This is a genomic window from Citrobacter sp. Cc139, assembly GCF_030334645.1.
Classification (GTDB): domain Bacteria; phylum Pseudomonadota; class Gammaproteobacteria; order Enterobacterales; family Enterobacteriaceae; genus Citrobacter; species Citrobacter werkmanii.
On record NZ_JAOWDM010000093.1, the window covers coordinates 77,934 to 193,276 of the forward strand.

Annotated in this window: 98 protein-coding genes, 6 tRNA genes, 1 other RNA gene and 1 pseudogene (2 of these 106 cut by a window edge); 35 read left to right on the top strand and 71 right to left on the bottom strand. The window is 53.3% G+C overall.

Going from position 1 to position 115,343, the window contains the following annotated elements:
• The 3 genes from ypdB to OGV69_RS21785 all read left to right on the top strand — a co-directional run.
• On the top strand, window positions 1-131 hold the final stretch of the coding sequence (gene ypdB / locus OGV69_RS21775) for a two-component system response regulator YpdB (protein ID WP_038642424.1). Its footprint begins 604 nt before the window's first position; the window shows 131 of its 735 coding nt (coding positions 605-735); its start codon lies beyond the left edge, outside the window; the stop codon is at window positions 129-131.
• A 15-nt stretch (window positions 132-146) separates the two neighbouring features.
• The gene (locus OGV69_RS21780; RefSeq protein ID WP_038642425.1) at window positions 147-1,010 is read left to right on the top strand and encodes an AraC family transcriptional regulator; all 864 of its coding nucleotides are present in this window, start codon (window positions 147-149) and stop codon (window positions 1,008-1,010) included.
• Window positions 1,011-1,111: 101 nt separating this feature from the next.
• Window positions 1,112-1,300 (top strand): hypothetical protein, encoded by a 189-nt coding sequence (locus tag OGV69_RS21785; RefSeq protein ID WP_071888160.1) that lies wholly within the window; start codon window positions 1,112-1,114, stop codon window positions 1,298-1,300.
• A gap of 77 nt (window positions 1,301-1,377) precedes the next feature.
• Here the strand turns inward: OGV69_RS21785 and ptsP are convergent, their stop codons facing one another.
• The 6 genes from ptsP to glk all read right to left on the bottom strand — a co-directional run bounded on the left by ptsP (window position 1,378) and on the right by glk (window position 9,312).
• Window positions 1,378-3,873 carry a phosphoenolpyruvate--protein phosphotransferase gene (gene ptsP, locus OGV69_RS21790; RefSeq protein WP_069324514.1) on the bottom strand — a complete coding sequence of 832 codons (2,496 nt, stop codon included), beginning with the start codon at window positions 3,871-3,873 and terminating at the stop codon, window positions 1,378-1,380.
• Window positions 3,874-3,896: 23 nt separating this feature from the next.
• Window positions 3,897-4,937, bottom strand: a complete 1,041-nt coding sequence (gene ypdE, locus OGV69_RS21795; RefSeq protein WP_069324513.1) for an aminopeptidase — start codon at window positions 4,935-4,937, stop codon at window positions 3,897-3,899.
• Window positions 4,937-6,022, bottom strand: coding sequence for an aminopeptidase (gene ypdF, locus OGV69_RS21800; protein WP_069324512.1), 1,086 nt, complete (start codon window positions 6,020-6,022; stop codon window positions 4,937-4,939). The genes ypdE and ypdF overlap by 1 nt, the downstream gene beginning before the upstream one ends.
• A 17-nt stretch (window positions 6,023-6,039) precedes the next feature.
• Complete coding sequence (locus OGV69_RS21805) at window positions 6,040-7,287, bottom strand: PTS fructose transporter subunit IIC (protein ID WP_069324511.1); 1,248 nt, start codon at window positions 7,285-7,287, stop codon at window positions 6,040-6,042.
• A gap of 20 nt (window positions 7,288-7,307) precedes the next feature.
• Window positions 7,308-7,634 carry a PTS fructose transporter subunit IIB gene (locus tag OGV69_RS21810; RefSeq protein ID WP_003028254.1) on the bottom strand — a complete coding sequence of 109 codons (327 nt, stop codon included), beginning with the start codon at window positions 7,632-7,634 and terminating at the stop codon, window positions 7,308-7,310.
• A gap of 712 nt (window positions 7,635-8,346) precedes the next feature.
• The gene (glk, locus tag OGV69_RS21815; protein ID WP_038642435.1) at window positions 8,347-9,312 is read right to left on the bottom strand and encodes a glucokinase; all 966 of its coding nucleotides are present in this window, start codon (window positions 9,310-9,312) and stop codon (window positions 8,347-8,349) included.
• 204 nt (window positions 9,313-9,516) lie between these two features.
• Here glk and OGV69_RS21820 point away from each other — a divergent pair, with 204 nt between their 5' ends.
• Complete coding sequence (locus tag OGV69_RS21820; RefSeq protein ID WP_069324510.1) at window positions 9,517-10,752, top strand: ion channel protein; 1,236 nt, start codon at window positions 9,517-9,519, stop codon at window positions 10,750-10,752.
• Here the strand turns inward: OGV69_RS21820 and OGV69_RS21825 are convergent, their stop codons facing one another.
• Window positions 10,753-12,405: an alpha-keto acid decarboxylase family protein gene (locus OGV69_RS21825; RefSeq protein ID WP_069324509.1), complete on the bottom strand. Its 1,653-nt coding sequence runs from the start codon at window positions 12,403-12,405 to the stop codon at window positions 10,753-10,755.
• 184 nt (window positions 12,406-12,589) lie between these two features.
• Between OGV69_RS21825 and mgrA the strand changes: the two genes are divergently transcribed.
• Together mgrA and ypeC are read left to right on the top strand one after the other, a co-directional pair.
• Complete coding sequence (gene mgrA, locus OGV69_RS21830) at window positions 12,590-13,579, top strand: L-glyceraldehyde 3-phosphate reductase (protein WP_069324508.1); 990 nt, start codon at window positions 12,590-12,592, stop codon at window positions 13,577-13,579.
• Window positions 13,580-13,716: 137 nt separating this feature from the next.
• Window positions 13,717-14,043, top strand: a complete 327-nt coding sequence (ypeC, locus tag OGV69_RS21835; protein WP_003834889.1) for a DUF2502 domain-containing protein YpeC — start codon at window positions 13,717-13,719, stop codon at window positions 14,041-14,043.
• A gap of 32 nt (window positions 14,044-14,075) precedes the next feature.
• Here the strand turns inward: ypeC and OGV69_RS21840 are convergent, their stop codons facing one another.
• Together OGV69_RS21840 and OGV69_RS25400 are read right to left on the bottom strand one after the other, a co-directional pair.
• A complete protein-coding gene (locus OGV69_RS21840; protein WP_069324507.1) occupies window positions 14,076-15,314 on the bottom strand; it encodes an Nramp family divalent metal transporter in 1,239 nt (412 codons plus the stop codon).
• Window positions 15,311-15,385 (bottom strand): hypothetical protein, encoded by a 75-nt coding sequence (locus OGV69_RS25400; protein ID WP_419866972.1) that lies wholly within the window; start codon window positions 15,383-15,385, stop codon window positions 15,311-15,313. The genes OGV69_RS21840 and OGV69_RS25400 overlap by 4 nt, the downstream gene beginning before the upstream one ends.
• A gap of 273 nt (window positions 15,386-15,658) precedes the next feature.
• On the opposite strand from OGV69_RS25400, the gene nupC reads away from it, so the two are divergent.
• Window positions 15,659-16,861 carry a nucleoside permease NupC gene (gene nupC, locus OGV69_RS21845; protein ID WP_038642445.1) on the top strand — a complete coding sequence of 401 codons (1,203 nt, stop codon included), beginning with the start codon at window positions 15,659-15,661 and terminating at the stop codon, window positions 16,859-16,861.
• 150 nt (window positions 16,862-17,011) lie between these two features.
• Here the strand turns inward: nupC and OGV69_RS21850 are convergent.
• Window positions 17,012-17,087, bottom strand: a tRNA-Ala gene (locus OGV69_RS21850).
• Window positions 17,088-17,129: 42 nt separating this feature from the next.
• Window positions 17,130-17,205, bottom strand: a tRNA-Ala gene (locus OGV69_RS21855).
• Window positions 17,206-17,426: 221 nt separating this feature from the next.
• On the opposite strand from OGV69_RS21855, the gene OGV69_RS21860 reads away from it, so the two are divergent.
• Window positions 17,427-17,789 (top strand): YfeC-like transcriptional regulator, encoded by a 363-nt coding sequence (locus OGV69_RS21860; RefSeq protein ID WP_006683575.1) that lies wholly within the window; start codon window positions 17,427-17,429, stop codon window positions 17,787-17,789.
• 1 nt (window position 17,790) lies between these two features.
• Entirely contained in the window at window positions 17,791-18,183 is a 393-nt protein-coding gene (locus OGV69_RS21865; RefSeq protein WP_038642449.1) for a MerR family transcriptional regulator, read from the top strand.
• A 55-nt stretch (window positions 18,184-18,238) separates the two neighbouring features.
• Here the strand turns inward: OGV69_RS21865 and gltX are convergent, their stop codons facing one another.
• Entirely contained in the window at window positions 18,239-19,654 is a 1,416-nt protein-coding gene (gene gltX, locus OGV69_RS21870) for a glutamate--tRNA ligase (protein ID WP_038642458.1), read from the bottom strand.
• A 258-nt stretch (window positions 19,655-19,912) separates the two neighbouring features.
• On the opposite strand from gltX, the gene OGV69_RS21875 reads away from it, so the two are divergent.
• The 5 genes from OGV69_RS21875 to OGV69_RS21895 all read left to right on the top strand — a co-directional run bounded on the left by OGV69_RS21875 (window position 19,913) and on the right by OGV69_RS21895 (window position 20,469).
• Window positions 19,913-19,988 (top strand) — tRNA-Val (locus OGV69_RS21875).
• 47 nt (window positions 19,989-20,035) lie between these two features.
• Window positions 20,036-20,111: transfer RNA gene (locus tag OGV69_RS21880), tRNA-Val, on the top strand.
• Window positions 20,112-20,157: 46 nt separating this feature from the next.
• Window positions 20,158-20,233 (top strand) — tRNA-Val (locus tag OGV69_RS21885).
• Between the two features lie 4 nt (window positions 20,234-20,237).
• A tRNA-Lys gene (locus OGV69_RS21890) sits at window positions 20,238-20,313 on the top strand.
• A gap of 22 nt (window positions 20,314-20,335) precedes the next feature.
• Window positions 20,336-20,469: non-coding RNA, RtT sRNA (locus OGV69_RS21895), on the top strand.
• Window positions 20,470-20,619: 150 nt separating this feature from the next.
• Here OGV69_RS21895 and OGV69_RS21900 read toward each other — a convergent pair.
• From OGV69_RS21900 to OGV69_RS21915, 4 genes are all read right to left on the bottom strand, one after another.
• A complete protein-coding gene (locus OGV69_RS21900; protein WP_069324506.1) occupies window positions 20,620-21,504 on the bottom strand; it encodes a LysR family transcriptional regulator in 885 nt (294 codons plus the stop codon).
• Window positions 21,505-21,605: 101 nt separating this feature from the next.
• Entirely contained in the window at window positions 21,606-22,862 is a 1,257-nt protein-coding gene (locus OGV69_RS21905) for a nucleoside permease (protein WP_227409072.1), read from the bottom strand.
• 57 nt (window positions 22,863-22,919) lie between these two features.
• Window positions 22,920-23,753, bottom strand: a complete 834-nt coding sequence (xapA, locus tag OGV69_RS21910) for a xanthosine phosphorylase (protein WP_038642464.1) — start codon at window positions 23,751-23,753, stop codon at window positions 22,920-22,922.
• 181 nt (window positions 23,754-23,934) lie between these two features.
• A complete protein-coding gene (locus OGV69_RS21915; RefSeq protein ID WP_069324504.1) occupies window positions 23,935-24,861 on the bottom strand; it encodes a LysR family transcriptional regulator in 927 nt (308 codons plus the stop codon).
• A gap of 89 nt (window positions 24,862-24,950) precedes the next feature.
• Between OGV69_RS21915 and OGV69_RS21920 the strand changes: the two genes are divergently transcribed.
• Entirely contained in the window at window positions 24,951-25,949 is a 999-nt protein-coding gene (locus OGV69_RS21920) for a bile acid:sodium symporter family protein (RefSeq protein WP_038642468.1), read from the top strand.
• On the opposite strand, the gene OGV69_RS21925 is transcribed toward OGV69_RS21920, so the two are convergent.
• From OGV69_RS21925 to zipA, 3 genes are all read right to left on the bottom strand, one after another.
• Window positions 25,946-26,164, bottom strand: a complete 219-nt coding sequence (locus tag OGV69_RS21925; protein WP_032944144.1) for a DUF3820 family protein — start codon at window positions 26,162-26,164, stop codon at window positions 25,946-25,948. The genes OGV69_RS21920 and OGV69_RS21925 overlap by 4 nt on opposite strands.
• Before the next feature lies 1 nt (window position 26,165).
• A complete protein-coding gene (gene ligA, locus OGV69_RS21930; RefSeq protein WP_069324503.1) occupies window positions 26,166-28,181 on the bottom strand; it encodes an NAD-dependent DNA ligase LigA in 2,016 nt (671 codons plus the stop codon).
• A 71-nt stretch (window positions 28,182-28,252) separates the two neighbouring features.
• Window positions 28,253-29,266 (bottom strand): cell division protein ZipA, encoded by a 1,014-nt coding sequence (gene zipA, locus OGV69_RS21935; protein WP_069324502.1) that lies wholly within the window; start codon window positions 29,264-29,266, stop codon window positions 28,253-28,255.
• A 230-nt stretch (window positions 29,267-29,496) separates the two neighbouring features.
• Here zipA and cysZ point away from each other — a divergent pair, with 230 nt between their 5' ends.
• From cysZ to crr, 5 genes are all read left to right on the top strand, one after another.
• The gene (gene cysZ / locus OGV69_RS21940) at window positions 29,497-30,258 is read left to right on the top strand and encodes a sulfate transporter CysZ (RefSeq protein WP_069324501.1); all 762 of its coding nucleotides are present in this window, start codon (window positions 29,497-29,499) and stop codon (window positions 30,256-30,258) included.
• A 163-nt stretch (window positions 30,259-30,421) separates the two neighbouring features.
• Entirely contained in the window at window positions 30,422-31,393 is a 972-nt protein-coding gene (cysK, locus tag OGV69_RS21945) for a cysteine synthase A (RefSeq protein WP_038642476.1), read from the top strand.
• Window positions 31,394-31,776: 383 nt separating this feature from the next.
• On the top strand, window positions 31,777-32,034 hold the full coding sequence (ptsH, locus tag OGV69_RS21950; RefSeq protein ID WP_002913505.1) for a phosphocarrier protein Hpr: 258 nt from the start codon (window positions 31,777-31,779) through the stop codon (window positions 32,032-32,034).
• A gap of 45 nt (window positions 32,035-32,079) precedes the next feature.
• On the top strand, window positions 32,080-33,807 hold the full coding sequence (gene ptsI, locus OGV69_RS21955; protein ID WP_069324500.1) for a phosphoenolpyruvate-protein phosphotransferase PtsI: 1,728 nt from the start codon (window positions 32,080-32,082) through the stop codon (window positions 33,805-33,807).
• A gap of 40 nt (window positions 33,808-33,847) precedes the next feature.
• Window positions 33,848-34,357: a PTS glucose transporter subunit IIA gene (gene crr / locus OGV69_RS21960; RefSeq protein WP_000522253.1), complete on the top strand. Its 510-nt coding sequence runs from the start codon at window positions 33,848-33,850 to the stop codon at window positions 34,355-34,357.
• A gap of 62 nt (window positions 34,358-34,419) precedes the next feature.
• Here crr and OGV69_RS21965 read toward each other — a convergent pair whose 3' ends face one another.
• Together OGV69_RS21965 and pdxK are read right to left on the bottom strand one after the other, a co-directional pair.
• A complete protein-coding gene (locus tag OGV69_RS21965) occupies window positions 34,420-34,659 on the bottom strand; it encodes a hypothetical protein (RefSeq protein ID WP_038642483.1) in 240 nt (79 codons plus the stop codon).
• A complete protein-coding gene (gene pdxK, locus OGV69_RS21970; RefSeq protein WP_069324499.1) occupies window positions 34,656-35,522 on the bottom strand; it encodes a pyridoxine/pyridoxal/pyridoxamine kinase in 867 nt (288 codons plus the stop codon). Before pdxK ends, OGV69_RS21965 begins: the two co-directional genes overlap by 4 nt.
• An 82-nt stretch (window positions 35,523-35,604) precedes the next feature.
• On the opposite strand from pdxK, the gene ptsJ reads away from it, so the two are divergent.
• Window positions 35,605-36,897 carry a MocR-like B6 salvage transcription factor PtsJ gene (gene ptsJ / locus OGV69_RS21975; RefSeq protein ID WP_069324498.1) on the top strand — a complete coding sequence of 431 codons (1,293 nt, stop codon included), beginning with the start codon at window positions 35,605-35,607 and terminating at the stop codon, window positions 36,895-36,897.
• A gap of 13 nt (window positions 36,898-36,910) precedes the next feature.
• Window positions 36,911-37,627, top strand: coding sequence for a type 1 glutamine amidotransferase (locus tag OGV69_RS21980; RefSeq protein WP_069324497.1), 717 nt, complete (start codon window positions 36,911-36,913; stop codon window positions 37,625-37,627).
• Window positions 37,628-37,708: 81 nt separating this feature from the next.
• On the opposite strand, the gene cysM is transcribed toward OGV69_RS21980, so the two are convergent.
• The 16 genes from cysM to OGV69_RS22060 all read right to left on the bottom strand — a co-directional run bounded on the left by cysM (window position 37,709) and on the right by OGV69_RS22060 (window position 67,923).
• Window positions 37,709-38,620, bottom strand: coding sequence for a cysteine synthase CysM (gene cysM, locus OGV69_RS21985; RefSeq protein WP_069324496.1), 912 nt, complete (start codon window positions 38,618-38,620; stop codon window positions 37,709-37,711).
• A gap of 67 nt (window positions 38,621-38,687) precedes the next feature.
• Window positions 38,688-39,785: a sulfate/thiosulfate ABC transporter ATP-binding protein CysA gene (gene cysA, locus OGV69_RS21990; RefSeq protein ID WP_069324495.1), complete on the bottom strand. Its 1,098-nt coding sequence runs from the start codon at window positions 39,783-39,785 to the stop codon at window positions 38,688-38,690.
• Window positions 39,775-40,650 (bottom strand): sulfate/thiosulfate ABC transporter permease CysW, encoded by an 876-nt coding sequence (gene cysW / locus OGV69_RS21995; protein WP_069324494.1) that lies wholly within the window; start codon window positions 40,648-40,650, stop codon window positions 39,775-39,777. The genes cysA and cysW overlap by 11 nt, the downstream gene beginning before the upstream one ends.
• Window positions 40,650-41,483: a sulfate/thiosulfate ABC transporter permease CysT gene (cysT, locus tag OGV69_RS22000; protein ID WP_038642497.1), complete on the bottom strand. Its 834-nt coding sequence runs from the start codon at window positions 41,481-41,483 to the stop codon at window positions 40,650-40,652. The genes cysW and cysT overlap by 1 nt, the downstream gene beginning before the upstream one ends.
• On the bottom strand, window positions 41,484-42,500 hold the full coding sequence (locus tag OGV69_RS22005) for a sulfate ABC transporter substrate-binding protein (RefSeq protein ID WP_069324493.1): 1,017 nt from the start codon (window positions 42,498-42,500) through the stop codon (window positions 41,484-41,486).
• Between the two features lie 157 nt (window positions 42,501-42,657).
• The gene (ucpA, locus tag OGV69_RS22010) at window positions 42,658-43,449 is read right to left on the bottom strand and encodes an SDR family oxidoreductase UcpA (RefSeq protein WP_038642502.1); all 792 of its coding nucleotides are present in this window, start codon (window positions 43,447-43,449) and stop codon (window positions 42,658-42,660) included.
• Between the two features lie 117 nt (window positions 43,450-43,566).
• The gene (locus OGV69_RS22015) at window positions 43,567-45,720 is read right to left on the bottom strand and encodes a peptidase domain-containing ABC transporter (protein WP_069324492.1); all 2,154 of its coding nucleotides are present in this window, start codon (window positions 45,718-45,720) and stop codon (window positions 43,567-43,569) included.
• 34 nt (window positions 45,721-45,754) lie between these two features.
• A complete protein-coding gene (locus OGV69_RS22020) occupies window positions 45,755-60,034 on the bottom strand; it encodes an Ig-like domain-containing protein (RefSeq protein WP_286469520.1) in 14,280 nt (4,759 codons plus the stop codon).
• Window positions 60,035-60,048: 14 nt separating this feature from the next.
• A complete protein-coding gene (locus OGV69_RS22025) occupies window positions 60,049-61,290 on the bottom strand; it encodes an HlyD family type I secretion periplasmic adaptor subunit (RefSeq protein ID WP_176722613.1) in 1,242 nt (413 codons plus the stop codon).
• A 23-nt stretch (window positions 61,291-61,313) separates the two neighbouring features.
• Window positions 61,314-62,654, bottom strand: a complete 1,341-nt coding sequence (locus OGV69_RS22030; RefSeq protein WP_162620716.1) for a TolC family protein — start codon at window positions 62,652-62,654, stop codon at window positions 61,314-61,316.
• Complete coding sequence (locus OGV69_RS22035) at window positions 62,647-64,098, bottom strand: MotA/TolQ/ExbB proton channel family protein (RefSeq protein WP_069324489.1); 1,452 nt, start codon at window positions 64,096-64,098, stop codon at window positions 62,647-62,649. Before OGV69_RS22035 ends, OGV69_RS22030 begins: the two co-directional genes overlap by 8 nt.
• A gap of 6 nt (window positions 64,099-64,104) precedes the next feature.
• On the bottom strand, window positions 64,105-65,010 hold the full coding sequence (locus tag OGV69_RS25405) for a hypothetical protein (protein ID WP_069324488.1): 906 nt from the start codon (window positions 65,008-65,010) through the stop codon (window positions 64,105-64,107).
• 423 nt (window positions 65,011-65,433) lie between these two features.
• The gene (yfeX, locus tag OGV69_RS22045; RefSeq protein WP_038642506.1) at window positions 65,434-66,333 is read right to left on the bottom strand and encodes a porphyrinogen peroxidase; all 900 of its coding nucleotides are present in this window, start codon (window positions 66,331-66,333) and stop codon (window positions 65,434-65,436) included.
• Window positions 66,334-66,426: 93 nt separating this feature from the next.
• Window positions 66,427-67,002, bottom strand: coding sequence for an RpoE-regulated lipoprotein (locus OGV69_RS22050; protein WP_038642508.1), 576 nt, complete (start codon window positions 67,000-67,002; stop codon window positions 66,427-66,429).
• Between the two features lie 59 nt (window positions 67,003-67,061).
• A complete protein-coding gene (locus OGV69_RS22055; RefSeq protein WP_038642510.1) occupies window positions 67,062-67,511 on the bottom strand; it encodes a DUF2919 domain-containing protein in 450 nt (149 codons plus the stop codon).
• The gene (locus tag OGV69_RS22060; protein ID WP_006683546.1) at window positions 67,498-67,923 is read right to left on the bottom strand and encodes a GNAT family acetyltransferase; all 426 of its coding nucleotides are present in this window, start codon (window positions 67,921-67,923) and stop codon (window positions 67,498-67,500) included. Before OGV69_RS22060 ends, OGV69_RS22055 begins: the two co-directional genes overlap by 14 nt.
• Before the next feature lie 211 nt (window positions 67,924-68,134).
• On the opposite strand from OGV69_RS22060, the gene amiA reads away from it, so the two are divergent.
• Window positions 68,135-69,004, top strand: a complete 870-nt coding sequence (gene amiA / locus OGV69_RS22065) for an N-acetylmuramoyl-L-alanine amidase AmiA (RefSeq protein WP_038642512.1) — start codon at window positions 68,135-68,137, stop codon at window positions 69,002-69,004.
• A 2-nt stretch (window positions 69,005-69,006) separates the two neighbouring features.
• Complete coding sequence (gene hemF, locus OGV69_RS22070) at window positions 69,007-69,906, top strand: oxygen-dependent coproporphyrinogen oxidase (protein ID WP_069324487.1); 900 nt, start codon at window positions 69,007-69,009, stop codon at window positions 69,904-69,906.
• Window positions 69,907-69,990: 84 nt separating this feature from the next.
• On the opposite strand, the gene eutR is transcribed toward hemF, so the two are convergent.
• The 18 genes from eutR to maeB all read right to left on the bottom strand — a co-directional run bounded on the left by eutR (window position 69,991) and on the right by maeB (window position 87,295).
• Window positions 69,991-71,043: an HTH-type transcriptional regulator EutR gene (gene eutR / locus OGV69_RS22075; RefSeq protein ID WP_038642516.1), complete on the bottom strand. Its 1,053-nt coding sequence runs from the start codon at window positions 71,041-71,043 to the stop codon at window positions 69,991-69,993.
• A gap of 48 nt (window positions 71,044-71,091) precedes the next feature.
• Window positions 71,092-71,622, bottom strand: a complete 531-nt coding sequence (gene eutK, locus OGV69_RS22080) for an ethanolamine utilization microcompartment protein EutK (RefSeq protein ID WP_038642518.1) — start codon at window positions 71,620-71,622, stop codon at window positions 71,092-71,094.
• 11 nt (window positions 71,623-71,633) lie between these two features.
• Window positions 71,634-72,293, bottom strand: a complete 660-nt coding sequence (gene eutL, locus OGV69_RS22085) for an ethanolamine utilization microcompartment protein EutL (RefSeq protein ID WP_003838537.1) — start codon at window positions 72,291-72,293, stop codon at window positions 71,634-71,636.
• 9 nt (window positions 72,294-72,302) lie between these two features.
• Window positions 72,303-73,199 carry an ethanolamine ammonia-lyase subunit EutC gene (gene eutC / locus OGV69_RS22090; protein WP_069324486.1) on the bottom strand — a complete coding sequence of 299 codons (897 nt, stop codon included), beginning with the start codon at window positions 73,197-73,199 and terminating at the stop codon, window positions 72,303-72,305.
• A 20-nt stretch (window positions 73,200-73,219) separates the two neighbouring features.
• The gene (gene eutB / locus OGV69_RS22095; protein WP_069324485.1) at window positions 73,220-74,581 is read right to left on the bottom strand and encodes an ethanolamine ammonia-lyase subunit alpha; all 1,362 of its coding nucleotides are present in this window, start codon (window positions 74,579-74,581) and stop codon (window positions 73,220-73,222) included.
• 11 nt (window positions 74,582-74,592) lie between these two features.
• Entirely contained in the window at window positions 74,593-75,996 is a 1,404-nt protein-coding gene (eutA, locus tag OGV69_RS22100) for an ethanolamine ammonia-lyase reactivating factor EutA (RefSeq protein ID WP_038642524.1), read from the bottom strand.
• Window positions 75,993-77,225 (bottom strand): ethanolamine utilization protein EutH, encoded by a 1,233-nt coding sequence (gene eutH, locus OGV69_RS22105; RefSeq protein WP_038642526.1) that lies wholly within the window; start codon window positions 77,223-77,225, stop codon window positions 75,993-75,995. Before eutH ends, eutA begins: the two co-directional genes overlap by 4 nt.
• Window positions 77,226-77,344: 119 nt before the next feature.
• Window positions 77,345-78,532: an ethanolamine utilization ethanol dehydrogenase EutG gene (eutG, locus tag OGV69_RS22110; RefSeq protein WP_069324484.1), complete on the bottom strand. Its 1,188-nt coding sequence runs from the start codon at window positions 78,530-78,532 to the stop codon at window positions 77,345-77,347.
• Window positions 78,522-79,361: an ethanolamine utilization protein EutJ gene (eutJ, locus tag OGV69_RS22115; protein WP_038642530.1), complete on the bottom strand. Its 840-nt coding sequence runs from the start codon at window positions 79,359-79,361 to the stop codon at window positions 78,522-78,524. The genes eutG and eutJ overlap by 11 nt, the downstream gene beginning before the upstream one ends.
• 12 nt (window positions 79,362-79,373) lie before the next feature.
• Window positions 79,374-80,777, bottom strand: coding sequence for an aldehyde dehydrogenase family protein (locus OGV69_RS22120; RefSeq protein ID WP_069324483.1), 1,404 nt, complete (start codon window positions 80,775-80,777; stop codon window positions 79,374-79,376).
• A gap of 11 nt (window positions 80,778-80,788) precedes the next feature.
• Window positions 80,789-81,076, bottom strand: a complete 288-nt coding sequence (gene eutN, locus OGV69_RS22125; protein ID WP_003038011.1) for an ethanolamine utilization microcompartment protein EutN — start codon at window positions 81,074-81,076, stop codon at window positions 80,789-80,791.
• A gap of 114 nt (window positions 81,077-81,190) precedes the next feature.
• Complete coding sequence (gene eutM, locus OGV69_RS22130) at window positions 81,191-81,484, bottom strand: ethanolamine utilization microcompartment protein EutM (RefSeq protein ID WP_003835054.1); 294 nt, start codon at window positions 81,482-81,484, stop codon at window positions 81,191-81,193.
• A gap of 36 nt (window positions 81,485-81,520) precedes the next feature.
• A complete protein-coding gene (gene pta, locus OGV69_RS22135; RefSeq protein WP_038642535.1) occupies window positions 81,521-82,537 on the bottom strand; it encodes a phosphate acetyltransferase in 1,017 nt (338 codons plus the stop codon).
• The gene (eutT, locus tag OGV69_RS22140) at window positions 82,534-83,337 is read right to left on the bottom strand and encodes an ethanolamine utilization cob(I)yrinic acid a,c-diamide adenosyltransferase EutT (RefSeq protein WP_069324482.1); all 804 of its coding nucleotides are present in this window, start codon (window positions 83,335-83,337) and stop codon (window positions 82,534-82,536) included. The genes pta and eutT overlap by 4 nt, the downstream gene beginning before the upstream one ends.
• Before the next feature lie 9 nt (window positions 83,338-83,346).
• The gene (eutQ, locus tag OGV69_RS22145; RefSeq protein ID WP_069324481.1) at window positions 83,347-84,051 is read right to left on the bottom strand and encodes an ethanolamine utilization acetate kinase EutQ; all 705 of its coding nucleotides are present in this window, start codon (window positions 84,049-84,051) and stop codon (window positions 83,347-83,349) included.
• Window positions 84,029-84,508 (bottom strand): ethanolamine utilization acetate kinase EutP, encoded by a 480-nt coding sequence (eutP, locus tag OGV69_RS22150; RefSeq protein ID WP_003037998.1) that lies wholly within the window; start codon window positions 84,506-84,508, stop codon window positions 84,029-84,031. The genes eutQ and eutP overlap by 23 nt, the downstream gene beginning before the upstream one ends.
• Window positions 84,509-84,520: 12 nt before the next feature.
• Complete coding sequence (gene eutS, locus OGV69_RS22155) at window positions 84,521-84,856, bottom strand: ethanolamine utilization microcompartment protein EutS (protein ID WP_003037995.1); 336 nt, start codon at window positions 84,854-84,856, stop codon at window positions 84,521-84,523.
• A gap of 159 nt (window positions 84,857-85,015) precedes the next feature.
• Window positions 85,016-87,295, bottom strand: a complete 2,280-nt coding sequence (gene maeB / locus OGV69_RS22160) for an NADP-dependent oxaloacetate-decarboxylating malate dehydrogenase (protein WP_038642540.1) — start codon at window positions 87,293-87,295, stop codon at window positions 85,016-85,018.
• A gap of 279 nt (window positions 87,296-87,574) precedes the next feature.
• On the opposite strand from maeB, the gene tkt reads away from it, so the two are divergent.
• Window positions 87,575-89,569, top strand: a complete 1,995-nt coding sequence (gene tkt, locus OGV69_RS22165; RefSeq protein WP_069324480.1) for a transketolase — start codon at window positions 87,575-87,577, stop codon at window positions 89,567-89,569.
• Here the strand turns inward: tkt and OGV69_RS22170 are convergent.
• The 3 genes from OGV69_RS22170 to aegA form a co-directional block, all read right to left on the bottom strand.
• Window positions 89,559-90,602, bottom strand: a complete 1,044-nt coding sequence (locus OGV69_RS22170) for a DUF1176 domain-containing protein (protein ID WP_069324479.1) — start codon at window positions 90,600-90,602, stop codon at window positions 89,559-89,561. The two genes, tkt and OGV69_RS22170, sit on opposite strands and share 11 nt — an antisense overlap.
• A gap of 123 nt (window positions 90,603-90,725) precedes the next feature.
• Window positions 90,726-91,301 (bottom strand): GDP-mannose pyrophosphatase NudK, encoded by a 576-nt coding sequence (gene nudK, locus OGV69_RS22175; protein ID WP_006683526.1) that lies wholly within the window; start codon window positions 91,299-91,301, stop codon window positions 90,726-90,728.
• 67 nt (window positions 91,302-91,368) lie between these two features.
• Window positions 91,369-93,348, bottom strand: coding sequence for a formate-dependent uric acid utilization protein AegA (gene aegA, locus OGV69_RS22180; protein ID WP_069324478.1), 1,980 nt, complete (start codon window positions 93,346-93,348; stop codon window positions 91,369-91,371).
• Window positions 93,349-93,611: 263 nt separating this feature from the next.
• Here aegA and narQ point away from each other — a divergent pair, with 263 nt between their 5' ends.
• On the top strand, window positions 93,612-95,309 hold the full coding sequence (gene narQ / locus OGV69_RS22185; protein WP_069324477.1) for a nitrate/nitrite two-component system sensor histidine kinase NarQ: 1,698 nt from the start codon (window positions 93,612-93,614) through the stop codon (window positions 95,307-95,309).
• Between the two features lie 184 nt (window positions 95,310-95,493).
• Window positions 95,494-98,607: a multidrug efflux RND transporter permease AcrD gene (gene acrD, locus OGV69_RS22190; protein WP_069324476.1), complete on the top strand. Its 3,114-nt coding sequence runs from the start codon at window positions 95,494-95,496 to the stop codon at window positions 98,605-98,607.
• Between the two features lie 75 nt (window positions 98,608-98,682).
• Here the strand turns inward: acrD and ypfM are convergent, their stop codons facing one another.
• The gene (gene ypfM, locus OGV69_RS22195) at window positions 98,683-98,742 is read right to left on the bottom strand and encodes a protein YpfM (protein ID WP_001386977.1); all 60 of its coding nucleotides are present in this window, start codon (window positions 98,740-98,742) and stop codon (window positions 98,683-98,685) included.
• Between the two features lie 388 nt (window positions 98,743-99,130).
• Between ypfM and OGV69_RS22200 the strand changes: the two genes are divergently transcribed.
• The 3 genes from OGV69_RS22200 to OGV69_RS22210 are packed head-to-tail and all read left to right on the top strand — an operon-like array spanning window position 99,131 to window position 100,843.
• Window positions 99,131-99,487, top strand: a complete 357-nt coding sequence (locus OGV69_RS22200) for an ArsC family reductase (protein ID WP_069324475.1) — start codon at window positions 99,131-99,133, stop codon at window positions 99,485-99,487.
• Window positions 99,488-99,490: 3 nt separating this feature from the next.
• Window positions 99,491-100,618 (top strand): succinyl-diaminopimelate desuccinylase, encoded by a 1,128-nt coding sequence (gene dapE, locus OGV69_RS22205; RefSeq protein WP_038642554.1) that lies wholly within the window; start codon window positions 99,491-99,493, stop codon window positions 100,616-100,618.
• A gap of 27 nt (window positions 100,619-100,645) precedes the next feature.
• Window positions 100,646-100,843, top strand: a complete 198-nt coding sequence (locus OGV69_RS22210; RefSeq protein ID WP_069324474.1) for a hypothetical protein — start codon at window positions 100,646-100,648, stop codon at window positions 100,841-100,843.
• A 103-nt stretch (window positions 100,844-100,946) separates the two neighbouring features.
• On the opposite strand, the gene ypfH is transcribed toward OGV69_RS22210, so the two are convergent.
• The 6 genes from ypfH to dapA all read right to left on the bottom strand — a co-directional run bounded on the left by ypfH (window position 100,947) and on the right by dapA (window position 107,496).
• Window positions 100,947-101,645: an esterase gene (gene ypfH, locus OGV69_RS22215; RefSeq protein ID WP_069324473.1), complete on the bottom strand. Its 699-nt coding sequence runs from the start codon at window positions 101,643-101,645 to the stop codon at window positions 100,947-100,949.
• A gap of 73 nt (window positions 101,646-101,718) precedes the next feature.
• On the bottom strand, window positions 101,719-103,734 hold the full coding sequence (locus OGV69_RS22220; RefSeq protein WP_069324472.1) for a tRNA(Met) cytidine acetyltransferase TmcA: 2,016 nt from the start codon (window positions 103,732-103,734) through the stop codon (window positions 101,719-101,721).
• A gap of 15 nt (window positions 103,735-103,749) precedes the next feature.
• The gene (gene ypfJ / locus OGV69_RS22225; RefSeq protein ID WP_069324471.1) at window positions 103,750-104,613 is read right to left on the bottom strand and encodes a KPN_02809 family neutral zinc metallopeptidase; all 864 of its coding nucleotides are present in this window, start codon (window positions 104,611-104,613) and stop codon (window positions 103,750-103,752) included.
• Between the two features lie 128 nt (window positions 104,614-104,741).
• Window positions 104,742-105,455, bottom strand: a complete 714-nt coding sequence (purC, locus tag OGV69_RS22230; protein ID WP_003835086.1) for a phosphoribosylaminoimidazolesuccinocarboxamide synthase — start codon at window positions 105,453-105,455, stop codon at window positions 104,742-104,744.
• Between the two features lie 111 nt (window positions 105,456-105,566).
• Window positions 105,567-106,601, bottom strand: coding sequence for an outer membrane protein assembly factor BamC (gene bamC, locus OGV69_RS22235; protein ID WP_038642564.1), 1,035 nt, complete (start codon window positions 106,599-106,601; stop codon window positions 105,567-105,569).
• A 16-nt stretch (window positions 106,602-106,617) separates the two neighbouring features.
• Window positions 106,618-107,496 (bottom strand): 4-hydroxy-tetrahydrodipicolinate synthase, encoded by an 879-nt coding sequence (gene dapA, locus OGV69_RS22240; protein WP_006683510.1) that lies wholly within the window; start codon window positions 107,494-107,496, stop codon window positions 106,618-106,620.
• Window positions 107,497-107,641: 145 nt separating this feature from the next.
• Here dapA and OGV69_RS22245 point away from each other — a divergent pair, with 145 nt between their 5' ends.
• The 3 genes and pseudogenes from OGV69_RS22245 to OGV69_RS25410 all read left to right on the top strand — a co-directional run.
• Window positions 107,642-108,214 carry a glycine cleavage system transcriptional repressor gene (locus tag OGV69_RS22245; RefSeq protein WP_038642566.1) on the top strand — a complete coding sequence of 191 codons (573 nt, stop codon included), beginning with the start codon at window positions 107,642-107,644 and terminating at the stop codon, window positions 108,212-108,214.
• Complete coding sequence (bcp, locus tag OGV69_RS22250) at window positions 108,214-108,684, top strand: thioredoxin-dependent thiol peroxidase (protein WP_038642568.1); 471 nt, start codon at window positions 108,214-108,216, stop codon at window positions 108,682-108,684. Before OGV69_RS22245 ends, bcp begins: the two co-directional genes overlap by 1 nt.
• A gap of 21 nt (window positions 108,685-108,705) precedes the next feature.
• Window positions 108,706-108,864, top strand: a pseudogene (locus OGV69_RS25410) (hypothetical protein); the annotation flags it as partial.
• Here the strand turns inward: OGV69_RS25410 and iadA are convergent.
• From iadA to OGV69_RS22270, 4 genes are all read right to left on the bottom strand, one after another.
• Entirely contained in the window at window positions 108,795-109,958 is a 1,164-nt protein-coding gene (gene iadA, locus OGV69_RS22255; RefSeq protein WP_038642570.1) for a beta-aspartyl-peptidase, read from the bottom strand. The pseudogene OGV69_RS25410 and the gene iadA overlap by 70 nt on opposite strands.
• 11 nt (window positions 109,959-109,969) lie before the next feature.
• The gene (locus tag OGV69_RS22260; RefSeq protein WP_003037948.1) at window positions 109,970-110,431 is read right to left on the bottom strand and encodes a YjiG family protein; all 462 of its coding nucleotides are present in this window, start codon (window positions 110,429-110,431) and stop codon (window positions 109,970-109,972) included.
• 1 nt (window position 110,432) lies between these two features.
• Window positions 110,433-111,092, bottom strand: coding sequence for a nucleoside recognition domain-containing protein (locus OGV69_RS22265; RefSeq protein ID WP_038642572.1), 660 nt, complete (start codon window positions 111,090-111,092; stop codon window positions 110,433-110,435).
• 166 nt (window positions 111,093-111,258) lie between these two features.
• Window positions 111,259-112,323: an AI-2E family transporter gene (locus OGV69_RS22270; RefSeq protein ID WP_006683504.1), complete on the bottom strand. Its 1,065-nt coding sequence runs from the start codon at window positions 112,321-112,323 to the stop codon at window positions 111,259-111,261.
• A gap of 226 nt (window positions 112,324-112,549) precedes the next feature.
• Between OGV69_RS22270 and bepA the strand changes: the two genes are divergently transcribed.
• On the top strand, window positions 112,550-114,013 hold the full coding sequence (gene bepA, locus OGV69_RS22275; protein ID WP_069324469.1) for a beta-barrel assembly-enhancing protease: 1,464 nt from the start codon (window positions 112,550-112,552) through the stop codon (window positions 114,011-114,013).
• 71 nt (window positions 114,014-114,084) lie between these two features.
• Window positions 114,085-114,444, top strand: a complete 360-nt coding sequence (gene arsC / locus OGV69_RS22280; protein WP_038642576.1) for an arsenate reductase (glutaredoxin) — start codon at window positions 114,085-114,087, stop codon at window positions 114,442-114,444.
• 34 nt (window positions 114,445-114,478) lie between these two features.
• Here the strand turns inward: arsC and OGV69_RS22285 are convergent, their stop codons facing one another.
• Both OGV69_RS22285 and uraA read right to left on the bottom strand, forming a co-directional pair.
• Window positions 114,479-115,180 carry a DnaA inactivator Hda gene (locus OGV69_RS22285; protein WP_211924219.1) on the bottom strand — a complete coding sequence of 234 codons (702 nt, stop codon included), beginning with the start codon at window positions 115,178-115,180 and terminating at the stop codon, window positions 114,479-114,481.
• Window positions 115,181-115,275: 95 nt separating this feature from the next.
• Window positions 115,276-115,343, bottom strand: the 3' end of a protein-coding gene (gene uraA / locus OGV69_RS22290; RefSeq protein WP_038642578.1) for a uracil permease. 1,222 nt of this gene lie beyond the right edge of the window; only the last 68 of its 1,290 coding nucleotides appear in the window; its start codon lies off the right edge, out of view; its stop codon occupies window positions 115,276-115,278.

A 115,343-nucleotide genomic window follows, 5' to 3' on the forward strand; every position in this document is an offset into this window, starting at 1 on the left:
ATTTGAATAAAATTCGCGAGATCGAACCCTGGTTTAACAACACCTACATTCTGCGCTTAAAAGACCTGGAATTTGAAATCCCGGTGAGTCGGAGTAAAGTGAAAGAGTTCAGACAGTTAATGCACTTATAGCGCAGAGAAAGAGCAATGAAAGAGCCAGGCCTGCCCGCCGACCAACAGTTTTTTGCCGATCTGTTCAGCGGCCTGGTGTTAAATCCGCAGCGTCTGGGGCGCGTATGGTTCGCTACCCCGCGAACCACATTACCGACCGGCAGTTTATGTATTGACCTGCCCCGCCTGGATATCGTGCTGCGCGGAGAGTACAGCAACCAGCTGGAAAAACAGCAGCACAGCCTGGCGGAAGGCGACATGTTGTTCATCCCGGCGAAAGCGGCGAATTTACCAGGCAACGATAAACCGGTGATGCTCTTGAGCCTGGTATTTTCTCCAGCCTGGCTGGGCCTCTCTTTTTACGACAACCGAACCGCATCGCTGTTGCGTCCCGTACGTCGCATTGAGTTACCACATCCGCAGCGCGGTGAAGGCGAGGCGATGCTTACCGCATTGACCCATTTAAGCCGCTCACCTCAGGCCCAGGATATTATTCAACCGCTGGTGCTGAGTCTGCTGCACCTGTGCCGCAGCGTGGTAAACACCCGGCCTGATATAGCGCGCCCGCGCTCTGAATTTCTCTATCACAGCATATGTAATTGGGTCCAGGACAACTATGCCCAATCGCTGAGCCGGGAAAACGTAGCGCAGTTTTTTAATATCACGCCGAATCACTTATCAAAAATATTTACCCAGCATGGCACCATGGGATTTGTCGAGTACGTGCGGTGGGTGAGAATGGCGAAGGCGCGCATCATCTTACAGAAATATCATCTGTCGATTAGCGAAGTCGCACAGCGTTGCGGGTATCAGGACAGTGATTATTTTTGCCGCCTGTTCCGCCGTCAGTTTGGCCTGACGCCGGGCGAGTACGGCGCGCGTTTCCAGTCAGCACGTTGATTGAAACAACACCAACGCGTTAGTCATATCCACTTGTATCGTTGTAGAATAATGCCCCTTCGCACATAACGTGCAGGCTGACTCAACAAAGTGAATATTCGATGAAAAACAGACGTGCACTTTCCCTGATGTGTCTTCAGATGCTGGAATCAGGTGCGGATCGTCGGACCGTGAAAAGAGCGCTCACCGCCCGACGCGTAAAAGGTCGCCAGGCGGTAGTACTGCTCTGCAAACAAGAGATGACGTTATTAAGGGCCGGGAAACTGCCGATTCAACACACCATAAATTAATAATTTCTCTATCAGAAGCCTTTACACAGCCTGCAAGCGCCTCGCCGCAGGCTGGAAAGCGTTCCTCTCTGTAGAATTTAAAACGTCAGTTCCGCCTCCAGCAACGCCAGAATGCTTTCGGCATCGGTAGCGGCAAACAACGACTGGCGGAACTGCTTGTTCACCAGCTTACGCGCCAGCTGCGAGAAGACCTTCACGTGGTTAATGCCTTCATCGGCGCCCAGCGTCAGCATGATCACCAGTTCAACGTCGCCCATCTCGGACTGCCAGTCTATCGGCTGAGCAAGCCGGGCAATACTGATACTGGAATGGCTGATCCACTGGGATTTAGTATGTGGGATAGCAACCCCGAAACCTACGGCGGTAGTGACTATCTCTTCACGCTGCCAGACATCTTCCTCCAGCTCAAACGGATGTTCGGTGCGTCCATTTACCCCAAGATTGCCACATAAGAACTGGATCGCCTGCTCTTTGTTGGTAAGAGGCTCACCAACAAAAATATTCTCCAGCGCCAGTAGCGGGCGCACCTCTTTCTGTGGCGCAAACTGGTTCAGCAGATCTTCAATCTCCTGAGCGCTGCGACACTCGCAGGCCTGCATAGCGAGTTCGCGACACGCCTGGCTGTCCAGTTGACGAAGCTGGCTTTTCACTGCCGGAATCCGTGGGCTGCTCATACTTAGCTCGTCAAGCCCTAAGCCCAACAGCAGCGGCAAGTAACGTCCTTCGCCGCCCAGTTCTCCACAAATGCCCACCCATTTACCACGTTCGTGCGCCACGCGAACAATCTGCTGCAACATCCGCAAGAACGAGGGCGTAATCGGGTTGTACAGTGGCGACACGCGAGGATTATTGCGATCGACAGCGTACAGATACTGGGTCATATCATTTGAACCAATGCTGAAGAAATCCACCTCGTCGCAGAAGTGGTCGATGATGTAACACACCGAAGGTACTTCAACCATAATGCCCAATGAAATTGTCGGAGCATGACGTAAACCCTCCGCTTTCAGCTCCACCAGCGCTTTTTGCAATTCGCTTTTTACCCATAAAATCTGGTCGAGGCTGTGCACCATCGGGATCATCAACTGCGCATTACCGAAGGTTGCAGCGCGTAAAATGGCGCGCAACTGCGTGCGAAACAGCCCGGCAAACTCGGGATAAATCCGCACCGCGCGATAGCCCAGGAATGGGTTCTCTTCTTGCGGAATATTGAGATAGCGGATGTTCTTATCGCCACCAATATCCATCGTGCGAAAGATAACTGGCTTGTCGCCTGCGGCCAACAACACCTGCTGGTAGGCCTCAAACTGTTCCTGCTCGTCAGGAGCGCTGTCGCGATCCATAAACAGCATTTCTGTGCGAAACAACCCAATCCCTTCCGCGCCATTGGTAAACGCCCCCGGCGCTTCCAGCGCGGTGCCAATATTCGCTGCGACGTCAATTCGTTGATTATCTTTGGTTAACGCGGGCTGGGCGGCGTCAAGCGCTTGCCGACGCTGGCATTCGTCGGCAAGCTTCTGCGCAATCGCGTAGTAGCCGCGAACCGCCTCGTCTGGATTAATGGCCAGGACTCCACATCGGGCATCCAGGACTGCGGGTTGCCCGGCATAGCGGCTAATCGCTGCCAGCGGCAAGCCGCTAAGCACCGGAATCGCCGACGCCCGAGCGAGGATCAGCGTATGCGAGGTGCGCCCTGTTTTCTCAAGGATCATGCCTGACAGATGCTGCAAATCGAGACTCAAAAACTGACTGGGCGTCAGATCTTCAGCCACCAGAATCGTTGGCTTTTCCAGCACCAGCGCATGGCGCGGCCGCTTTTCAGGCCACGTAATATGTAGCAATTGTTCGCTGATATCACGGATGTCGCTGACGCGTTCACGCAGGTAATCGCTGCCGGAAGCCGACAGCTTGTCGCATACTTGCTCCATATTGGTAATAATCGCCGCCCCCAGCCCCAGATGCTGCTCCAGCATTAAGCGGCGAATATTCCCGGCAAACTCGTCGTCCTGAATCAGAGACAGATGCGCGCTGAGAATGGTTTTACTCTCACCATCGCGCTCACGCAGTTGCTGATTGAGCAGTTCCGCCAGCGTTGCCAGACTGTGCTCTAGCCTGGCGTTGTCTTCCGCACTCGCCGCAATCGCGCGATAGCTCTCCAGATTATCACTCTGCCACAGCGTGAGCTGACCTGCCCCCACGCCGCCTGCCAGCACAGTGCCATACAGCAAATCCGGGTTGAGCCGAATCAGCGAACGCGGCAACGGATGCGCCGCCAGTTCCGCCGCCCCTGGCTGAACGCTGTCGCTGTCGATAAACCGCTGCTGAATGTACTCCTCCAGCACCCGCCTGGCCTGCTCTTCATCCTGACCGGTGATGGTTAAGCTACAGCTGTCATTAAACAGCGTCCCGGTGCCAATCAGCGCCAGCGAGCTTTTCGCATCCGCTTTGGCGTTTTGACGATGGTTGAAAAACATCACCTCACTTTGCCACTGGCTGCACTGCTCTTTCAGCTCCCATGCTGGACGCGCATGCAGTCCATTGGGTAACGGGCAAAGAAATTGAATCGTTAGCATAACAACTCCTGATTAGCGCGAAATCAGCACCTGAAGTCCGTCAGATGAGCCACGGTTTCGCACGTAAGATGTGAAATAAGCGCCGACAACAACTGCTGCGTCTGGATGATGTCACGACAGTCGGCAATTGATGCCGCACAGTGCCCATACCGCGTAGCTGGCCCCATAACAACCGTCGGGATCCCCGTTCCGCTGACGTGTACGGCCCCGCCGTCTGTGCCGCCATTACTGAACATATCGAGCTGTAACGGGATGCCCGCATCAGTGGCTACACTTTCAATCCATGCCGTCAGCTTTGGCGGCGCAATCAGCGATTTATCGCTCAACACCAGCATCGGGCCTTTGCCGAGCTGTCGGTGGTTGGCCGCGCCATAATCAAAATTTTTCGCCCAGCAGGCTGTATCCAGCACGATCGCCACATCGGGCGCAACCGCACGCGCTGCCGTTTGCCCTCCGCGCAGTCCCACTTCTTCACTGGAACTGGCCACCAGCCACACCTCGCAAGGAAGGATGGCGTTATGCCATTCGCGCAACAGCGCTATCAGCAAATAGCATCCAAGTCGGTCATCAAAGGCTTTGCCCATGACGCGTTGGTGCGGCAAAACCTGAAAATTCGTATCAAAGGTGACGCGATCGCCTGGACATACGCCGGCCTGAAGTACTTCGTCATAAGACCGCGCGCCAATATCCACCCGCAGCGCATTCACCTCATTGCCACTGCGCTCTCCGTCGAGCAGCCCCGGGATTTTGCTCTCTTCTCGGGTGGTAATCCGCACTGGCTGCAACTGTCTGGCCGCCATACGCACATTTCCCACCGGCAAGACATCGATCGCCCCTTCCCTGGAAATACTGCGCACAATAAATCCCACTTCATCCATATGCGCGCAGATCATTACCTTCGGACCGGTTGATTCATTCAGGCGGATCAACACCGATCCCAACCCATCGAAGCGCACTTCTTTGTGCAGACGATCTGCTTCTTCGAGCAAGATCTGTCGCACCTCCTGTTCTGAGGAGGCGATCGCATCAGCCTCGCTCAGCGCTTTCAGTAGCGATAAGTCCATCACGCCCCTCCCGTGTGTAACAATGTTTTCGCCATGGTGTAGAGCACCTCGCCGCCGTCTGGCGTAACCAGCACCACGTCCTCGATACGCACTCCGCCCTGCCCCAGCAGATAAATACCTGGTTCAACGGTGAGCAGCATTCCCGCCGCCAGAGGCGTCTCATCGGTAGGGGAAAAACGTGGGTTCTCATGGACTTCAATGCCGATAGCGTGTCCGGTATTGTGACCAAACGCATTACCATAGCCCGCCTGTGTAATAACTTGCCTGGCTGCGGCGTCCACCTCATTGCAACGCGCGCCAGGTCGAATTGCCGCTACCGCCGCCAGTTGCGCTTCCAGGACAACCTGATAAATCGAAAATAGCGCACTGTCTTCTGCTGGTTGCCTGGCGTCAGGTATGCGAAACGTTCGCGTCATATCCGAACAATACCCCTGATACTGTGCGCCAAAATCCAGCGTAATGAATTCACCTGCTGCAACCCGTTTATCGCTGGCTTTACCATGCGGCAGCGCGCCGCGCCAGCCGCTGGCGACAATGGTGTCAAAAGAAGCTTTGTCTGCGCCAAGCGTGCGCATAAACCACTCCAGTTCGGCGGCAATCTCGCGCTCACTCAGACCGGGTTGAATAAACCGCCGTATATGTTCAGCGCTGAGGTCGGCAATCCGACAGGCTTCACGGATACAGGCTATTTCCTGGGCCGTTTTCACCTGCCGAAGCACGTCCGGCACGGCGCTGACCAGCCGTCCATGCAGTTTGCCTGCCCAGGCCTGTGCCGTTTCCCAGCTTACCTGCTCGCCTTCGAACCCCACCGTCTGCAGCTTCTCGTCAGCAATGATGTGATTCACCCGCGAATACAACGTCTGTGTGCCATCGAGGAGATGGATCTGGTAGCCCTGGGTACGCGTAGCGACATCGGTGTAATAACGGGCATCGACCAGGATATGCGCGCTGTCATGGCTGATAAACACATACCCTGAACTGCTGGAGATCCCCATATGCGGCTGTTTATTCTGCCGCGATGACAGCAGCATCGCATCGAGATGTTGCGCCGTTAACCAGTCACGCAGCGAGGCAAGTAAGCTCATGGTTACAATCCTTTTGATCAGAGGCTTTCAATCAGCAATTTGCCTTTGCGGTACATCAGATGGCGCAGGAACACCACCATCAGCGCCGTAATCACCGCACCTAACAGGATCCCTGCCATATAGACACCGAGATTGGTCACCAGCGGCCATGCCCAGATAGCCGACTCAGGGAACCATTGCACCGCACCCAGCCAGACGGCAGCCGTCGATCCGACAATGGCACCAACCATGTAAGAGGGAATTGCCGTGATGGGGCTTTCCAGCGCAAACGGGATAGCCCCTTCGCTGATGCCCATAAATGCGAGGAACATTGCCGTTTTTCCCTGCGGGTAGAGCTGGGCGCTGAACAGACGTTTCCCCGTTAAGCGACGGTCAAGCAGTGTTGCCAGCCCGAGGCCAATCGGCGGAATCACAATCGCAATAGAGCGCGCGGTGACCGGCAGAACGTGATCGGTGGTAAAGCTGAAGGCGACAAATCCAGCGGCTTTATTAATCGGCCCGCCGAGGTCAATCGCTGTGGCCGCGGAAATCCCCATCGCATACATCAGCGTCCCTTTCTCTCCTGCTGCGGTCAGCAGAGTACGAATTCCACCGTTGATCCAGCCGCCAAACGGCGTGATTGCGTAATACATCGCCAGCATGACGAAAATGGCGGAGAGAATGGGTAGCAAGAAGGTGGTTTTGAACGCCAGCAGGAAATCAGGGAGCTGAATTTTTTGGTTCATCCACTTCACCAGATATCCGGCAACGATCGAGATAATGAGCGCGCCAATAAAGGTGGAAGGCACGGGAGCACTGGTTACCCATTGCAGCGTCGATGGGTCAAAATTCAGCATCTGGGTAGGCTGAGTAGACATCAGCCCACCGATGAACCCCGCCGGAAACGCCAGTTTGCCGCCAATCGAATTGGCAACGAACGCGGCAAACATCGGAATAGCAAAACCAAACAGCACGCCGCCAAAAGATTGCGACAACCAGGCAAACTTCAGTAATGAGAGATTAAAACCGGTAAATTTTCCGCTGTTCAACGCATCCATGATGCCCGTGTCAGCAGGAATATCGAGCCAGCTATAAGCGATCAGTTGCGAGAAGGCGAGAATTACCCCGCCCATAATCAATGTCGGCACCATGCGTGAAATACCCGACATCACATGTTGCGGAAGTTCGCCCCAGAAGCTGTTGCGGGAGGCCGGTGGATTTTTTATTGCCGCTGTCGCACCAGATGCGCCTGGCACAACGGTTGCACTGCGTTTTTTAATGGCCATACGTAGTTCCCTGTCGATGATTATTGTTGTTCAGCGGCAACCATCTCTTCGATCTCTTTAATGATGCCGGCCGCATTTTTTATCGCGTCCTGTAGCGTAATTTCGTAGACGTCACGCGACTCGAAACGCTCGTTATCTTCCGGGGTAACGGCAACTGAATGGATGATTAACGTCGCCTCAGCGATATCCTGCGCCGTCAGTCGATTTTGAATTCCGTCAGCGCCCTGAGTTTCGATTTTCACTTCATAACCGGCTTCAACCGCCGCTTCTTCCAGCGCCTGCGCCGCCATAAAGGTGTGAGCCAGCCCCATTGGGCACGCACAAACAGCAATCAATTTTTTGCTCATATTCATTTCCTCGTAATAGTTAACGAGAGAAATTATGGTCCGAGGCAAGTAGCGACCGTTATCAGACAAATAATGCTTTTACTGGACATATAATCCAGCAATCAGGAAGTGTGACGAAGGTCGGAAAGCTGGGCGGCAGGCATAAAAAAACCGCGTCAGAAGCGTAATGCTTGTCAGTTAATCATTATGGAGAACATGTGATTGCGACTCAGGGTTCCGTTCACTTCAGCTTTTCACTTTTCTGAAGCACAGGTACCCGTGAACGTGCAAGGGAGGCTCACCGCCGCCTCCCTTGCAACCCAGGCTCCCGGCGGGAAAATTGCCGACGTGTTTCCGTAAGGCCGGGAGAGCCAGCATGGATGCTGGCTCAGGGCGCGCTTTGCAAGGACGCTACCTCGCGCCCGGCCCGGTAGCCTGGAGGAATAAGCGGAGGGAACCACGAAGTGGCAATTTTCCCGCCGGGAGCCGGGATTGTTAAGGGTACGGCGATAGTACCCTTAACACGTTCACTGGGAGTAATCGTTTCAGAGAAGTGAAAAACATAAGGTGAACGTAACAAATACCGGGGGCAACAAATTCATTACCTCCGGATATGCCGCTCTTAGCTATAGTTACGACGATTGCTCGTCGTTAACTGATCGTCATTACGTCAGAAGCGCGGTTTAGTGGGAATACAGGCCGGATGATTGCTAAATACCATCCGACATTGGCCTTACAAAATATGCCCCAGCGTCTGACGCAGATGTGCGCCAGAACCAAGCAGGCCCGGATTATCATGCACAATCAGATACACCGGAATATCCTGAACGTAGGCTTTAAAACGTCCTTTATCTTCAAACCCACCGCGGAAACCGGAAGCTTTAAAGAATTCAAGGAAGCGCGGCACGATCCCGCCAGCGATGTACACGCCGCCAAACGTGCCCAGCGTTAACGCCAGATCGCCGCCAAAGCGGCCCATAATCACACAGAACAGCGACAGCGCGCGGCGGCAGTCGATACAGGAATCTTCCAGCGCACGGGCGGTGATATCCTTCGGCTGCAGATTTTCCGGCAGGCGGCCGTCTGATTTGACGATGGCGCGATACAGGTTCACCAGTCCGGGTCCTGAGAGCACACGCTCAGCAGAAACATGACCGATTTCCGCACGCAGAACCTCAAGGATAATCCCCTCTTCTTCGCTGTTAGGCGCAAAATCCACGTGCCCGCCTTCACCCGGCAGACTTACCCAGCGTTTATCAACATGCACCAGATGCGCCACGCCGAGGCCAGTTCCCGCGCCATACACCGCAATCGGTTTGCCTTCGACAGGTTCCGCGCCGCCAAACTGGATCAAATGCTCTTTTTTCAGCATGGGGATTGCCATCGACACGGCGGTGAAATCATTGATGATTTCCAGATGGCTAAAGCCCAGATTTTTTTTCATCTCAGCAATAGAGAATGCCCAGGTATGGTTGGTCATTGCCACCCAGTCGCCGGTGATCGGACAGGCAATGGCAATGCAACCATCTTCGACGCTGACGCTATGCTCATCCAGGTACACGCGCACCACAGCCTCCAGACTGGGGTAATCCAGCCCGGAATAGGTTTTTGCCTGCGAAATCTCGCCACTGGCAATGTCGCACAGAGCAAGACGTGCGTTGGTGCCGCCAACATCACCTACTAAAGCATATTTTGTCATTCTTCCACTGCTCCGCTAAAGTCAGAATAAATCTTTGCCACACTGTAAATTCATGGGGGCATAACAACAACGGCCTGAAGGCTGATGCCCGTAGAAAATCGATCCAGATCACACAATTACTTTATCGTTTCAGCACCATTTGCAGCGATGCAGTCGCGCAGGCTGTGCAAACTATATCTATGACTCTGTTTGAAGGAATTGAAAATGCTCCATCCGCGAGCCAGAACGATGCTTTTGCTATCAACTCCCGCGATAATCATTGGCATAGCGTCCAGCCTGGTGTTGATCGTTGTGATGAAAGTCGCTTCCGTTTTACAGCAATTTTTATGGGAGCGTCTGCCGATTAGCATCGGAATTGCCCAGGACTCTCCGCTGTGGATCATCGGTATGCTCACGTTAACCGGACTGATGGTCGGGCTTGTCATCCGCTACAGCCGGGGCCACGCTGGCCCGGATCCGGCTTGTGAACCGTTAATCGGAATGCCGGTGGCCGTTTCGGCGCTGCCAGGCCTGCTGGCGGCGCTAATCCTCGGTCTGGCGGGTGGCGTCAGTTTAGGGCCGGAACATCCCATCATGACCGTGAATATCGCCCTCGCAGTGGCGCTTGGCAGCCGCCTCTTTCCGCGCATTGCTAAGCTGGACTGGACCATTCTCGCCTCTGCCGGCACCATCGGGGCGTTATTTGGTACTCCCGTGGCCGCCGCGTTGGTGTTTTCGCAAACGCTGAATAGCTCGAACGATGTTCCTTTGTGGGATCGCCTGTTTGCGCCGTTAATGGCCGCCGCCGCAGGTTCACTGACCACCAGCCTGTTCTTTCATCCCCATTTTTCACTGCCCATCGCGCACTATACGCAAATGCATCTGATCGATATCCTCAGCGGTGCGGTCGTTGCTGCTATCGCCATTGCCGCGGGCATGGTGGCCGTCTGGTGTCTACCGCGCTTGCATCATTTAATACATCGGCTTAAACACCCGGTACTGATCCTTGGGGTTGGCGGTTTTATTCTCGGTATTTTGGGTGTAATTGGCGGACCGCTTACCTTATTTAAGGGACTGGATGAAATGCAGCAAATGGCGTTTAGCCAGACGCTGGGGACAACGGATTATTTGCTGCTTGCCGTGATCAAACTGGCGGCATTGGTGGTCGCAGCAGCGAGCGGTTTTCGCGGCGGGCGAATTTTTCCGGCGGTCTTCGTGGGCGTCGCGCTGGGTCTGATGCTGCACGCCCATGTTGAAGCCGTTCCGGCAGCCATCACGGTCTCCTGCGCGATTCTCGGGCTGGTGCTGGTCGTTACCCGCGACGCGTGGTTGAGCCTGTTTATGGCGGCAGTCGTGGTGCCAGACACCACTCTGCTGCCGCTGCTTTGCGTCGTTATGCTCCCCGCCTGGCTTTTATTGGCCGGAAAACCAATGATGATCGCCAGCCGTCCCGAGGAGTAGCTATCCTCCGTTGCGAGATTCCAGCGCACGGGTCACCGTGCGCAATAACTCAGGAAGATCGGCTTTCGGTAACACCACTTCAATTAATGACAATCGTTGCGGACGGGACAGCCGGGCCAGCACTTCCTCCAGTTGGACCGCCTGCTTCACTCGCCAGCATTCCGCCTGACATTCATGACTTAACGCCTGCGGCACCTGCGTCCAGTTCCATTCGGCGATGTCGTTATAACGCTGATTTGCCCCGTGAATAGCCCGCTCCACGGTATAGCCGTCATTGTTAAGCAGTAAAATCACCGGTGATTGCCCGTCCCTGAGCATGGAGCCCAGTTCCTGGATAGTGAGTTGCGCTGCACCATCGCCAATAATCAGGATCACCCGGCGGTCCGGGCAGGCCGTTTGCGCGCCAAATGCCGCCGGGAGCGCGTAGCCGATGGAACCCCACAGCGGTTGGACCAGGACTTCCGCACCGCTGGGTAGCGAGAGCGCTGCCGCACCAAATGCCGCCGTTCCCTGGTCGACGAGGATGATGTCATCGGACGCGAGATAGTGTTGCACCGTTTGCCAGAAATTTTCCTGGGTCAGCAGCCCCTTCTCAACCTGGATACGCCCAACTGGCGGGCGTTCGGGCGGCAGTGAAAACGACATCTCCAGACACAACTCGCGTAACGTGGTGACGGCTTGTTCCATCGGAACATTAAACCATTGGGTACCAACACGTGACGCATGGGGCTGAACGTCAATCGTGCGCTCCGGTGGTAACCGTTGCGTAAACCCAGCGGTCAGGGTGTCGACAAATTGTGTACCGACACAAATAATCGTATCGGCATCTTCAATGGCCTGGCGCACATAGTCGCTACTGGCTCCGGCGCTGTACGTACCGACAAACGCCGGGTGACGCTCATCAAATAACCCTTTCCCCATCAACAGCGTGGCGTGAGCCATCGGCGTTTCCGCCATCCAACGCTGCAATACAGGCTGTAAGCCAAAACGCTGCGCGAGAAAGTCGGCCAGCAGCGCTACGCGCGGACTGTCCAATAGCCGCTCGCGGGCATAATAGCGAAACGCTTCCGCCACGCTGCTTTCCGGTTCGCTCAGAGGAATAATCAGGGCGTCATTCGGCGGCGTGGCGGGCTGTTTTGCCACATCAGCAGGCAACATCAGGTAGCCCGGCCTGCGCTCAGTTAACATCGCCCGCAGCACGCGATCAATTTCATAGCAGGCGTTTTGTTCATCCAGCACTGCGCTGGCCGTCGTTACAGCCTGCTGCATACGGTAAAAATGCTGAAAGTCACCGTCGCCAAGGGTGTGATGCATCAGTTCCCCACGACGCTGCGCACCGCGACAGGGCGCGCCGACAATATGCAAAACAGGAACATATTCCGCATAGCTTCCCGCGATACCGTTGATCGCACTTAACTCCCCCACGCCAAACGTGGTGAGCAAAGCTCCCGCCCCTGCCACCCGGGCATAGCCATCCGCAGCATAAGCCGCATTTAATTCGTTCGCACACCCGACCCAACGTACGCTGGGATGTTCAATCACGTGGTCAAGAAACTGCAAATTATAATCGCCAGGCACACCAAAGAGGTGGCCGACGCCACAGTCTGCCAGCCTGTCCAGCAGATAATCAGCAACGGAATATTGGGTTTGCATGACAGCTATCCTTCTGACGGTAACCTCAATGTTGAGTATCGAAGAACTGTGATGACTGTCCAGGGGAGTTGTTGTGAAGGGGGTGGAAAGCAAGATGTACAGTTTTGACGATTAAAAATTCATTACAGTCTGCTTTGTGTAAACGTATACACTCAATGACACACGTTATCCAACAGGAGGCTACATGGTTTATCAGGCTGATGAAAATCGCTATCAAACAATGGAGTATCGCCGCTGCGGCCAGAGTGGCCTCAGGTTGCCGATTGTCTCTTTGGGTTTGTGGCATAATTTTGGTGATGCCACGCAGGTAGAGAACAGTCGGGCGCTGTTACAGCGCGCATTCGATCTGGGAATTACTCATTTTGACCTGGCGAATAACTATGGCCCGCCGCCGGGCTCAGCGGAGCGAAATTTTGGCCGCATTCTGCAGGAAGATTTTTTACCGTGGCGGGATGAGCTGATCATCTCCACCAAAGCGGGCTACACCATGTGGGAGGGGCCCTACGGCGACTGGGGATCGCGCAAGTACCTGATTGCCAGCCTCGATCAAAGCCTCAAACGCCTGGGGCTGGAGTATGTTGATATCTTCTATCATCACCGGCCCGATCCTGAAACGCCGCTCAGAGAAACCATGCGCGCGCTGGATCATATTGTCCGTCAGGGGAAAGCGCTGTACGTCGGGCTGTCTAACTATCCGGCTGAGCTTGCCAGGCAGGCGATTGAAATACTCGACGATTTAGGCACCCCCTGCCTTATCCACCAGCCTAAATATTCCCTGTTTGAACGTTGGGTCGAAAGTGGCCTGCTGTCGCTGTTACAGGAAAAGGGTGTTGGCAGTATCGCCTTCTCACCGCTGGCGGGTGGGCAATTAACCGACCGCTACCTGAACGGTATTCCTGCGGACTCGCGCGCGGCAAGCTCCAGCCGTTTTCTTAACCCGGACCAGTTAACGCCACAAAAACTGGAAAAGGTCCGTGCGCTGAACGCGCTCGCAGAACGCCGGGGACAAAAACTTTCTCAAATGGCGCTCGCGTGGGTATTACGGGAAGACAAGATCACCTCCGTGCTGATAGGCGCCAGTAAACCCGCGCAAATTGAAGACGCCGTTGGCATGCTGGCAAACCGGCATTTCTCTGCCGAAGAGTGCGCTGAGATTGATGCCATTCTGAGCTGATTGAAATAAAGACACATTTATTAACAAAAAGTGCTCTCGCTCGCGATTTAAGAGTTAAGGCGATGAAACGGGGCTTTACTGCCCCGTAATATTACGTTAACAGGCCGGCTACGGCTCGATCGTGAAGGAGAGTAAACATGTTCAGGTCACTGATTCTGGCGGCAGTCTTATTGGCTTTTACCCCGCTGGCCGCGAACGCTGGCGAAATCACCCTGCTGCCATCAATAAAATTGCAAATTGGCGATCGCGATAATTACGGTAACTACTGGGATGGCGGCCGCTGGCGCGACCGGGATTACTGGCATCATAACTATGAGTGGCGCAAAAATCGTTGGTGGCGTCATGATAACGGCTATCATCGTGGCTGGGATAAACGTAAAGCTTATGAGCGCGGCTATCGCGAAGGCTGGAATGACCGTGACGACCATCGCGGTCGCGGGCGCGGTCACAAACATCATCATTAATGTAACAAAAGAGCCTGCGGGCTCTTTTGTTTTTACAAACCCAGCGCGGTTCCCACCAGTAGCCAGATATTGAGCGCGACCACTAACACCACAATCATCCAGCCAATGTATTTGACCCAGGCGGTGTTAACCAAATCCCCCATCAATGTGCCGTTGCTGGTAAAGAGCAGTAGCGGCACCAGCGCAAGGGCAATCCCGAAACTGAGCAACACCTGGCTCATCACCAGAATACGGGTCGGATCCAGCCCCATCAGAATCACAATAAATGATGGCATCATGGTGACAGTACGGCGTACCCATAATGGGATATGAAAGCGGATGAATCCCTGCATCACCACCTGCCCCGCCAGCGTGCCGACCACAGTAGAAGACAGTCCTGCTGCCACCAGGCTTAAACCAAACACCGTCGCCGCCGCATGGCTCAACAGCGGTTCAAGGGTCAGGTACGCTTGATCGAGATCGGCGATACCGGTATGCCCGCTAAAATGAAATGCGGCGGCAGCTGTCGCCATCATCGCCAGATTGACAAATCCGGCAATCGTCATGGCGATAGCCACATCCCATTTGGTGGCCGTATAGCGCTGTTGGCGCGTTCCGCCGTGCAGATGCTGGGTTAAGGAAGAGTGCAGATAAATGACGTGCGGCATGATGGTCGCGCCAAGTACGCCTGCGGCCAGGAACACAGCCTCCGAATTCGGCAGGCTGGGAATAATCATCCCCTTGCTAAGCTGCGCGAAGTTCGGTTGGGAAAAGATCAGTTCCACAATGTAAGCCGCAGCCACAAACAGCAGCAGGCCGCCAATAACTTTTTCCAGCGGCTTTTGCCCGCGGCGCTGCAGCATCAAAATTAAAAACGTCGCGATGCCGGTAAGCACGGCCCCCTGCAATAACGAAACGCCCAGGATCAGTTTGAAACCAATCGCAGCGCCAATAAACTCAGCAAGGTCGGTCGCCATGGCGATAATTTCAGCCTGCACCCAGTAAAACCACACCACCGGGCGAGGATAATGATCGCGAATTTGCTCCGCCAGGTTTTTACCGGTGGCAATACCCAGTTTTGCCGACAGCACCTGAATCAGCATCGCCATCAGGTTTGCCCAGACCACCACCCACAGCAATTTATAACCAAAGCTGGCCCCTGCCTGGATATTGGTGGCAAAGTTACCTGGATCGATATAACCGATCGCCGCGATGAACGCAGGTCCCATTAATGCGAGCTTCAACTTGCGCGCTGCCCGTCCACTGCTACTCTCAACGCGATCGTTCGTCATTTTAGTGCCCCAGAAACATAGCCTTTGCTATGTTTCAAGCTACGCCCATTGAGAATGATTATCAAATTCATTTTAATGGGTGAAGTTGATTTCTCTGATAGCGATTGTCTATGGATCGATAAAGATTCTGGAAATACCGATGAGATGTTTAATTATTGTTATTAGATTAGCACAATGACATAACTTTTCACTTCCCTACTCAACATAACAGAAGTGTATCGCCGATCACTAATTTTGAATCTCGTCACAGGTCCTTATTATAGTGTGTGTTTGATCTCGTTTTCTTTATGGTTGTTACATAGAATGTGCACGAAAACTAAACCTGCCTCATATTTGGAGCAAATATGGACCGCGTTCTTCATTTTGTCCTGGCCCTTGCCGTGGTTGCGGTACTCGCACTGCTGGTAAGCAGTGACCGTAAAAAAATCCGCATTCGTTATGTTATTCAACTGCTTGTTATTGAAGTGTTACTGGCATGGTTCTTCCTGAACTCTGATGTCGGTCTGGGCTTCGTGAGAGGCTTCTCCGAGATGTTTGAGAAACTGCTCGGATTCGCTAATGAAGGGACAAACTTTGTCTTCGGCAGCATGAACGACAAAGGCCTGGCATTCTTCTTCCTGAAAGTGCTTTGCCCGATCGTCTTCATTTCCGCGCTGATTGGTATTTTGCAGCATATCCGCGTTCTGCCAATTGTCATCCGCGCGATTGGTTTCCTGTTATCTAAAGTCAACGGTATGGGTAAGCTGGAATCCTTTAACGCCGTCAGCTCCCTGATCCTGGGTCAGTCCGAGAACTTTATCGCCTATAAAGATATTCTCGGCAAAATGTCCCGCAACCGTATGTACACCATGGCTGCAACAGCGATGTCGACGGTTTCCATGTCTATCGTCGGCGCGTATATGACCATGCTGGAGCCGAAGTACGTGGTTGCTGCGCTGGTTCTGAACATGTTCAGCACCTTTATCGTCTTGTCGCTGATCAACCCCTACACCGTTGATGCCAGCGAAGAAAACATTCAGATGTCTAACCTGCACGAAGGCCAGAGCTTCTTCGAAATGCTGGGTGAATACATCCTGGCAGGTTTCAAAGTGGCAATTATCGTTGCAGCCATGCTGATTGGTTTCATCGCGCTGATCGCCGCCCTGAACGCCCTGTTCGCTACCGTGACCGGTTGGTTTGGCTACAGCATCTCCTTCCAGGGCATCCTGGGCTACATCTTCTACCCGGTTGCATGGGTAATGGGTGTACCGTCCAGCGAAGCGTTGCAGGTGGGCAGTATCATGGCAACCAAACTGGTTTCTAACGAATTCGTCGCGATGATGGATCTGCAGAAAATCGCCTCTACGCTCTCTCCACGCGCTGAAGGCATCATCTCTGTGTTCCTGGTCTCCTTCGCTAACTTCTCTTCCATCGGGATTATCGCCGGCGCGATTAAAGGCCTGAACGAAGAACAAGGTAACGTGGTTTCCCGCTTTGGTCTGAAGCTGGTATACGGCTCTACGCTGGTGAGCGTACTGTCTGCATCCATCGCAGCACTGGTGCTGTAAGCCAAAGACAACATTGTCGTGTTAAGACCGGGGAGGTTTTTCTCCCCGGTTTTTTTATGCGTGTTATTCAGCAAACCAAAGAAATATAAGGTGAGAACTGGCAGGATGTAAAAACAAAAAACCCCCGCTTTTCAGCGAGGGTTTAAATTTTGGTGGAGCTAAGCGGGATCGAACCGCTGACCTCTTGCATGCCATGCAAGCGCTCTCCCAGCTGAGCTATAGCCCCACGATGCTTTTACGTACAGACCAAATTTATTGGGATTAAATTTGGTGGAGCTAAGCGGGATCGAACCGCTGACCTCTTGCATGCCATGCAAGCGCTCTCCCAGCTGAGCTATAGCCCCGTCACGTAAAGCTTGTCGAGTTGACGGGCGGCATCATATGAATTCCCTTCGCGTGTGTCAACGGCAAAATTAACTCATAGAATTCAATCGCTGAAAAAGCAGTCAAATGAAGAACATTGCGTAACAACTCGCATTCAGTAGTTAAACGCGTCACGGTTTCTACTAAAATGGTGCTATAAAATGAGCCACTAATTAACCCCACGACTACTCAGGGAATCGTTATGTTCAAGGAACGGATGACGCCAGAAGAGCTTGCTAATCTGACCGGATACAGCCGACAGACCATCAATAAATGGGTGCGCAAGGAAGGTTGGGCTACATCACCAAAACCAGGCGTTCAGGGCGGTAAAGCCCGTCTGGTTCACGTCACCGAACAAGTTCGTGAATACATTCGCAGCGCTGAACGTTCAGCCGAAGGTTTATCAGATAACTTATCGTTATCCGGTGATACTTCGATTGAGGCGCTGCTGATTAGACTCGCCAAAGAGATGACGCCATCAGAACAGAAAATGTTTACGTCATTGATCCTGCGTGAAGGCATTACGGGTTTATTACAACGCTTAGGGATCCGCGAAAACAAATAATATGAAAAAATTACGCAGCAAAATGACGACCGAAGAGCTGGCGGAATGTCTCGGGGTAGCCAAACAAACCGTCAATCGTTGGATCAGAGAGCAAAACTGGACCACCGAAAAATTTCCCGGCGTTAAAGGCGGTCGTGCAAGACTTATTCATATTGACTCCGGTGTCCGCACGTTTCTGCTCAACGTTCCCGCTTTTCGCAAAGCTCCTGAGTTTTATCAGGCTGAAGAACCGCTGGCAGAATACACCCATGTAGTGCGCAGCCATGCCTGTCGCCAGATAATCAGCGCACTGGACAATATGTCGCCAACGGAACAAGAAAAGCTGGCGATGTATATCTCGCGCGAAGGGATTCGTAATTTCCTTATCCGTCTGGGCATTGATGAGTCTGAATAGCGGGTAAAAAAACGGCAGGAGCGCATCCTGCCGTTGTGTCATCAATCAGCCAGAATTACTGCTGACTTTCACGCTCTGCAATAAACGCCAGTGCTTTGTTAATACGCTCAACGCTGCGGGATTTGCCAATCGCATGCACCGTGACGTCTAACGCCGGGGACTGACCCGCGCCGGTTACCGCGACGCGCAGCGGCATCCCAACTTTACCCATGCCCACTTCCAGCTCATCAGCGGTTGCCTGAATCGCGTGGTGGACGTTTTCTGCCGTCCATTCGGTAATGGCGGCCAGTTTGTCGCGAACCACTTCCAGCGGCTGACGCGCAACCGGACGCAGGTGTTTCTTCGCCGCGTCAGCGTCGAACTCAGCAAAGTCTTCATAGAAGTAGCGGCAGCTCTGCGCCATTTCTTTCAGCGTCTTGCAACGCTCGCCCAGCAGTTTCACCAGCTCAGAAAGTTGAGGCCCAACGCGAGTATCGATATTTTCCTGCTCAATGTGCCACTGCAGATGCGTTGCCACATATTCCGGTGCCAGCGCATTAATGTAGTGATGGTTCAGCCACTGCAATTTTTCAGTGTTGAACGCGCTCGCAGACTTGCTCACCGCACCGAGGGAGAACAGTTTAATCATCTCTTCACGGGTGAAGATTTCCTGATCGCCGCTGGACCAGCCCAGGCGCACCAGATAGTTCAGCAGCGCTTCCGGCAGATAGCCGTCATCGCGGTATTGCATCACGCTGACCGCGCCGTGACGTTTAGAGAGTTTTTTACCGTCGTCGCCGTTGATCATCGACACGTGCGCGTAAACCGGCACCGGCGCATTCAGCGCTTTCAGGATATTGATCTGACGCGGGGTGTTGTTGATATGGTCTTCGCCACGAATAACGTGAGTGATTTCCATATCCCAGTCATCGACAACCACGCAGAAGTTGTAGGTTGGGGAGCCGTCGGTACGGCGGATGATCAGATCGTCCAGCTCCTGGTTGCTGAATTCGATCGGCCCACGGATCTGATCGTCAAAAATAACGGAACCGTCCTGCGGGTTGGCAAAACGCACCACGCACGGTTCATCGGCGGCATGGTGCTCGTGACCGTGGCGGCAGCGGCCGTCGTAACGCGGCTTCTCACCGTTCGCCATCTGCTCTTCGCGCAGCGCATCCAGACGCTCTTTGGAGCAGTAGCACTTATATGCGGTGCCTGCTTCCAGCATTTCATCAATAACAGCGTTGTAGCGATCAAAACGTTTGGTCTGGAAGTACGGGCCTTCATCCCATTCCAGATTCAGCCAGTTCATACCATCCATAATGGCTTCAATAGCTTCCGGCGTGGAGCGTTCGAGATCGGTGTCTTCAATACGCAGCACAAACTCACCGCCATGGTTACGTGCAAAAAGCCAGGAATAAAGAGCAGTACGCGCACCGCCGACGTGCAGGTAACCTGTCGGGCTTGGCGCGAAGCGAGTTTTGATTTTCATGAAATGGCCTTACGTTTATAAAGATGCCGACAACCGGCAAATCCAGGGAAGATTATCAGGCTCGTATTCTATCACTGTGGTCTGATTCCTCAATGTTGATCGGGTTGGAACATCACGCTTTGCCATTTTCGTATACAAATCATGCTGCATGGATTGTTTTGCGATCGTTTTGTTTAAATTTACGACGAACGAACAATTTCTTTAGAAAATGCGTTGACTCATTTTCAACTCTCCCTATAATGCGACTCCACACAGCGGGGGTGATTAGCTCAGCTGGGAGAGCACCTCCCTTACAAGGAGGGGGTCGGCGGTTCGAACCCGTCATCACCCACCAACTACTTTATGTAGTCTCCGCCGTGTAAAAACAAGAAATTGAGAAGTGGGTGATTAGCTCAGCTGGGAGAGCACCTCCCTTACAAGGAGGGGGTCGGCGGTTCGATCCCGTCATCACCCACCACTTTCTCGCCAGCTGGATTTCTTGTTAAAATATGAAGTACCGAAGTGGGTGATTAGCTCAGCTGGGAGAGCACCTCCCTTACAAGGAGGGGGTCGGCGGTTCGATCCCGTCATCACCCACCACTTCGGGTCGTTAGCTCAGTTGGTAGAGCAGTTGACTTTTAATCAATTGGTCGCAGGTTCGAATCCTGCACGACCCACCAATGTAAAAAGGCGCCCTAAAGGCGCCTTTTTGCTATGCGCAAAATTCAACGATTCGAACCTGCAGCAGGTTCGGGTCGAACGTAGTGAGACAACGGAGCCGTTTACGGCGACGGCCCGAAGGGCGAGCGAAGCGAGTCATCCTGCACGACCCACCAATGTAAAAGAGGGCGCTGGCGGCGCCTTTTTGCTATCTGCGATATGGAAGATTCGAATCTGCTTGCCTGATGCGCTGCGCTTATCAGGCCTACAGACAACACCGCACGCGTAGGCCGGATAAGACGTTTAGTCGCCATCCGGCGCAGACATCATACCATCAACGCCGCCACCAGTTTCTCCAGCGCGGGCGTTGCCTGCTGCTGGTCATACACAATATACAAATCCGCCGGAATACGTTCCTCTAACGGACGGAACACCACACCCGGCCAGCTCATTTGCGCATAACTGTCTGCAATCAACGTAATTCCAACTCCCATACTGATCATCGCCAACACCGTTTGCGGCTCCTTCACCTCGCGAATAATCATTGGTGAAAATCCGGCGCTTAGGCAAACGCGCTGTAAAAATGCCCAGTCGGTATGAATGGACGGCATTGTGACAAAATATTCGTTCCGCAACGCTTCCAATGGTATCGCGGCAAGTTCAGTCAGTGGATGCTCTTCTGGCATTGCCACCAGGAAAGAGGATTCATGCAAACGCAGGCTGGTAAATCCAGGCGAAGGCTCAGTGGCCATCCGCCAAATTCCCGCATCCAGCTCACGTCGTTCCAGCATCGTCATCTGCATGGCTGGCATATTCTCGCGAAACAGCACCTCAACGTTAGGGTTATCTTTTAAAAAACGCCGCATCACTGGACGCATTTTTCCCCACATCGCCGTACCGATAACACCGAGTTCAATCCGCCCTGCGTCGCCGCGACCAATTTGCTCTACTCTCGCCAGCGCCTGATTCGCACTGGATAGCAATCGGCGCGACTCTTCCATCAAAATTTTTCCGGCATGTGTTAAGGCTACACTGCGGGAATGTCGGATAAACAGCAAAGTGCCGAGTTGTTGTTCCAGCTCTTTAATATGCGTACTGAGCGGCGGTTGCGACATATTCAGGCGAGCAGCAGCGCGTCCAAAATGCAGTTCTTCTGCGACAGCAAGAAAATAACGCAGTAACTTCAGATCGATACGGTGCGTGCGTTCCATGGATAATGCGCTCCTGAGGACAAAGGATAATGCGCAAAGTTACCACATTGCATCGCGGAAAATGAAACGGCGGGTATCAGTCCCCCGCCGCGAATGTCACGTTAATGCGCCAGCGATTTCTGCGCCAATTTTTCTGGCTCATGCTTGTATTTAAAGAACAATGCAAAGATAACCGCCAATGCCAGCGCATACGCGGCAAAGACTAACCAGATAGTCTGCCAGTCCTTAACGCCATCGACAGAGAAGTAATCTACCGCCATCCCGCTCAGGATTGAGCCAACCCAAGCGCCCACGCCATTGACCATCGTCATAAACAGCCCCTGCGCACTGGCGCGAATGTTAGAACTCACTTCCTGCTCTACAAACACCGATCCTGAAATATTGAAGAAATCAAACGCGCAACCATAGACAATCATCGACATCAGCAGCATCACAAAGCCGACCGGGGACGGATCGCCAAAGGCAAAAAAACCAAAGCGCAGCGTCCACGCCAGCATGCTCATCAGCATTACCGTTTTAATACCAAAGCGTTTGAGGAAGAACGGGATAGTCAGGATAAAGCCCACTTCCGCCATCTGTGAAATTGAAAGCAAGATAGAGGGATACTTCACCACAAAACTGTCGGCAAACTCAGGATTACGGGCAAAATCATGCAGGAACGGATTGCCAAAGACATTAGTAATTTGCAGTACCGCCCCCAGCATCATCGCAAACAAAAAGAAGATTGCCATACGTGGATTTTTAAACAAGACAAAAGCATCCAGCCCAAGCTTGCTGGCAAGCGTTGTGTTCGCTTTCTTCTCGGCAACCGGAATTTTCGGCAACGTCAGCGCATACAGAGCCAGCAGCAACGATGCGCCAGAAGCGATATACAGTTGCGCACTGCTCAGTTCCAGTCCCATCAGACTCACCGTCCACATGGCCACGATAAAGCCGATAGTGCCAAACACGCGAATGGGTGGAAAAGCGGTGACCGGGTCCTGGCCCGATTGCGCCAGACACGAGTAGGAAACACTGTTCGATAACGCAATCGTCGGCATATATGCCATCGCGTTAACCAACATCACCCAGAACATGGTCTGCGGATCGGTAACGGTAGTGGCATATAGCAGCACACCCGCGCAGACAAGATGGCAAAGCATGTAGGCGCGTTCGGCGCGTAGCCATTTATCGGCAATGATCCCCATTATGCCCGGCATGATAATCGCTGCCAGCCCTTTCGAACTGTAGACCATACCCACATTCGCGCCGGTAAAATCCAGGGTATTAATCATGTAAGACCCCAGGGTAACCAGCCAGCTCCCCCAGATGAAATATTGCAAAAACGACATGAGCTTTAAGCGAGATGCGATACCCATTTTTCCGTTCCTTGCCAAAAAAGTAAGACCCCGCAAGCGGGGTCAATTTTTAATTATTCAGGCCAGTTTGCGCAAAAAGCCGCAGATCAGATTGATAAAGTTCTGCCGGGAGAGTTCCGCTGCCGCCAGCGTCTGCGCGTGAGATAATTTCACATCGCCCAAACCTTCCGCCAGGTTAGTGATCGCTGCGACCGCAACCACTTTCAGACCGCAATGGCGGGCAGAGATAACTTCAGGCACCACCGACATCCCCACGACATCGCCACCAATGATTTGCATCATGCGAATTTCTGCCGCGGTTTCAAAGTTTGGTCCCGGATAAGAGACAAATACGCCTTCGCTCAGCGGGAAACCTTCTTCTGCGGCAACGGTTTGCAGGATTGCACGATAGTCAGCATCATAGGCATTCGCCAGCGAAAAGAATCGCTCGCCAAAACGCTCATCGTTAAGTCCCACCATCGGTGTACCTGGCATCGTATTGATGTGATCGCTAAGCGCAACCAGACTACCCGGCCCAACTTCAGGGCGGAGGGAGCCTGCGGCGTTGGTACAAAATAACAGTTCACAGCCCAGCAGCTTCAGTGTGCGAATGGCATCGGTCATCACCGTCATACCGCGCCCTTCATAGAAATGTCCACGCCCTTTCATACAGGCCACCGGAATACCTGCCAGATTTCCCAACACCAGTTCACCAGCATGACCGTGAACGGTGCTCACCGGGAACCCGGGAAGTTTCTCGTAAGAAATGGCCACCGCATCCTCAATTTGATCCGCCAACGCGCCCAGGCCTGAGCCAAGAATAAAAGCGACGCGTGGAGTGAAATCCGGCTTATAGCCACGAATAATATCGGCGCTGTACCAGGGATTTTGCGAGAAAAGAGAGTGGCTCATGAGATATCCTTAATACTGAGTAATCGAAAATAACGTCGCGTACCACACTGTTATAGCGGGACTACGCAATCGATTACCAATACCGTTTATCCCGACAAGCGATAGTAAATCGGTATCGATGAGGTACGCTAAACTGGTTTGAATTCACATTATTTTTCTGCCAGAAATGGCATGGGGCGGTTTATATCTTATACAGCGGATCGCTTGCGCGACCAGCAGTTAACTCACTGGCCTGCATGCGCACCACGTCCCACAACGCCTGAGCCGCGGTAGATAAAGAACGGTTTTTACGTCGCGCCAGCATCAATTGTCGTTCAACCACCGGCGTCAGACGCTTAACCTGTAAATGGCTACCCTGCGGTAAGGGGAGCGCCAGCGCGGGCAGTACGCTGATACCAATGCCCGCCTCTACCATCGGAAACAACGTGGCCGGGTGACCAATCTCCTGAACAATATTGGCATCAATCGAAAAGTGGGCCAGCGCCGCATCGATCAGCGGTCGACTGCCGGAAGCGTAATCCTGTAGCACCAGACGCTCATGATAGAGATCCTGCCAGTTGACCCATTCCCGCTGGGCTAACGGATGATCCTGCCGACACAGCAACAGGAAAGGTTCGGACAGTACGGCTTCACACTGCAGATCGGTCACAGCACCAGGATCAATCACAATGCCAAAATCGACTTCTCCCTGGCGAATGCTTTCCAGCACCCACTGCTGTGGCCTGTCATGCAGCACAAAATCGATCGCAGGATAAAGCTGATTACTCTGGGCAATACACTGTGGAATCAGGTGTGCGGAGATCGTCTGGCTGGCGGCAACGCGCACCGTTCCGGTTAACTGCGTCCCCACCTGGCCTGCTTCACGCAGGGTGCTGTGCAGTTCATCCAGAATACGCTCCAGTCGCGCCGCCAACTGATGCCCGGCTTCTGTCAGTACCACTTCTCGTGTTGTTCTATCTAATAACCGGACGCCCGTCTGCCCTTCCAGCTCTTTAACGCTATGGCTGACCGCCGACTGGCTTAAGCCAATGATATCCCCTGCCCGGCTAAAACTTTTAGCCTGAGCGACGGTAACAAAGATACGGAGCTGACGCAGAGAGTAATTCATCTATTCGATTCATATATGGATGCAATAAATCAATTTTATTTCTCAAACGGAAAAACGCAAAATGTTCCTACCGAATTTCAGGAGCTTTTATGAAACTATTTCGTATTCTTGATCCGTTCACGATAACGCTAATTACCGTCGTTTTACTGGCTTCCTTTTTCCCGGCCGAGGGCGGTTTTGTCCCTTTTTTTGAAGGCTTAACCACCGCCGCCATTGCCCTGCTGTTTTTTATGCACGGGGCAAAGCTGTCGCGTGAGGCCATTATTGCCGGCGGTAGCCATTGGCGTTTGCATCTGTGGGTCATGTGCAGCACTTTCGTCGTCTTCCCGGTATTGGGTGTTCTGTTCGCATGGTGGGCACCGGTTAATGTTGACCCGATGCTGTATACCGGTTTCCTGTATCTGTGTATTTTGCCGGCCACGGTGCAGTCGGCCATCGCCTTTACATCGCTGGCGGGAGGTAACGTCGCCGCCGCCGTGTGCTCCGCTTCGGCCTCCAGCCTGCTGGGTATTTTCCTTTCACCGCTGCTGGTAGGCCTGGTGATGAATATGCACGGCGCGGAAGGCAGCCTGGAGCAGGTGGGGAAAATTATGCTGCAACTGCTGCTGCCGTTCGTGTTGGGACATCTTTCACGTCCATGGATTGGTAACTGGGTATCACGACATAAAAAGTGGATCGCCAAAACAGACCAATCCTCCATTTTACTGGTGGTGTACTCTGCCTTTAGCGAAGCCGTGGTTAACGGGATCTGGCACAAAGTGGGAATCGGCTCACTGCTGTTTATCTGCGTGGTCAGCATCGTTCTGCTGGCCATTGTGATTGGCATAAACGTCTTTGTTGCCCGGAAATGCGGCTTCAATAAAGCCGATGAAATCACCATTGTCTTCTGCGGTTCGAAAAAGAGCCTGGCGAATGGGATCCCAATGGCAAATATTCTGTTTCCGACTTCGGTGATTGGCATGATGGTGCTGCCTTTGATGATCTTCCATCAAATTCAGCTGATGGTCTGCGCCGTGATGGCCCGTCGCTACAAGCAACAGACGGACGCATTGCAGGCGCAGCAGAAAAGCCGCGCCGCAAAGGCTTAAAGCGGGCGTTTCAGGGGCTGCACCAACTGCGTCAGCCCCTCAGTTTTAATCAGCAGCGTGATTTGCATCAGCTCGCCCAGTTTACCCGCCGGGAATTCATCCTTACGGGCAAACCACAGCAGATACTCTTCCGGGACATCAATCAGCCGACGCCCCTTATATTTGCCAAAGGGCATCACGGTGTTGGCGATTTCAACCAGCTGCTCTTTTTCCATCTCAGGCACCCAGTAAGCGGATCATTTCAGCTTCATCAATCACGGTAATACCCAGTTCCTGTGCTTTTGCCAGTTTCGAACCCGCCGCTTCGCCGGCAATCACCAGATCGGTTTTCTTCGACACGCTACCGGCCACTTTTGCGCCCAGTTCGGTTAATCGTGCTTTGGCGTCATCACGCGACATCAGGCTCAGGCTTCCGGTCAGCACCACCGTTTTGCCCGCGAACGGGCTGTCGATTTCCTCAGCGTTGACAACCACCGGCGCGGGCCAGCGAATGCCCTGCGCCAGCAACTGGCCTATCACCTCGCGGTTGCTCTCTTCGGCAAAGAAATTAAACACGTGCGTCGCCACCACAATGCCAACATCCGGCACTTTTTGCAGCTCTTCAACAGAGGCCGCTTCCAGCGCATCCAGAGTGCCGAAATACGCCGCCAGACCTGCGGCAGTGGCCTCGCCGACTTCACGAATGCCCAGCGCGTAGAGGAAACGGGCAAACGTCGTTTCTTTCGCTTTTTCCAGCGCATTCACCACGTTTTGCGCCGACTTTGGCCCCATTCGATCGAGTCCGGTGAGCTTGCCTGCCGTCAGGGTGAAGAGATCTGCTGGCGTATGGACATACTCTTTCTCCACCAGTTGATCGATAATTTTGTCGCCCATACCGTCAACATCGAGCGCGCGGCGGGAAACAAAGTGTTTCAACGATTCCTTACGCTGGGCGCCGCAAATCAGGCCGCCGGTACAGCGAGCGACCGCTTCGCCTTCCACACGTTCAACATCAGACCCACACACCGGACAGTGCTGTGGAAACACGATTTCACGCGTCTCTTCCGGACGCTCGGAAAGCACCACGTTGACCACCTGCGGGATTACATCGCCCGCCCGGCGAATAACAACTTTATCGCCAATACGCAACCCCAGACGATCGATTTCATCGGCATTATGCAGAGTGGCGTTACTGACCAGAACCCCGGCAACCTGAACCGGTTCAAGGCGAGCAACGGGCGTAATCGCCCCGGTACGTCCGACCTGAAACTCAACATCGCGAACAAAGGTCATCTGCTCCTGCGCCGGAAACTTAAAGGCCACCGCCCAGCGCGGCGCGCGAGCGACAAAGCCCAGTTGCTCCTGCAACGCCATGGAGTTGACTTTAATCACCACGCCGTCAATATCGAAGCCCAACGTCGGTCGGTCTTCTTCAACCTTGTGATAGTAAGCGAGTACTTCCTCCGGCGAGTCACACAGCGCTACCCTGTCGCTTACCGGCAGTCCCCACTCTTTAAATTGCAGCAGACGGCCGAGGTGAGTATCAGGCAGCGCGCCGCCTTCCAGCACACCAACGCCATAGCAGAAGAAAGTAAGCGGTCGCTTCGCCGTGATACGGGGATCAAGCTGGCGTAATGACCCGGCGGCGGCGTTGCGCGGATTAGCAAATACTTTATTGCCGGTGCGGCGGGCTTCTTCATTAATTTTTTCAAATCCAGCCTGTGGCAGGAACACTTCCCCGCGCACTTCCAGACGCGTGGGAATATTATCGCCACGCAGTTTTAACGGGATCGCGCGGATAGTGCGCACGTTAGAGGTAATATCCTCCCCCGTGGTGCCATCACCGCGCGTTGCGGCGCTGACCAGCACGCCGTTTTCATACAGGATACTGACCGCCAGGCCGTCCAGTTTCAGTTCACAGCACCAGGTCAGCTTATCGGTGCTCTTCAGTCGGTCCTGCACGCGCTTGTTGAAGGCGAGAAAACTCTCCTCATCAAACACGTTATCCAGCGACAGCATCGGCACTTCATGGCGAATCTGGCTGAACGCCGACAACGGCGCGGCGCCAACGCGTTGGGTTGGCGAGTCGGGGGTAACAAGGTCCGGATGCTGCGCTTCCAGCTCGCGCAGTTCTCGCATCAGGCGATCATATTCCGCATCGGGAATTTCCGGCGCGTCCATCACATGGTAGAGATACTCATGATGGCGAAGCGTGGTTCGCAGTTCTGTCAGTTGTTGTTCGATTGATTCCATATCGCACCATCAATGATAAAAAACCCCCGACAGGCGGGGGTTTAGCAAGGAAATGTCACGCCAGAAGAAAATCAGGCGTGAGATTCTTTAACTTCGCGGATGCGGTCCTGATATTCGCGCAGTTTCTGCGGCGTCATCATACGACGTTGATCGTCGAGCACCACACCGCCAACTTCATCAGCAATGTGCTGCGCGGACTGCAGCATCAGCTTAAAGTTTTGCAGCTCGTCCCCATAGGACGGAACCTGCATAAAAATAGTCACGCCAGGCGTGCTGAAGTCGCCCGTCATCTCCGGGTCAAAGGTACCAGGATTAACCATGTTGGCAAGACTGAACAGCGACGGACCGCTGCCATCCGGGCTCAGGTGACGATGGAAAATATTCATATCGCCAAATTTAAAACCGGCTTGCTGAATGCTGTTGAGCAGCACATCACCGTTGAGCTCGCTGCCATGGTGAGCCGCGACGTTCATAATAATGACCGCTTCTTTACGCTGCGGTTTTTCGGCAACAGGCGCTTCTTCAACGACCGGCTCAGGCTGCGGTTGGTGTTCAACGACAGGCTCTGCTGGCTGGAAGGTCTGCGGCGCAGGTTGCGGAGCCTGCTGCACGGGCTGCTGAACCTGCGGAGCAACGGGCTGATGCTGTACCGGCTGTTGCACCGGTTGCGGCTGAACAGGCTGATGTTGCACAGGCTGCTGCGGTTGAACAGGCTGAGGCGGCTGCTGAACATGCGGCGGCGGTACCGGCGCTTGTGCAGGCTGCTGCGCGGTTTGACGCGGCTGAGCAGACGCATAAGGCGGCTGGTACTGGTGTTGCGGCGACTGAGGAGGAACACCATGTTCCTGCGCGTTACCGGGAGCATGATTCACACGATGAACGCGAACTTCGCCCACGCCTTCGTCTTCCTCGGCGTTGTCGTCGAACGAATCCTCGTCTTCACGTTTAGACTTCATGCGTTTCAGTGGGCGATCGCGGAATATAGAAGACCGCTCTTTACGGCTAGTCCAAAAACCATGTACCAGTAAAGCGATTATGGCGATCGCGCCAACAATGATTAATATCAGACGCAAATCCTGCATCATTATATTCTCTGTTGTTCTAACACCTTGCCACCACGGCAAACATTTACTCACTAAGAGTATTTGTCGATTACGCCAAGTGCAAGTGCACTCTTGGCTTTCACGGCATAAAGATGAACAAAATTGTGCTTTTTGCTGTTTTTTCGAACATTTCCGAACAGCTTAACGCTCAACAACCCGGTAAGATACGCTAGGTTTACCAGAGCTTATATAACAAGGAGTATGTCCTGACCATGGTTTCATCATCTGCAGTTGTACCTCGCAGCGGCCTTTATTACTTTTCTCAGGGATGGAAGCTCATCTCCCAACCGGGCATTCGTCGTTTTGTTATTCTGCCTTTACTGGTGAATATCCTATTGATGGGCGGCGCATTCTGGTGGTTATTTAGCCAACTCGATAGCTGGATCCCTGCGCTGATGAGCCACGTACCTGACTGGCTTCAATGGCTCAGCTATTTGCTGTGGCCGATCGTTACCATTTCCGTACTGTTAGTGTTCGGCTACCTGTTCTCCACTGTCGCCAACTGGATTGCTGCACCGTTTAACGGTTTGTTAGCGGAGCAACTTGAAGCGCGCTTAACGGGCGCAACGCCACCCGACACTGGCGTTCTCGGCATCATGAAAGACGTTCCTCGCATTATGAAACGTGAATGGCAAAAGCTGGCGTGGTATCTCCCGCGCGCCTTCGTGTTGCTGATCCTCTATTTCATTCCGGGCATTGGACAGACCGTCGCCCCGGTGCTGTGGTTCCTGTTCAGCGCGTGGATGCTGGCCATTCAGTACTGTGATTATCCGTTTGATAACCACAAGGTGCCTTTTAAGGAGATGCGCGTCGCGCTGCGCACGCGTAAGGTGACCAATATGCAGTTTGGCGCGTTGACCAGTCTGTTCACCATGATCCCGGTACTCAATCTGTTCATTATGCCGGTTGCGGTTTGTGGCGCCACGGCGATGTGGGTAGACTGCTATCGTGCTAAGCATGCGTTATGGAAGTAATGCAAAAATGTGTAAAAGCGGGCTGGCTTATGTCCGCTCTTATTCCATACTGCAAGGCATTATTTCCCATCAGCATATAGATATGCGATTTCCTTACTTCCCCATACTTTCTCAACAGGTATGCTGAAGCGGTATCCCAATTTCATACAGTTAAGGACAGGCCATGAGTAAGATTTTTGAAGACAACTCGCTGACTATCGGTCATACGCCGCTGGTTCGACTGAACCGTATCGGTAACGGACGCATTCTGGCGAAGGTGGAATCACGTAACCCGAGCTTTAGCGTCAAATGCCGTATCGGTGCCAATATGATTTGGGATGCCGAAAAACGTGGGGTACTGAAACCGGGCGTTGAGTTGGTAGAACCGACCAGCGGCAATACCGGCATCGCGCTGGCCTACGTTGCCGCCGCTCGTGGTTACAAACTGACGTTAACCATGCCGGAAACCATGAGCATTGAGCGCCGCAAGCTGTTAAAAGCGCTGGGCGCGAATCTGGTGCTGACCGAAGGCGCAAAAGGGATGAAAGGCGCGATCCAAAAAGCGGAAGAAATTGTGGCCAGCGATCCGGAAAAATTCCTGCTGCTGCAGCAGTTCAGCAACCCGGCCAACCCGGAAATCCACGAAAAAACCACCGGGCCGGAAATCTGGGAAGATACCGATGGCCAGGTTGATGTCTTTATTTCCGGCGTCGGCACCGGCGGTACGCTGACTGGCGTGACCCGTTACATTAAAGGCACCAAAGGTAAAACGGACCTGATCACCGTCGCGGTAGAACCGACCGACTCCCCTGTCATCACTCAGGCCCTGGCGGGTGAAGAACTCAAACCCGGTCCGCATAAAATTCAGGGTATCGGCGCAGGCTTCATTCCAGGAAACCTTGATCTGAAGCTTATCGATAAAGTCGTTACCATCACCAATGATGAAGCTATCTCTACCGCACGTCGCCTGATGGAAGAAGAAGGTATTCTGGCGGGTATCTCTTCCGGTGCTGCGGTTGCTGCCGCGCTCAAGCTCCAGGAAGATGAAACCTTTACCAATAAGAATATAGTGGTTATTCTACCGTCATCGGGTGAGCGTTATCTGAGCACTGCACTGTTTGCCGATCTCTTCACTGAGAAAGAACTGCAACAGTAATGCCAGCATGTTAAAAACGCGTAAAAAAGCACCCTTTTGGGTGCTTTTTTGTGGCCTGCTTCAAAGTTTCAACTCTCCTGGCATTGATTCAACCCGCCGGAACTGGTATTTAACCAAGCTAATTATTTTGATGCGCGAAATTAATCGTTACAGGAAAAGCGCTAGCTGAATCGATTTTATGATTTGGTTCAACTCTTCCTTTCGCTGCATAATGTTTAATGACGAACGAAACGTCAGCGGCAAGAAGTTGCCAACAACGGATTGTACCGAACTCCTTTTGTGTCGCGTCCAGTTTACGCCGATGCTAACAATACAGGCTAAAGTTGAACCGCCAGGCTAGACTTTAGTTCCACAACACTAAACCTATAAGTTGGGGAAATATAATGTTCCAGCAAGAAGTTACCATTACCGCTCCGAACGGTCTGCATACTCGCCCTGCTGCTCAGTTTGTTAAAGAAGCAAAAGGTTTTACTTCTGAAATTACTGTGACTTCCAACGGCAAAAGCGCTAGCGCCAAAAGCCTGTTTAAACTGCAGACTCTGGGCCTGACTCAGGGTACCGTTGTCACCCTGTCCGCAGAAGGTGAAGACGAGCAGAAAGCAGTTGAGCATCTGGTAAAACTGATGGCTGAACTCGAGTAAGTTCAACGAGTTCTTTTAAATATCAGTCACAAGTAAGGTAGGGTTATGATTTCAGGCATTTTAGCATCCCCGGGTATCGCTTTCGGCAAAGCATTGCTGCTGAAAGAAGACGAAATCGTCATTGACCGGAAAAAAATTTCTGCCGACAAGGTTGATCAGGAAGTTGAACGTTTTCTGAGCGGTCGTGCCAAGGCATCTGCGCAACTGGAAGCGATCAAAACCAAAGCTGGTGAAACGTTCGGTGAAGAAAAAGAAGCCATCTTTGAAGGGCATATCATGCTGCTCGAAGATGAGGAGCTGGAGCAGGAAATCATAGCCCTGATTAAAGATAAGCACATGACGGCTGATGCAGCTGCGCATGAAGTTATCGAAGGTCAGGCCACAGCCCTGGAAGAGCTGGATGATGAATACCTGAAAGAACGTGCGGCTGACGTACGTGACATCGGTAAACGCCTGCTGCGTAACATTCTGGGTATGGCGATCATCGACCTGAGCGCGATTCAGGAAGAAGTTATCCTGGTTGCCGCAGACCTGACCCCGTCAGAAACCGCACAGCTGAACCTGAACAAGGTGCTGGGTTTCATCACTGACGCGGGGGGACGTACTTCCCACACCTCCATCATGGCGCGTTCTCTGGAACTGCCTGCCATCGTCGGTACGGGTAGCGTCACCTCTCAGGTGAAAAACGACGATTATCTGATTCTGGATGCCGTAAACAACCAGGTTTACGTCAATCCGACCAACGACGTTATCGAGCAACTGCGTGCCGTTCAGGAGCAGGTAGCGACCGAGAAAGCGGAACTCGCAAAACTGAAAGATCTGCCGGCGATCACGCTGGACGGACATCAGGTTGAAGTTTGCGCCAACATCGGTACCGTGCGTGACGTTGAAGGCGCTGAGCGTAACGGCGCTGAAGGTGTTGGTCTGTACCGCACCGAATTCCTGTTCATGGACCGTGAATCGCTGCCGACTGAAGAAGAACAGTTCGCTGCGTATAAAGCCGTGGCTGAAGCCTGTGGCTCTCAGGCGGTCATCGTCCGTACCATGGACATCGGCGGCGATAAAGAGCTGCCGTACATGAACTTCCCGAAAGAAGAGAACCCGTTCCTGGGCTGGCGCGCCGTACGTATCGCCATGGATCGTAAAGAGATCCTGCGTGACCAGGTTCGCGCTATCCTGCGTGCCTCTGCTTTCGGCAAACTGCGCATCATGTTCCCGATGATCATCTCTGTTGAAGAAGTGCGTGCGCTGCGCAAAGAGATTGAAATCTACAAACAGGAACTGCGCGACGAAGGTAAAGCTTTTGACGAAAGCATTGAGATTGGCGTGATGGTGGAAACACCGGCTGCGGCAACAATTGCGCGTCATTTAGCCAAAGAAGTTGATTTCTTTAGTATCGGCACCAATGATTTAACGCAGTACACCCTGGCAGTTGACCGTGGTAATGATATGATTTCACACCTTTACCAACCGATGTCGCCATCTGTGCTGACGCTGATCAAGCAAGTTATTGATGCTTCTCATGCTGAAGGCAAATGGACTGGCATGTGTGGTGAGCTTGCAGGCGACGAACGTGCTACACTTCTGTTGCTGGGGATGGGTCTGGACGAATTCTCTATGAGCGCCATTTCTATCCCGCGCATTAAGAAGATTATCCGTAACACGAACTTCGAAGATGCGAAGGTGTTAGCAGAGCAGGCTCTTGCTCAACCGACAACGGACGAGTTAATGACGCTGGTTAACAAGTTCATTGAAGAAAAAACAATCTGCTAATCCACGAGATGCGGCCCAATTTACTGCTTAGGAGAAGATCATGGGTTTGTTCGATAAACTGAAATCTCTGGTTTCTGATGATAAGAAAGACACCGGAACTATTGAGATTGTTGCTCCGCTCTCTGGCGAGATCGTCAACATCGAAGACGTGCCGGATGTAGTTTTTGCTGAAAAAATCGTTGGTGATGGCATCGCTATCAAACCAACCGGTAATAAAATGGTCGCCCCTGTTGATGGCACCATCGGCAAAATCTTTGAAACCAACCACGCTTTCTCTATCGAATCCGACAGCGGCATTGAGCTGTTTGTTCACTTCGGTATTGATACCGTTGAACTGAAAGGCGAAGGCTTCAAGCGTATCGCTGAAGAAGGTCAGCGCGTTAAAGTGGGCGACCCGGTTATTGAATTCGATCTGCCGCTGCTGGAAGAAAAAGCCAAGTCGACCCTGACTCCGGTTGTTATCTCCAACATGGACGAAATCAAAGAGCTGATCAAACTGTCCGGTAGCGTGACCGTGGGTGAAACTCCGGTTATCCGCATCAAGAAGTAATTCTTGCCGCAGAGAAGAATGGCGCCAGATGGCGCCATTTTTTTATCTAACGGATGGCGGCGTTAAATTTGTGAGGTCATCGGCCGATAACACGCCTCGCGCATCAGGATTTTCATCCCTTCCGGTCCGCTTTCCAGCATCCGCCTTTCGGAATCAGACACCAGCAGTTCACAATCATACCCACCCGCAATACCAAACATCGCCCGCGCTACACAAATGTCTTCCAGCGCCTCTGTGCCGCTGGTATCAAAATGCCCGACTAAACGTCCATGCTGACGAACCACCAGCCGATAACTTTTCATCGCGCCTCCCCTGCCGGTGGCAGAATTAATTCATCACAACCGCACTGATGCGTCCAGCTCATGACGTCCAGCACGCGCTGCGCGGCATCGTATGCTGCCGTAGTCAGCGCTTTCCCCAGCACAATGCCGCTCACCAGTTCAGCACAGAACAGATCGCCGGTGCCTTTTAAATCCGTCTTCACCCGCGGGTGAGCGAACACCTCAACCGTTTCAGCCGCCACTACCGCCACATTAATATTCTCTTCGCTATCGCCCGGCGCGCTGGTGATCACCACCCATTTCAGCGTGTCGCTAAGCAGAAATTTTGCCGCTGCGATTGCTTCATCAAGCGTACGACACGGCTTTCCGCTCAGCATTTGCAGCTCGAATACGTTCGGCGTCAGCCCCTGCGCCAGCGGCAGCAGGTGCTGACGATAAGCCTCCGGGATTTCTGCTTTAACATACATACCGCTATCCGTATCGCCAATCACGGGGTCAACCAAAATGCACAGGTCCGGATGCGAGGCCCGAACGGTTTCCAGCCATTGTGCCAGCAAGGCGATTTGCTCCGCGCTGCCCATGTATCCTGTCGTCACCGCCTTTAGCTCGCGTAAGGCATCACGTTCGCTTAAGGCGCGCAGATAGCCGCTAAACCAGTCGGGCGGAATAACGCCGCCGTAAAAAGTTTCATAATGCGGGGTGTTACTGAACAGTACCGTGGGTACTGCCGTCACGCGTAATCCCTGCGCTTTAATGGCCGGCACAGCGATGCTGTTGCCTACGCTGCCATATACCACCTGTGACTGGACGGCGACGATATCGGTCTGTAATGCCCGATGTTTGTCGTCGAAGAGCACTGACTGAATATCACTCTCCTGCTCCATTAATTTCTCCTCTCGCTGGACAGCGCGCTTACGCCTCATTATTATCGTCATATGCTAAAATTCATTTTGTCATAGGTCAATAATGATCGACGGAAAAACCGCTAACGAAATTTTTGACAGTATCCGTCAACATGTCGCTACAGGCACGCTGGTAGCGGGAGAAACGTTGCCGCCAGTGCGGGAACTGGCAACGGAATTAAACGTGAACCGCAATACTGTCGCGGCGGCTTACAAACGTCTTGTCACCTCCGGGTTGGCACAGAGTCTGGGACGCAACGGCACCGTGATTAAGGGGATTACTGCCCCCGTTGCGCTGGAAGGTGGGAACCCTGATACCCCACTAATCGATCTTTCCGGCGGTAACCCAGCCCCCTCACGACTTCCTGACCTGAGTAGTTATTTCGCGAAGATAAATAAGAATCCACGCTTGTACGGCGATGCCGCTGTATCACCTGGACTTAAGGTATGGGCATCACAATGGATGCAAAATGCCATGCCCGGCGAAGGTGAAATTGATATCACCAGCGGCGCCATTGACGCTATCGAGCGGCTGCTGTGCGCCCATTTGCTGCCCGGCGATAGCGTGGTTGTAGAAGACCCGTGCTTTTTAAGCAGCATCAACATGCTGCGTTATGCCGGATTCTCCGCCAGTCCAGCCAACGTTGATCGCGAAGGCATGGTACCGGACCAACTGGAACTCGCACTACAGAAAGGCGCGCGGGCGGTGATTCTGACGCCGCGCGCGCATAACCCCACAGGATGCAGTCTGAGCGCATCCCGCGCGGCGCAATTGCAGGAAGTCCTGGCCCGCTATCCGCAGACGCTGGTGATTGTCGACGACCACTTTGCGCTGCTGTCCGCTTGCCGCTGGTATCCGGTGATTGCGCAGGAAACCACACACTGGGCGATTGTCCGTTCGATGTCGAAAACTTTAGGCCCGGATTTACGCCTGGCTATCGTCGCCAGCGATCCCGTCACTTCCGGGAAACTGCGTTTACGGCTCAACTCCGGTAGTCAGTGGGTCAGCCATCTGCTGCAGGATTTAGCCTGCGCCTGCCTGAGTGACGAGACATATCAACACACGCTGGCGCAAACGCAGCAGTTTTACGCCATCCAGCAGCAAAAGCTGAATTCCGCTCTGCGCCAATATGGTATTGAACTGCCCGTCGGGGATGGTCTGAATCTGTGGTTACCGCTGGCAGATCACAGTCAGGCGATCGCTTTTGCGCTGGCAAAGTCCGGCTGGCTGGTACGCGAAGGCGAAGTGTTCGGCGTCAATACGCCTGCACATGGTTTACGCATTACGCTGTCAACATTAGAAGACAGCGACATTGATAAGCTGGCGGCTGATATTCATCAGGCGCTCAAGCGCTAACAGGAGAGAAAAAGTGCGAGTTCATTTTGTTATTCATGAGTCTTTTGAATCTGCTGGCGCGTACCTGCCGTGGGCCGAATCGCGCGGCTATACCATCACCTGGTCACGCGTATACGCTGGAGAAACGGTTCCCGCCAATGCCGATGGTTTCGATATGCTCGTCGTCTTTGGCGGCCCGCAGTCGCCCCGCACCACGCAGGCAGAGTGCCCATACTTTGACGCTCAGGCCGAGCAGCATCTGATCAACCAGGCGATTACGGCACGAAAAATCGTGGTGGGGATCTGTTTGGGCTCGCAGTTAATTGGCGAAGCGCTGGGCGCGAAGGTGTGTCAAAGCCCGGAAAAAGAGATTGGCCACTATCCAATCACCCTTACCGAATCAGGCCAACAGCACCCGTTATTCAGCCATTTCGGCTCACCGCTTATCGTCGGCCACTGGCACAACGACATGCCAGGGTTAACCGACCAGGCGATAATTCTGGCCGCAAGCGAGGGCTGCCCGCGACAAATCGTGCAATACGGTAATTTCGTCTATGGTTTCCAGTGCCATATGGAGTTCACAGCTGACGCGATTGAAGGATTAATTCAGCACTCAAAGCAAGAGCTGGCCGAAGCTGAAGGGAAACGCTTCATCCGCCCGGTTGAAGAGATGCGCGCCTGGGACTACCAGCAGATGAATGAGAAGCTGTGGCAATTCCTGGATAAGCTGGTGCAAAAACGTAACGATTAATCATCCCTGGCCGGATAAAACATTATCCGGCCATCGTGCCAGGCAGTTACCTGATGGCGCTGCGCTTATCAGGCCAACAAGTTAAATTCCCAGCCCCTGATTAAAGTGCTCTTCACCAAAGACGCCGGTCGAAAGGTAGCGATCGCCGCGATCGCAGATGATCGCCACAACTACCGCGCCGGGCGAGGCACGTGCGACGCGTAACGCGCCCGCGACCGCGCCGCCAGAGCTGACACCGCAGAAAATTCCTTCACGCACGGCCAGTTCACGCATGGTGTTTTCGGCATCATTCTGATGAATATCCAGCACCTCATCCACCAGCGAGGCGTTAAAAATGCCCGGCATATATTCCGCAGGCCAGCGGCGAATTCCCGGAATACTGCTGCCCTCTTCCGGCTGCAGGCCAACGATAGTGACCGCTTTTTCCTGCTCACGCAGAAAACGCGACACGCCGGTAATGGTACCGGTCGTCCCCATACTGGAGACAAAATGCGTGATGCGACCTGACGTCTGCTGCCAGATTTCGGGTCCGGTGGTGGTGTAGTGCGCATACGGGTTATCGGGATTATTAAACTGATCGAGCAGTTTACCTTCTCCGCGCTCAGACATAGCGAGGGCTAAATCGCGCGCTCCCTCCATCCCCTGCTCTTTAGTGACCAGAATCAGCTCCGCGCCATAGGCACGCATTGCCGCCCGGCGTTCCTGGCTCATGTTGTCCGGCATCAGCAGCTTCATGCGGTAGCCCTTCAGCGCGGCGATCATCGCCAGCGCGATGCCAGTATTGCCGCTGGTGGCCTCAATCAATACGTCACCCGGCTTAATTTCCCCACGCTTTTCCGCTTCAACAATCATCGACAGCGCCGCCCGGTCTTTCACCGAACCCGCAGGATTATTCCCTTCCAGCTTGACCCAAATTTCGCTGCCGTTATCCGGCGCCAGGCGTTGTAATTTCACCAGAGGCGTATTGCCAATTGTTTGTTCTAATGTGTTCACGTTTTCAGCTCGTAAAAAAGCCCGGTAAGCGTAGCGCCACCGGGCGATAACTATGCAAATTAACCTATCAGGCTGATTGCGCCAGGGCAAGTTCCTCTTCACGCGTTTCAATACGCTGGTCGCCGTTATACAAACGTGCATTTTGCAGTCCAACAAACAGCCGTTCACCGCGGCTCGGGGAATCTTCGCCCTGCATGATGACCGTCAGCGGTTCGTTGTACCACCCGAGGGGTTGTACAACTAATTGGGTGTAGTGCCCTTTCGGACTGGCTTCCAGCACCTGAACCGGCAGCGGCGAATCCAGGCTGGTACGGCGGCTCACATCCACTTCCCATGGACGCAGGAACAGATCGACCGGTCCCTGATAGCCAGGCGTATAGCCCAACGGCCAACGGTGTGCGCCCACGTGGAATTGCCCACCGCGAATCGTCCCCTGCAGGCGGTTAACCTCGCCCATAAACTCCAGCACAAAACGGGTAGCCGGTTCTCGCCAGACCTGATCCGGCGCGTCGGCCTGTTCGATATGACCCTGGCTCATCACCACCACCCGGTCTGCAACTTCCGTCGCTTCTTCCTGATCGTGGGTAACAAACACGCTGGTAAACTTCAGCTCCTCATGCAGTTGACGCAGCCAACGGCGCAGTTCTTTACGCACCTGAGCATCGAGCGCGCCAAACGGCTCGTCGAGTAGCAGGATCTGCGGCTCTACCGCCAGGGCACGCGCTAACGCCACACGCTGCTTTTGTCCACCGGAAAGCTGCGCCGGGAAACGATCCGCCAGATGCGCCAATTGCACCATCTCCAGCAGTTTGGTCACTTTGGCTTTGATCGCCGCCGCGTTCGGACGCTCACGCCGTGGCAGAACTGTCAGACCAAAGGCGATATTGTCGAATACCGTCATATGACGAAATAGCGCATAGTGCTGGAACACAAACCCCACTTTGCGATCGCGCGCATGCAGACGGCTGACGTCGGTGCCGTGAAAACGAATATGCCCGCTGGACTGATGCTCCAGCCCGGCAATGATACGCAGCAGCGTAGTTTTGCCCGAACCGGATGGCCCCAGCAGAGCCACCATTTGACCTGAAGGAATATCCAGCGAGATATCGTTCAGCACCTGGGTGCGACCAAAAGACTTCTTAATATTGGCAATCTCAATGCTCATGATTTTCCTCCTGCTGCACGCGTTTCTCCTGATTCTCCAGACGCCATTGCAACATGCTCTTCAAAAACAGGGTAATAATCGCCATCAGCGTCAACAGCGCTGCGGCGGTAAAGGAGCCAACGGCGTTATAGTCCTGCTCCAGTAATTCAATCTGTAGTGGTAAAGATAAGGTTTCGCCGCGAATCGAGCCGGAAACCACCGACACCGCGCCGAATTCGCCTATCGCACGGGCATTAGTCAGCACCACGCCATACAGCAACGCCCAACGGATATTCGGCAGCGTGACGCGGCGGAACATCTGCCAGCCGGAGGCACCAAGCAAAATCGCCGCTTCGTCTTCATTGCTGCCCTGACTTAGCATCACCGGCACCAGTTCGCGCACCACAAACGGACAGGTCACGAACACCGTCACCAGTACCATTCCCGGCCAGGAGAACATAATTTGCAGGTTGTGCTCATCCAGCCAACCACCCAGCGGGCCGTTAGAACCGTAAAACAACAGATAGATCAGACCAGCGACCACTGGCGAGACGGCAAAGGGAATATCCAACAGCGTCAGCAACAGCTGGCGTCCAGGGAAGTTGAAGCGAGTCACCAGCCAGGCCAGCAATACGCCGAACACCAGATTCACCGGCACCGCAATCAGCGCAATTAGCACCGTCAGCCAAATGGCATGCAGCATATCCGGGTCAGCCAGGTTCTGTAGCACCGGCATTAATCCCTTGCTGAACGCCTGCACGAAGATATAAATCATCGGCACCAGCAAAATAAAGGCCGATACCAACATGCCCGTGCCGATCAGAAACCATTTACCCCAGTTAATGCGGGGTGCGTCATAGCGTTTCAATTGGGTAATGTCTGCCATTAGTGACCTACCACGCGTCGACCAAAGCGACTTTGCAGGGTGTTAATTGAAAACAGTAGCAGCAACGACGCCCCGAGGATCACAGAAGCAATCGCGCTGGCAGCCGGGTAGTCAAACTCCTGCAAGCGAACAAAAATCATCAGCGAGGTCACTTCTGTTTTCCATGCGATGTTCCCAGCGATAAAAATAACCGCGCCAAACTCACCGAGGCTTCGGGTAAACGAGAGCGCTACGCCCGCCACCAGCGCAGGAGACAGCTCTGGCAACACCACTTTACGAAAACTCTGCCAGCGCGTGGCGCCAAGCGTTTCCGCCGCTTCTTCATACTCCGGGCCTAACTCTTCCAGCACCGGCTGTACGGTGCGCACGACAAACGGAATGCTGGTAAAGGCCATCGCCACCGCGATGCCCAGCCAGGTGTAGGTCACCTTAATATCCAGCTTCGCCAGCCATTCGCCGTAGAAGCCATTGACTGAAAACAGCGACGCCAGCGTCAGGCCAGCTACCGCCGTAGGCAGCGCAAATGGCAGATCCATCAGCGCATCCAACAGCGTACGGCCCGGAAAGCGATAGCGGGTTAAGATCCACGCCATCAGCAGACCGAACACGCCGTTAAAAATCGATGCCACAAACGCCGACAGCAGCGTCACTTTATAAGCCGCTACCACCTGCGGATTGGTAATCACTTCCCAATACTGCGCCCAGCTCATTTGCGCCAGTTGCATGACCAGCGCGCTAAGCGGCAGCAGCAATATCAGGCAAACGAACAGTAAGCTGGTGCCCAGGCTTAAGGTAAAGCCGGGCAGCACGCGTCGGGAGGAAACAGCAAACATTTACTTACGCCCCGCCGCCAACAGTTTGTCCAGCTCGCCGCCGCTGACAAAGTGCGTTTTCATCACCTCAGGCCACGTGCCAAACTTGTCTTCCACGCGGAACAGTTCGGTTTGCGGGAATTTATCTTTCAGTTTGTCCATCACCTGCGGGTTGTTCACGCGGTAGTAGAAATCGGTAATGATGGTTTGCGCCTGTGGGCTGTACAGCCAGTTCAGGTACGCTTTCGCCGCTTTTTCAGTACCGTTGGCCTGCACATTTTTATCGACCCAGGCTACCGGGAATTCCGCCAGAATGTTGACCTTCGGCACCACCACTTCGAAGCCCTGATCTTCATACTGTTTACGGATGTTGTTCACTTCCGATTCAAATGTGATTAGCACATCACCCAGACCGCGTTCAACAAAGGTGGTCGTTGCACCGCGACCGCCAGTATCAAACACTTCGACATTTTTCAGGAACTGGGTCATAAATTGTTCGGTTTTGGCTTTATCGCCGCCGTCAGCTTTGTCCGCCGCGCCCCATGCCGCTAAATAGGTGTAACGCGCATTTCCGGAGGTTTTCGGGTTCGGGAAAATCAGCTTCACGTCCGGGCGAACCAGATCGTTCCATTCGTGGATATTCTTCGGGTTACCCTTACGCACTAAAAACGCCATGGTGGAATAGAATGGCGAGCTGTTATTCGGCAGGCGGCTTTGCCAATCGGCGGAGATCAGTTTGCCTTTATCGTGCAGGATCTGCACATCGGTGACCTGGTTATAGGTCACAACGTCAGCTTTCAGTCCCTGCAAAATCGCCAGCGCCTGTTTTGATGACCCGGCATGAGATTGTTTAATCGTCAGTTTATCGCCACCGTTATCTTTCGCCCATTGCTGTTCAAACGACGGGTTAAGGGCGGCAAACAGCTCGCGGGAGACATCGTATGAACTGTTCAGCAGTTCCGTTGCCTGCGCCTGCCCCACCAGCAACAGCATTGCTGCCAGCGTCAGGGTTCTTTTTTTCAGTAAGTTAACGGCCATTGCGCACCCTTATAAATTTAATGACTTTCTTATGGTCATCATATTTATAACCAGTGCTAAAGGAGTAACGGTTTTATATACCGTTTGATGATTTGAAAGTTGAAAAGAGAATAAGGGGTACCTCCTCCCCATCGCGCGGGGAGGAGACCGGCATCAATCAGACGCCAACGCTTACGCTTTCAGGCAAAGTGCTGCCGCCATCAATGACGTTTTGCGTGCCAGTTAAATAACTGGACTCATCCGAGGCGAGAAACGCGGCCAGTTCGCCGACTTCAAGCGGACAGGCCAGACGACGCATTGGAATCGCTTTCGCCATTTCAGTTAATACAGATTCCGGATCGTCCGGATTGGACTGACGCGCAATATTTTCCGCCATCGGCGTACGAACATAGCCAGGGCAAATGGCGTTCACGCGAATGCCGGACTGCGCATATTCCACCGCCAGCGATTTGGTTAAGCCGATAATCGCCGCTTTTGACATTGCATAGGCCGTTTCGCCCGGATCGGCCACCATATCGCCAGTGACTGAGGACATCATCACGATGCGCCCGTCTTTGCGATCAATCATCTCCGGCAGTACGGCTTTCGTTACGTTCCAGACGCCTTTGATATTGATATCAATATGGAAGTCGCGATCGTCATCGCTCATCTCAAGGAAGTTACCGAGGCGACATACGCCGGCGTTGTTGACCAGAATATCGATTTTGCCTTCAACCTTCTTCGCGCGTTTCACCGCTTCCGTGACTGAAGCAAAATCTCTGACATCCGCGTGAACCGCCGTGCAGCGGTGACCGCGTCCAGCCAGCTCATCCGCCAGTTTTTCAATCTCATCGGAGATATCCAGCAGGATTAAGTTCGCGCCATGGCGGGCAAACGTTCTGGCGATCCCTTCGCCAATACCCTGAGATGCGCCCGTAATCAATGCTGTTTTGCCCGTGAGTTTTCCCATTTCAATATTCTCCTTTTGAATATGAAGCCTTCGCTTCATTCACGCAGAAGATACAGCAATAACAAATTGGTGCTGCGAAACGGCTCACTAATCAGTCCGGTCAATGAAAAAATATCGTCAACGCGCTTGTTTTTCGTTCGCTGACGCAACCGTTATGCGAACAGGCTGCTTTGTCTGATCAACCTTTGCTGGCCCTAATAGTTTATCCGGCGTGCAGTCACGAATGATTTTGCCCCCTTTCATGACCAGCACACGATCGAAATACTTCAGCAAATAACGACGGTGCGTCACCATGATCAGTGTCTTACCGCTGATAAAGTGATCGAGATGATCGAAGATTCGCTGTTCGGTCATTTCATCCATATTCGAGGTTGGCTCATCCCATAAGTAAATCTGAGCATCGCTACTCAAACTACGCGCTAATAACAGCTGCTGGTTTTGCCCTGAGGATAAGTTACGCGCCATAAACATCACCGGGTAACGCAGCCCCATGGGATGCTGGAGCACAAAGGTACAGTTCGCCAGATTAAGCGCCTCGATCACCTTCTTGCGGTTGTCGCAATCTTTAAGGGCAAAGTTACTTTCAATGCTGCCGGTAAACAACGTGTCATTATTGGTCACCATACTGATAAAGCGGCTGAAAAAGTTCTGCGCCAGATGTCGGGTATTGTAGCCATCGTACATAATACTGCCCTCAGTAGGTGGACAGTAGCCAGAGAGCAGGGAAACCAGCGAGCTTTTCCCGGAACCACATTCGCCAATAATTGCCACCCGCTGCCCATGAGGAATATCCAGCGTCAGCGTATCCAGCGCTTTTGGTAATTGCGGATCGTACTGATAGCTCAGGGCGCGTAGAGAGATATCACCGCGCACGTTAACAATCGATTGCAGCAATTTTTGCTCATGTTCCTGCCCTGCCGGCATAAACATTTTCATTAAATCCGTAATGGTTTTATTGGTCGTAAAAATAGTAGAGAGCGTTGATGATAACCCCGAGATGATCCCCGACATCCGCCCGGAGACAATAACGGAAGAGACAATCGCCCCCGTGGTGATTTCACCTTTGATGACCAGGAAAAAAGCGAAAACCATCAGCAGGATCTGGTTCAGGTTCGACATCGCGCTAAGCGCAGACTGATAATAGACCCCAGCCTTACGCAGCTTTAAGCTAAGCCATGACTGATTGTTACTGCTATTAACCCAATCAAGCATCAGGTTTTTGTTGTTTAAGGTATGGATGGTACGTAAGGAATAGAGTAATTCAGTAATGAAAACGTTACGGTTTGACTGGCTCTCCTTCATTTTATCCATCAGCACTTCCGTATACTTGAAGTATCCCCACGCCAACAGTAGCGACACCACCATCATCATCACGGGCACTAACACCAGGGCGCCGAGATTAATGTAAATAATTACACAAAAAATAATAAATACAGGAATATCCGACACGCGCTGGAAAACGGAATTTAACAGCACGGGCTTTATTTTTTGAAATTCTGTCCACAGAACAAACACGGAGGACATAGAGCTGCTTTTGGTGGTGTTGTAGATCAATGCCTCCACAAAAGAGACATCAATATTGACATCCTCCTGGCGCGAGACAATCGACTGATAGATATCTTTCGAGGAGCGCAGTAAAAATTCAAAGACGATAAATACCAGTACAATACCCACCACCCCAAACAGAGAGGCGGTCGATGACCCCGGTACAAGCTTATCGTAGTAAATGTTACTGAAAACCGGGATAGTCAGGGCAAACAAGGCCATAAACAGCGAGGTAAAAAAATACTTACTGTAAAAAACTTTATTATTTTGCAGTCCGGATTTTAATATCGAGCTGATTTTAATTGATTCAGTCATCCCGCTTAAAGGCTGGATCAAAAAAGCCGAAATCGTCTGGATATTTTCTCTGGCGCACGCAACGACACCCAACTCGTTGTTACGCTTGACCAGCTGTAGCCCCCCTTCCTGGCACCCGACACACACCATCCATTGCATGTCGGAGGTTAATATAATCAGCGGCATATTTTCATTCAGCAGATCGTCGGGCCGTGAGAATTTCACCTCGTGGATCATCAGACCTAATGATAGAAAATAGTTTTTAATCTGCGCTTCATGGTTCGGATCGTTTTTATCATATTGCGACAGCGTGACCGGTATTTTTGCTTCATCTATTTCGATACGTGAGTCGTGGTTTTTGGCGATGTATTGCATAACGCCAGCCAGGCCTAAATCATATAGCGTAAAATCATTCATAGAATTTGCACTCATTCCCCCGCACGTCCTGTACGGGGGAAACGGTTATTTATTGATGGTGATGTTGCTGATCGTCCTGATTATCTTCGACACTCTGGCTAATGCTCATCACTTGTGCCGCGAAGCTGGCTGCTTCATGCGAAGAGGATTGATCCGCTGCAGAATGCGGCGCGTCACTCTCATCGCTGCGGGCGTCGTCCATACCTGCAACGACGCTGCGGCTACTGGTATCCACCGTAAAGGCGATATCCTGACGTTCGCTATTCCCGGCACTGTCTTGCGTGCGCAACACCAGAGAATGTGGGCCATCCTCCAGCGCCACAGGCACGTCGAACTGCGTAGGGCCAGACGGCGAAGGCACCAGCGGATGCGTGACACCGTCCAGTTCAACGCTGGCATGGGTAATGCTGGCGTCCAGGTTGAACTCAAAGACCGGATGCGACGACTCCACTTCTATGGTGTCCCTGGTGTCCTGCTCGCTACTGTACAGACTGCTGCGTAGCGACACCGGGTCATCGGTTCCAACATCCACATCATGCGTTACGGTGCTGGTGTTACCCGCCACGTCGGTAATGGTGAAGGTAAGCTGATGCTCGCCCTGCGCCACATCCTCAAGCTGGAGATTCCAGTTACCGTCTTTATCCACGTTTGCCGTCAGCACATCGCCATTATCCAGTGAGACGCTAACCACGGCTCCCGCTTCGCCATGCCCGCTAAACGATAAGGTTGACTCATCGGTCTGCCAGGTTTGCTCCTGGCTACTCGTACCATCGAAAGTCACATCAAAATTATCGACATGGGTATCAACCGTGAACTCAACCGACTGGCTGGCGGTATTACCTGCCGCATCGCTGACATTCACCACCAACGTCCAGGTGCCTTCAGCCAGCGCCTCTTCAGGTGTCCAGGTCCAGTGGCCTGATTCATCCTGCGTGGCGCTGTGGGTTTCGCCGTTTATGGTCACCGTTACGGTAGTTGCATCAGGATCGATGTTACTCAGGATAAACGTTGGGGTGTCGTCCTTAGTAAGGTTGTCCCCTGAGGCACCGCTATCGCTACCCGCATCCAGGGAAACTGTCGGCGTGCTGACCGTGGTGTCGATGGTGTAATCCAGGGACGCATCCGCGCTATTGCCCGCCGCATCGGTCACGGTCACCACCAACGTTCCGCTGCCGTCCGCCAGCGGGGTGTCCGGCGTATACGTCCAGTTACCCTGCTCATCCTTGGTTGCGCTGTGCGTTTCACCGTTCAGCGTCACCATCACCGACGTGACGTCCGGGTCGATATTACTCAGGATAAAGGTTGGCGTCGTATCCCTGGTGATATTATCCCCTGCCGTTGCGGTGTCACTGTCCGTATCCATCATTACTGTTGGTGTGCTTAGCGTACTGTCAATGGTGAAATCCAGTGAAGATTCCGCAGTGTTACCTGCGCCATCCGTGACTTTCACCTTCAGGGTCCAACTACCGTCTGACAGCGCAGTTTCCGGCGTATACGTCCAGTTACCCTGCTCATCTTTGGTTGCGCTGTGCGTTTCGCCGTTCAGTGTCACCATCACCGAAGTGACATCCGGGTCAATATTGCTCAGGATAAAGGTTGGCGTCGTCTCATTCGTCAGGTTGTCACCGACATCACCGGTATCGCTGCTGGCATCAAGAGCCACCGTCGGCGTACTGATACTAGTGTCGACGGTGAAATCCAGACTGGACTGCTTAGTATTCCCTGCCGCATCGGTTACTTTCACCTCAACGGTCCAGTTACCGTCTGCCAGCGGGGTTTCCGGCGTATAGATCCAGTTACCCGAAGCGTCTTTGGTCAGGGTTTGCGTATTGCCGTTTAAGGTCACCTCTACCTTCGTCACATCATCGTCAACGTTAGTCACGACAAACGTCGGTTTAACGGTTTGCGTGATGTTATCGCCCACCGTGCTAGTATCGCTTGCCGCATCCATGGCGATGACCGGCGCGCTGAGCACCGTATCAATAGTAAAGCTAAAGGATTGCGTTGCGATATTTCCTGCCGCATCCGTTGCGCTCACCTGAACGTCACATTCGCCGTCACTTAGCGGAGTTCCCCATGTTACGGTCCAGACGCCATCGCTGATCTTCGTTGCCTGCACCGTCGTTCCATCAATCGTTACGCTCACCGCAACGACATCCTTCTCGATGTTACTCAAAACCAGCGTCGGGGTTGAGTCATTGGTCAGGTTGTCGCCCAGCGCACCACCGTCTGAGGTCACATCCAGCGCCACGGCTGGCGTCGTGAACATCACATCAAGGTCGACAGGCACGCTGATATTGGTGGCAGAATCCTCTGCCTGAATACTGATTTTACCGCCATCAGGATAGTTAATCGCGGTACTCCAACTGCCGGAGCTGTTGACATTAACCGTGGTGATAACGTTGCCGGACTCATCCTTGATAACAATGGTCGTTCCCGCTTCCGCCTTGCCTGAGAGGATCCACAGGTTCCCCTCTTCGTTCCAGGAAGAGATCTCTACTGTTGGCGTATTTGGCGCAACGCTATCGACCAGAATGTCATGGTTAATGGTTTGGGTATTGCCGGCAGTATCTTTAATGGTGAAGGTTAAATTGCTGGTCCCTTCAGGCAACGCGCTGGCCTTGATGCTCCAGGTGCCATCGGCGGCAACTGTGGTGGTAGCCACCACCATCCCTGCCACCATCAGGGTGACAGTAGCCCCCGCCTCACCGACGCCATTAAAGACAGGCGTGCGGTTGTTAACTACCCATTTATCGGCCGAACTGTCTTTGTCGTCCTGCACGTTGGCGGTGAACTGGCTGATGGAGGTATCAACCACAATGGTAAAGGTTGACGAGTTGGTATTCCCGGCTCTGTCTTTAGAGGTTACGGTGACGTTCCAGGTGCCATCAGAGAGCAGCAGTTGGTTAATATTAACACTCCATATCCCCTTGCCGTTTGCCCAGGTCTCGCCAATGTTCATCCCGTTGATCGTGACATCAACCAGGCTATTTGCTTCCACCGTCCCGCTAAGTTTTACCCCACCGGAAATATCGTTGATATAGATAGTGCCGTCTACAGTATGGTCAGCGACGCTGTCATCGTTAATGCTATCAAGCGTAACAGGGGTATTATTGACTGTATCTATCGTGAAACTCTGATCGCCGGTAGAGGCGGTATTCCCCGCCGCATCAGCGATATCAAAACGGATAGTATGGCTACCATCAGTAAGTGCTTCTGGAATGGTATATTGATAGTCTCGCCCGCTGATGGTAATGGTTTCAACATATTTACCATCAATATAAACCTTGACCGGCTGGCCCGTTTCACCGTTGATCTGGAACGTCGGCGTCGTTCGGGAAGTAACATAGTCGTTACTGTAAATTCCACCATCCGGATTCATTTTATCCAGTTGGATCCAGGTACTGGTATCGACGGTCACCAGGATACGCGCAGATTCTGCGGTATTGCCCGCCGCATCTTCCGCCACTACGCGGATGGAATATTCACCGTCAGCCAACGTAGTCGGGTATTGCCACGTCCAGTTACCTTCGGCATCCGCCGTTACCGTTGCGACCGTTTTTTCATCCACCAGAATAGAAATCGTCGCCCCCGGCTCTCCCGTACCATGGAAGGCTGGCGTATTGTCGCTGGTTATGTTGTCATCCAGCGAGCCTGAGTTAGACGCGTCATCCAGGTTGATGGTCGGGTAATCGGTATGGCTATCCAGCGTGAAGACAAATGGATCGCTGGTCTGGCTGTTTCCGGCCACATCCGTGATCTGTACCGTCAGGCTGTACTCGCCATCTTCTTTGAGGATCAGCGGTACCGTCCAACTGCCATCAGCCGCTACGGTAACCTGGCCTGCCGCGACACCATTTAAATAGACGGTAATCGTGGCGCCGCTTTCACCGGTACCTGTGACACTCAGCGCTTTACTATTGGTCAGGTCCGGCAGCGTATCGACGCTAAAAGTATCAACCGCGGTATCAATAACAACGGTAGTCGTTGCACTGGTTGCTGTATTGCCTGCCGCATCCGTCGACACCATTTTAATATCATAAGAACCGTCGTCACTTTCCGGCATCGTCCAGCTCACTGTCCCTGCCGCATCGGCGGTTACCGTGGCAACTTTTTCGCCATTGACATAAACATCAACCGTCGCATTAGGATCGGTGACTGCCGTCAGGGTTGGCGTCGTCACTTTGGTGATGGCATCCAGCGTGTCCGCACTGTTGGAATCCCGGCTCAGGACAACGTCAGTGATGCTATTTTGCGTATCGCGGGTAATATCGATATTTTTGGAGACGGTATTGCCAGCAGCATCGGTGGAAGTCACCACAAAGGTTTGCATCCCCTCCTGCAGCGTAATTTGCGAACTCCATGCACCATCGCTATCCACGGTAATGGTAGCCAGAATCTTGCCCTGCGTATTGGCGATCGTAACGGTTGAGCCCGCTTCTGCGGTACCGTCAAGGTGAACGCTGGTTTTTTGGGTGATGTTGTCGGTATCGCTGGCGCCGGTATCATCCGTATCGCGTAAATCAACGGTCAGTGGCGCAATATAGGTATCGAGAACAAAACTCTCCGGGCCGAAGGTTTCTGTGTTACCCGCCACATCTGTTACCGAGAAGCTAATCTCATGCTCTCCGTCAGCGCCAATGTTTGTAACCGATGCCAGCCATTTACCATCACTGGCGGCGACCGTTTCCACCACTACACGACCGTCAATCATCACTTTGATATGCGCGCCGGGTTCAGAGATTCCGCTCACTACCGGGGTATTGGTGTTCAGATACCCTTCATCGTTTAATCCGTTAATATCCCAGTCAAGAGGAACCACATGCGTGTCAATGACCAGACTTGCAGGGTCAGATTTTACCTCCTCCCCGTTGTTCGGGTTAATGACGCTCACCTCAATGCTGTAGGTCCCTTCAGCCATTTCTGGCAGGTTAAAGTTGTAGCGTCCGGTTGAGTCCGTTGCCGCGGTACCAACCACCTCACCGTTAACATAAATCGTCACGGTGCTGCCCGGCAGCGATGTCCCGGTAATTGATGGCGTCGTATCATTAGTGACAAAGTCACCAATGGAGCCGCTATCCGATGCGGTTTGTAGCTGCAGTGTCGGTGGATCGACGTCGATCAGCGGAATGATAAAGGCGAAGTTAGTGGCATCAGAGACGTTACCCGCTTTGTCGGTCGCGACAACGCTAATAATATGATCGCCAGAGTTAATGGCGCTCGGCGGCGTCCATGACCATGTTCCGTTGCTGTCCGCCACAACACTGGCGACAGTAACGCCATCAATACTTATCACCAGCGTCGATCCTGCTTCCGCAGTACCACTGAATTCTGGCGCCAGACTTAAGGCTTCATGGTTATTCCCGGGATCGGACTCGCTCAATGCAACACCCGGCGCGTTAACTACTGTATCGATAACAAAATCAATGTTGCTTGCCTGGGTGTTTCCGGCCTTATCGGTCGCGGTAACCGAGATGGTATAGTTGCCATCAGTCAAATCACCCAGCGTAATAGACCAGGTCCCGTCCGAGGCAGGAGCGATCGTTTGGGTCTGAATCGCATTACCGCTCTCATCCAGCACGGTCACCACCAGCGTTGCGTCTTTGTCCGTCAGACCGCCGAACGTAGGTGACGTATCTTTGGTAATTTTATCCGTCTGCGAAGAGCCTGTATCAGAAGAGGCCAGCAACTCCACCGACAGCGCAACGTGTGTGTCGATGGTAAAATTCATGCTGCTTTCAGCGGTATTACCGGCTTTATCCGTAACGGTCACTTCTGCGGTGTAGTTACCATCCGCCAGATTGGCTGAGGTAACCGTCCATTCCCCAGCTTCATTTTGTGTCGCCGTATATTTCGCACCGTTTATAACAACAAACACGGTATCAACATCGTCCGGCACGCCGGAAACTATGAACGTCGGCTGCGTATCATTGGTTAACGAATCACTTGAGCTATCGCCAGAATCACTGGCGCTATCCATCGAAATGGTTGGCTGCGGGATCTGAGTGTCAATCGTAAAAGTCAGGGTCTCTGTCTGGTGGTTGCCCGCGACATCGACCATCTCCACGGTTGCGGTGTAAGTGCCATCCGCTAGCATGTCAGCGGTATAAATCCACTCGCCCTGGGCGTTTTTCTCCAGCGTCTGCGTGCGCCCATTGAGCGTGACGGTGACGGAGGTGAGTTCCTCCGCCGCGCTAATCTGGATACGCGGCACTGAGACGTTAGTCAGGTTATCGGTGGTATTCTGCCCGGTATCATCCAGCAGCAGCACGGCAGGAGAATCAACCACCGTATCAACGGTAAAGTTATAGGTTGTCGATGCGCTGTTACCCGCATTATCCGTAAAGGTCACGACCACGCTATATGCGCCATCCGCCAGGCTTTGCGGTACCTGCCAGCTCGTTGTCGACGGATCCAGTGACAGCGTCGTGTCACCAAGAGTTACCGTTATACTGGCGATATCGGCAGGTACGCCGCTGATATTGATAACCGGTTTCGTCACGTTGGTGATGTTATCATCAGTGCTGCCGCTGTTGCTGCCATTATCCAGCGCCAGAACAGGTGCTGAGCAAATGGTATCAACGGTAAAGCTCATTGAGGATGATTTGGTATTGCCTGCATCATCTTCAACCTTAACAGTTGCGGTATAAGTTCCATCCGGGAGGGCATCAGCATCGGGTAACTGCAAGCCCCATACTCCATTCTTTTCCGTCGCGTTATAGGTTTTATTGTTGATAGTGACAGTGACGCTATAAGCATCGCTATCGATATTATCGAGCGTGAAATATGGCGTCGTATCGTTGGTTAGGTGATCGTTTGACAAGGTCCCCGTATCACTTGCAGCCGCTAAATCGATTGTTGGCGTGCTAAGGGTGGTATCCACGACAAATTTGAGTTCAGTGCTGGCGGTGTTACCCGCTTTATCCACTACTGAAACGTCGAGAGTGTAGTTGCCATCTGCCAGTGCCGGAGCCGAGTAGATCCAGCGGCCGGACTCATCCTTCGTCAACGAAGTCACCGTGCCGTTGAGGGTAACGCTCACCGACTCCACATCCGCCGGAACGCTGATTTCAAATTCAGGGGCATTGCTCTTCGTTATGTTATCGCTGTCGGAATAGCCCGTGTCGTCACCGACGACAAAGTCCACCGATACCGACGTTTGCGTATCAATGGTGAAGGTCAGCGGAGTTTCTTTGGTATTTCCGGCGTTATCCGTCACCGTGGCAATTAAGGTGTAAGTGCCGTCTGCCAGCGCTTCATCCGGCGTAAAACTCACCGGCTGACTGGTCAAATCCACAGGAATATCTTTGCCGTTCAGGTTCACCGTCAGACTATAAACATCTTTATCCAGCGAACCAAACTCAAACGTCGGCTGGGTATTGTTAGTGTAATTATCGGCGGAGCTGCTGCCGCTGTCGTCCTCGTCTTTAAGATCCACCGTCACAGGTGTAAGCGTTGTATCGATAGTAAAGGTGAAAGTTTCCTGGGTTGTGTTGCCCGCTTTATCCATCACGTTGACGACAATCGAATGCTCACCATCGGTCAACGCCGAGCTGGCGGTGTAGGTCCACTTGCCATTGGTTTTCGTCAGCGTCTGGGCATCACCGCCGTCCAGTGCCACCGAGACATGCGTAACATCTGCGGCAACCCTAATATCAAAGCTTGGGATGGTATCGTTCGTTAAATGATCATCCGAAGAGAAACCGGTATCATCAGACATGGTAATCTGATCGATTGCCACCGTGGTATCAATGGTAAAATCGAGATCGGACGTCCGTTCGTTCCCCGCTTTATCGGTTGCCGTGACCGTTATCGTATAGTCCCCATCGGCCAGTTTAGGAGCCTGGAATACCCACTCCCCTTCGGCGTTTTTCGTCGCGATATAGTCGTTATTATTTAGCGTGACAACCACGGAATATATATCGCTGTCGACATTGCTGATAATAAATTCAGGCTGCGTCTTCGACGTCAGATTATCTTCACTGCTGTCACCCGTATCAGATGCGCTGACAAGATCAATCGTCGGCGTGTTTAGCGAGGTATCAACGGTGAAGGAGAAGGTCTGCGTTGAAGTATTTCCCGCCCGATCCTGCACTTCCAGGATCATTTTATGATTGCCATCCGAAAGTGCCGATGGCGGCGTAAAGCTCCAGTTACCGCTGCCATCCTGCGTCAGCGTAATCGGCACCCCATCAAGCGTAATGACGGCATGCGTCACGTCGCTGTCCATGTTGCTTATCAGGAACGTGGGCTTATTGTTACTCGTCAAATGATCGGTAGCGTCATAACCCGTGTCATCACCCGCGTCGAACGCAATAGTCGGTACGGAAAGCTGGTTATCAAAGGTGATCGTTTTCGTGTCGCTGGTAGTGTTCCCTGCAGCATCTTCAACGGTAACGGTCAGCGTGTAATCTCCAGCGACAGAGAGTATCGGCGAGGTGACGGTCCAGTCACCGTTGGCATTTTTCACCACGGTACAGGCAAGACCGTTAATCGTTGCCGTCAGGCTGACAACATCATCAGAGGTGGTGACGTTAAATATCGGTTGGGCAGCATTCGTAATGCCATCGGAGGACGAATCCCCGGTATCTGTCGTCAGAGTGATGGAATTAATATCCACCGAGGTATCCACGGTGAAATCATATGTCGACGTTCTTTGGTTTCCTGCTTCATCAGTAACGCGTACATCCAGCGTATATTTCCCTTCAACAAGGGCGGTTTCTGGAGTATAGGTCCAACTGCCGTCCGCTTGTTTCTTAACGGTTGTCGTCGCGCCGTTCAACGTCACTTCGATGCTGTAAACATCTGCCGGCACATTGCCTAGTTCAAACGTAGGTTTTGTGTCGTTGGTAACATTGTCGCCTACCACACCACTGTCATCCGCCGCCATCATCTTGACGGTGAGCGGCTCCAGGGTGGTGTCAATGGTGAATGTTTGCGCGCGATTCGCCGTATTGCCTGCGTCATCCGTAACGGTCACCGTAAGCGTATATTCACCGTCCGCAAGGGCAGATGGCAGAGTCACCACCCACTTCCCTTCCTGGAAAATGGCATCCTGAGTCAGTGAGCCTATGCTGACAGTGACAGCATGCGCATCAGCAGGCGCGGTGATGGCAAACGTTGGGGTGGAATCGTTGGTCATCCAGTCGTTTTGCACGCCGGTATCACTTTGCAGAGTAATACCGTCCACGCTGGTGGAGGTGTCAATGGTCACGGAGAGTGAGGTCGTCTTTTCATTACCTGCATCATCAACAACCGTCAATTGGGCCTGCCAAATCCCATCCGGCAGATCGGCGGGAACGGTAAAGGTAGCACTGCCATTTTCAACCGTAATAGGCCATGTCTGACCGTTAATCGTCAGTGAAACGCTGACAACGTCGCTATCAATATTGCCGATCACAAACGTTGGGCGCACATCCTGAGTGACATTATCTGAATCACTGTGCCCCGTATCGCTATCGCTTGAAAGCTGCAGCGTCGGCACAGAAAGGGTCGTATCAACCGTAAAATTGAGATCTTTATTACTGGTATTACCCGCTTCATCTGTTACGGTAACCGACACAGTATGTGCTCCATCGGCGAGCACCGCGGTGGAAAAATGCCACTTTCCATCAGTCTGCTTAGAAGCTTCACCAGCCGCTTTACCATCAATCATTATGCTGACATGCGTGACATCATCCGGCACGCCGATCGCAAACTCAGGTGTATTCACATTGGTTTGGTTATCGGTGGTGCTTGAACCGGTATCATCCAGAAGCACGATAGAGTCGATGTGAGTGACAGTATCTATTTCAAACCTGGCAGCGTCAGAGGTGCTCTGATTACCCGCCATGTCTTCAACCGTGACAGTTATCGTATATTGCCCATCGTCCAGCGCAACCGGACAAGCCCATGCTCCGCTTTCGTAGGTTTCACTGTCCAGTGTCCAACTATCTTTGTAGCTGCCATCGCTACTCACAATCGCTATCGTAATCGTATTGACGTCATCAGTATCCACGCCACTAATCTGGAATTGCGGCTTCGTCTCATTAGTCAGCCCATCGGTCTGGCTGTCACCCGAATCAGATACCGTCGCAAGTTCGACTGTCGGTTTATCGACAATGGTATCGATAGTAAAGCTAATCTTACTGTCAGCACTGTTACCTGCCACGTCAGTCACCGTCACAGTTGCAGTGTAACTGCCATCTTGCAACTCATCAGGTAGGGTGAAAGAAGTACTCTTGCTCAGATCTATTGTGTAGTGCTGCCCGGTGCTCAACGTCAGGGTAATAGTGGCGACATCGTCCGGAATATTGCTGAACTTAAACGTCGGTGTTGTGTCCGCAGTATAATTATCTGTCGAGCTCTCTCCCGTGTCAGACGTCTTATCCAGCACAATATTGACTGGCAGAACCTCTGTATCCACCGTGATAGCCAGCGCCGCCGAGGTTGCGGTGTTGCCGGCGTCATCGGTCACCTGCACGCTGATGCTGTAGTCGCCGTCCGCCAGTTCCGGGGCGGTAAAGGTCCACTTGCCCTCAGCCTTCACGGCGTCATAGGCGGTGCCGTTGATAAGAACCTGCACCTTCGTCACATCCGCATCGATATTCCCCAGCGTGAAGGCCGGCGTGGTGTCGTTCGTGATGTTGTCGCTGTTGAGGCTGCCGCTGTCTGACGCATCCGCCAGATCGATGGTCGGCACCGACAGCGTGGTGTCCACCGTAAAGGTCAGGATGGCCGAGTCCGCGGTGTTGCCGGCCAGGTCGGTGACGGTGGCCACGATGGTGTGGTCGCCGTCGGCCAGCGCGGTACTGTCAATATGCCACTGCCCGTCCGCGGCCTTTGTCGCCGCCACCGGCTTACCGCCGTCAATGCTCACCATCACGCTGACGGCGTCGTTATCCGTGGTGATGGCAAAGCCCGGCGTGGTGTCGCGGGTCTGGTTATCGCCGGTAATACCGGTGTCGTCACTCAGGGTGATCACCGGCGCCGCCACGCTGGTGTCCACCGTCACAGCCAGCGCCGTGGAGGTCTGCACGTTCCCCGCGTCATCGGTGACCTGCACGCTGACGCTGTAGTCGCCGTCCGCCAGCACCGGGGCGGTAAAGGTCCACTTGCCCTCTGACTGCACGGCGTCATAGGCGGTGCCGTTGATAATGACCTGCACGCTGATCACGTCAGCATCGATATTGCCCAGCGAGAATGTTGGCGTGGTGTCGCTGGTGATGTTGTCGCTGTTGAGGTTGCCGGTGTCTGACGCATCCGCCAGATCCAGCGTAGGGATAGAAACCTGGGTATCAATGGTGACCTGAATTTTTTCTGAAGTCGCTGAGTTGCCGGCGACATCTGTTGCCGTGATATAAAAAATGTAGCTTCCATCGGTCAACGCCTGCGATCCCGTGAAGCTATAAGACCAATTTCCGTTAGCATCCGCGCTGACTTTCCCGATGGCCTTCCCGTCCTGATAAATAGTGATGCTGGAATAAGCCTCGGCTGAACCAGAGAAAATCGGGGAAGCGTTATTGGTAATGCGATCGGCATCACTTATGCCGCTATCGCTATCAAGATGGATTGTGGGTGTTTCCATCGTACTATCGACCACAATATCCAGCGTGGTCGAGTTTGCGCTGTTGCCGGCGGCATCTGTTGCACGTACAACGACGGCATGCTCGCCATCAGCTAAGCTCGCCTCTTCCGGGATACGATAGTTCCAGACGCCATTTTTATCAGAGACAACCTGACCGACTACGGTACCATCAATAAAGATCTCGATCGTCGCGTTGGCTTCAGCCGTTCCGGTTAACAACGGCTGCGTTTCCTTGGTAATACCATCATCATTCGACGATCCCGTATCTGAACCCGTGTCTAATTTAAGCGACGGCGTGACGGTAATGGTATCAATGACCAGATCGTAACTACTGCTCGATGTGTTCCCCACCTCATCCTGAGCCTGAATAGTCAGCGTATAATCGCCATCGGAAAGAGCCGGATTAGGGTCATATTCGAACTGCCAGTTGCCATTAGCATCAGCCTGGGTAGTGCCCACGGCTTTACCGTCAACCATCACTGTAATGGTGGCGTATTTTTCAGCAGTCCCGTCAATTGTTAAATTATCATTTTGCCGGGTGATCCAGTCAGTCTGGCTTATCCCCGTATCATCTTCAGCCTGCAACGTGGCAACCGGTGACGTTGTGCTGGTATCGACAGTGAAAGTACAATCGGCAGATGATGGAGAAACGTTTCCCGCAAGGTCAGTCGCATAAGCCACTGCAGTATAGCTACCATCAGCCAGATCGCTTGGCAAAGTAAACGACCAGATACCATCGTGGTTTGCCGTCACCGTGCCACAGGCCTTGCCATCAATATAAATCGTCACCGTACTGCCCGCTTCTGCTGTACCGGTAAAGACTGGCGTGGCGTCGTTTGTCAGAATATCGCCTGATTTTGAAACGGTGTATTTATCCAGTTCAATATCGGGCGATACGGGAGCAACCGTATCAATAGTATATTCGTAGCTGAAGGTTTGCTGGTTGCCCGCATAATCAGTTACGGTGATTGAGAGTTCGTTCAGCCCTTCTGCAGAGGCCTGCGCCAGGTTAAAGCTGAAATTACCACTCTGTGAAGCATCAATTTCAATTTTTTCCCCGGTCGTCAGGTTAGTGATCACAATATGACTATTTGGGTCAGTTTTACCGGTAAACGCTGGATAAATATCGTTGGTATAATTGTCCCCGGCAACTCCGCTGTCTGACTGGCTAGTCATTGCCAGTGTGAATGCATCAATATCGGTATCGACAGTCACATCTATTTGTGCGGTTGAGGTATTACCCGCACGATCGGAAGAGACCACTTCAAAAGTATAAATACCATCAGCGGTGATTTTATTTTCCGGCAGTGTATATTGCCAGTTCCCCATGGAATCCACGCTGATATCGGCCACTTTGTAGCCATTCAGATATAACTCGAGCGTTGAGTTCGGTTCAGCATTACCATGCAGAGAAGGCGTTTTATCATTAGTCAGGCTATCGATCGAGGACATCCCCGTATCACTGGATTCATCAAGAATAATAACGGGTGTTTCTGGGGGAATCGTATCCAGCGTAATAACGCCGGTTGTTGATGCCGTGTTTCCCGCTTTATCCGTCGCATCAATCTCAATATTATTAATGCCTTCATTTAATTCTGAACCACTAAACTGATACGACCAGGCGCCATCAGAATCTACGGTGACTGTGGTAAGCAGAACGCCATTGGCATAGATAGCAACCTGCGATCCTGCTTCGGCTTCACCAATTATTTTCGCATCGGTAAAACGGGTAAGATTTTCACCCTCAATGCGATCGGCTGCAGGAATAGCGTACTGATCGTCGAGTTCGAAAGTGGGAGCTGCGATGACGGTATCAATGGTTACGATAATTTTCGCGCTACCGCTTCCCCCCTGCCCGTCCGTCACATCGACCTGGACGTTGTGTTGTCCGTCAGCCAGCACCGTGCCGCTATTGAATGAAAAGTTGCCCATCGCATCGGAGGTCGTGACGGCGACAACCACACCATCAATGCGCAGTGAAACTGTCAATCCGGGATCGGTAGAACCAACAAACTGCGGTGTGGTGACGTTGGTAATATTATCGTTTTTTATCCCAGAATCACTGCCGTCATCAAGCTTAAGAGCCACATCAATAGGTTTTACGTCGATGGGTGTTTCATCAGATTCTGATGAACTTGAAGAACTGGACGAACTGGATGAGTAATCAGAGAAAACGAGTCGACTGGCCTCAGCCACAGAGTCATCATCATATTTCTTATGGTAAAGGCTGGCATCCAGCTGCTCTTCTCCCTGGTTCTGAGAGGCTGCGCCATTTTGGCCATTGCTCTGCGCTTTATCATTTAGGAACTCCTCAAGCTGCTTTTGAACTTCTGCAGAAGCTTTTTGCGCCTCTTCAGCTTCAGCACGCATTTTTTCTGCTTCATGCTTCAGATCAGCAGCCTCTTTTTTAGCTTCCTCAAGGTCTTTCGCATTAATCTCGCTGATTTTATTAATATTATCTTTCAGCACGCGATCCTGACGCTGATCTGATAGTGCAGAGTCAAGCCGTTCAAGTTGAAGATTGCTTAAGTCGATCGTTTTCAGCAGTTGCTGGCCTGAAACATCCTGCCCCTGGAATTTGAATTGAACGTGGTTATTTTCAAGGCTTGAATAAAGAGCGCCGTTAATAACGTTAACCACCACATTACCCGGAAAAATAAATTTAAAGTCGGTCCCACTAATGACGACTTTGGCACTATCCATAGCACCATACTGCTGTAAGTCGACAATTGAATCGTTGCTTGCGAAAATAGTATTACTCATATTATCACCCTGAATTAATGAGTTGATTTACTGTCAGTGATGACCGGCTCACTGAAAACTTGTTGAAGGCCACGCAGCAATGGCGAGGCAAGGTATTTTAATATGCTGTGGTTACCTGTAATAATGAAAGCATCTACCGTCATCCCAGGTTTGATAACATCACGTTCTTTTGTACCGATAGTGAACTCTACGATAGCTTTGTAATACCTCACCGTATTTCCATTAACCGTATCTTCGTAGGAGTCAGGACTGATTTGCTCTACTACACCGGTATAATGTTTTGAGCCCGAGAGAATAAATGAGAGAATTTTCACGTTAACCGAACCACCAACATAAATTTGATCGCGATCTTTAGGCTGAATTTTTACTTCCGCGAGCATTTTGGTTGACATTGGTTTAATCTCAAACAGCGAGTCAGCAGCCTGTATCACACCGCCTTTGGTGAAGGCATTTTTGTTAATTTGATAAATCACGCCATCAATGGGCGATCGGACGCGAGATTCTTTCATCTGCTTTTGTAATACACTCATGGCAGAGTCATTAAGCGCAGCTTCATGTTGAGCATCGACCAGGTTTTTCGACAAAGTATTACGAAAAGTAAAGATATCATCATTAATTTCGCTATGGATCACCTTTATCTCTTCTGATTTCGCTACTACCTGGCTTTCAAGATCGATAAGCTCAGACTTGAGACGCTCTACTGCCTGTTTTTTTGCCAACAGAGTGGTATAAGAACTGATACCCTTTTTAACCAAAGGAGAAAGAAGATTAACCTCTTCCTGAACAAGCATTAGCTCGCTGTTCTTGCTGATTTTAGAAATACCTAAACGCTCAATTTCGGAATTGAGGCTGTTGATTTTATTATCCTTCGTTTTGGTCTGGCTAATTAACAATTGTATATTACCAATCAAATCCTGATTCGTGATATTGCTAATATCAAAGAGAGTATAATCTTGCCTCCAGGCCAAAATAGACATCATTTCTTTGATATATAAGGCAAGATAGCGGTGCTGAGCTTGGGTACGTTCGTTTTCTTTCTGAATATCAAAGTTTGATGTTTCGGCAAGGACCTGGCCTTTGGTAACAAAATCCCCTTCCGCGACATGAATCGCATCAATCGTTCCACCTTTAGAGAGAGAAACGACCTGAGTATTATCCTTGGTGATAATGACACCGCTGCCATGTACGACCGAATTTATCTTTATCAGGCTAAAAAGTAGGAGTATGACGAGGGTCATCACGACGATGACCATCATCAGATGGTCACACTGTTTCCTGTTCATTGCGACATAGAACCGCTTTTAGGCTGTATCTGGCCAGGTTCCAGATACAGTTCATGTAACAGATCGGCGAGTTGAGCCATCTGTTCAAGCTTCGCCTGATAGATAGAGAATTGTGACTCAATCATTGTCAGGTTAGCTTGATAATGTTCATTCCTGCTGGAAATAAAGTCGAGTAGCGATTTTTGACCTAATTTGAACTCCTCTTTATATAGTTCAATGAGTTTCCCGGCATTTTCATAGGAGCGTTTAGATATTGCTAATGAATCTTTTCCCGTCATATATTTAGAGACAGAAGCATCAACACTATTGCGAGTTTTAAAAATAAAATCATCAAGACCCAGTTTTGCCTGGGTATATTTTGCGCTAAATTTGGCAACTTCAGATTGGTTCTTAAAGCCATTAAAAATGTTAAAGCCTACTTTAACGCCAACCTGGAGTTCATCCTCATAATCATCCTGCTGCGCATCTTTGGAAGGATTATTGTCCGTGTAGTGGGCGTTGAAATCTACAACCGGATAATTAGCTGATTTTGCCGCCGAATATTCAGCATTTGCTGCAGATATCGCCTTCGTCAAAGAAAGATACGTCGGATTATCCTGCATGATTTTTTTATAAACGGCATCTTTATCAGTATTAAAAAGGTATTTATTGAAAAAATCAGGCAGCTTACCCAGGTTTTCAGCGGTGACATTGTCTCCCGTAAGATTACGCAGCATCATTAACTGCGTATCCAGTTGCGCGCGGAAATTCAACTCCTGAGTGCTTAAAGAGTCGATAGATACCTGAACTTTACGAATATCCGATTGCATTGCTGCGCCTGCGGCGATGAGTTCGGAAAAATCATTCAGCATCTGCTTGTAAAAGATTTTCTCGTCATCGATCACCGCAAGTATCTGCCGGGTTTTTTCCACTGACAAATAGGCATCGGCCGTTTTTTGTGCGGTTGTAAGCAACTCTTGTTGGAAATCGTACTTACTGGCCTCTTCCTGCTGCTCAGACTTAGAAATATTGCTGCTTCTGACGCCAAAATCCGCAATACGGTAAGCGAGGGTTAATTTATTCTCTACGTTCTGCTCATTATCATGTTCGTCCGTTTTTTTATGGATGGCTTCTGACGAAACGTCCAACGTCGGATAGAGAGAAGCTTTGCTCATGTTTGTCTCCTGGTGACGCATTTCGGTCTCCCAGGAGGCAATGGCCACAGAAGGTTGCGTGTTTAACGCATCCACAATTAACGTCCGCAGCGGCAACGTATGGTCTCCCGTTTCTGCATGAGCGCAGATGGTCAACGGCAGCGAACTCCCGAGGATAAGCAAAGCGATGACGGATTTATTCATGGCTTTTTTTCTCCTTAAGGACATTAATTTCTTTTTGCAGATTGCGGTGCATTCCGGCAATTTGTCCAAGCAAGGGTTCAAACGTCTGTGACTGGCTATCCAGCGTGGCGACGGTTTCATGGTGGCGATCGAGGTTGACGCGTTCGGCGGTTTCTACAGCGTTGGAGATGCCATCCAGAAGTGAAGCCTGCTCGCTAAAGTGGCGCTCAGCAACGGTATGTAGTTCCCCCACGTTTGCATCAAGATGTCCAATACCATCATTGACCTCCAGGACGGCATGATGGGTCTGCGCTTGCGAGGCCAGTAGTTCGTCCAACGTACCGCGCTGAGATTCAACCGTAGACATCAGTTGTAGCTGACTGGTCTGCAGCAAAGATTGACTTTCGGTTAGCGCTGCAAGGTGTGTTTCCTGGTTGACCAGAGCTTGCGTAGATGCGCCGATCTCTTTCTCAATCCCGAGTAAAGCGGAATGATTCGACGTGATGCCCTGGTCTATATGCTGTAACTGTTCAACCTGTCGATGAACCGCGGCAATAAGGGCATCATTAAACATCTCCGTTTTGCTGGCCCCCTCTACAGTGCAGTTAAGAAGTGAATTCAGCATGTTGTTGCTGGTGTCAAATGCGTTAGTCAGGCGTTCCTGAAAGCCAAACATGCCCGCTTTGAACTCTTTGATCACATCGTCAAGATCGGTTATCAGACGCAGGGTTTTCGTTTTTCCGAGCGCAGAATTTTTACTGCGCTCATGACATTCTCTAACGAAATCAAGGCGCGCATTACGTAAATCGATGGCTAAACGGGTGAACTCCCCACGCAGGAAAGAACACATCACATTAAGTAAAATAGCGCTCACTACCCCATAGATTGATGAAACGAATGCGGTATTCATTCCTTTCAGTGGTTCAGCAAGCGAGGAGACCACACTGACGATAATCCCTAAGGTATCCGCCTCGTTACCGCCGGTGATTTGCGATTTTTCCAGTAATGTGATGACCGAGGCAATCGTCATTGATAAACCCGCGAAGGTACCCAACAGGCCAATCATGGTAGACAGGTTTGCGCAGGTCATAACCCCTGCCAGACTCTGGTTCTGCTTACGATTCACGCTGTTATCCATGCTTTCGTACAGCGTGGCAACAGTATCATCATCAAGGCCATGACTTGCTGAGAAAACAATCTTGTTGGCATCACCAAGCAAATAAGAGTGTTTCTGCGCGTTCTTATTACGTAATACGCTTACACACTTACTTATTTCAATAAATGAGAAAATAACAATAAATGTACCGGTCAGATACATAATAATAATGATGGAACTGTAGAATGCCGCGACATGCCATGTTTCAAAAACATAGGCGCGTAAGCCGGGAATACACAGCAAAATAACAGGCAGAAATGCGAACACTAATGCAATAATAAATGCATGATACCGCTTTAAGTTATTCATTATTTATCATTCACTCTTGGTAATGACGGCACTATTCGTCAACGTTGTTGCATCATTAACGACTGAGATAGAAACTTCCGTGTTAGGATATTTGCTTTTGACGACCTTTAGCAGGATCACACCGCGCTCGTAGGCCAGACGCATCGCATCTGAAATAGCGATGGAGGGACTGACATAGGCATAAACCACAATGCTGACCGGTTTATCTGTGCCAAACCATTTAGCCATCTCATCAATGATTTCTTGCGGATAGCCTTGCTCCATTGATTTGAAATGAACAATGAACTGATTGCCCTGAGTCTCCCAGGATGGGTTCGCTTTCGAGGTATCGAATTGACCGGAAGTTTGCCCTTTAATCGAGGTGGCCGTTTGGTTGTCGGCCAGTCTAATCACGTCACTTTTTTTATCTTCACGGCCCGCTTGCTCTGACTCGTCTGCAGGAGATGCTGCTGAAGCGGCAGTAGAATCAGAGGCGGTGGCGAAATCTGTACCGGTAGCAGCGCCAGCATCAGTTGAAGTTGAAGTTGAAGTTGAAGTTGAAGTTGAAGTTGAAGTTGAAGCAGAAGCAGAAGCAGAAGCAGAAGAAGCGGCCAACATATCAGCCTCAGCATCCTGGCTACGATTTTTATTAGCGCCTGCCGCAGTTGCTTCAACTGGCTGTGTTTGATCGACCGTACGGGTTTGATTGGGTGTTGTGCTGACAGCACCACTGCTGGCTCCGCTACCACTTACCGAGGAGGCTACTGGCTGAACAGTTTGTTCAGCCAGTAAAGGGGCTTCATAACGTTTTTTAGAGCTTTCATACATGATTAACATACTGTTAAGTACGAAAACTAACATCAGAAATATAAAAATACATAAAACCGTTGAAAATGCATCAACGAATGTTGGCCATGGGTTACTCTCTTCCATAAAAGCACCATATAAAATAAATTAATCATTCCTCAGCGGACATTATATTCATCAAAAAAAAGAAAAAATACTCACTCATTGCGTTTTAAGAAAAAACCAATACAACAAACAATATAAATAAATTCATTTTCATTCACCAAAATAATATCAGTCACAAAAACAACACTCCCCCCTGAGCGAAGCCTTTAGTTTATCCGTTTGAATTCTAAATAATATAAAACATGCCGCACGCTTGTTTTTTAGATGAAAGAAAATTCATTCATGTAAAAGCAATTCCAAGAATCATTGATATTATTTATGTAAGAAAACGCAGTTTATGGGGTGTAAAAAAAACGGCTCCTTATTACAGAAGCCGTTGTGGTATCACCGTTTTAATCTGTTCAGCATTGCCCGCGGGCAATGCTGCTTAATAATAGTGCGACATTACAGTGCCATCAGTCGGTCCAGCGACGGAGCAAAGTAATAGCCGCCGGTTACCGGCTTGGTGAAACGCAGCATGGCGTCACGCTTACCGTCAGTGTCACCGAACATGCTTAGCAGTTGCTGCTCAATATTATGCAGACGTGCGCAGTAAGCGCAGAAATAGAGACCGTGCGTGCCGCTGGCCGTGCCGTATGGCAGACTCTGGCGCACAATTTTCAGCCCTTTACCATCTTCTTTGAGATCGACGCGGCTCAGGTGAGAGGTAACCGGACGGTCATCACCGTCGATCTCTTCGTTGGCTTCCTTGGTACGACCAATCATCATTTCCTGGTCGTGAATGCTCATGCGGTTAAGCTGCTGCAGGTTATGTTCCCAACGCTGCACAAACACATAGCTGCCGCCAGCATCCACGCCATCTTTGATCACCGCGACTTCACGGCGCGTTTCTTCACCAGCCGGATTTTCCGTACCGTCAACAAAGCCGCTGAGATCACGTTCTTCAACCCAACGGAAACCGTGGATCTCTTCTTTAACGTCAATGCAGTCACCAAATGCTTCCATTGCCGCCTGCGCGACGGAGAAATTCACGTCATGACGCAGAGAGAGTATATGGATCAGCACGTCATATTGGGTAGCCGGCGCCAGGCCTTTACCATAAGGGATAAAGTCTTTTAACTCTTCCGCCCCAACGCCGCCGCTTAATGCACGCCAGGTGTTGTTGCCGAAAGCCACAACCGCGCCCAAATGCGCATCCGGGAACTTCGCTTCAAAGGTCGCCAGTTTATCGGCAAAGATTTTGCTGGCCGCACGCAGGGCCTCAACGTCGCCTTTAACATTGGCTTCAATCCAAATCGCCGCACGGCAATGTTCTGGCAAAATGCCACTCTGAACCTGAGACATTGTTCCTCCTGAAAAAAAGATGCCACGACCTCGTGGCATTGATTGGCGCTATTCTACCTGTTTTTTTAGCAAGTCGATTTGTTCAGACGCAAATTAACGCCGCCAGATTATTTTGCTGACTTTCCACGTTTTCAGCGTATCGTCCGATGGCATTAAGCCCTCAGGCCCGCTCCATTCGCCGGAAAAAATATAGCTAATATGCTGACTTCCTTCAGCTTTACATTCAATGTTCGCGCTGTCATCGCCGGTTGCTTTCTGGCAATTACCAAAGGCTTTGGTGTAAAGGTCGCTAAACGGTGTACCGATTTCGACACCCGCGTCTGATGAAATATCGCTGTCCAGGACATCAATACGGCTGATGGTTCCCTGACTGCCATTGATGACCATTGCCAGCTTGTCATCTTTCATCGCTTCATAGAAGCGCACCACATTACCGTCATCAGTCTTCATCCCGCTGCGCAGGCGGTAATCACCGTCCAGGGCATCAGCAATAGCTTTTTCATCCAGCGGCGTAGCGCCAGTTAACGCGCCGACGCCCTGCTCAGTGACCTGCGTTGAAGAACCGAACCAGTTCCACGGATTGGCGGCAGACCAGTTCACCGACGACAGCGTGGAACACCCGGTCAATAGCAGCGGCATCGCGCATAAAGTCAAACGCAGTGATTTCATTTCACTTCCTTCCTTATTTATCAACGTTGCTTGGAGTCCGGTTTCGCCAAAAAGTGCCGTTATTCTTTCTCAAGGGAAAAACAGGCGCGCAGACGTTGATTGGTTAACAGCCAGACCAGCGCGACGATATCCGCAACCAGCAGCGCCAGTCCGATGCCGTTGACAGGATCGCCTGCCAGCCACATCGCCGGTTGCCAGCAAAGCAGCACCAGTTGCGCGAGAATCAGCAATCCGCGCAGCCAGCGCCACAAAACAGGAAACGCAAAACGCCGCCCGCTGAGTAAAAAAGCCACCACCGCGGGAACGCCGGGGAGCAACCCCAGCCAGAACGCGTTATGGTCGGGATAAAACAGATTCAGTAGCGTATTGCCCTGCTCCCGGGAAGAGCCGGCAATCACAAACAGTACCCAGGTGCGTGCCTGCAGCAGCAATACGCACCAGAACAGAAAAGGCAGGCGCAGACGCCCGTGACCGTCATAGTCGGCGGGGTGAAATTCAGTACTCTTCATCTTCGATCAAGCGCTTACCGAGATTGAGTACATCCGCATGTTCATAGCCCAGGCGTTCATACATCCCCAACACCAGATCATTATCCTCACGCACCATGATTTGAATCTTCGGACACCCGCGGGCGATGAGCTTTTTCTCCAGTCGGTTAAGCAGCGCATTGGCGATGCCGCGACCGCGAAACTCAGGATGCACGCCCAGGTAATAGGCCGAGCCGCGATGACCGTCGTATCCGCCCATCACTGTACCGACTACCTCGCCGTTCACTTCAGCGACCAGGAACAAGCTGACGTCATGATTTACTTTACGCTCAATGTCCATTTCCGGGTCATTCCATGGACGCAGTAAATCACAGCGCTCCCAGAGGGTGATCACCTCTTCGAAATCTTCCTGGCGAAAAACGCGTATTTCCATGGTATTGGTTACCTTTTCAGGACGTTAAAAAGCGATTATGGCGCGAACGGCTGATTTAGCCAATATCTGACGCGAAGCGGCGGAAAAAATGGCATAATACGGAATTGTCACGTATTGAAATGAAAAGTAAAACAATTCTTATCCCGATCCGTCGCAACGGACTACGCGATACGATATAACGTCTGGAACCTTTTTTTACAACTCAGGCCGTATGAGCACTTTTAAACCACTAAAAACACTCACATCGCGCCGCCAGGTGCTGAAAGCCGGGCTGGCCGCCCTGACGCTGTCAGGCATGTCGCAAGCCATCGCTAAAGAAGAAGCGCTAAAAACCAGTAATGGACACAGCAAACCGAAAGCGAAAAAATCAGGCGCTAAACGCGTGGTTGTCCTTGATCCGGGTCATGGAGGGATAGATACCGGCGCAATTGGACGCAACGGTTCGAAAGAAAAGCACGTGGTACTGGCGATTGCCAAAAACGTACGCTCTATTCTGCGCAATCAGGGGATTGATGCGCGCCTGACCCGCTCCGGCGATACATTTATTCCGCTTTACGATCGCGTCGAGATCGCCCACAAACATGGGGCCGATCTGTTTATGTCGATTCACGCCGACGGTTTTACCAATCCGAGCGCCGCGGGCGCATCGGTCTTCGCGCTGTCAAATCGCGGCGCCAGTAGCGCTATGGCGAAGTATCTGTCCGATCGCGAAAACCGCGCCGATGAAGTCGCCGGGAAAAAAACCACCGATAAAGATCACTTGTTGCAGCAGGTGCTGTTCGATCTGGTGCAAACCGATACCATTAAAAACAGCCTGACGTTAGGCTCGCATATTCTTAAAAAGATCAAACCAGTACACCGTCTGCACAGTCGCAGCACGGAACAGGCCGCCTTCGTGGTGCTAAAATCACCCTCAATTCCTTCGGTACTGGTCGAAACGTCGTTCATTACTAATCCGGAAGAAGAACGTCTGCTGGGTACGGCGGCATTTCGTCAAAAAATTGCTACCGCTATCGCCAATGGCATCATCAGCTATTTCCACTGGTTTGATAACCAGAAAGCACACTCGAAGAAACGTTAATCATGAAGCCCGATGCACAGCGCGTAAAACAGTTTCTGCTTAGCCTGCAGGATGATATTTGCCAGCAATTATCCGCCGTAGACGGCGCCGAGTTTGTTGAAGATAGCTGGCAGCGTGAAGCAGGCGGCGGCGGGCGCAGTCGGGTGCTGCGTAACGGCGGTATTTTCGAGCAAGCGGGCGTCAATTTCTCTCACGTCCACGGCGACGCGATGCCGGCCTCGGCCACCGCCCATCGACCAGAGCTTGCCGGACGCAGCTTTGAAGCCATGGGCGTCTCGCTGGTGGTGCATCCACTCAATCCCTACATTCCGACCAGTCATGCCAACGTGCGGTTTTTTATCGCGGAAAAACCGGGCGCCGACCCAGTCTGGTGGTTTGGCGGCGGCTTTGACTTAACGCCCTACTACGGCTTTGAAGAGGATGCGGTACACTGGCACCGTACGGCGCGGGATCTGTGTCAGCCGTTCGGTGATGACGTTTATCCCCGTTACAAAAAGTGGTGCGATGACTACTTCTTCCTTAAACACCGCAACGAGCAGCGCGGCATTGGCGGGTTGTTTTTCGATGATTTGAATACGCCGGGTTTCGACCACTGCTTCGCCTTTATGCAGGCGGTGGGGCAAGGTTACACCGAGGCGTATCTGCCCATTGTTGAGCGACGTAAAGCGATGAACTGGGGCGAGCGCGAGCGTGATTTCCAGCTTTATCGTCGCGGGCGCTATGTCGAATTTAACCTGGTGTGGGATCGCGGCACGTTATTTGGTTTACAAACCGGCGGGCGCACGGAATCAATTCTGATGTCGATGCCGCCGCTGGTGCGCTGGGAGTATGACTGGCAGCCGGAAGCGAACAGCCCGGAAGCTGCCCTTAGCAAGTTTATTCAGGTCCGCGACTGGGTGTAATTGCCTGATGGCGCGACGCTTATCCGGTCTACAATCCGTAGGCCGGATAAGACGCAAAGCGTCGCATCCGGCACCATAATCTTATCACGCCCACTGCCGCATACGCTGATGCAGCGTCAACGACGGTTTTTCCGCAAACAACTGCTGGTAGTCGGTAGCAAACTGCCCTAAATGCCAGAATCCCCACTGCATGGCGGCATCTTTCACCGTCGTACTCTGCGACCACGGGCTTATCAGCTCGCGACGCACGGCGTTCAGGCGAATACGTTTTAACCAGGCATTCGGACCAATACCCAGGATCGCGTGAAAGGCGTTTTGCAACGTCCGGCGACTAACGTGCAGTTGGTTACACAAATCGAGCACGGTCAGCGGCTCAGACATGTTTTCCAGCACATATTCGCGCGCACGTGACAACAGACGACGATAGCTCTGATGGCTGATGCTCTCAGCGGTTATGATCGGCTGCGCTTCTTCCAGCATAGTCCCCATCGCCAGCAACAGGTTATCGCCCAATACCTTGCGTACCGCAGGTTGACGCAGGTTTTCCGGATTCTCGCTAAACGTCGCCAGCGCCTGCTGCACAAAGCCCCATAGCGCGGCTTTGTGCTGTTCTTTGACTTCCAGCGCCGACTGGTTACGCAGCATATGCAGCACCCTTTCCGGGTTATGCAGGAAGTTGGCCTGACGGGCAATCGCCTCTTCCGAAATGACAACCCCCAGAATAGTGTAATCATCCGGCGTACTCAGTTCAAACTCCGTCCCGCCTGGACGGGTGGCAATTTCAGCACTGCCCAGACATTGGGCGCCAATAAATCCCTGTTCGCCGCGCGTGGCCGGAATACCAAACCAGAACGAGTTCGGCCAGACAAGGCATGACTGGCGAAGCGCGAGTCCGGTGTATTCACGGAAAACCTGAATATCGTCGAGCAGGATTTCCGTGAACTCGCCATGAAATTTTCCCGGATGCAGCTGGTCGTAAATCTGCTGCCAGGCGGTAATCGTCAGCGCGTGTTCATATACATCCGTTGTTCGCCGCTGGTGAACGTTGTCCACCTCTACTTTCGGCGTAAGTTTAACGTCTTCGGGTAGTGCTTCATGATAAAGATGGTGCAAGTTTGCAGTACGGTTCTTTTTCATGATCTTTTAAGCCGGAAGCTTCAGGGAAGCCCCCGGCCCTCCGACAGGTTAATTTTTTAAGCGATAGCGACTACTACGTTTACGCAACGCTCCGTCAGAAAAGAGCTGTTCCAGCGCCTTTCTGGCTTCATCAAGTGACCAGCCAAAGTGGGCAGCCACTTCCCCTGCCGTCATTCCTTGACGGACCGATGCCAACAGCGTCAGAAGTTGTGCAGAGGATTCAGACGTCAACGGGGCGTCCTGCGTCTTCTCTGCTTTTACGTCTGTTTTTACATCTGGCTTCTGTTCTGGTTTCTTCGGCTGGCGCTTAAAACCGCCGATCAGCCACTGGGTGTCATCGTCCGGTCGGCCTATCTCTTTACGGCTGATAACACGGCCCGTACGCGCTGCGGCGGCGCTGCCGGCATCAAGCGCTGCGCGGCACGCCGCCAGATCGCCTTCCACCACCAGCGTCAGCCTGCCAGGATCGAGCACTTCGTGGCTCAGCAGACGTACGTTCGCGGCTTTCAGCATGGCATCCGCCGCGTCTACGGCAGCCACCATGCCATCCACTTCCAGTAATCCCAGTGCATTGATCATCACAACCTCTCTTACGCGCGCTGGATTGGATTACGGGCAATATCCAGAACGGCATCGGCAAAGGCGTTACATGCGGCTTTACAAGCGGCCTGGCTACCGGTCAAAAACGCTGCTGAATAGTTGGTTTCTGACGGCGGTGGCACGTAGGTCACCAGTTGTACATCGGCAGATTTCAGCGCCGCATCAATACCAAATGTTGCTTCCAGCGGCGGCGCCACCAGATACGCCATCGGATCGCCAAGTCGGCATCCCGCCGTCGCGGAAAGATACGAACCGGTACGCGAAACCACGTGCGCCAGGAAAGCGGTATCTTCTGCGTCATTCGCCCACTGGAACGCTGCGCCGCTTTCAATGTTGGCCACCATCGCGTCCAGACCCGCGCGAACTTCAGCCGGGTTGGGTCCACCGAGCATAATCAGTACTTCGCCCGAGGTTGGAGAGGGACTATGCGCCGCCCCGGCATACAGCGAGCGGCCATAAACCACTTCCACCATCGCCTGTTTTGTCGCTTCGTCTGCGGCAATATACGCCACGTCATCAGAGTCTGCTGTGATGAGTCCGAGGCTACGGATATGTGGCGGTAACTTAAGCTCACGGGCAAAACCGTCATTTACCGAGGCAATCACGCGCATTGCGGTGACTGAAGGTCTAATCAAATCTAATGCTGGCATGATGCCTCCTTAACGGGTCATATTGATGCCGGAGGCTTTTTGCTCCAGCATGCGCTTGGCCAAATCCACAATTACCGCCGCTGCTTCAACCGGTGGCGTACCGCCCTGGTGAATGTTCGAGATACAGGTACGGTCAGCTTCTACGGTCGTCGCAACGCGCGGCGAATAGACGGCGTAGCAGGAGAGACTTTCCGACTGACCGAGACCCGGCCGTTCCCCCACCAGCAGGATCACCGCTTTCGCGCCCAGCAGCTCGCCAATCTGATCTTCGATTTTCACGCGACCATAGCGAACGAAGAACGGGGTCCCGACCTTCAGTCCGGCCTGTTTTAAGCCCGACAACAATGGCGGCAGAATCTCTTCGTAGTTAGCGGTGATAGCGTCGGTAGACAGGCCATCAGAGATAATCACCTGCACATCCGGGTTCATCACACACTGCGATTTCAGCGCATCAATGGCTTCCGCGCTCAGACGACGGCCAAGATCCGGGCGCGTCAGATACAGGTTTTTGTCGCTGATTTCCGAGCGTACTTCCAGCAGTCCCTGCGCTTTTACCCACTCTTCCGGCACTTCTTTTAATACCGTATCTTTTGAACGCGAGTGGTCGGCCAGGAAGCGCAGCAGCGCCAGGGTTCGCGGACGAGGACCGGCGCGGCCGGTACATACACGCGCCGCGGTACTGCGCCGCAGTTCAGTCAACACCTCTGCGCGGTGCGGATTCTCAACGCCTATCCACGCTTTGGCTTCGGCTGAACCTAAGTCCATCGCACAACTTTCACCAGTCGGCGCGGCGCACTGCGTAGTGCTGCATTTTGCTGGTGCTGACGGTTCTTGAGCCTGCGGTTGAGACTCACCCATTGACGCCATTACGCTGCGTACAATTTCTTCAATCTGTTTTTGATCCATCGTGTTTCATCCCCGCATCATCAAAAGAACAGTGACGGATCGCCCGCCCGTTTGGTCAGGCGACCGTTTGCCATAATGCCCATGGTTTCCAGCCAGCGTTCAAATTCCGGCGACGGGCGCAGGTTCAGCAACTGGCGGACGGTCGCGGTATCGTGGAATGCGGTGGTCTGATAGTTGAGCATGATGTCGTCGCCGAGCGGCATGCCCATGATGTAGTTGCAGCCAGCGGTGGCGAGCAGAATCATCAGGTTTTCGTTAAGGTTCTGGTCAGCATCAGCATGGTTGGTGTAGCAGCAGTCGCAGCCCATTGAGATGCCGCTCAGCTTGCCCATAAAGTGATCTTCCAGACCGGCGCGAATGATCTGACGGTCGTTGTAGAGATACTCCGGCCCGATAAAGCCCACGACGGTATTCACCAGGAACGGATCGTAGTGGCGCGCCAGCCCGTAGTTACGCGCTTCCATTGTTACCTGATCGGCGCCGAAGTTTGCGCCAGCGGAGAGCGCCGACCCTTGTCCGGTTTCGAAGTAAAGGCAGTTTTCCCCGGCGATACGGTTGAATTCAGCGCCAACTGCGCGCGCTTCATCGAGCATTGCCAGCTCAACACCGAACTCTTTTAAGCCTTTCTCGCTGCCGCAGATACTCTGGAAGATCAATCCACCCGGCGCACCGCGACGAATCGCTTCAATCTGGGTGGTAACGTGCGCCAGTACGCAGCCCTGGGTCGGAATGTTGAATTTATCGATAACGCCGTACACGGTATCGAGCACGCGGCTTAAGTTTTCCACGTCATCCGTTACCGGGTTTACGCCGATCACCGCATCGCCCGCCCCGAAAGACAGCCCTTCATAGATTTGCGCCGCAATACTCTGCACGTCGTCACGGGTGTCGTTCGGCTGCAAACGGCAGCTAAAGGTGCCCGGCAGACCGATGGTGGTGTTAGCCTTTTTGATCACCGGCATTTTCTTGCCGCCGTAGATCAGGTCCGCGTTGGAGCAGATTTTTGCTACCGCAGCGACCACTTCCGACGTTAACCCTTTGCGCGTAAACGCGATGTCATCAACGGAGGTTTCATCGCTCAGCACGTACTCGCGCAGCTCGCTGATACTCCAGTTTTTGATGCGGTTATAGGCCGTTTCATTGACGTCATCCTGAATCAGACGCGTCACGCAGTCCTCTTCATAGGAAATCACCGGGTTATTGCGGATATCCGCTACCGTCATTTCCGACAATACCTGCTTGGCTGCCACGCGTTCCTGTGAACTGGTTGCAGCTCCCCCTGCCAGCACATCCCCCGAACGCAGTTCGTTGGCTTTGGCCAGCACCTCTTTAACATCCTTAAACTGATAAACATTGCCGAACAATGTGGTCTTTAGTTTCATAAGTCGTTCCCTCAGGAAGGAAATGCGAGTGATTTCACCGTCACCGGCACAACCGATCCGCCAAAAAGAGGCGTACCAATGTCGATATAGTCCCCCGCCCGGACAACCACCTCATCGATGACCGCCAGCGGGTGTTGCTGTAACTGTGGGCGTAACAGCATGCCCAGGGCTTTACCAAAATCCTGCTCGGCTACCACCAGCAGGGGATGCGGATTTGGATAGCGCGCGACAAAAGCCAGCAGCGCATCAATTACCGTTAACAGCGCGGCGTAGCGCACCGGCAGAGAACCGGGCAACGCCAGCACGTAGGCGTCCGTTTGCGGATCCAGATCGAGCTGCATTAACGCCTGTTGCCAGGCGGCCACCAAATCAGCCTCATCAACCGGAATCGCCACCGGCAGATTGCGCAGCGGAAGTGCCACGCCTTCCAGCCAGATGGTGCTGCCCGAAAGCGACAGCGTATGCGCCCCGGCACCAATCACCGTGGCACGCACGGTTTGCGCCGGGAACTGCACGTTCATCTCACGCAGGCGCGGATGTTCATGCAGCGCCGTGGCGAGCAGCGGTCCAATGTCGGAAAAACAGAACGGATCGGCAGGTTGGTTGCGGTAGCACTCGCCTACCCCGCCGGACAACGTAATCACTTCCGGCTTCACGCCCGCAGGCAGCAGACCGGTTTGCATCAGCGCCTGCGCCAGCGGTGAAAGCGTGCCGTCAATCACCTCCACAATCAGCGCCGCCATACGTCGCGCCACCGCAACCAGTTGCGCCGCATTGAGGGTTCGGGCGTCAAAGCCTGGACCAAATACGTCATCAACAATCATCTGTCCCGGCTGATGCGCGTGCACCACGTGCCCCTGACCGTCGGTTTCCAGCAGTCGCCCGCCGACGTTCAGACAGGCCGAACCACTGACTTTTCCGGCGTCGAACAGCGCATAGTTCGACGTCCCGCCACCGATGTCGATATTCAGTACACGGCACAACTTCTGCTCAGACAGCGTTTGCGCCCCCGCGCCGTGACCGGCGATCACCGACTCCAGATGCGGACCGGCGCTGGCAACCACGAAGTCCCCCAGCGACTGGGAGAGCGTCATTACCGCCGGGCGGGCGTTACGGGTTTTGGCGCTTTCTCCGGTGATGATGATCGCGCCGGAATCAACGGTCTCAGGTGCGATGCCCGCCGCCTGATACTGGGCAAGGATCAGTGCCTTAAGTTCGGCCTCTTTCAACCCGCCCTGCTTATCAACAGGGGTAAAGAACACCGGGCTTTGCCAGCTAATTTCGCGTTTGATGAATTCGTAGCGCGGCACCTGCGACACTGCCGCACGGTTAACCAGCTCAAGGCGCGAGAAGATCACCTGAGTGGTGGTGGTGCCGATATCGATACCGACGCTCAGTAGCTGGCGAGTGTTCACGATTGCGCCTCCGGGTTGGTTTCCACTTCTGCTGGCACGTTTTCATCTTTCGGTACCAACAGCATAGCCACGCCAATCGCCGTTACGCCGCCAATCAGCTTGCCGACAATCATCGGGAAGATCATGGCGTTCATGTTGGCGGCGGCGAAACCTAAGTGGTCACCCAGGGCGAAGGCCGCGGAGACCGCAAAGGCGCAGTTGATCACTTTCCCGCGGGTATCCATATTCTTCATCATGCCGAACATCGGGATGTTGTTGGCCAGCGTCGCCACCATGCCAGCAGCCGCAATATTATTAACTTTTAACAGGTTACCGACGCTCATCAGCGGCTTTTCAAACCAACGGGTCAGCAGCAGCACCATCGGGTACGCCCCCAGCAGCACGCAGGAGATAGAACCGATAACTTCGATGGCGCGCATTACTTCACCCGGCTTGTCGCCCGGCGCCATGAAGATAGGGTCCAGACCCGGGATCAGCTCCCAACCAAGCAGGAATTTGATGACTGCCGCCGCCAGACCGAGGGTGATCAGCGCCACCAGAAATTTCGCGAAGATCTGGAAACCGTTGATCATTTTTTCCGGGATAAATTTCAGCCCCAGCGCCACCAGCACAGCAACGATGATCACCGGGATCATGTTCATCAGGATCAGCGCGAAGGTAAACTCCACCGGCTGCCCGTTGATTTCGACGCCGGAGTACATCGCGACCAATCCCCCCGCGATACAGCCAATCGGAATGGTGACGATACCGGCCAGCACGCCCAGCGCCAGATAACGACGGTCAGACGGTTCAATAATCCCCAGCGCAACCGGAATAGAGAACACCAGAGTCGGCCCCATCATCGCCCCAAGGATCAGGCCAGAGTACAGCCACGCCGCAACGTCGCCGCCCGCCAGTTCTTTCGCCAGGAAGAAGCCGCCCATGTCGCACGCCAGCAGCGTTCCGGCAAACATCGACGGGTTCGCGCCCAGCATTTCGTACAGCGGAATAATCACCGGTCCGAGCAAATGCGCCAGTACCGGCGCCAGTGCGGTCATACCGACCATCGCCAGGCCCAACGCGCCCATCGCCATAAAACCTTCTTCAAACTGACCGCCCGATCCCTCAATACTCTTACCGAATTTACCGAGGAAGCGCGCTGAACCGCCGAACTGCGACAGGATCCTGTCCACGGCGGCAATCAGCATAAAGAACATCATGATGTACATGATGATTTCGTTAATTCCCATAGCCCCTACTCCCTGTCATTTGTGATTTGTAGGCCGGATAAGACGTTTCCGTCGCTTCCGGCATTAACGCCGTGTTATTGCCGGATGGCAGTGCGAGCACCTTATCCGGCCTACAGGCATTACCCGGCAACCGCGTACAGGTCGATAATCTGCGCCTGCGTGGCGGTGCGAGGGTTACTGCGAATACAAATATCCTCCAGCGCGGCGTCAGCCCATGCGCTGTAATGCTCGGGCTTTGCCCCAACGTCAGAGAGCCGTTTGGTCTGGCCCACTTCGCTAATCAGCTCGCTGACGGCGTTGATGGCATCGCGATCGTCCGCCTTCTTGTTGGTTAACGCCCGCCCGATATGGCTGAAACGCTCGCGACACACCATGCGGTTGAACCCCATTACCGTGGGCAGCAACATGGCGTTAGCCTGTCCGTGCGGGATATGCAGCGTAGCGCCCGGCTGGTGCGCCATCGCATGACACAGGCCCAGCCCGGCGCTGGAAAACGCCATCCCGGCCATACAGGAGGCCAGCAGCATACTCTCCCGCGCCGCCAGATCCTGCCCATAGCCGACGGCCTTCGGCAGCGATTTACCGATCATCGCAATCGCGCCAATCGCCAGGCTGTCGGTAAACGGCGTCGCGTTCAGGGCGCTATACGCTTCAACGGCATGCGTCAGCGCATCAATACCCGTCATCGCCGTAACGTGCGCGGGCACACCTTCCGTTAGCGCTGCATCAAGAATCGCCACGTCCGGCATCAGAGACGCATGCGCCAGCACTTTTTTAAGTCCGGTCGCGGCGTCGATAATCACCGTGACATTAGTGGTTTCCGACCCCGTTCCGGCGGTAGTCGGTACGGCAATCAGCGGCAGGCGCGGGCGTAACGCGCTGCGCTCGGTCATGTCAGCCAGGGTCTGCGTAGGATTAGTCACCAGCAACGCCACTGCCTTAGCGGCATCCAGTACGGAACCTCCGCCAAAGGCCACCACGCCGTCGCACTTCGATTCACGCAGTTGCGCGACCGCGGCGCAGACATCCGTAATGCACGGTTCGCCCACCGGGCACGGCCACAGCGTCATCGCCACACCTTTCATCGCCAGGCTGCGTTCCAGTGCGGCGGTCATTCCCGCCTGATGCAGGAAGCTGTCGACCATGACAAACATGTGCGTCAGTCCGCGCGTTTGTGCTTCCTGTCCGCAGGTACTGAGCGCTCCCAGCCCACAAAGGGTGACCGGTGGAACGCTAAACGTTTTTACGCGTTGCAGATTCAGGGTATCGAATGCCTGAAAGAGCGCGGTCTGCAATTCAGCTTGCATAGATTCCTTCCGCTTTTTCTTTTCCGCTGTTGGCAATCGCCAGCGGGGTCATAAACAGGCTGTGCTGAGGTAAATGCACCTGCAGTTCCGGGAAGCGCTTACGGAACAGCTCATCCACGCCCGGCTGCATGCAGGAACCGCCGGCCAGCCATAAATCGGTGACACCCTGCCCGGCAATATGGTGAGCCACGATTTCCGCCATTTTTTCGTAGACTGGCTTCACCACCGGCCAGATCTCCTGACCGTTGCTGCGTTTGTACTGTTCGGCTTCTTCCAGTTGGATACGGCGGTTCCCGGCCAGCGTCAGAGAAATGTGGTGCCCGCCGGTCGCTTCATCGGCGGAATACGTCACTTTGCCCTGCTTAACAATGGCTATCCCGGTGGTGCCGCCACCGATATCCACCACGCCAGCGTTATCGAGCTGCAACAGATCCGCCACGGCGGTCGGCTCGTCGAGCACATGACTCACTTCAAGTCCGGCTGACTCCAGTACGTTGATGGAGATACGTGGGTCCGTGCCCGGTGGAAATGAGGTTGCCGCATGGGTAAATCGACAACCCAGTTGTTGCTCAAGCGTATCGAGATGGCGACGAACAATGGTTACTGCGCCGAAGAAATCCCAGACGATGCCATCGCGCACGACATCGGCCCAGTCGAGGCAAACCGCTACCGGCTGCCCGTCACCGTCGACGACCATCGACACCACATCACACGTCCCCAAATCAACGCCCAGCCATAGCGGTGATTCGCTCTCAGCAGGCGTCTGGTTGCATAGCGTGGCTGCTTTTTGCAGTCTGGGTGTCAGCCAACGTTGTTCGTCGTGCGCCATCTCTTTTACTCCTTATACAATTCTGAAGGCGTCCACCAACACACAGCGACGCAGACGCACAAACGTACGCGCGCTGGTCACCCCTTCCCCTGTTGGCGTGGTAATGGTCATCGTGGTCCAGCCTTCGCCGCCAAGTCCCAGACCGGCAATACACGGCCCGTTCTTGACGAAAATGCTGGTATCAATGGCGTTCGCCATGCGGTTCATGTTGTCGATGTTGCGTGAGTGCATCGCCGCCGTATGGTGACAACCGCCTTCAAGCCTGACCGCCAGTTCAATGGCGTCATTGACGTTAGCGACTCGCACGACCGGCAGAACCGGCATCATCAGTTCGGTGACGGCAAACGGATGCGTCGCGGAGGTTTCGACGAATAACAGCCGGGTTTGCTCCGGTACGTTCAGACCAATCGCCGCAGCGATTTTTCCCGCGTCGCGCCCTACCCAGTCACGACTGACCGTGCCTTTACCGCGCTCATCGATATTTTTCAGCAGCACTGGTTGCAGCTGTTCAGCCTGGGCCGCGGTCAATTTCACCGCATGCTGGCTTTCCATCAGACGCATCAGCTCATCGGCGACGCTGTCGACCACAATCAGCACTTTTTCGTCGGCGCAGATGATGTTGTTGTCAAACGACGCGCCTTTGACAATCGACTGCGCCGCGCGGGCCAGGTCGGCCGTTTCATCCACCACCACCGGCGGGTTACCCGCACCGGCGGCAATCAGACGTTTGTTGGTGTGTTTACGCGCGGCATCTACTACGGCTTCGCCACCGGTGACGACCAGCAGGCCGATACCTGGGTACTTGAACAACCGCTGGGCGGTTTCGATGTCCGGGTTAGCAACGGTCACCAGCAGGTTTGCCGGACCGCCTGCAGCGACCACCGCCTGGTTAAGCAGGGTGATGGCGCGCTGAGAAACTTTTTTCGCCGCCGGATGCGGCGCGAAGACCACGCTGTTGCCAGCGGCGATCAGGCTAATGGCGTTGTTAATAACGGTTGCGGCCGGGTTGGTGGACGGTGTCACCGAGGCCACCACGCCCCACGGCGCATTTTCAATCAGCGTCAGGCCGTTATCGCCGGTCAGGACCTGTGGAGACAGACATTCCACTCCCGGCGTGCCGCGCGCCTGCGCCACGTTTTTGGCAAATTTATCTTCTACGCGTCCCATGCCGGTTTCTGTAACGGCAAGCTCCGCTAATTCTCTGGCGTGCTTTTCGCCCGCCTCACGTAGCGCCGCGATAGCCAGTTGGCGCATGGCGACGCTTTTCAGCCCTTGCTGGGCCAGTTTTGCTGCCGCCACTGCGTCATCCAGGGAGGCAAAAACGCCCATTTCTTGAACGGCACTGACGGGTTGGCTGCTGTCTTTCATTTTCAGCAGTACCGCTTTCACAACCTGTTCAATATCCTGTTGATTCATGATTTTCTGCCTTATTTATGGAAGATCACCTGACCACCTGCCACCACTTCATCGACAATGCCAATCACGCACAGATCGACAGGTGATGATTCGTTACGGTGCGCCTGACGGGCTGAGCTTCCGCTGACCAGCAGCACCCACTCTCCGGTTCCCGCCCCGATGCTGTCGATAGCAACAGCACATTGCCCGTCGGGATTACCCTGGGCATCAATCATTTCCACCATCAGCAACTTGTCGTGCGCGAGCCCCTGATGGCGTACGGTACAAACAATTTGTCCTGTGACGATTGCCAGTTTCATACGCGCCTCCGTGGCATATTTCAGGTAAAACCTCCCCCTACCCTCCGCAGAAGGTAATGTGAAAAGGAGAGAGGGTGACGCCAGCAATGCAGTCTGTGGCGTCACATGGACGACTTACATGTCGTTGCTGTCGCCTTTAAAGCTGATCGGGAATACTTCTTCCAGATCGCCATGCGGACGCGGGATCACATGTACGGAAACCAGCTCGCCAATACGCTGTGCAGCCGCAGCACCTGCGTCCGTTGCGGCTTTGCATGCCGCTACGTCGCCACGGACCATGGCAGTGACCAGACCGCCACCGATCTGCTTCACGCCAACCAGTTTCACGCGTGCCGCTTTAACCATTGCGTCAGAAGCCTCAATCAGTGCAACCAGGCCCCGGGTTTCAATCATTCCTAATGCTTCCATTGTGTTTTCCTCTCATTAAGGGGTCCAGAACGGGACCTAAACAACCAGTGTGTGCGAGGCGTTTTCACGACTCACGTCAGTCTGGCGCGGCACTGCTGCCACCAACGCCAGTTCGATAATTTCCTGTACGCTACAGCCGCGAGAGAGGTCATGAAGCGGTGCGGCAAGCCCCTGGATCAGCGGCCCGACTGCACGATAACCTCCCAAACGCTGGGCGATTTTGTAACCAATATTGCCTGCTTCAAGCGACGGGAAGACCATCACATTGGCATTGCCCTTTAACGGACTTGCAGGCGCTTTTTGCGCGGCGACATCCGGAACAAAGGCGGCATCAAATTGCAGTTCGCCATCCACCATAAGCTGCGGCGCACGTTCACGAACGATCTCCGTGGCCTGCTGCACGTTAGCGACGTTGGGGTGACGGGCACTGCCATTACTTGAAAACGACAGCATGGCCACGCGCGGTTCTTCCCCCGTAATTGCCTGCCAGGTCTGCGCGCTGGCAATCGCAATATCCGCCAGCTGTGCGGCGGTGGGCTGGGGTACGACGCTGCAATCGGCAAAGCCTAATGACGGTCCGAGATACTGCGGCAGCATCAGGAAAATTGACGACAGCGTTTTACAGCCAGGCTGTAGCCCAATAATGCGTAACCCGGCGCGCAGCACGTTTGCCGTCGACGAAAGATTGCCGGCAATACAGACATCCGCTTTCCCCGCGCTAACCATTGCGGCGGCGAACATTAATGGGTCATTGAGTTTTTCCAGTGCATCGGCTGGCGTTTTATCTCCCGCGCGGGCCAGCCAGCGCAGCGCAAACTCTTCGCGCATTGCCAGATTGCTTTGCGGATCGATAACCTGGATACCATCCATCGCCACCCGATGGCTGAGAGCAAACTGGCGCAAGGCAAATGGACTGGCGACGAGAATGGGGCGCGCCAGACCGTGCTGATGCAGATAATTCGCCGCTTTCAGCACCCGGACATCCAGCGCATCCGGGAACACCACCCGGGCAGGTGAGCGTTGGGCGAGTTGACGAGCACGTTCAATGATCATGGCTTCTCCCCCAGTCGCTGTTGAATTTGGCTAACCGTCAGCGGATGCTTCGCCACGCTCAGAATCATCATCACGTAGACTGTACTGGAAAGGCGGTTGAGCGCCTGCATGATGTCCGGTCGCATAACGTCAAAACTGCGGGTGATGAAGACCTGCGCCGCCACCGTCTCCGTTTCACGGACTTTGGTACGCAGCAGATTCAGCAGCGCGCAATCACGTCCGTGGCTGGCCTCAGGTACCAGATGATCGTGATCCAGATAGCGCAGCGGATGATGTGAAAGCCGGTGTAAATCTTCGTCGCTCAAACCGACGATAGCTTGTGCGGTCAGCGACTCGTCCATAGCATCGGCGCGCATAATATTGCCCAGGCGTGAGCGAATATCCGCCAGCCACGGCTGCCACGGTTCCGCCAGCTCGATCTGCAACCACACGGCCAGGGCGATGGTGCTGTCCAGCGCGGCGCGAAATCCCAGACGCGGATCGCTTTTGGCTACCATCTTGTCTGCCGTCAGATGCGTCAGCGTGTCTGGTTTCTTCGCCACCGGTTGATGACACAGTTCGCAGTTGGCCTGGGGATGGGTAGCGCTGCTGGTTAAACCATGCACCGGCTGCGGCTGCTGTTCTTCGTCATCAATAAACAGGCTGCCCTGCTCGTCGATAAACTTAATGCGCAGATGTCGGCTTTCCAGTAATTCCCGGGCAGACGGCGTCAGGCGAGCGTCAGCGGGGAGATGAATTTCAGCCCCTTCGCTGAGCGTATGATTCGCTCTGAGCCATGCTTCGGTAATGAAATCCTTCATACATCCGCCTTAGCAGGACTGCCAGTTCGCAGGCCAGGCCACATACAGAAACTTCACCGTCGATGGCGTACCAAATTCAATGCTGGAGCCTTTCGGGATAAACATGACGTCCCCGGCTTTAGCAATCATGGTTTCGCCTTCGTGACGAACGTGCAGCTCGCCTTCCAGAATCATGTCGATTTCGTCGTAGTTCAGCGTCCATGGGAAAAAGGCGTTATCCCACTGCATGAACCCGGCGGCCATGCTGCTACCGTCCTGGTCGGTCACCAGGTCGGTTAAGCCAACGCAATGCGGTTGCGCGCCGTCAAAACGCCCAAACTTCACGCTGCTACCGTCGATGACTTTGACGCCGCCTTTGCCGGTGACCGATTTAAAGCTCGGCTGCATTCCGCCCTGCTCCAGCGACTGTTTCTCCTTCATGACTTTGTCCATCAGCTGCGCGACCAGGCTTTCGGTAAATTGCCCTTCGGGCAATTGCGCAATGATGGTTTCACGAATGCGCTGACTCTCCGTTTTGCCATCATCCGCCGCAGCCGGTGCAGCAGCGGCGGCAGTTGGCGCGGATTCGTCGCATTCACGGATAGTGACGCCCAGCAGCTCCGCCACTTCGCGTGCCTCCGGGGTGATGATGCTGGCGCGCAGAACAACCGACATTTCCTGTTCGCCGCGTGCGTGGGCCGCACGAATATCGTTAGCTGTGATGAGTTTTTTCACCTGCCCTTTCCTCCTTTTGGCTGAGCTCAGTCAGATAATCCACCAGGTGCTGCACGCTGCGCGGGTCATGGCTATTGAGCTCGAAAATCGGCTCCTGAAACCCCATCCCGCGAAGTAGTTGTCGCGTTGCGGCGACATCGGCATCCGGCATGTCCGTTTTGCTGATAACGGCGATTTGTCGTTTACTGGCGCCGATATCCAACAGCCCGGCAGGTAAGCGACTTTCTTTATCATTTGCCGCGTGTATATAAATCAACGTATCGACATCCTGCAGCGTGGTAATTAAGGCGTGGTACCAGCGCGGATGGCTAAAATATTCTCCCGGCGTATCGATATCGCCATTTTCATTAAACTCAACGGCCTGTGTTTTTCTGGCGAGGGAATAATTCCCCTGTAGCGCATTAAAGAGCGTTGTTTTCCCCGCGCCCACCGTACCGACAAACGCAATACGTTTCATCGCCGCCTCTGATTAACTTTTTGTCAGGTTGCACAACGTGAAATTTAATAACCGACCCAGACCGCTCACCGTCTGTAATAGCGCTTCTTCTACCGCGCCTACCGAGCCATAAATCACCAGTGCCCCGCTGAATCTATCGAGAAAGCCGATATGTACATCCGCCGCCTTCATGGCTAAGTCACCGGCAATCATCGCGGTTTCGCCTGGCGTCAGCGTCATAATGCCGATGGCGCCCGCCTCGGGAACGCCGATCTTTTTCGCCAGTTCTTCGCCAGGGTGCGCAATGAGATGCGCCAGCGTGACCTGTTTCCCCGGCACAAATTCCTGAATGATGCGTTCTTTTTCCATTGCTCACCGCCTCCGCTGAAACTGCCCTCATCGTGGCAATTTTTTGTCAGAGTAAATAACAAAATTCGGCAACCAGGTTTAAAAGGTGAAGTGGATCACTAAGAAAAGGAAAATAAAAAGGCGCGGGAGATACCCGCGCCAGAAATAATTAAAGTGAAATTACAGCGGCTGTGTTTGAGCTTCTACAACGGCCAGCGCCACCATATTAACGATACGACGAACAGAGGCGATCTGCGTTAATACGTGCACCGGTTTCGCTACCCCCATCAACACTGGGCCGACCGTTACGCCTTCGGAGCTGGAAACACGTAGTAAGTTGTAACTAATACGAGCAGCCTCCATATTCGGCATCACCAGAATATTGGCTGAGCCTTTCAGTGGGCTATCCGGCATACGGTCGTTACGGATACTTTCCACCAGCGCGGCATCACCGTGCATTTCACCGTCAATCATCAATTCTGGCGCACGCGCCTTAATCAGCGCCAGTGCTTCACGCATTTTGCTGGCAGACGGACAATTTGATGAGCCAAAGTTGGAATGTGACAGTAATGCCACCTTCGGTTCGATACCAAAGCGACGCACGGTTTCTGCCGCCATCACGGCGATTTCAGCCAGTTGCTCCGGCGTTGGGTCATCGTTGACGTAGGTGTCGGCGATAAAGGTGTTACCGCTTGGCAGCAGCAGTGCGTTCATCGCCCCGGCCGTATGCACGCCATCACGGTGACCAAACACCTCTTTCACCACGCTGAAGTGCTCATGATAGTCACCAATCGTACCGCAGATCATCGCATCGGCTTCACCACGCTGCACCATGATCGCGCCGATAACCGTAGTGTTGGCAATCACCGCACGCTGCGCCTGCTCCTGGGTAATACCACGGCGCTTCATGATCTGGTAGTACTCGTTCCAGTACTCTTTAAAGCGCGGATCGGACTCATTGTTAACGATTTCAAAATCGACGCCGGCTTTGATCTGCAGTCCCAGTTTCTGGATACGCATTTCGATCACGCTCGGACGACCAATCAGGATCGGCTTCGCCAGACCTAAGGTGATCAGCTCCTGAGTCGCATGCAGCACACGTGCCTCTTCCCCTTCCGTCAGCACCACACGCTTCGGCGCTTTACGTGCCTGGGAGAAAATCGGCTTCATGAACAGGTTGGTTTTGTAGACAAATTCGGTCAGCTTATCGATATAAGCGTCAAAGTCAGCAATCGGACGCGTTGCCACACCGGAGTCCATCGCCGCTTTTGCTACCGCCGGGGCGATTTTAACAATCAGACGCGGGTCGAACGGTTTAGGGATGATGTATTCCGGGCCAAAGCTCAGGTCCTGGTCGCCATAGGCGGAGGCCACCACTTCGCTCTGCTCGGCGTGCGCCAGCTCAGCAATGGCGTGTACCGCGGCCAGTTTCATCTCTTCGTTGATGGCGGTAGCGCCGACGTCCAGCGCGCCACGGAAGATGAACGGGAAGCAGAGAACGTTGTTAACCTGGTTCGGATAGTCGGAACGACCGGTACAAATGATAGCGTCCGAGCGCACCTCTTTTGCCAGCGGCGGCAGGATTTCCGGTTCCGGGTTGGCGAGTGCCAGGATCATTGGCGCACGCGCCATCTTCTTGACCATTTCCTGGGTCAGCACTTTGGGACCGGAGCAGCCGAGGAAAATGTCTGCACCGTCAATCACGTCATCCAGCGTACGTTTACCGTCATCCACTACCGCGTAAGCCGCTTTGGTTTCCGCCATGTTCGGTTCGCGGTCTTTGTAAATCACGCCTTTGGAGTCGCAGACCACAATATTGTGTTTCTGCATCCCCAGCGCCACCAGCAGGTTCATACAGGCAATCGCCGCCGCACCTGCGCCAGACACCACCATGCGTACGTCAGAGATATTTTTCTCTACCACCCGCAGACCGTTAAGAATTGCGGCGGTGCTGATGATCGCCGTGCCGTGCTGATCATCATGGAATACCGGTATATTCATACGCTCGCGCAGTTTTTGCTCAATGTAGAAGCATTCCGGCGCTTTGATGTCTTCGAGGTTGATGCCGCCAAACGTTGGCTCCAGGGCCGCCACGACATTGATAAATTTATCCGGATCAAGCTCATCCACTTCGATGTCGAACACGTCAATCCCGGCGAATTTCTTAAACAGAACGCCTTTTCCTTCCATCACCGGTTTGCCAGCCAGTGCGCCGATATTGCCAAGGCCCAGCACCGCTGTACCGTTGGAGATAACCGCAACCAGGTTGCCGCGCGCGGTATATTTGTAGGCCGCCAGCGGGTCCTTTTCAATTTCCAGACACGGCGCTGCAACGCCTGGCGAGTAGGCCAGAGCAAGATCGCGCTGTGTTGCAAGAGGCTTGGTCGGAGAAACCTGAATTTTACCTGGTACTGGAAATTCGTGGAAATCGAGGGCGCTTTGTTTTAACTGGTCATCCATCTTGTTGTTCCTTTCACGTGTCGATCAAAAAAGTGGCGCGGGTAACCATGCTACGAGCCGCACATTATCACCTCAGTCAGCGGCCCAAACTTTGAAGGTCCCCAAACTCTCGCCATTCAAAGAAAGAATTTGTTATCAACTTATAACAGCCATGTTACCTGCTTAATCCAGCAATGCCATGCTTGTCTGCTATGCTTTTTGCGTGTGCAGCCCGCAATTTTCCCAAAAGTGTGAATTAACACACGCATCTAACGCTTTACTTTTCAAGGAGTATTTCCTATGACCCGTAAAGAGCTTGCCAATGCCATTCGTGCGCTAAGTATGGATGCCGTACAAAAAGCTAACTCAGGCCACCCCGGCGCACCAATGGGAATGGCCGATATCGCCGAAGTACTGTGGAATGATTTCCTCCGCCATAACCCGACCGATCCCACCTGGTACGATCGTGACCGGTTTATTCTGTCCAATGGTCACGCTTCAATGCTGCTTTACAGTCTGCTGCATCTTTCCGGCTACGATTTGCCGTTAGAGGAGTTGAAGAACTTCCGCCAACTGCATTCGAAGACGCCAGGGCACCCGGAAATCGGCTACACGCCGGGCGTGGAAACCACCACCGGCCCGCTGGGTCAGGGTTTAGCCAACGCGGTTGGCCTGGCGATTGCCGAACGCACGCTGGCGGCGCAATTTAACCAGCCGAATCATGAGATTGTTAACCACTATACCTGGGTGTTTATGGGCGACGGCTGCCTGATGGAAGGGATTTCCCACGAGGTTTGTTCCCTGGCGGGAACCCTGGGACTGGGCAAACTGATCGGCTTCTACGATCACAACGGCATCTCGATCGATGGCGAAACCGACGGCTGGTTTACCGACGATACCGCGAAACGCTTTGAGGCCTATCACTGGCATGTGGTGCATGAGATTGACGGTCATGATCCTGAGGCGGTGAAAAAAGCGATTCAGGAAGCGCAGGCTGTTACCGATAAGCCATCGCTGATTATCTGCCGCACGGTGATTGGTTTTGGCTCACCGAATAAAGCCGGGAAAGAAGAAGCGCACGGCGCCGCGCTGGGCGAAGAAGAAGTGGCGCTAACCCGACAGAAGCTGGGGTGGCACCATCCTGCTTTTGAGATCCCCAAAGAGATTTACCGGGCGTGGGATGCACGGGAAAAAGGTGAGAAAGCGCAACAGGCCTGGAACGAGAAATTCGCGGCGTATCAACAAGCACACCCGCAGCTGGCGGCTGAATTTACCCGTCGAATGAGCGGCGGGCTACCGGAACAGTGGGAAGAAACGACCCAGAAGTACATTACCGACTTACAGGCTAATCCGGCCAAAATCGCCACCCGTAAGGCCTCGCAAAATACCCTGAACGCCTACGGGCCGATACTGCCTGAACTGCTTGGCGGCTCAGCGGATCTGGCGCCGAGCAACCTGACCATTTGGAAAGGATCTACGTCGCTTAAAGAGGATCCCGCCGGAAATTACATCCACTATGGCGTGCGGGAGTTTGGCATGACCGCGATTGCCAACGGTATCGCCCATCACGGTGGCTTTGTGCCGTACACCGCCACGTTCCTGATGTTTGTCGAATATGCCCGTAATGCCGCGCGCATGGCGGCGTTGATGAAGGCCAGACAAATCATGGTTTATACCCACGACTCGATTGGTCTGGGGGAGGATGGTCCTACGCACCAGGCCGTCGAACAGCTCGCCAGCCTGCGTCTGACGCCTAATTTCAGCACCTGGCGACCGTGCGATCAGGTTGAGGCGGCAGTAGGCTGGAAGCTGGCGGTCGAACGCCATGACGGGCCAACGGCGCTAATCCTCTCCAGACAAAATCTGGCGCAGGTTGAGCGTACACCTGAACAGGTGCAGCAGATTGCCCGCGGGGGATATGTGCTGAAGGACAGCGGCGGTAAACCGGATGTTATTTTGATTGCTACCGGTTCAGAAATGGAAATCACGCTGCTGGCGGCGGAAAAACTGACCGGTGAGGGTCGTAACGTGCGTGTGGTTTCCCTGCCCTCGACCGATATTTTTGACGCTCAGGATGAGGCGTACCGGGAATCGGTCTTACCGGCAAACGTCAGCGCCCGGGTGGCGGTGGAAGCAGGCATTGCCGATTACTGGTACAAATATGTCGGTCTAAAGGGGGCAATTGTCGGCATGACCGGTTATGGAGAATCAGCTCCGGCAGATAAATTGTTCCCGTTCTTCGGCTTTACGGTAGATAACATCGTCGCCAAAGCGCATAAAGTGCTTAACGCGTGATCCACAATGTGGGCCAGGCATCTGGCCCATGCCAGTTATCGCAACTTGGTTCCTGAGCATAACGCGCCAGGCGAAACCGCTGTCCGTCGTAGCGCCAGCGCGTCTGGATACCGCAATCAGCCAACCCTCGTCCTTTGGCGAGGGTGACCAGTTCCCGCGACTTCTCGTCAAACGTGGCGTTGGTCAGTTCCATATCCCGACTTTCGGCATCCGTTTTAAATGGCAGACTCAAACGGACGGCACTGGAGGTTAACGGTTTTGCGCGTGAAACAATCCACGCCAGATCGATGGTGTTATACGCCCCGGCTTCACAGCCGATCATCAGTAGCGCTTTGTCATCTGTCAGGGCCGTGACGCGCATCTCGCGACGCAGTGGATCGATCGAGCAGCGAATACCATTGATGCGCCAGTTACCATAATCCAGCAGCTCACTGCGCTCTTGCTGCGTTAAGGGCGTTGGCGTTGGGTTAATGACAGCCACACCTTTCAGGGCCGGGGCTGGCGGTACGCTGAGCGGCGGCTCATCACCTTTTTCGATCCAGGCGGTTTCGCTCCCCACGCGTTTTTGCTGGGCGTCGATAAACAGCAATGCGGCTTTTAATCCGATCAGTGAAAGATTCTGCGCGCCTTTTTGCAGGGTTATTGCCTTCGCGTCCTGTACGGTTTGTAAAAATGCGCTAATAGTGACCGGATCATCGGTCATCAGTTGCCAGGGGGTAATACGCCAGTGCTCACCGCTAAGCACAAGCGGTGCGCCATCCAGTAACAGGCGCGGCGCAATTTCGCTCTCTTTAGCATGGGAAGGCTCCAGCCCTCCCAGTTCAATACGCAACACCGCATCGGTGTGCGCCCCGGCGCTGCGGCTGAGGGTCATGACCAGGCCGTGATGTTCTCCGGTATTGCGCGCCACGCAAAAATTCTGGTTATTACACGTCACCTGCCAGTCAGAAAACGCCTGCTGCGCGGGCGCGGCCCACAGCAAACGGACGGGAATCAGCCCGAGCAGAAAAATGAAAATGACGCGATAGCGCATGGACGGTACAACCCCGGAATTAAAACACACAGCCTAAGCGGTATCTTCCTTGCGCGACTGATGTGGCTCAATAAGAATCGTCGGATTGGCCGTCTATTTGTAAAGAAATATTAATACTCAGGGTTAATCCATAAGGTGCGACGACTGCAGGTAGTTCAACAACAGCACCGTTTTGCCGTCACGGATCTCACCCGTTTTAATCATTTCCAGCGCCTGCGTGAACGGCAACTCCAGAACCTCAATATCTTCATCTTCAACACCGCCGCCTGCATTTGCCCGCTGACTGTCGCTGTATTGCGCGATAAAGAAATGGATCAGCTCCGTCACGCCGCCCGGCGACATGTAGAGTTCGAACAGTTTACGCACTTCCCCCACTTCATAGCCGGTCTCTTCAATCGCCTCTTTACGAATACACGCTTCTGGTTCGTCGTTATCCAGTAGTCCGGCGCAGGTTTCAATCAGTTGGCCGTCTTCGTTACCGTTGACCCAGGTCGCGACGCGGAACTGACGGATGAGCACCACGGTTTTCTTCTCCGCGTTATACAGCAGAATTGTGGCGCCGTTGCCGCGATCGTAAACCTCGCGCTTGTGACGAATCACCTCACCGTTACTTCGGGTCAGATCATAGGTAATATTGCGCAGGATGAAGTAGTTATCAGAAAGGACTTTATCTTTGATGAGGGTAATTTTTTGCGACATACCGGCTCCACGGCGAGAAGTGAGAAATAATACTACGCCGTGAAACCGGGTTTGTCTTGACCTTCGGCTAGTGAGATTTGACTGATTTTACGCCCAGCCAGTCGACGATCCCTTGGGCAGCATGCCGCCCTTCAGCCATCGCCGTGACCACCAGGTCCGCACCGCGTACCGCATCTCCGCCGGCAAAGATTTTCGGGTTACTGGTTTGATAACGGTACGCGCTCTCAACGTTGGCGGCAATGCGCCCCCAGTTATCGACCTTAACGCCATGCGCCTCCAGCCACGGCATACCGTGCGGGTGGAAACCAAACGCCATGATCACCGCGTCTGCGGGCATAACAAACTCACTCCCGGCGATCGGCACCGGACGTCGACGCCCATTCGCGTCCGGCTCGCCAAGCTGGGTACGTAAGAAACGCACGCCGCTGACTCGTCCATCGGCATTCAACACCAGCTCAACCGGCTGGACGTTAAACTCAAAGTTCGCCCCCTCTTCGCGCGCGTTTTTCACCTCTTTTTTCGAACCCGGCATGTTGGCTTCATCACGACGATAGGCGCAGGTAACCTGGCTTGCCCCGTGACGCAGCGCGGTACGCACGCAGTCCATCGCCGTATCGCCTCCGCCCAGCACCACAACGTTCAGCCCGGCGGTATCGATAAACGGTTCTTCAGGCAGTTCATCCAGCCCCATCACCTGTTTGGTGTTGGCAATCAGGAACGGCAGCGCATCATAAACGCCCGGTGCGTCTTCATTCGGCAGGTCCGCCTTCATAGAACGATAGGTCCCCACGCCCACAAATACGGCATCATACTCTTCCAGCAGCGTCGCCAGCGCCACATCCCTACCCACTTCACAGTTAAGTTCGAAATGAATGCCCATGGCGCTGAAGATTTCACGGCGACGCGCCAGCAGCGTTTTGTCCAGCTTGAAGGCCGGTATGCCAAACGTCAGCAAACCGCCGATTTCAGGATGGCGATCGTATACGGTGGCGCTAACGCCGTTTCGCGCTAACACATCCGCACAGGCCAGGCCTGCCGGACCCGCGCCGATAATCGCGACGCGCCTATCCACTTTCTGTACGTGGCTTAAGTCCGGTCGCCAACCTTTGCTCAGCGCCCGGTCAGAAATATAACGCTCAATATTACCGATAGTCACCGCGCCATGCTCGTTACGCACCGTGCATGCCCCTTCGCAGAGCCGGTCCTGGGGACACACGCGCCCGGTCACTTCCGGCAGGCAGTTGGTCTGATGAGAAAGCTCAACCGCCGCGTCGATGTTCCCGGCTTTGACCAGTTCTATCCACTGCGGAATATGGTTATGCAGTGGGCAGGTCCATTCGCAAATACTGTGGTCGCCGCATTTCAGGCAGCGGGATGCTTCCCGTTCCGCCTGCGCCGTGCGAAACGGCAGATAGATCTCTTCAAAGCTGGATTTTCGGGCTTCAATCGCCAGCTTATCTGGCTCACCACGCGCAGGCGTCGCCTGCATTTGCTCACGTTTGGTGATGGCATCCTGAACAAAATCGGTAGCGCTACTGTGCCAGGGCTGACTCTCCAGACTGGCTGTACGCAGTCTGCGCGCTTTTGACAGGCCGGTAAGCGCGTTTTCCGTCACCAGCTGTAACGCCTGTGCCGGACAGTTTTTCACGCAGGCGGGGCCTTCTTCACGCCCCTGGCACAAATCGCATTTATGCGCTGTCGCTTTCACCTTTCCTTTAGCCACGGGAGTGAGTACGATCTGCATCGTGCCAAAGGGACAGGCCACGACGCACGATTTGCAGCCAATACACTTTTGCGGGTTCACCTGCACGCTGTCGTTATCATGGCTGATTGCCCCGTTTGGGCAACTTCTGGCGCAGGGGGCGTCTTCACAGTGGTGGCAGGTCACCGCACTGCGCTGTTGCTGATGCTTGATGACGGTAATTCGGGGCTGAAAATGCCGCGGGCTCAGGACATGCTGCTCGCCATTGTGGGCCATGACGCAAGCGACCTCACAGGCATGGCAACCCAGGCACTGCTGGCTATTGACCATAATAAAACGATTCATGGCTTCCTTCTTTTTTGGTTGCAAAAACCTTATTCTTTATATGACTGTTGTTATTAACCGACACGGAAGGAAGCGGCAATGTTCATTTGCCCAGGAAGCACAACTATTTATCCAGAACCTGTGGCAGATCAATTTATTTCATCGCATATGAAATTGTGTTTCAGTTACCATCCAGTTTCATGGCGTTTTATTAACATTTATCAAATACACCGTATCGTTCGGGCTGTATCAAGGCGCGACGTGTATTGTGTGAGGATGCACAAGTGACGGTAAAGCGTCCGGTCTCGGCCAGCCTGGCCAAGGCTTTTTTCTACATCGTGCTGTTGTCGATTCTCTCAACGGGTATTGCGTTGCTCACGCTGACCAGCAGCTTGCGGGATGCTGAAGCCATCAACGTTGCTGGCTCATTGCGCATGCAAAGCTACCGTCTGGGTTACGATCTGCAAAGCCAAAGCCCGCAGCTTAATGCCCACCGCCAACTTTTCCAGCAGGCGCTAAACTCGTCGGCATTACAAAATCTGAATGCGTGGTATGTACCGCAAGCGGTGAAAAGTCGCTATGGACGACTGCATGCAAACTGGCTGGAAATGAACGCCCGTCTGATCGATGGCGATTTAAAATGGTACCAGACCAATATCAATAACTATGTCGATCAAATCGATCTCTTCGTGCTGGCGTTGCAACATTACGCCGAACGCAAAGTGATGCTGGTTTTTGGTATTTCGCTGGCAGGCGGGATTGGCATATTCACGCTCGTCTTCTTTACCCTGCGGCGCATTCGCCAGCAGGTGGTGCGGCCGCTAAATAAGCTGGTAATGGCCAGCCAGCATATTGAGCACGGTCAGTTTGATATCCCACCGCTGGATACCGGTTTACCCAACGAACTGGGGCTGCTGGGCAAGACCTTTAGCCAGATGTCGAGTGAATTACACAAGCTGTACCGTTCACTGGAAGCCTCGGTCGCAGAGAAAACCCACGATCTCCACGAAGCCAATCGCCGTCTGGAGGTGCTGTATCAGTGCTCTCAGGCGCTCAATACCAGTCAGATTGATGTGTACTGCTTCCGCCATATTTTACAGATTGTTCGCGAACATGACGCCGCGTATTTCCTGGAGCTTACCGTCGGTGATAACTGGCGGATTAGTGAAGGGACCAAAAGCCCCGAGCTGCCAATGCAAATCCTGCCGGTTACGATGCAGGAAACCGTCTACGGCGAACTGCACTGGCAAAGTCCAAACGTCAATGCCTCGACCCCGCTGCTCAACAGCGTATCTTCTATGCTGGGACGCGGGTTGTACTTCAACCAGGCGCAAAAACATTTTCAGCAGCTGTTGTTAATGGAAGAGCGCGCGACCATTGCACGCGAACTGCACGACTCGCTGGCGCAGGTGCTCTCTTATCTACGCATTCAGCTCACGCTGCTGAAGCGTTCGATTCCAGAGGATAACGCTCCGGCGCAAAGTATTATGGCGGATTTCTCTCAGGCGCTGAATGATGCCTATCGTCAACTGCGCGAGCTGCTGACCACCTTCCGTCTGACCTTACAGCAGGCCGATTTACCCTCCGCCCTGCATGAAATGCTGGAAACACTGCAAAATCAGACCTCAGCTAAACTGGTGCTCGATTGCCGGTTGCCTACGCTGGCGCTGGATGCGCAAATGCAGGTGCATCTGCTGCAGATTGTTCGTGAAGCGGTGCTGAACGCAATTAAGCATGCTAACGCAACCGAAATTGCCGTCAGTTGCGTCACCGCGCCGGATGGCAATCATACGGTTTATATTCGCGATAACGGCATCGGCATTGGCGAACCGCATGAGCCTACCGGGCACTATGGATTAAATATTATGCGTGAGCGAGCGGAAAGACTGAGCGGCACGTTGACCTTCTCGCAGCCCTCCGGTGGGGGAACGCTGGTAAGCATCAGTTTTCGTTCGGCTGAATCCGACAGTAAGCTAACGTAAAGAACCGCAAAGCGCCGTCGGGTCTGGATCCAGGTCTGACGGCGCTGGCACAAAAGGTATGCTGTAAACGGGCATGATAATTTACATTATCTTCTTTTTTTCTCCACGTTTGCCCCGTACCTTGCCGCTAAAGTGAAGCAAGTCATACCCATAACGATACGCAGAAACACGAGGTCCCCTTTTAATGGCGAATTTTTTCATCGATCGCCCCATTTTTGCCTGGGTGTTAGCTATCCTGTTGTGTCTGACAGGAGCCCTGGCTATTTTTTCGCTACCCGTTGAGCAATATCCCGATCTGGCCCCGCCCAACGTGCGGGTAACCGCCAACTATCCTGGTGCATCTGCACAAACGCTGGAAAACACCGTGACCCAGGTCATCGAGCAGAATATGACCGGTCTCGATAATCTAATGTATATGTCATCACAGAGCAGCGGGACAGGCCAGGCGACGGTTACGCTGAGTTTTGTCGCCGGGACCGATCCTGATGAAGCCGTACAGCAGGTGCAAAACCAACTGCAATCGGCAATGCGTAAGCTGCCGCAGGCGGTACAGGATCAAGGGGTCACGGTACGCAAAACCGGGGATACCAATATTCTGACCATCGCCTTCGTCTCTACCGATGGCTCCATGGATAAGCAGGACATCGCCGATTATGTGGCGAGTAATATTCAGGACCCGCTCAGTCGTATAAACGGCGTGGGGGATATCGACGCCTACGGTTCACAATACTCCATGCGTATCTGGCTCGACCCGGCCAAACTTAACAGCTTCCAGATGACCGCCAAAGATGTGACCGACGCTATCGAGTCACAGAATGCGCAGATTGCCGTCGGGCAACTTGGCGGCACGCCTTCAGTGGACAAACAGGCGCTGAATGCGACGATTAATGCCCAGTCGCTGCTGCAGACTCCGGATCAATTCCGCGATATTACTCTGCGCGTTAACCAGGATGGTTCGGAAGTTAAACTGGGCGACGTGGCGACGGTCGAAATGGGGGCTGAAAAGTATGATTATCTCAGCCGCTTTAACGGTAATCCCGCCTCCGGTCTGGGCGTGAAGCTGGCCTCCGGCGCCAATGAAATGGCAACGGCAACCCTGGTTATTAACCGCCTGAACGAGCTGTCGCAATATTTTCCGCACGGGCTGGAATATAAGGTGGCGTATGAAACCACCTCCTTCGTAAAAGCCTCAATCATCGACGTGGTAAAAACGCTGCTGGAAGCGATCGCGCTGGTATTTTTGGTCATGTACCTGTTCCTGCAAAATTTCCGCGCCACGCTGATTCCCACTATCGCCGTTCCCGTCGTGCTGATGGGTACCTTCTCCGTGCTCTACGCCTTTGGCTATAGCGTGAACACGTTAACCATGTTTGCGATGGTGCTGGCGATCGGCCTGCTGGTGGATGACGCCATTGTGGTAGTGGAAAACGTCGAGCGTATTATGAGTGAGGAGGGCCTCTCACCGCGTGAAGCCACGCGAAAATCGATGGGACAAATCCAGGGCGCGCTGGTCGGTATCGCCATGGTACTGTCGGCGGTGTTTATCCCAATGGCCTTCTTCGGCGGCACTACCGGGGCTATTTATCGCCAGTTCTCGATTACCATTGTTTCCGCGATGGTGCTGTCCGTTCTGGTGGCGATGATCCTCACCCCTGCGCTGTGCGCCACGCTGCTTAAACCGCTGCATAAAGGCGAACAACACGGGCAGACCGGTTTCTTCGGTTGGTTTAACCGCATGTTTAACCGCAATGCCGAACGCTACGAAAAAGGCGTTGCCCGGATCCTGCATCGCAGCCTGCGCTGGATCCTGATCTACGTTCTGCTGCTCGGCGGTATGGTCTTCCTGTTCCTGCGTCTGCCGACTTCCTTCCTGCCGCTGGAAGACCGCGGAATGTTTACCACCTCGATACAGCTCCCCAGCGGCTCCACCCAACAACAAACGTTGAAAGTGGTAGAGGAAGTAGAGAAGTATTACTTCACCCACGAAAAAGACAACATCATGTCGGTCTTTTCCACGGTAGGATCCGGCCCCGGCGGGAACGGACAAAACGTGGCGCGTATGTTCGTGCGTTTAAAAGACTGGGATGAGCGTGACACCACCACCGGGACCTCCTTCGCCATCATCGAACGCGCAACCAAAGCGTTTAATAAGATTAAAGAGGCTCGCGTCTTCGCCAGCAGCCCTCCAGCCATAAGCGGCCTCGGAAGTTCGGCTGGTTTTGATATGGAACTGCAGGATCACGCCGGCGCAGGCCATGACGCGTTAATGGCCGCACGCGACAAGCTGATTGAGCTGGCCGGGAAAGACGCGTCCCTCACCCGCGTTCGTCATAACGGACTCGACGACAGTCCACAATTGCAAATTGATATCGATCAGCGCAAAGCCCAGGCGCTGGGCGTGTCCATTGACGACATCAACGACACATTGCAAACGGCCTGGGGCTCCAGCTACGTTAACGACTTTATGGACCGCGGCCGCGTGAAGAAAGTCTACGTCCAGGCGGCAGCAAAATACCGCATGCTCCCGGACGATATCAACCTGTGGTACGTTCGCAATAATAGCGGCGGCATGGTGCCTTTCTCGGCCTTTGCCACCTCGCGCTGGGAAACCGGCTCACCGCGCCTGGAGCGTTATAACGGCTATTCTGCCGTCGAGATTGTCGGTGAAGCCGCGCCCGGCGTCAGTACCGGTACGGCGATGGACGTGATGGAGTCGCTGGTCCGCCAATTGCCGACCGGATTTGGCCTGGAATGGACGGCGATGTCTTATCAGGAACGACTGTCGGGTTCTCAGGCCCCTGCCCTGTACGCCATCTCTCTGCTGGTCGTGTTCCTGTGTCTGGCGGCGCTGTACGAGAGCTGGTCGGTGCCCTTCTCCGTCATGCTGGTCGTGCCGCTGGGGGTTATTGGCGCGCTGCTGGCCACCTGGATGCGCGGTCTGGAAAACGATGTGTATTTCCAGGTCGGGTTATTAACCGTTATCGGACTCTCAGCGAAGAACGCGATATTGATTGTTGAATTCGCCAATGAGATGAACGAGAAAGGACACGATCTGCTTGATGCCACGCTGCATGCCTGTCGCCAGCGCTTACGCCCGATTCTGATGACGTCGCTGGCGTTCATCTTTGGGGTGTTGCCGATGGCCATCAGCAATGGCGCAGGTTCCGGCGGTCAACATGCGGTGGGGACCGGCGTAATGGGCGGGATGATTTCAGCCACAATCCTGGCAATTTACTTCGTTCCCCTGTTCTTTGTGCTGGTCCGTCGACGCTTCCCATTGAAGCCACGCCCAGAATAATCGGACACAAAAAAGGCGACTTACGTTGAGTCGCCTTTTTTTATCCTTTGCAGGATATGAATTTCTTCCAGAAAATTATTTACGAAGCATGACTTCGATAAAGTCTTTCCAGTTCCCCAGTTCACGTTCAATCATAACAACCTCTCTTATTATTATGAGCATTCTACGAAATCATCATCATCAAAAGAAGATCATTTAACCGATGGTTGTGATTACATCCTCCCGTGTTTGGGGTATATGTGATCACTATGCGCTAAACCCATAAATTTTATGTGACTTACTGCAACATTTTGAAATATTCATACATCATCTACTACTTTGACAATTCTGATGGAAAAACAGGCTGATGCAAACAGGCAAATTCTGATTTTCATTTATACGATAGTTTTGGAACTTTCAGGAATCATTATTCACCCTTGTTCAACAATGTTATATTTCTCTATAACGCCTGAATGACAATATGTATTATTCATGTTCACAAAACATAGGCATAAATATTCAAATTCCATCAATAAGGATTCAGATGATTACTCTCTACGGCATTAAGAATTGCGATACGATTAAAAAAGCCAGACGCTGGTTAGAAGAACGAGGGATCGACTACCGCTTCCATGATTATCGCGTCGACGGCCTGGACAACACGCTATTACAGTCCTTTATCAGCGAATTAGGTTGGGAGCCGCTGCTCAATACGCGTGGAACCACCTGGCGAAAACTGGATGAAGCCACGCGTAGCCAAATCACTACTGCGGACGCAGCCGCCGCGTTGATGATTGAAATGCCTGCAATTATCAAACGCCCATTGCTCTGCGCGCCGGGTAAGCCTATGCTGCTTGGTTTCAGTGATTCCAGTTATACGCAGTTTTTTAATGAGGTGTAATCTATGTCGTGCCCGGTTATTGAGCTGACTCAGCAGCTTATTCGCCGTCCTTCTCTGAGCCCGGATGATGCCGGGTGCCAGGCGTTAATGATTGAACGCCTGCGCGCGGTAGGTTTTACCGTTGAGCGAATGGATTTTGGTGACACGCAGAATTTTTGGGCATGGCGCGGTAAAGGTGAGACCCTGGCATTTGCCGGTCACACTGACGTAGTGCCTGCCGGCGATGTCGATCGCTGGATTAATCCGCCGTTTGAACCGACCATTCGCGATGGCATGTTGTTTGGGCGTGGCGCTGCCGATATGAAAGGTTCACTGGCGGCGATGGTCGTGGCCGCAGAACGCTTTGTCGCCCAACATCCTAATCATCAGGGCCGCCTGGCATTCCTGATAACCTCTGACGAAGAGGCCAGCGCCAAAAATGGCACCGTGAAGGTGGTTGAAGCGCTCATGGCGCGGAACGAACGCCTCGATTATTGTCTGGTTGGCGAGCCGTCCAGCACGGAAATCGTTGGCGACGTGGTGAAAAATGGTCGTCGTGGTTCACTGACCTGCAACCTGACCATTCACGGCGTGCAGGGGCACGTAGCCTACCCGCATCTGGCTGATAACCCGGTACACCGCGCAGCACCTATGCTCAATGAACTGGTGGCGATCGAGTGGGATCAGGGTAACGAGTTCTTCCCGGCGACCAGCATGCAGATTGCCAATATTCAGGCAGGAACCGGCAGCAACAATGTTATCCCGGGCGAGCTCTTTATTCAGTTCAACTTCCGTTTCAGCACCGAATTAACCGATGAAATGATTAAAGCCAGGGTGCTGGAACTGCTGGATAAACACCAACTGCGTTATACCGTCGACTGGTGGCTCTCCGGTCAGCCGTTCCTGACCGCACGCGGTAAACTGGTGGATGCAGTAGTGAACGCCATTGAGCACTATAATGAAATTAAACCGCAGTTACTGACTACAGGCGGGACATCCGACGGGCGTTTTATTGCCCGCATGGGGGCACAGGTAGTAGAGCTTGGGCCGGTCAATGCGACCATTCATAAAATTAATGAATGCGTTAATGCCGCCGACCTGCAACTGCTGGCCCGTATGTATCAACGTATCATGGAGCAACTCGTCGCCTGATGAGTGTTCCTGTAAGAGGAAATGAGCATGGACTGGCTGGCAAAATACTGGTGGATTTTAGTGTTGGTGTTTCTGGTAGGCGTATTGCTGAACGTGATTAAAGATCTCAAGCGTGTCGACCCTAAGAAATATCTCGCCAATAAGCCGGAGCTTCCCCCGCATCGTGACTTTAACGATAAGTGGGACGACGACGATTGGCCAAACAAGGATCAACCGAAGAAATAATTTCCAGGCCGATAAATCCCGTAGGCCCGGTAAGCATTAGCGCTACCGGGTATTAAGTGCCGGATGGCAACGCTTCGCGTTTTGTCCGGCCTACTGTGATTACTCAGATCATCTCAATCACATCATCATCGTGAGGCTTACCACCGCTCAGCGCTTCATCAAAGTAGTGTTTCGGTACGGTAAAACGCAGATGATCGAGCGCAAACTGCATGCTGTGTTCATCAATGGCGTGCCCCAGATTTTCGACGATATCCAGCGTCACATCTCCGCCGGCGCGAATTAACGCTTCCTGCGCAGCAACGGCGTGAGATAACTCAATCACCCGGTCTTCACCGCCGTGAATCAAATGTACCGTCGTAGCCGTGGTTGCAACCTCTGGTAAGGTGGCGTAGCGACCATTGAAGGCGATGACCCGCGATGCCAGCCCAGGCTCGGCTTTAATACTCTCAAGCGACATAATCGCCCCCTGAGAAAAACCAATCAGCGCGGTAGCCTGAGGTGAAACGCCGCTGTGTTTTTGCCAGTAGCGCACGGTTTCAATAAAGACCGGCATAATGGCGTCAACACGCGCCTGCCGGTTCTCCTCCGTTACGCCCTGAACCGAAAACCACTGACGTCCGGAAGGAGAACCATAAGGCTCAGCCCCGCCAATGCTGACGATGAGCGCATCCGGAAACAGCGGTGCAAACCAGGAGCCGATTTCGCCCATGGCAACCGGGTTATCGCCGACGCCATGAAACAGCAGCAGTAGCTGTTGAGCGGGTTTATCAGGACTTTGAACAACAAAATGGTCATGTTTCATGGCGATCTCCTTAACTGATGAGAATCATTCTACGCCGCTTAACCGCAATGACCATGTCAGTAAATTGAAGAAGTTAGTGAAAATTTTGCCATTGCATAATGCGATTTTGTAGCCGCTGTATACGTTCAGCATCCAGCTGCTTTAGCGCCTGCGCCGCCTCGGCCCGCTGAACGACCAGCAGTGCTTTACGCCCGGGGATCTTCAACTGCTGGCACAATTCGACATCGCTGCGTTTAGCCTGTAAGCGCCCCCGCAAGGCCGGGAGAGGTAACTCGCTATGCTGAAGCAGACGAGTCAGACAGCCAAGCGACGTCAGTAATGGCCGATGGGCGAAGGCAAATCCGGCCAGATCATTCCAGTCATCCTCATTAAGCGTAGACTCTTTCAACGGGTCCAGCGGAATGCCCTCACCGTTCCACTGCGTAAGGATCTCCGCATCACGCCGCAGACGCTGGTGTTCGCGCCCGGCGAGGCGTTTTCCCGCTTCGCTAATAGGCAGTAACGCCATGGCGGTATAGCACCCGCTGCTGGCTTCGCGGTGATTGCCCATTCGCACCAGAACAAAACCACAGCGCTGCCAGAAACGCCAGAGTTCGACCGTATACCCAAAACTGACGGACAGATAGTCACACTGCGTGGAGTAACGCCGGGCCTGCATTATCAACTGCTGCCCGATACCTTCTCGCTGGCGAGCAGGATGAACCGCAATTCGGCTTACCCGCCGTCCAATGAGCGTTGCCGCCAACGGATCACCGCCGTGCGCCGCCAGTGACTGTGCAACCAGATTTCCTCGTGGTCGGCGATATCCTGCCCAAACGGCCTGGCTTAATTCCGAAGACAGTCCCCCTTCATCCACCAACCAGACGGCGCCCGCCACCGAGTCTGCACACGATGCCTGGAGAAAATGCTGGCCAGGCGCGTCCATCATTCGCCGCAGATCCAGTGGCGAAGTGCGATAGTGCGCCCCGGAAAGCAGTTGATATACCGCTACCGGCAGCGCCGGGTTGTCATGCCATGACTGTTGTCCAAATGCACTGAAATGGAGATCGCCCGACGGGGCATGCGTAAACGTTTCGTCGTCAAACAGCAGCGCATCGCTGACAATTTTCTCCAGCGGACATCCCAGCGCCCAGCGTACGGGCTGTTGTAACTCAAAACGTCGAAGATGGGGAAAGCGGGCGCAGAATTTCAACAAGAAGCCTCTGCCGGTTCCCTCATAGCCCTGAACGGTGGTGGTTAATAGCGTGCGGGGAAAACGCGCGACTAACTGATGCAGTAGCGGCGCGGGGATTGCGGCGGCTTCATCAACGATAAGCCAGTCTGCGGTTGCAGAACTGCTTAACAACGCGTCCGGGGCCATAAAGCGGTAACGTTCTGCGGCAAATTGCGCCAGCACATCGGTTGCCGCTTTGGCAGGCGCGGTAACAATTGCAGTCCCGTTGATACGTGCAATCAGTTGCCCCGCCAGCGCGGATTTTCCCCGACCACGCGCGGCCGTCACGGCAACCACGCCAGAAGGCATAGTCAGTAACTGCGATAAAATCAGCGCCTGTTCAGGCTGAGGTTCACCGGTTGCCGCGTGCCAGTCGGCGCGAGCAGCAAAGTGGGGATATGTAGCAGGCTGATGCTGCTGCCAGTGCAAAGCCTGTCCATCACGGGAAATGACCCGTTTGACGTGTTCAACAAAATACGGCGTTGGAATCGGGTCAGCGCAGTCACTCCAGCGCAGTGAATCCGCGTCAGGATGCGTGTGCCAGCTATGCCAGGGGGGAGTCAGCAACACCAGCCAGCTGCCGGCGAGCAGCGTGCCGCTTAAGGCGGCAAACGCCGCAGCGTCAAATCCCTGCCCGGCGTCAAAAACTGCATGATGGAATTCACGCCCTAGTAATGTTTGCAGCGCCTGCGGCGTACAGTTCGGCTCAGCAGGGGCTTGCGCCCCTACCCATAGCCAGTCACCGGGTAACGCGTTGCGTAGCGCTAAAGCTTGCGCCTGACGCCAGCTATTCTCGCCGCTGATAACCAGCAGACGGCGGATGCCTTCGCGGGTCATCTGTTCAGTTAACGCCCTCAGCGCCGTGTTATCAGACATCCCTGCCTCTATATTTTAAATGCCTTTTCCAAAAGTATTGCACTGCCCCGGATCGCCGCTGTCAAAGCCGCGTTTGAACCAGGTAAAGCGCTGTTCAGAAGTTCCGTGGGTAAAGCTGTCCGGTACAACGCGGCCTTGTCCTTGCTGCTGCAGGCGATCGTCACCGATAGCTTGCGCGGCGTTCAGCGCCTCTTCCAGATCGCCGGACTCCAGCACGCCCTGCTGCTGCATACTATGGCCCCAGACGCCGGCAAAGCAATCCGCCTGCAGTTCCATACGCACGGAAAGACGGTTCACTTCAGCCTGTGAGGCATTCTGTTGCATCTGACGAACTTTCGGTTCAATACCCAGCAGTGTCTGCACGTGGTGGCCCACTTCATGGGCGATAACATAGCCCTGAGCAAAATCACCATCGGCGCCCAGCTTGTTTTTCATATCGTCGTAGAAGGAGAGGTCGATGTACACGGTGCCATCCGCCGGGCAGTAAAACGGGCCCATCACGGACTGGCCTGCGCCGCATCCGGTACGCGTAGCGCCCCGATACATCACCAGCTTCGGCTGTTGATAGGTCCGGCCCATTTTTTCAAACTGCTGTCCCCAGGTATCCTCCGTGGTGGCCAGAATCACCGAGGTAAATTTTGCCGCTTCATCATCATTTGGGCTGATGGAGTGTGATGATTGCTGTTGGGAAACGGGTTGACCGGTCATTAATCCGGTGAGATCCACGCCATAATAACCTGCGACCAGCACCACTATCAGCAGGATGATGCCGCCTTTACCACTGGGCAAACGAAAACCAGGCCCGCCCATAGAAGGGCCGCCGGAGCTGTTTCGTCTGTCTTCTACATTGTCACTTTCACGACGCCCTTGCCAGCGCATAATCACCTCAACTTTTTATTCATTATGATGATGATCGTAGGCGGTTCGGAACAGGATTACCATAAGAAACAGTAATCAAAATCGGCGAGATTGATGAGCCAGTGAGCGATCACCGGCTCAGAAGGGAATTAGTCTAACTTGACACCCAGGCGATGCGCGACGGCTTCATAGGCTTCGATCAGACCGCCCAGGCTCTGGCGGAAGCGATCTTTGTCCATTTTATCCAGCGTTTCTTTGTCCCACAGACGGCTACCGTCCGGTGAGAATTCATCACCCAGCACCACTTCACCTTTATACAAGCCAAACTCAAGTTTGAAATCGACCAGAATCAGGCCCGCATCATCGAACATCTTTTTCAGCACGTCGTTCGCTTTGTAGGTCAGCTCTTTCATACGCGCCAGATTCTCTTTGCTCACCCAACCAAAAGTTTCGCAATAGGAATCGTTAATCATTGGATCGTGCATAGCATCGTTTTTCAGGAACAGATCAAACAGCGGCGGATTCAGTTCAATACCTTCCTCAACGCCTAAACGCTTAACCAGTGAGCCCGCCGCGCGGTTACGCACCACACATTCAACCGGTACCATCTCCAGTTTTTTCACCAGACATTCGGTATCGGAAAGCAGTCGCTCCATCTGGGTAGGAATGCCCGCTTCTTGCAGTTTAGTCATAATGAAATGGTTGAACTTATTATTCACCATGCCTTTACGGTCAAACTGTTCAATGCGCGCGCCATCCCCTGCTGACGTATCATTGCGGAATTCGAGCACCAACAGGTCCGGGTTTTCCGTGCTGTATACGGTCTTCGCTTTACCACGATACAACTCAGCTTGCTTTTGCATCTTTATTACTCCTGGGTGTGAATTAACGATAAATATTGCGTTTTTCTGCCGACGCACACGTTTGCGTATCATATCAGAAAAAAAGGGCTGGAGTTATCCAGCCCTTCATTTTTACTTACTGAACGCTGCCTGGAAGACGGCGACCAGCGCGTCGTTCTGGCTTTGCGTCAGGGTATGCCCCTTCGGATCGATAAACTGCATACTACTGCGGTTATCTAAATCACCGACCTGCAGTTTATAGTCGCCGGATACCAGACCTGGATCGCTTGCGCCCAGCTCCTGCCAGCTGCTATCAGACAGCGGTTTGTAGGTCACGGCGATGCTGCCCTGAGAACGGGTGCTGTCGGTCACTTTCATGCCCACTTTCTCAAGCGCTGCCGGCAGACGCTGCCACACCACGTTGAACGGTCCACGCACCACCAGCATTGGTAAACCGGTGTCATCAGCGGCGCTCTGAACGTCCATGGTGGCTGCAGAGCGGTTCTGCGCGGCATTTGCTGCATCGGTGGCGTTCTTATCCAGACCAGCAGAGATAACGTTCATCATCTCAGCGCTGTAACGCTGCATTGATGCCGCATCTGCTACAGGTTTACCCGCCTGCTCGAGGTTAGTCAGTTTCACCGTTACCGCTTGCTGATAGCCCTGCGGTTTAACCGAGATTTGATAACGTCCACGGTACTGCTCGTCTTCATCCAGACGGTTCCAGTCAACCCAGTCGGTGGTCAACGTCTGGCTGGCATCATCACGTTTCGCGATCGTGTAGTTTTTAGACTGAATGACGCTAACGACCTGTGGCCACAGCGTGTTGCCACGACCATTTTCCACCAGTAATGTCGACGTATCACCTGCGATCTGGGTACGAGCGCCAGTGACTAACGCTAACGGCTGAGCTGGTGGGCGAATGTCCAGCGCTTTACCCACGGCACCGCTACCGTTGGTTACCGGGATATTATAATCACCTGACATAACCGGCAGAATCATCCCAGCTGGCGCATGAAGCTCAGCAAGCGGTGCGGCCTCCAGATAGGATTCATCACCGCTCACCTGGCGCTTATAGCGCGAGTCAGAACTACAGGCCGCGAGCAACATAACAAGCGAAACACCCGCAACCTTGGCCAGGCGCGACTTTTGTACTGAGTAAGCCATCAAATCTCCCTAAACTTTACAGCAAACCGGCATGCTTAAGCGCCGCCTTGACGATTTCACGAGCATTGTCCGTGATTGGCGTCATCGGCAGACGCAGCGTATCGGTCGCCACAAGTCCCAACTCCTTACATGCCCATTTCACTGGGATAGGATTGGGTTCGACAAAAAGTTTGTTGTGTAACGGCATCAAACGCTGGTTAATTACCCGCGCCTCGGCAAAATGCCCTGCAGCCGCCAGTTTGCACATTTCAGCCATGTCACGCGCCGCAACGTTAGACGTTACGGAAATCACGCCATGACCACCGAGCTGCATAAAATCCAGTCCGGTCGCATCATCACCGCTGAGCAGAATGAAGTCATCTGAAACCAGCTCTTTGATCTGGTGAACGCGACTTAAGTTCCCCGTGGCCTCTTTAATAGCGATAATATTTTTTACTTTCGCCAGACGGCCAACGGTTTCTGGCAGCATATCGCAGCCAGTACGGGACGGCACATTATACAGAATTTGCGGCAGGTCAGTATGTTCAGCGATGGCTTTGAAATGCTGGAACAAACCTTCCTGGGTTGGGCGGTTGTAATACGGCGTCACCGTCAGGCAGCCGACAACACCGCTATCGTTGAAACGCTGCGTCAGACTAATGGCTTCTGCGGTCGCATTGGCGCCCGTTCCGGCAATTACCGGAATACGCCCGTCGGCCAGCTCCAGCGTCATCATCACCACATCGCCATGTTCATCATGACTCAGGGTGGCGGACTCACCGGTGGTGCCAACCGAAACGATCGCCGAGGTGCCGCTGGCGACATGATAATCAATCAGTTTTTTCAGGCTCGACCGGCAGACTTTACCTTTCTCATCCATCGGCGTAACAAGCGCGACAATACTTCCCGTGAACATGGGCCATCCTCTGTGCAAACAAGTGTCTCAATGGTACGTTTGGTACGACAATAAAAGCAAGCGACCAGAGCCGTTCTGATTGTTGTATGCATGTTTTTTTTATGCTTTCCTTATGATTACCTCACCGCTCAAAGGAAGAACAGGTTTGACATCGTCATCGCAACACTATCTGGTCATTACTGCGCTGGGTGCCGACCGCCCAGGAATTGTGAACACCATCACGCGTCATGTCAGCAGTTGCGGCTGTAATATCGAAGACAGCCGACTGGCGATGCTGGGTGACGAATTCACATTTATCATGCTGCTGTCAGGCACCTGGAATGCCATCACCCTGATTGAATCAACCTTGCCGTTGAAAGGCGCTGAGCTGGATTTATTGATTGTCATGAAGCGCACGACTGCGCGTCCCCGCCCAGCAATGCCCGCCACGGTATGGGTGCAGGTCGATGTCCCCGATTCTCCACATTTGATTGAACGCTTTACCGCCCTGTTTGATAGCCACCAAATGAATATTGCGGAACTGGTTTCACGCACGCAACCGGCTGAGAATGGAAAGACGGCGCAGTTGTTTATTCAAATTACCGCACATAGTCCTGCGTCACATGACGCGGCAAATATTGAAGATGCGTTTAAAGCACTCTGTACAGAACTCAATGCGCAAGGCAGTATTAACGTCGTCAATTACTCACAGCATGATGAACAGGATGGAGTTAAGTAATGAACCCACTGAAAGCCGGTGATATCGCACCGAAATTTAGCTTGCCGGATCAAGACGGAGAACAAGTAAATTTAACCGACTTCCAGGGACAGCGTGTTCTGGTTTATTTTTACCCGAAAGCCATGACACCCGGCTGTACCGTACAGGCCTGCGGCCTGCGCGATAACATGGATGAGTTAAAAAAAGCAGGTGTTGAAGTGCTGGGAATCAGCACCGATAAACCGGAAAAACTTTCCCGATTCGCGGAGAAAGAAGTTCTTAACTTCACGCTCTTGTCCGACGAAGATCATCAGGTTTGCGAGCAGTTCGGCGTCTGGGGTGAGAAGTCATTTATGGGCAAAACCTACGATGGCATCCACCGCATCAGCTTCCTGATTGATGCTGAAGGGAAAATTGAGCATGTGTTTGATAACTTCAAAACCAGCAATCACCACGACGTGGTAATGAACTGGCTGAAAGAGAACGCCTGATTCACGTTTTTCTGAAAAAAGCCTGATGGCGCTTCGCTTATCAGGCCTACAGTTTGCACACTTTGTAGGCCTGATAAGGCGTTTACGCCGCCATCCGGCATCAACCTCGGTTATTCAAACGTCCCTTTGACGCAGGCTTTTTTCTGTCTGACTACCACTTTTCCCTTCGCCCACAGGTGATTCACCTCCAGCGCGTCGTTCAGCACCAGAATATCCGCATCGCATCCCACAGCCAGACGCCCTTTATGCTCCAGCCCTAAAAACTCTGCCACCGTACGCGTCAGCGGACACAGCGCCTGTTCCAGCGGTATAGCATGAACCTTCACCAACTGGCGCACCGTTTCCGCCAGTGATTCAAACCCCGCGACGCCAATCCCGGTGAGATTACCTGACTCATCAAATTCCGGTTGGCTGCCGTTGCCGTCCGAGCTCAGGGTAATGCGCGACAGCGGCACATTTTGGCGCAGCGCCGTGGCAATAGCCGTGGCAGGATCAACAGGCTCATCAATGCTGCTGGTAATATCGATAAAACCGCCTTTGCGGGCATACTCCAGTGCCGCCTGGAACAGGGGTTCCGCACGGTTAACGTGAGTCGGCAACAGTTTAGTTATCGGCACGTCGCAGTTTTCAAGGATCTGATACAACGGTTCCAGCATGCGCGGGCTGTCGCCCATATGGAAAACGCTGATCCCCGGTTTGCGCCCTAACAATCCACCGACGCGCGACTGCGCCGCCATGTTCGCCAGTGCCTGAGTATCTGGTGCTGAAGAACGATGGTCCGAAATCGCACACTTCACGCCAATCACTTTATCGATCAGCGCCACGTCGCGATCGATGCTGCCGGTGATAGTCGGGGAAGGCAGAGAATACGCACCGGTCAGCATCCAGGCGCTGATACCTTCAAACTCCAGCGCGCGGGTTTTCGCCAGCAGCGACTCCGGATGACGGGTAATACCATCTGTACCCAGTAATCCCACCACCGAAGTGACGCCAGCTTCAACCAGCCGTGACAAACGCACTTCCGGCGTGCGGGTGTGCGGCCCCGCTTCACCGCCACCGCCAATCAAATGGACGTGCTGATCGATAAACCCCGGGCACACAATCGCGCCGTCCAGATTGACGCACTCGCAGCCGGGAAAGTCTTCAGGAGAAATCGACGGCGCGATGGCAACAATTTTGCTGCCGGATACCAGTATATCCTGTCGCCCTAAATCTTCCGGCGCGTACACATGTCCCTGCTGGAACAATGTCAAATTAAGAATTGAACAGTTCATAACCTTCCTTGTCAGGCAATAACCTGCATGACCCAAATAGAGAGCAGTGCATTAATGACGCACACCGCAATAATAAGCGGATAGTAACGAGGATGGACCCCCGCAGTCCCCAAACAACGTCCCACATTTTGCACCGGATTACCCATCAGGTAGATAGCGGGTAATAATACCGTGGCATCATGTCCCGAAAGCGTACCGGCAACAACCAGGCTGGCGCAAACACCGACGCCGCCTCCCATACTCATGACCGCCGCCAGCAGGACGGTGGCAGATTCGCCCGGCAGCCCCCATAACGCCATCACGGGCTCACATACCCGCCCGACAATCTCGAGCAGCCCCGTTACTTTCAGCGCCTGGATAATCACAAACGCCATCACCACGTTCGGTAACAGGCTGGTTGTTGCTATGGTAAACCCGCGCCGTGCGCCATCGATAAACATATCCATGACGTTTTTACGTACCTGCGTTGTCATCTCAGTCCTCCTGCTGCGTACGGCGATTTTCCAACTGCGCAATCCATAAGCGCAGCAAGTTAGCCCCCACAAATTTGAACACAAGGATCACCGCCAGCGGCGTAATCACCGGAACGGTAACCATCGTAAACAGCGCGGCCCCTGAGGAAAAATAGTTGGTAATACAGGCGCTGCCGCTGGTTTGCCAGCAGGCAAAAACGGCACGTTCCTGTTCAGTGATAATGCGCTCTTCAGCCATTTCTTTCGTCATCCCGGCTGCGGCATCGGTATTTTGCAAATTCGCGATCAGCGCCAGCGAACAAACACCTGGAATTCCGAGCAACGGGCGCAGGACTGGCGTCATTAACTGTTGTGCGGCGCGCAATCCACCTAACCCTTCGGTGACGGAGATAATCCCCAGAGAAAGAATGACGGAAGGCGCCAGTTCCAGTGCGAATAAAAAGCCATCTTTAGCGCCCATGCCACCCGTGCCGCGAAAAGAGATCGCCGTATCGCCTGCCGCATTAACCTTCCCAAACGCACCGTTAAGGACGGTGAAGTCAAATACCCGCCACCATTCGGTACTTTTCGCAAACATGCCGGAAAAAAGAATAATTGTAATAAAAAAAGCGAGATAACCGCCCCATCCCACCTTTTGCTGCGTGTGTGTGTTGTGACCCATGTTGTTCTCCTGTTGGTCTTATTCCTTGCGTGACGAAAAGACATCACGCGGGTCAAGTTAAAGACAAACGCGGAGAAAAACGACACCAGAGGGGATTATTCAGAAAGTGTGGATAGAGGTCAGACAAGTTCAGCTCCGGCGACATTGCATCGCCGGAGTTTGCAGATTAAGGTTCGTCAACGGCCTGACCATCAGGCCAGGCATGCATGACGGCTTTGATAAGCGTCGCCAGAGGAATCGCAAAGAATACGCCCCAGAATCCCCACAGCCCGCCAAAAATAACGACCGACAGAATAATCACCAGCGGGTGCAGGTTAACGGCCTCGGAGAACAGTACCGGGACCAGCAGATTACCGTCCAGCGCCTGGATTATCAGATACACGGCAAAGCAGCTCCAGAACTCGGTGCCAAGCCCGAACTGGAACAACGCCACTCCGACGACCGGAATCGTCACCACAAAAGCGCCGATATACGGGATCAAAACCGAGAACCCCACCAGCACCGCCAATAGCAGAGAATAGTTGAGGCCAAACAGCAGGAAGCCGAGCCAGGTCGCCACGCCGACCACCACCATTTCCAGCACCTTTCCGCGGATATAGTTGGTGATTTGCTGATTCATCTCTTTCCATACCTGTCCCGCCAGTCCGCGATTACGCGGCAGTACCCGACGCACGGCGTTCAGCATCTGACCCTTATCTTTGATCAGGAAGAACACCATCAACGGGACAAGCACCAGATAGACCGCCAGCGTCAGCAATCCGACCAGAGAGGCTAACGAATATTTCACCACCGAATCGCCCATGGTGAGCATCCGCGAGCGCATATTCTCCGCCATCGCATCAATAATGCCCGCATCCATCAGCGCCGGATAACGTCGTGGTAAAGTGGCGGCAAAATCAGATAATTTATTGAGCATACCGGGCATATCGCGGATCAGGTAAATCCCCTGCTGCCACGCGACGGGCATCACCACAAACGCCATCAGCAGCAAAATACCGACAAACACCACCAGCACAATTGATGTCGCCCAGCGCCGTGAACAGCCGATATGTTCCAGCCGTACAGTCGGCCACTCAAGCAGGTACGCCAGCACAATGGCGACCAACAGCGGCGCCAAAAGACCGCTAAAGAAGAACAGGATGCCAAAACCGGCAACCAGAATAATTAGCAGGGCGATGGCCTCGGGGTCGCTAAAGCGGCGGCGATACCATTGCATCAACATTTCGAGCATAAAACCCTTCCATGAACCCAATAGCGGGATTGCGATCCCGAATTGTATCGAAATGTCACAAAAAAGACTTCGCTTTTTATGGCTGATTACGCAAAGTGAAAAGACATTTTTCCTGGGTGTTCATCGTCAGGTTTCACAGTTACACTCCCTAAGCTTGCGGAGTGTGAACGATACTTCACGGCATTGGTCAAATGGCTATCTCAAAAAAGAATACAGGACAGAGGTTATGTTCAGGCAGTTGAAAAAAAACCTGGTTGCTACCCTCATTGCCGCACTGACCATCGGTCAGGTTGCGCCCGCATTTGCTGACCCCGCGGACACCCTGCCTGATATGGGAACCTCGGCAGGGAGTACCCTTTCCATAGGACAGGAAATGCAGATGGGCGATTTTTATGTACGCCAGCTGCGGGGCAGCGCGCCGTTAATTAACGATCCGTTGCTGACCCAATATATTAATAGTCTGGGGATGCGTTTAGTTGCACACGCCGACTCGGTAAAAACGCCCTTCACCTTCTTTTTAATCAACAACGATGAAATTAACGCCTTTGCCTTCTTTGGCGGCAACGTTGTTTTGCACTCCGCACTGTTCCGCTATTCCGATAACGAAAGCCAACTGGCATCGGTTATGGCGCACGAAATTTCCCACGTCACGCAGCGTCACCTGGCGCGAGCGATGGAAGATCAGAAACGCAGCGCCCCGCTAACGTGGGTCGGTGCGTTAGGATCCATTTTATTGGCGATGGCCAGTCCCCAGGCGGGTATGGCGGCGCTGACCGGTACGCTGGCGGGTACGCGCCAGGGAATGATCAGCTTTACGCAGCAAAACGAACAGGAAGCGGACCGCATCGGTATTCAGGTACTGCAACGTTCGGGATTCGATCCCCAGGCCATGCCGACGTTCCTGGAAAAACTGCTCGATCAGGCCCGTTACTCTTCGCGTCCACCGGAAATTTTGCTGACCCACCCCCTGCCAGAAAGCCGTCTGGCAGATGCGCGTAACCGCGCCAACCAGATGCGCCCGGTCGTCGTCCAGTCTTCAGAAGATTTTTATCTGGCCAAGGCGCGAACCTTAGGCATGTATAACTCTGGTCGCAACCAGTTGACCGATGACTTGCTGAGTAGCTGGTCGAAAGGCAACGTACGCGAGCAACGTGCAGCGCAGTATGGCCAGGCGTTGCAGGCAATGGAGGCCAGTAAATACGACGAGGCGCGTAAAGCGCTGCAACCATTGCTGACGGCCGAACCAAACAATGCCTGGTATCTTGACCTGGCAACGGATATCGATCTCGGCCAGAAGAAAACCGGCGACGCGATTAATCGCCTTAAAAATGCTCGAGACCTGCGAGTCAACCCGGTACTGCAGCTCAATCTGGCAAATGCGTATTTACAGGGCGGGCAAGCCAAAGAAGCAGCTAATATCCTGAATCGTTATACGTTTAACCACAAGGATGACCCTAACGGCTGGGATTTGTTAGCGCAAACGGAGGCTGCTCTCGGTAACCGCGATCAGGAACTGGCTGCGCGTGCGGAAGGGTATGCCCTTGCAGGGCGTCTTGACCAGGCGATTTCGATGCTCAGCAGCGCAAGTTCGCAGGTCAAACTGGGAAGCCAGCAGCAGGCCAGATACGATGCCCGTATCGACCAGTTGCGCCAGTTGCAAGAACGTTTTAAACCGTATACGAAGATGTAATTATCGAACTCTCACCGGATGGCGATGCTGTAGCGTCGCCATCCGGCAGTATTGTTATGCAAGGAGAAGTCATGTCAGACGCGATTAAAATCTACCATAACCCACGCTGCTCCAAGAGCCGAGAAACGCTGGAATTGCTGAAGTCCAACGGCGTGGAGCCGGAAGTAGTACTGTATCTGGAAACGCCAGCAGACGCCGCAACCTTGCGTGAACTGCTGCAGATGCTGGGTATGTCCAGCGCGCGCGAACTGATGCGCCAGAAAGAAGATCTCTACAAGTCGCTTAACCTGGCGGACAAGAATTTGAGTGAAGATGCGCTGATTCAGGCGATGGTTGAAAATCCGAAGCTGATGGAGCGCCCCATTGTGGTTGCCAAAGGCCAGGCGCGGATCGGACGTCCGCCGGAGCAGGTACTGGAAATCGTCGGTTAACCTGAAATCGCCGCACTCTTTTCGGCTGCGGCGTTTACAGTTTCAAAATCTCTTTTACGAACGGAATGGTCAGCTTCCGCTGGGCGGTGATCGATGCGTGATCAAGCTGATCCAACGTCATAAACAGCGTACGCATTTCCCGATCCAGACGTTTAAGCAGGAAACGTCCCACATCTTCCGGCAGTTCAAACCCACGAAGCCTGGCGCGTAATTGCAGCGCCTGCAGCTTATCTTCATCGGAAAGCGGCTGCAGCTTGTAGATCTGTCCCCAGTCCAGTCGCGAGGCGAGATCCGGTAACCCCAGATTGAGCTGCCTTGGCGGGCGATCGCCGGTGATCAGCAGACGCGTTTTCCCAGACTCCAGAATACGGTTGTAGAGATCAAAGATTGCCATTTCCCACAGCGAATCACCGGCCACACATTCGATGTTATCGATGCATACCAGTGATAAATGCTCCATACCGTCGAGCACCTCGGGAACAAACCAGGTGCGCTTATCGAGCGGCACGTAGCCTACCGCATCGCCGCGCGCAGACAGTTCCGCACAGGCTGCATGCAGCAAATGACTACGGCCAGCGCCTTCACGCGACCAGAGATAAATATACCCGCTATGTTCCTGACGCAGCACGTTTTGCAGTGCAGCCAGTAAAGAGGAGTTATCCCCCGGCCAGAAACTTGCAAACGTTTCATCGTCAGGAAGATAAAGTGGCAAAGAGAGCTGTGCCGGTGTGTTCAGAGATACCTCAACCCAGGATTTCATAAAATCGCGTTGAGTTTAACACAGAAATGCGTCGCGATAGAACCGGGCAGCGATGCCACCCGGTCAGAGACTTACTGTTGCGGGCTGTCTGCATCTTTTGCGTCGAGCACCACTTCTTCCGGACGCAGCAGGCTGATGA

Excerpts from the sequence above, each read along its gene's own strand:
- OGV69_RS21780 (WP_038642425.1), top strand. The coding sequence starts at position 147 with ATGAAAGAGCCAGGCCTGCCCGCCGACCAACAGTTTTTTGCCGATCTG.
- OGV69_RS21785 (WP_071888160.1), top strand. The coding sequence starts at position 1,112 with ATGAAAAACAGACGTGCACTTTCCCTGATGTGTCTTCAGATGCTGGAA.
- ptsP (WP_069324514.1), bottom strand. The coding sequence starts at position 3,873 with ATGCTAACGATTCAATTTCTTTGCCCGTTACCCAATGGACTGCATGCG.
- ypdE (WP_069324513.1), bottom strand. The coding sequence starts at position 4,937 with ATGGACTTATCGCTACTGAAAGCGCTGAGCGAGGCTGATGCGATCGCC.
- ypdF (WP_069324512.1), bottom strand. The coding sequence starts at position 6,022 with ATGAGCTTACTTGCCTCGCTGCGTGACTGGTTAACGGCGCAACATCTC.
- OGV69_RS21805 (WP_069324511.1), bottom strand. The coding sequence starts at position 7,287 with ATGGCCATTAAAAAACGCAGTGCAACCGTTGTGCCAGGCGCATCTGGT.
- OGV69_RS21810 (WP_003028254.1), bottom strand. The coding sequence starts at position 7,634 with ATGAGCAAAAAATTGATTGCTGTTTGTGCGTGCCCAATGGGGCTGGCT.
- glk (WP_038642435.1), bottom strand. The coding sequence starts at position 9,312 with ATGACAAAATATGCTTTAGTAGGTGATGTTGGCGGCACCAACGCACGT.
- OGV69_RS21820 (WP_069324510.1), top strand. The coding sequence starts at position 9,517 with ATGCTCCATCCGCGAGCCAGAACGATGCTTTTGCTATCAACTCCCGCG.
- OGV69_RS21825 (WP_069324509.1), bottom strand. The coding sequence starts at position 12,405 with ATGCAAACCCAATATTCCGTTGCTGATTATCTGCTGGACAGGCTGGCA.
- mgrA (WP_069324508.1), top strand. The coding sequence starts at position 12,590 with ATGGTTTATCAGGCTGATGAAAATCGCTATCAAACAATGGAGTATCGC.
- ypeC (WP_003834889.1), top strand. The coding sequence starts at position 13,717 with ATGTTCAGGTCACTGATTCTGGCGGCAGTCTTATTGGCTTTTACCCCG.
- OGV69_RS21840 (WP_069324507.1), bottom strand. The coding sequence starts at position 15,314 with ATGACGAACGATCGCGTTGAGAGTAGCAGTGGACGGGCAGCGCGCAAG.
- nupC (WP_038642445.1), top strand. The coding sequence starts at position 15,659 with ATGGACCGCGTTCTTCATTTTGTCCTGGCCCTTGCCGTGGTTGCGGTA.
- OGV69_RS21860 (WP_006683575.1), top strand. The coding sequence starts at position 17,427 with ATGTTCAAGGAACGGATGACGCCAGAAGAGCTTGCTAATCTGACCGGA.
- OGV69_RS21865 (WP_038642449.1), top strand. The coding sequence starts at position 17,791 with ATGAAAAAATTACGCAGCAAAATGACGACCGAAGAGCTGGCGGAATGT.
- gltX (WP_038642458.1), bottom strand. The coding sequence starts at position 19,654 with ATGAAAATCAAAACTCGCTTCGCGCCAAGCCCGACAGGTTACCTGCAC.
- OGV69_RS21900 (WP_069324506.1), bottom strand. The coding sequence starts at position 21,504 with ATGGAACGCACGCACCGTATCGATCTGAAGTTACTGCGTTATTTTCTT.
- OGV69_RS21905 (WP_227409072.1), bottom strand. The coding sequence starts at position 22,862 with ATGGGTATCGCATCTCGCTTAAAGCTCATGTCGTTTTTGCAATATTTC.
- xapA (WP_038642464.1), bottom strand. The coding sequence starts at position 23,753 with ATGAGCCACTCTCTTTTCTCGCAAAATCCCTGGTACAGCGCCGATATT.
- OGV69_RS21915 (WP_069324504.1), bottom strand. The coding sequence starts at position 24,861 with ATGAATTACTCTCTGCGTCAGCTCCGTATCTTTGTTACCGTCGCTCAG.
- OGV69_RS21920 (WP_038642468.1), top strand. The coding sequence starts at position 24,951 with ATGAAACTATTTCGTATTCTTGATCCGTTCACGATAACGCTAATTACC.
- OGV69_RS21925 (WP_032944144.1), bottom strand. The coding sequence starts at position 26,164 with ATGGAAAAAGAGCAGCTGGTTGAAATCGCCAACACCGTGATGCCCTTT.
- ligA (WP_069324503.1), bottom strand. The coding sequence starts at position 28,181 with ATGGAATCAATCGAACAACAACTGACAGAACTGCGAACCACGCTTCGC.
- zipA (WP_069324502.1), bottom strand. The coding sequence starts at position 29,266 with ATGATGCAGGATTTGCGTCTGATATTAATCATTGTTGGCGCGATCGCC.
- cysZ (WP_069324501.1), top strand. The coding sequence starts at position 29,497 with ATGGTTTCATCATCTGCAGTTGTACCTCGCAGCGGCCTTTATTACTTT.
- cysK (WP_038642476.1), top strand. The coding sequence starts at position 30,422 with ATGAGTAAGATTTTTGAAGACAACTCGCTGACTATCGGTCATACGCCG.
- ptsH (WP_002913505.1), top strand. The coding sequence starts at position 31,777 with ATGTTCCAGCAAGAAGTTACCATTACCGCTCCGAACGGTCTGCATACT.
- ptsI (WP_069324500.1), top strand. The coding sequence starts at position 32,080 with ATGATTTCAGGCATTTTAGCATCCCCGGGTATCGCTTTCGGCAAAGCA.
- crr (WP_000522253.1), top strand. The coding sequence starts at position 33,848 with ATGGGTTTGTTCGATAAACTGAAATCTCTGGTTTCTGATGATAAGAAA.
- OGV69_RS21965 (WP_038642483.1), bottom strand. The coding sequence starts at position 34,659 with ATGAAAAGTTATCGGCTGGTGGTTCGTCAGCATGGACGTTTAGTCGGG.
- pdxK (WP_069324499.1), bottom strand. The coding sequence starts at position 35,522 with ATGGAGCAGGAGAGTGATATTCAGTCAGTGCTCTTCGACGACAAACAT.
- ptsJ (WP_069324498.1), top strand. The coding sequence starts at position 35,605 with ATGATCGACGGAAAAACCGCTAACGAAATTTTTGACAGTATCCGTCAA.
- cysA (WP_069324495.1), bottom strand. The coding sequence starts at position 39,785 with ATGAGCATTGAGATTGCCAATATTAAGAAGTCTTTTGGTCGCACCCAG.
- cysW (WP_069324494.1), bottom strand. The coding sequence starts at position 40,650 with ATGGCAGACATTACCCAATTGAAACGCTATGACGCACCCCGCATTAAC.
- cysT (WP_038642497.1), bottom strand. The coding sequence starts at position 41,483 with ATGTTTGCTGTTTCCTCCCGACGCGTGCTGCCCGGCTTTACCTTAAGC.
- OGV69_RS22005 (WP_069324493.1), bottom strand. The coding sequence starts at position 42,500 with ATGGCCGTTAACTTACTGAAAAAAAGAACCCTGACGCTGGCAGCAATG.
- ucpA (WP_038642502.1), bottom strand. The coding sequence starts at position 43,449 with ATGGGAAAACTCACGGGCAAAACAGCATTGATTACGGGCGCATCTCAG.
- OGV69_RS22015 (WP_069324492.1), bottom strand. The coding sequence starts at position 45,720 with ATGAGTGCAAATTCTATGAATGATTTTACGCTATATGATTTAGGCCTG.
- OGV69_RS22020 (WP_286469520.1), bottom strand. The coding sequence starts at position 60,034 with ATGAGTAATACTATTTTCGCAAGCAACGATTCAATTGTCGACTTACAG.
- OGV69_RS22025 (WP_176722613.1), bottom strand. The coding sequence starts at position 61,290 with ATGATGGTCATCGTCGTGATGACCCTCGTCATACTCCTACTTTTTAGC.
- OGV69_RS22030 (WP_162620716.1), bottom strand. The coding sequence starts at position 62,654 with ATGAATAAATCCGTCATCGCTTTGCTTATCCTCGGGAGTTCGCTGCCG.
- OGV69_RS22035 (WP_069324489.1), bottom strand. The coding sequence starts at position 64,098 with ATGAATAACTTAAAGCGGTATCATGCATTTATTATTGCATTAGTGTTC.
- OGV69_RS25405 (WP_069324488.1), bottom strand. The coding sequence starts at position 65,010 with ATGGAAGAGAGTAACCCATGGCCAACATTCGTTGATGCATTTTCAACG.
- yfeX (WP_038642506.1), bottom strand. The coding sequence starts at position 66,333 with ATGTCTCAGGTTCAGAGTGGCATTTTGCCAGAACATTGCCGTGCGGCG.
- OGV69_RS22050 (WP_038642508.1), bottom strand. The coding sequence starts at position 67,002 with ATGAAATCACTGCGTTTGACTTTATGCGCGATGCCGCTGCTATTGACC.
- OGV69_RS22055 (WP_038642510.1), bottom strand. The coding sequence starts at position 67,511 with ATGAAGAGTACTGAATTTCACCCCGCCGACTATGACGGTCACGGGCGT.
- OGV69_RS22060 (WP_006683546.1), bottom strand. The coding sequence starts at position 67,923 with ATGGAAATACGCGTTTTTCGCCAGGAAGATTTCGAAGAGGTGATCACC.
- amiA (WP_038642512.1), top strand. The coding sequence starts at position 68,135 with ATGAGCACTTTTAAACCACTAAAAACACTCACATCGCGCCGCCAGGTG.
- hemF (WP_069324487.1), top strand. The coding sequence starts at position 69,007 with ATGAAGCCCGATGCACAGCGCGTAAAACAGTTTCTGCTTAGCCTGCAG.
- eutR (WP_038642516.1), bottom strand. The coding sequence starts at position 71,043 with ATGAAAAAGAACCGTACTGCAAACTTGCACCATCTTTATCATGAAGCA.
- eutK (WP_038642518.1), bottom strand. The coding sequence starts at position 71,622 with ATGATCAATGCACTGGGATTACTGGAAGTGGATGGCATGGTGGCTGCC.
- eutL (WP_003838537.1), bottom strand. The coding sequence starts at position 72,293 with ATGCCAGCATTAGATTTGATTAGACCTTCAGTCACCGCAATGCGCGTG.
- eutC (WP_069324486.1), bottom strand. The coding sequence starts at position 73,199 with ATGGATCAAAAACAGATTGAAGAAATTGTACGCAGCGTAATGGCGTCA.
- eutB (WP_069324485.1), bottom strand. The coding sequence starts at position 74,581 with ATGAAACTAAAGACCACATTGTTCGGCAATGTTTATCAGTTTAAGGAT.
- eutH (WP_038642526.1), bottom strand. The coding sequence starts at position 77,225 with ATGGGAATTAACGAAATCATCATGTACATCATGATGTTCTTTATGCTG.
- eutG (WP_069324484.1), bottom strand. The coding sequence starts at position 78,532 with ATGCAAGCTGAATTGCAGACCGCGCTCTTTCAGGCATTCGATACCCTG.
- eutJ (WP_038642530.1), bottom strand. The coding sequence starts at position 79,361 with ATGGCGCACGACGAACAACGTTGGCTGACACCCAGACTGCAAAAAGCA.
- OGV69_RS22120 (WP_069324483.1), bottom strand. The coding sequence starts at position 80,777 with ATGAATCAACAGGATATTGAACAGGTTGTGAAAGCGGTACTGCTGAAA.
- eutN (WP_003038011.1), bottom strand. The coding sequence starts at position 81,076 with ATGAAACTGGCAATCGTCACAGGACAAATTGTTTGTACCGTACGCCAT.
- eutM (WP_003835054.1), bottom strand. The coding sequence starts at position 81,484 with ATGGAAGCATTAGGAATGATTGAAACCCGGGGCCTGGTTGCACTGATT.
- pta (WP_038642535.1), bottom strand. The coding sequence starts at position 82,537 with ATGATCATTGAACGTGCTCGTCAACTCGCCCAACGCTCACCTGCCCGG.
- eutT (WP_069324482.1), bottom strand. The coding sequence starts at position 83,337 with ATGAAGGATTTCATTACCGAAGCATGGCTCAGAGCGAATCATACGCTC.
- eutP (WP_003037998.1), bottom strand. The coding sequence starts at position 84,508 with ATGAAACGTATTGCGTTTGTCGGTACGGTGGGCGCGGGGAAAACAACG.
- eutS (WP_003037995.1), bottom strand. The coding sequence starts at position 84,856 with ATGGAAAAAGAACGCATCATTCAGGAATTTGTGCCGGGGAAACAGGTC.
- maeB (WP_038642540.1), bottom strand. The coding sequence starts at position 87,295 with ATGGATGACCAGTTAAAACAAAGCGCCCTCGATTTCCACGAATTTCCA.
- tkt (WP_069324480.1), top strand. The coding sequence starts at position 87,575 with ATGACCCGTAAAGAGCTTGCCAATGCCATTCGTGCGCTAAGTATGGAT.
- OGV69_RS22170 (WP_069324479.1), bottom strand. The coding sequence starts at position 90,602 with ATGCGCTATCGCGTCATTTTCATTTTTCTGCTCGGGCTGATTCCCGTC.
- nudK (WP_006683526.1), bottom strand. The coding sequence starts at position 91,301 with ATGTCGCAAAAAATTACCCTCATCAAAGATAAAGTCCTTTCTGATAAC.
- aegA (WP_069324478.1), bottom strand. The coding sequence starts at position 93,348 with ATGAATCGTTTTATTATGGTCAATAGCCAGCAGTGCCTGGGTTGCCAT.
- acrD (WP_069324476.1), top strand. The coding sequence starts at position 95,494 with ATGGCGAATTTTTTCATCGATCGCCCCATTTTTGCCTGGGTGTTAGCT.
- OGV69_RS22200 (WP_069324475.1), top strand. The coding sequence starts at position 99,131 with ATGATTACTCTCTACGGCATTAAGAATTGCGATACGATTAAAAAAGCC.
- dapE (WP_038642554.1), top strand. The coding sequence starts at position 99,491 with ATGTCGTGCCCGGTTATTGAGCTGACTCAGCAGCTTATTCGCCGTCCT.
- OGV69_RS22210 (WP_069324474.1), top strand. The coding sequence starts at position 100,646 with ATGGACTGGCTGGCAAAATACTGGTGGATTTTAGTGTTGGTGTTTCTG.
- ypfH (WP_069324473.1), bottom strand. The coding sequence starts at position 101,645 with ATGAAACATGACCATTTTGTTGTTCAAAGTCCTGATAAACCCGCTCAA.
- OGV69_RS22220 (WP_069324472.1), bottom strand. The coding sequence starts at position 103,734 with ATGTCTGATAACACGGCGCTGAGGGCGTTAACTGAACAGATGACCCGC.
- ypfJ (WP_069324471.1), bottom strand. The coding sequence starts at position 104,613 with ATGCGCTGGCAAGGGCGTCGTGAAAGTGACAATGTAGAAGACAGACGA.
- purC (WP_003835086.1), bottom strand. The coding sequence starts at position 105,455 with ATGCAAAAGCAAGCTGAGTTGTATCGTGGTAAAGCGAAGACCGTATAC.
- bamC (WP_038642564.1), bottom strand. The coding sequence starts at position 106,601 with ATGGCTTACTCAGTACAAAAGTCGCGCCTGGCCAAGGTTGCGGGTGTT.
- dapA (WP_006683510.1), bottom strand. The coding sequence starts at position 107,496 with ATGTTCACGGGAAGTATTGTCGCGCTTGTTACGCCGATGGATGAGAAA.
- bcp (WP_038642568.1), top strand. The coding sequence starts at position 108,214 with ATGAACCCACTGAAAGCCGGTGATATCGCACCGAAATTTAGCTTGCCG.
- iadA (WP_038642570.1), bottom strand. The coding sequence starts at position 109,958 with ATGAACTGTTCAATTCTTAATTTGACATTGTTCCAGCAGGGACATGTG.
- OGV69_RS22260 (WP_003037948.1), bottom strand. The coding sequence starts at position 110,431 with ATGACAACGCAGGTACGTAAAAACGTCATGGATATGTTTATCGATGGC.
- OGV69_RS22265 (WP_038642572.1), bottom strand. The coding sequence starts at position 111,092 with ATGGGTCACAACACACACACGCAGCAAAAGGTGGGATGGGGCGGTTAT.
- OGV69_RS22270 (WP_006683504.1), bottom strand. The coding sequence starts at position 112,323 with ATGCTCGAAATGTTGATGCAATGGTATCGCCGCCGCTTTAGCGACCCC.
- bepA (WP_069324469.1), top strand. The coding sequence starts at position 112,550 with ATGTTCAGGCAGTTGAAAAAAAACCTGGTTGCTACCCTCATTGCCGCA.
- arsC (WP_038642576.1), top strand. The coding sequence starts at position 114,085 with ATGTCAGACGCGATTAAAATCTACCATAACCCACGCTGCTCCAAGAGC.